The sequence below is a fragment of the Streptomyces sp. NPDC020192 genome (assembly GCF_044388685.1).
GTDB lineage: Bacteria > Actinomycetota > Actinomycetes > Streptomycetales > Streptomycetaceae > Streptomyces.
The window spans coordinates 166,545-281,887 of sequence record NZ_JBIRXG010000001.1 but is presented as its reverse complement, the minus strand read 5'-3'; the positions used below and the strand labels follow the sequence as shown (position 1 = coordinate 281,887).

At 71.2% G+C, this 115,343-nt stretch carries 102 protein-coding genes, 1 tRNA gene and 2 pseudogenes (2 of these 105 cut by a window edge); 57 read left to right on the top strand and 48 right to left on the bottom strand.

All coding sequences use genetic code 11. From position 1 onward, the window contains the following. Positions 1–664 carry the 3' end of a pyruvate kinase gene (gene pyk / locus ACH47Z_RS01350; protein WP_399069236.1) on the top strand. 776 nt of this gene lie to the left of the window's left edge, so the window shows 664 of its 1,440 coding nt (coding positions 777–1,440); the start codon falls outside the window, past its left edge; it ends in the stop codon at positions 662–664. A gap of 61 nt (positions 665–725) precedes the next feature. Here pyk and ACH47Z_RS01345 read toward each other — a convergent pair. Further along, positions 726–800: transfer RNA gene (locus ACH47Z_RS01345), tRNA-Leu, on the bottom strand. 100 nt (positions 801–900) lie between these two features. On the opposite strand from ACH47Z_RS01345, the gene ACH47Z_RS01340 reads away from it, so the two are divergent. Then, positions 901–1,557, top strand: coding sequence for an ANTAR domain-containing response regulator (locus tag ACH47Z_RS01340; RefSeq protein ID WP_399069234.1), 657 nt, complete (start codon positions 901–903; stop codon positions 1,555–1,557). Between the two features lie 81 nt (positions 1,558–1,638). Here ACH47Z_RS01340 and ACH47Z_RS01335 read toward each other — a convergent pair whose 3' ends face one another. From ACH47Z_RS01335 to ACH47Z_RS01295, 9 genes are all read right to left on the bottom strand, one after another. After that, complete coding sequence (locus tag ACH47Z_RS01335) at positions 1,639–2,355, bottom strand: ABC transporter ATP-binding protein (protein WP_399069233.1); 717 nt, start codon at positions 2,353–2,355, stop codon at positions 1,639–1,641. Then, positions 2,352–3,308, bottom strand: coding sequence for an ABC transporter ATP-binding protein (locus ACH47Z_RS01330; protein WP_399069232.1), 957 nt, complete (start codon positions 3,306–3,308; stop codon positions 2,352–2,354). The genes ACH47Z_RS01335 and ACH47Z_RS01330 overlap by 4 nt, the downstream gene beginning before the upstream one ends. A gap of 5 nt (positions 3,309–3,313) precedes the next feature. Then, entirely contained in the window at positions 3,314–5,164 is a 1,851-nt protein-coding gene (locus tag ACH47Z_RS01325) for a branched-chain amino acid ABC transporter permease (RefSeq protein ID WP_399069230.1), read from the bottom strand. Positions 5,165–5,169: 5 nt separating this feature from the next. Beyond that, positions 5,170–6,102 carry a branched-chain amino acid ABC transporter permease gene (locus ACH47Z_RS01320; RefSeq protein WP_399069228.1) on the bottom strand — a complete coding sequence of 311 codons (933 nt, stop codon included), beginning with the start codon at positions 6,100–6,102 and terminating at the stop codon, positions 5,170–5,172. Between the two features lie 111 nt (positions 6,103–6,213). Beyond that, positions 6,214–7,452, bottom strand: coding sequence for a branched-chain amino acid ABC transporter substrate-binding protein (locus tag ACH47Z_RS01315; protein ID WP_399069226.1), 1,239 nt, complete (start codon positions 7,450–7,452; stop codon positions 6,214–6,216). 283 nt (positions 7,453–7,735) lie between these two features. Further along, entirely contained in the window at positions 7,736–8,407 is a 672-nt protein-coding gene (locus ACH47Z_RS01310) for a Tat pathway signal sequence domain protein (protein WP_399069225.1), read from the bottom strand. After that, positions 8,404–8,805, bottom strand: a complete 402-nt coding sequence (locus ACH47Z_RS01305; protein WP_399069223.1) for a hypothetical protein — start codon at positions 8,803–8,805, stop codon at positions 8,404–8,406. The genes ACH47Z_RS01310 and ACH47Z_RS01305 overlap by 4 nt, the downstream gene beginning before the upstream one ends. Before the next feature lie 53 nt (positions 8,806–8,858). Next, positions 8,859–9,350 (bottom strand): hotdog fold thioesterase, encoded by a 492-nt coding sequence (locus tag ACH47Z_RS01300; protein WP_399069221.1) that lies wholly within the window; start codon positions 9,348–9,350, stop codon positions 8,859–8,861. Between the two features lie 62 nt (positions 9,351–9,412). Then, positions 9,413–11,725 (bottom strand): FdhF/YdeP family oxidoreductase, encoded by a 2,313-nt coding sequence (locus ACH47Z_RS01295; protein ID WP_399069219.1) that lies wholly within the window; start codon positions 11,723–11,725, stop codon positions 9,413–9,415. Between the two features lie 204 nt (positions 11,726–11,929). On the opposite strand from ACH47Z_RS01295, the gene polA reads away from it, so the two are divergent. Both polA and ACH47Z_RS01285 read left to right on the top strand, forming a co-directional pair. Then, the gene (polA, locus tag ACH47Z_RS01290; protein ID WP_399069217.1) at positions 11,930–14,656 is read left to right on the top strand and encodes a DNA polymerase I; all 2,727 of its coding nucleotides are present in this window, start codon (positions 11,930–11,932) and stop codon (positions 14,654–14,656) included. 175 nt (positions 14,657–14,831) lie between these two features. Then, the gene (locus ACH47Z_RS01285) at positions 14,832–15,263 is read left to right on the top strand and encodes a hypothetical protein (protein ID WP_399069215.1); all 432 of its coding nucleotides are present in this window, start codon (positions 14,832–14,834) and stop codon (positions 15,261–15,263) included. Here the strand turns inward: ACH47Z_RS01285 and ACH47Z_RS01280 are convergent. After that, positions 15,163–16,041, bottom strand: a complete 879-nt coding sequence (locus ACH47Z_RS01280) for a DUF4184 family protein (protein ID WP_399069213.1) — start codon at positions 16,039–16,041, stop codon at positions 15,163–15,165. The two genes, ACH47Z_RS01285 and ACH47Z_RS01280, sit on opposite strands and share 101 nt — an antisense overlap. A gap of 317 nt (positions 16,042–16,358) precedes the next feature. Between ACH47Z_RS01280 and ACH47Z_RS01275 the strand changes: the two genes are divergently transcribed. The 3 genes from ACH47Z_RS01275 to ACH47Z_RS01265 all read left to right on the top strand — a co-directional run bounded on the left by ACH47Z_RS01275 (position 16,359) and on the right by ACH47Z_RS01265 (position 19,421). Beyond that, on the top strand, positions 16,359–18,092 hold the full coding sequence (locus ACH47Z_RS01275) for a lytic murein transglycosylase (RefSeq protein ID WP_399069211.1): 1,734 nt from the start codon (positions 16,359–16,361) through the stop codon (positions 18,090–18,092). A gap of 162 nt (positions 18,093–18,254) precedes the next feature. Further along, positions 18,255–18,389, top strand: a complete 135-nt coding sequence (locus tag ACH47Z_RS01270; protein ID WP_399069209.1) for an SPW_0924 family protein — start codon at positions 18,255–18,257, stop codon at positions 18,387–18,389. 39 nt (positions 18,390–18,428) lie between these two features. Then, on the top strand, positions 18,429–19,421 hold the full coding sequence (locus ACH47Z_RS01265) for a DUF3068 domain-containing protein (protein WP_399069207.1): 993 nt from the start codon (positions 18,429–18,431) through the stop codon (positions 19,419–19,421). On the opposite strand, the gene hrpB is transcribed toward ACH47Z_RS01265, so the two are convergent. Both hrpB and ACH47Z_RS01255 read right to left on the bottom strand, forming a co-directional pair. Beyond that, positions 19,411–21,936 (bottom strand): ATP-dependent helicase HrpB, encoded by a 2,526-nt coding sequence (gene hrpB / locus ACH47Z_RS01260; protein ID WP_399069205.1) that lies wholly within the window; start codon positions 21,934–21,936, stop codon positions 19,411–19,413. The two genes, ACH47Z_RS01265 and hrpB, sit on opposite strands and share 11 nt — an antisense overlap. An 82-nt stretch (positions 21,937–22,018) precedes the next feature. Continuing rightward, positions 22,019–22,894, bottom strand: coding sequence for a class I SAM-dependent methyltransferase (locus ACH47Z_RS01255; protein ID WP_399070338.1), 876 nt, complete (start codon positions 22,892–22,894; stop codon positions 22,019–22,021). 369 nt (positions 22,895–23,263) lie between these two features. On the opposite strand from ACH47Z_RS01255, the gene rpsA reads away from it, so the two are divergent. The 4 genes from rpsA (at position 23,264) to ACH47Z_RS01235 (ending at position 27,077) form a co-directional block, all read left to right on the top strand. Beyond that, positions 23,264–24,754, top strand: a complete 1,491-nt coding sequence (gene rpsA, locus ACH47Z_RS01250; RefSeq protein WP_023551529.1) for a 30S ribosomal protein S1 — start codon at positions 23,264–23,266, stop codon at positions 24,752–24,754. A gap of 284 nt (positions 24,755–25,038) precedes the next feature. Beyond that, a complete protein-coding gene (locus ACH47Z_RS01245) occupies positions 25,039–25,977 on the top strand; it encodes a PAC2 family protein (protein ID WP_399069203.1) in 939 nt (312 codons plus the stop codon). A 45-nt stretch (positions 25,978–26,022) separates the two neighbouring features. After that, positions 26,023–26,646, top strand: a complete 624-nt coding sequence (gene coaE / locus ACH47Z_RS01240) for a dephospho-CoA kinase (protein ID WP_399069201.1) — start codon at positions 26,023–26,025, stop codon at positions 26,644–26,646. 50 nt (positions 26,647–26,696) lie between these two features. Continuing rightward, positions 26,697–27,077 carry a tetratricopeptide repeat protein gene (locus ACH47Z_RS01235; protein ID WP_399069199.1) on the top strand — a complete coding sequence of 127 codons (381 nt, stop codon included), beginning with the start codon at positions 26,697–26,699 and terminating at the stop codon, positions 27,075–27,077. Between the two features lie 42 nt (positions 27,078–27,119). Here ACH47Z_RS01235 and ACH47Z_RS01230 read toward each other — a convergent pair whose 3' ends face one another. Further along, positions 27,120–27,458, bottom strand: a complete 339-nt coding sequence (locus ACH47Z_RS01230) for a DUF6343 family protein (protein WP_399069197.1) — start codon at positions 27,456–27,458, stop codon at positions 27,120–27,122. Between the two features lie 86 nt (positions 27,459–27,544). Between ACH47Z_RS01230 and ACH47Z_RS01225 the strand changes: the two genes are divergently transcribed. From ACH47Z_RS01225 to ACH47Z_RS01215, 3 genes are all read left to right on the top strand, one after another. Continuing rightward, on the top strand, positions 27,545–28,459 hold the full coding sequence (locus tag ACH47Z_RS01225; protein ID WP_399069195.1) for an acyltransferase domain-containing protein: 915 nt from the start codon (positions 27,545–27,547) through the stop codon (positions 28,457–28,459). A gap of 103 nt (positions 28,460–28,562) precedes the next feature. Next, positions 28,563–29,246: a class I SAM-dependent methyltransferase gene (locus tag ACH47Z_RS01220; RefSeq protein WP_399069193.1), complete on the top strand. Its 684-nt coding sequence runs from the start codon at positions 28,563–28,565 to the stop codon at positions 29,244–29,246. Between the two features lie 104 nt (positions 29,247–29,350). Beyond that, complete coding sequence (locus ACH47Z_RS01215) at positions 29,351–29,791, top strand: DoxX family protein (protein WP_399069191.1); 441 nt, start codon at positions 29,351–29,353, stop codon at positions 29,789–29,791. Between the two features lie 167 nt (positions 29,792–29,958). On the opposite strand, the gene ACH47Z_RS01210 is transcribed toward ACH47Z_RS01215, so the two are convergent. Next, positions 29,959–30,747 (bottom strand): RNA-binding S4 domain-containing protein, encoded by a 789-nt coding sequence (locus ACH47Z_RS01210; protein ID WP_399069189.1) that lies wholly within the window; start codon positions 30,745–30,747, stop codon positions 29,959–29,961. 148 nt (positions 30,748–30,895) lie between these two features. On the opposite strand from ACH47Z_RS01210, the gene ACH47Z_RS01205 reads away from it, so the two are divergent. Next, positions 30,896–31,594: a uracil-DNA glycosylase gene (locus ACH47Z_RS01205; protein ID WP_399069187.1), complete on the top strand. Its 699-nt coding sequence runs from the start codon at positions 30,896–30,898 to the stop codon at positions 31,592–31,594. A gap of 10 nt (positions 31,595–31,604) precedes the next feature. Here ACH47Z_RS01205 and ACH47Z_RS01200 read toward each other — a convergent pair whose 3' ends face one another. Beyond that, positions 31,605–32,267, bottom strand: a complete 663-nt coding sequence (locus tag ACH47Z_RS01200; protein ID WP_399069185.1) for a GntR family transcriptional regulator — start codon at positions 32,265–32,267, stop codon at positions 31,605–31,607. Between the two features lie 144 nt (positions 32,268–32,411). Here ACH47Z_RS01200 and ACH47Z_RS01195 point away from each other — a divergent pair, with 144 nt between their 5' ends. Together ACH47Z_RS01195 and ACH47Z_RS01190 are read left to right on the top strand one after the other, a co-directional pair. Further along, complete coding sequence (locus ACH47Z_RS01195) at positions 32,412–33,875, top strand: NCS1 family nucleobase:cation symporter-1 (RefSeq protein WP_399069183.1); 1,464 nt, start codon at positions 32,412–32,414, stop codon at positions 33,873–33,875. A gap of 5 nt (positions 33,876–33,880) precedes the next feature. Then, entirely contained in the window at positions 33,881–34,597 is a 717-nt protein-coding gene (locus ACH47Z_RS01190; protein WP_399069181.1) for an aspartate/glutamate racemase family protein, read from the top strand. 13 nt (positions 34,598–34,610) lie between these two features. Here ACH47Z_RS01190 and ACH47Z_RS01185 read toward each other — a convergent pair whose 3' ends face one another. Then, entirely contained in the window at positions 34,611–35,072 is a 462-nt protein-coding gene (locus ACH47Z_RS01185) for a GNAT family N-acetyltransferase (RefSeq protein WP_399069179.1), read from the bottom strand. Continuing rightward, the gene (locus ACH47Z_RS01180) at positions 35,069–35,485 is read right to left on the bottom strand and encodes a RidA family protein (protein ID WP_399069177.1); all 417 of its coding nucleotides are present in this window, start codon (positions 35,483–35,485) and stop codon (positions 35,069–35,071) included. Before ACH47Z_RS01180 ends, ACH47Z_RS01185 begins: the two co-directional genes overlap by 4 nt. A gap of 234 nt (positions 35,486–35,719) precedes the next feature. Between ACH47Z_RS01180 and ACH47Z_RS01175 the strand changes: the two genes are divergently transcribed. The 5 genes and pseudogenes from ACH47Z_RS01175 (at position 35,720) to ACH47Z_RS01155 (ending at position 40,262) form a co-directional block, all read left to right on the top strand. Beyond that, positions 35,720–36,484, top strand: a complete 765-nt coding sequence (locus ACH47Z_RS01175; RefSeq protein ID WP_399069175.1) for a nucleotidyltransferase family protein — start codon at positions 35,720–35,722, stop codon at positions 36,482–36,484. 144 nt (positions 36,485–36,628) lie between these two features. Further along, the gene (locus ACH47Z_RS01170; protein ID WP_399069173.1) at positions 36,629–38,524 is read left to right on the top strand and encodes an FUSC family protein; all 1,896 of its coding nucleotides are present in this window, start codon (positions 36,629–36,631) and stop codon (positions 38,522–38,524) included. Between the two features lie 63 nt (positions 38,525–38,587). Continuing rightward, positions 38,588–39,754 carry a cytochrome P450 gene (locus tag ACH47Z_RS01165; protein ID WP_399069171.1) on the top strand — a complete coding sequence of 389 codons (1,167 nt, stop codon included), beginning with the start codon at positions 38,588–38,590 and terminating at the stop codon, positions 39,752–39,754. A 34-nt stretch (positions 39,755–39,788) separates the two neighbouring features. Continuing rightward, a pseudogene (locus ACH47Z_RS01160) lies at positions 39,789–39,932 on the top strand (DUF899 family protein); the annotation flags it as partial. 153 nt (positions 39,933–40,085) lie between these two features. Beyond that, a complete protein-coding gene (locus ACH47Z_RS01155) occupies positions 40,086–40,262 on the top strand; it encodes a hypothetical protein (RefSeq protein ID WP_399069168.1) in 177 nt (58 codons plus the stop codon). 7 nt (positions 40,263–40,269) lie between these two features. Here ACH47Z_RS01155 and ACH47Z_RS01150 read toward each other — a convergent pair whose 3' ends face one another. The 3 genes and pseudogenes from ACH47Z_RS01150 to ACH47Z_RS01140 all read right to left on the bottom strand — a co-directional run. Further along, on the bottom strand, positions 40,270–42,237 hold the full coding sequence (locus ACH47Z_RS01150; protein WP_399069166.1) for an ABC transporter ATP-binding protein: 1,968 nt from the start codon (positions 42,235–42,237) through the stop codon (positions 40,270–40,272). Positions 42,238–42,488: 251 nt separating this feature from the next. Then, a complete protein-coding gene (locus ACH47Z_RS01145) occupies positions 42,489–42,896 on the bottom strand; it encodes a hypothetical protein (RefSeq protein WP_399070336.1) in 408 nt (135 codons plus the stop codon). Between the two features lie 350 nt (positions 42,897–43,246). After that, positions 43,247–43,837: pseudogene (locus ACH47Z_RS01140) on the bottom strand (ATP-binding protein); the annotation flags it as partial. Positions 43,838–44,078: 241 nt separating this feature from the next. Between ACH47Z_RS01140 and ACH47Z_RS01135 the strand changes: the two are divergent. Next, complete coding sequence (locus ACH47Z_RS01135) at positions 44,079–44,939, top strand: helix-turn-helix domain-containing protein (protein WP_399069165.1); 861 nt, start codon at positions 44,079–44,081, stop codon at positions 44,937–44,939. Continuing rightward, positions 44,940–45,194: a DUF397 domain-containing protein gene (locus ACH47Z_RS01130; protein WP_071382716.1), complete on the top strand. Its 255-nt coding sequence runs from the start codon at positions 44,940–44,942 to the stop codon at positions 45,192–45,194. 304 nt (positions 45,195–45,498) lie between these two features. On the opposite strand, the gene ACH47Z_RS01125 is transcribed toward ACH47Z_RS01130, so the two are convergent. Continuing rightward, positions 45,499–46,920, bottom strand: coding sequence for a PLP-dependent aminotransferase family protein (locus tag ACH47Z_RS01125; protein ID WP_399069162.1), 1,422 nt, complete (start codon positions 46,918–46,920; stop codon positions 45,499–45,501). 46 nt (positions 46,921–46,966) lie between these two features. On the opposite strand from ACH47Z_RS01125, the gene ACH47Z_RS01120 reads away from it, so the two are divergent. After that, on the top strand, positions 46,967–47,485 hold the full coding sequence (locus ACH47Z_RS01120; RefSeq protein WP_399069160.1) for a carboxymuconolactone decarboxylase family protein: 519 nt from the start codon (positions 46,967–46,969) through the stop codon (positions 47,483–47,485). A gap of 95 nt (positions 47,486–47,580) precedes the next feature. Here the strand turns inward: ACH47Z_RS01120 and ACH47Z_RS01115 are convergent, their stop codons facing one another. The 4 genes from ACH47Z_RS01115 to ACH47Z_RS01100 form a co-directional block, all read right to left on the bottom strand. Next, on the bottom strand, positions 47,581–49,068 hold the full coding sequence (locus ACH47Z_RS01115; protein WP_399069158.1) for a glutamate synthase subunit beta: 1,488 nt from the start codon (positions 49,066–49,068) through the stop codon (positions 47,581–47,583). A 157-nt stretch (positions 49,069–49,225) separates the two neighbouring features. After that, entirely contained in the window at positions 49,226–49,705 is a 480-nt protein-coding gene (locus tag ACH47Z_RS01110) for a DUF1772 domain-containing protein (RefSeq protein ID WP_399070334.1), read from the bottom strand. Positions 49,706–49,764: 59 nt separating this feature from the next. Then, entirely contained in the window at positions 49,765–50,466 is a 702-nt protein-coding gene (locus tag ACH47Z_RS01105; RefSeq protein ID WP_399069157.1) for a DUF2293 domain-containing protein, read from the bottom strand. Between the two features lie 41 nt (positions 50,467–50,507). Continuing rightward, positions 50,508–51,254 (bottom strand): NAD(P)-dependent oxidoreductase, encoded by a 747-nt coding sequence (locus ACH47Z_RS01100; protein WP_399069155.1) that lies wholly within the window; start codon positions 51,252–51,254, stop codon positions 50,508–50,510. A gap of 389 nt (positions 51,255–51,643) precedes the next feature. Here ACH47Z_RS01100 and ACH47Z_RS01095 point away from each other — a divergent pair, with 389 nt between their 5' ends. After that, positions 51,644–51,988: a winged helix-turn-helix transcriptional regulator gene (locus ACH47Z_RS01095; RefSeq protein ID WP_399069154.1), complete on the top strand. Its 345-nt coding sequence runs from the start codon at positions 51,644–51,646 to the stop codon at positions 51,986–51,988. Positions 51,989–52,090: 102 nt separating this feature from the next. Further along, positions 52,091–52,723, top strand: coding sequence for a uridine kinase (locus ACH47Z_RS01090; RefSeq protein WP_399069152.1), 633 nt, complete (start codon positions 52,091–52,093; stop codon positions 52,721–52,723). Between the two features lie 31 nt (positions 52,724–52,754). Here ACH47Z_RS01090 and corA read toward each other — a convergent pair whose 3' ends face one another. Next, positions 52,755–53,882: a magnesium/cobalt transporter CorA gene (corA, locus tag ACH47Z_RS01085; protein ID WP_399069150.1), complete on the bottom strand. Its 1,128-nt coding sequence runs from the start codon at positions 53,880–53,882 to the stop codon at positions 52,755–52,757. 219 nt (positions 53,883–54,101) lie between these two features. Here corA and ACH47Z_RS01080 point away from each other — a divergent pair, with 219 nt between their 5' ends. Continuing rightward, the gene (locus ACH47Z_RS01080; protein ID WP_399069148.1) at positions 54,102–54,896 is read left to right on the top strand and encodes a class I SAM-dependent methyltransferase; all 795 of its coding nucleotides are present in this window, start codon (positions 54,102–54,104) and stop codon (positions 54,894–54,896) included. A gap of 490 nt (positions 54,897–55,386) precedes the next feature. On the opposite strand, the gene ACH47Z_RS01075 is transcribed toward ACH47Z_RS01080, so the two are convergent. Then, positions 55,387–56,310, bottom strand: coding sequence for a carbohydrate kinase family protein (locus ACH47Z_RS01075; protein WP_399069146.1), 924 nt, complete (start codon positions 56,308–56,310; stop codon positions 55,387–55,389). Next, the gene (locus tag ACH47Z_RS01070) at positions 56,307–57,215 is read right to left on the bottom strand and encodes a pseudouridine-5'-phosphate glycosidase (protein ID WP_399070333.1); all 909 of its coding nucleotides are present in this window, start codon (positions 57,213–57,215) and stop codon (positions 56,307–56,309) included. The genes ACH47Z_RS01075 and ACH47Z_RS01070 overlap by 4 nt, the downstream gene beginning before the upstream one ends. 103 nt (positions 57,216–57,318) lie before the next feature. On the opposite strand from ACH47Z_RS01070, the gene ACH47Z_RS01065 reads away from it, so the two are divergent. Further along, positions 57,319–57,750 carry a VOC family protein gene (locus tag ACH47Z_RS01065; protein ID WP_399069144.1) on the top strand — a complete coding sequence of 144 codons (432 nt, stop codon included), beginning with the start codon at positions 57,319–57,321 and terminating at the stop codon, positions 57,748–57,750. A gap of 19 nt (positions 57,751–57,769) precedes the next feature. On the opposite strand, the gene ACH47Z_RS01060 is transcribed toward ACH47Z_RS01065, so the two are convergent. Together ACH47Z_RS01060 and ACH47Z_RS01055 are read right to left on the bottom strand one after the other, a co-directional pair. Further along, positions 57,770–58,324 (bottom strand): methylated-DNA--[protein]-cysteine S-methyltransferase, encoded by a 555-nt coding sequence (locus ACH47Z_RS01060; protein WP_399069142.1) that lies wholly within the window; start codon positions 58,322–58,324, stop codon positions 57,770–57,772. A 41-nt stretch (positions 58,325–58,365) separates the two neighbouring features. Beyond that, positions 58,366–59,238: a glycerophosphodiester phosphodiesterase gene (locus tag ACH47Z_RS01055; RefSeq protein ID WP_399069140.1), complete on the bottom strand. Its 873-nt coding sequence runs from the start codon at positions 59,236–59,238 to the stop codon at positions 58,366–58,368. A 278-nt stretch (positions 59,239–59,516) separates the two neighbouring features. Here ACH47Z_RS01055 and ACH47Z_RS01050 point away from each other — a divergent pair, with 278 nt between their 5' ends. From ACH47Z_RS01050 to ACH47Z_RS01025, 6 genes are all read left to right on the top strand, one after another. Then, complete coding sequence (locus tag ACH47Z_RS01050; RefSeq protein ID WP_399069138.1) at positions 59,517–60,374, top strand: MHYT domain-containing protein; 858 nt, start codon at positions 59,517–59,519, stop codon at positions 60,372–60,374. 49 nt (positions 60,375–60,423) lie between these two features. Next, entirely contained in the window at positions 60,424–62,562 is a 2,139-nt protein-coding gene (uvrB, locus tag ACH47Z_RS01045; protein WP_399069136.1) for an excinuclease ABC subunit UvrB, read from the top strand. Positions 62,563–62,719: 157 nt separating this feature from the next. Next, the gene (locus ACH47Z_RS01040) at positions 62,720–63,298 is read left to right on the top strand and encodes a TerD family protein (protein ID WP_399069134.1); all 579 of its coding nucleotides are present in this window, start codon (positions 62,720–62,722) and stop codon (positions 63,296–63,298) included. Positions 63,299–63,352: 54 nt separating this feature from the next. Next, on the top strand, positions 63,353–65,227 hold the full coding sequence (locus ACH47Z_RS01035; RefSeq protein ID WP_399069132.1) for a TerD family protein: 1,875 nt from the start codon (positions 63,353–63,355) through the stop codon (positions 65,225–65,227). Positions 65,228–65,453: 226 nt separating this feature from the next. Continuing rightward, positions 65,454–66,470, top strand: coding sequence for a TerC family protein (locus ACH47Z_RS01030; RefSeq protein WP_399069130.1), 1,017 nt, complete (start codon positions 65,454–65,456; stop codon positions 66,468–66,470). A 135-nt stretch (positions 66,471–66,605) separates the two neighbouring features. Next, complete coding sequence (locus tag ACH47Z_RS01025) at positions 66,606–67,706, top strand: calcium:proton antiporter (protein WP_399069128.1); 1,101 nt, start codon at positions 66,606–66,608, stop codon at positions 67,704–67,706. Here ACH47Z_RS01025 and ACH47Z_RS01020 read toward each other — a convergent pair. Continuing rightward, complete coding sequence (locus ACH47Z_RS01020; RefSeq protein ID WP_399069126.1) at positions 67,696–68,967, bottom strand: MFS transporter; 1,272 nt, start codon at positions 68,965–68,967, stop codon at positions 67,696–67,698. The genes ACH47Z_RS01025 and ACH47Z_RS01020 overlap by 11 nt on opposite strands. Before the next feature lie 210 nt (positions 68,968–69,177). On the opposite strand from ACH47Z_RS01020, the gene aroQ reads away from it, so the two are divergent. Next, positions 69,178–69,651 carry a type II 3-dehydroquinate dehydratase gene (gene aroQ / locus ACH47Z_RS01015; protein ID WP_399069124.1) on the top strand — a complete coding sequence of 158 codons (474 nt, stop codon included), beginning with the start codon at positions 69,178–69,180 and terminating at the stop codon, positions 69,649–69,651. Positions 69,652–69,725: 74 nt separating this feature from the next. Here the strand turns inward: aroQ and ACH47Z_RS01010 are convergent, their stop codons facing one another. The 5 genes from ACH47Z_RS01010 to ACH47Z_RS00990 form a co-directional block, all read right to left on the bottom strand. Next, on the bottom strand, positions 69,726–70,478 hold the full coding sequence (locus ACH47Z_RS01010) for an amino acid ABC transporter ATP-binding protein (protein WP_399069123.1): 753 nt from the start codon (positions 70,476–70,478) through the stop codon (positions 69,726–69,728). Next, entirely contained in the window at positions 70,475–71,392 is a 918-nt protein-coding gene (locus tag ACH47Z_RS01005) for an amino acid ABC transporter permease (RefSeq protein ID WP_399069121.1), read from the bottom strand. Before ACH47Z_RS01005 ends, ACH47Z_RS01010 begins: the two co-directional genes overlap by 4 nt. Beyond that, complete coding sequence (locus ACH47Z_RS01000; protein ID WP_399069119.1) at positions 71,389–72,273, bottom strand: ABC transporter substrate-binding protein; 885 nt, start codon at positions 72,271–72,273, stop codon at positions 71,389–71,391. Before ACH47Z_RS01000 ends, ACH47Z_RS01005 begins: the two co-directional genes overlap by 4 nt. A 362-nt stretch (positions 72,274–72,635) precedes the next feature. Continuing rightward, entirely contained in the window at positions 72,636–73,292 is a 657-nt protein-coding gene (locus ACH47Z_RS00995; RefSeq protein ID WP_399069117.1) for an MBL fold metallo-hydrolase, read from the bottom strand. A gap of 10 nt (positions 73,293–73,302) precedes the next feature. Continuing rightward, positions 73,303–73,989 (bottom strand): maleylpyruvate isomerase family mycothiol-dependent enzyme, encoded by a 687-nt coding sequence (locus ACH47Z_RS00990; protein ID WP_399069115.1) that lies wholly within the window; start codon positions 73,987–73,989, stop codon positions 73,303–73,305. Positions 73,990–74,213: 224 nt separating this feature from the next. Between ACH47Z_RS00990 and uvrA the strand changes: the two genes are divergently transcribed. Then, the gene (gene uvrA / locus ACH47Z_RS00985) at positions 74,214–77,240 is read left to right on the top strand and encodes an excinuclease ABC subunit UvrA (RefSeq protein WP_399069113.1); all 3,027 of its coding nucleotides are present in this window, start codon (positions 74,214–74,216) and stop codon (positions 77,238–77,240) included. Between the two features lie 182 nt (positions 77,241–77,422). Here uvrA and ACH47Z_RS00980 read toward each other — a convergent pair whose 3' ends face one another. Together ACH47Z_RS00980 and ACH47Z_RS00975 are read right to left on the bottom strand one after the other, a co-directional pair. Beyond that, positions 77,423–78,334: a carbohydrate kinase gene (locus ACH47Z_RS00980; RefSeq protein WP_399069111.1), complete on the bottom strand. Its 912-nt coding sequence runs from the start codon at positions 78,332–78,334 to the stop codon at positions 77,423–77,425. Next, positions 78,331–79,461, bottom strand: a complete 1,131-nt coding sequence (locus tag ACH47Z_RS00975) for a LacI family DNA-binding transcriptional regulator (protein WP_399069110.1) — start codon at positions 79,459–79,461, stop codon at positions 78,331–78,333. The genes ACH47Z_RS00980 and ACH47Z_RS00975 overlap by 4 nt, the downstream gene beginning before the upstream one ends. A gap of 436 nt (positions 79,462–79,897) precedes the next feature. Between ACH47Z_RS00975 and ACH47Z_RS00970 the strand changes: the two genes are divergently transcribed. Beyond that, a complete protein-coding gene (locus ACH47Z_RS00970; RefSeq protein ID WP_399069107.1) occupies positions 79,898–80,323 on the top strand; it encodes a Rieske 2Fe-2S domain-containing protein in 426 nt (141 codons plus the stop codon). Positions 80,324–80,392: 69 nt separating this feature from the next. On the opposite strand, the gene ACH47Z_RS00965 is transcribed toward ACH47Z_RS00970, so the two are convergent. Continuing rightward, the gene (locus ACH47Z_RS00965; protein WP_399069106.1) at positions 80,393–81,340 is read right to left on the bottom strand and encodes a hypothetical protein; all 948 of its coding nucleotides are present in this window, start codon (positions 81,338–81,340) and stop codon (positions 80,393–80,395) included. A 283-nt stretch (positions 81,341–81,623) separates the two neighbouring features. On the opposite strand from ACH47Z_RS00965, the gene ACH47Z_RS00960 reads away from it, so the two are divergent. From ACH47Z_RS00960 to pgi, 13 genes are all read left to right on the top strand, one after another. Continuing rightward, positions 81,624–81,998, top strand: a complete 375-nt coding sequence (locus tag ACH47Z_RS00960) for a hypothetical protein (protein ID WP_399069104.1) — start codon at positions 81,624–81,626, stop codon at positions 81,996–81,998. A gap of 68 nt (positions 81,999–82,066) precedes the next feature. Further along, the gene (uvrC, locus tag ACH47Z_RS00955; RefSeq protein WP_399069103.1) at positions 82,067–84,190 is read left to right on the top strand and encodes an excinuclease ABC subunit UvrC; all 2,124 of its coding nucleotides are present in this window, start codon (positions 82,067–82,069) and stop codon (positions 84,188–84,190) included. Beyond that, on the top strand, positions 84,187–85,209 hold the full coding sequence (gene rapZ / locus ACH47Z_RS00950) for an RNase adapter RapZ (protein ID WP_399069101.1): 1,023 nt from the start codon (positions 84,187–84,189) through the stop codon (positions 85,207–85,209). Before uvrC ends, rapZ begins: the two co-directional genes overlap by 4 nt. Beyond that, positions 85,206–86,273: a uridine diphosphate-N-acetylglucosamine-binding protein YvcK gene (yvcK, locus tag ACH47Z_RS00945; RefSeq protein ID WP_399069099.1), complete on the top strand. Its 1,068-nt coding sequence runs from the start codon at positions 85,206–85,208 to the stop codon at positions 86,271–86,273. The genes rapZ and yvcK overlap by 4 nt, the downstream gene beginning before the upstream one ends. Further along, entirely contained in the window at positions 86,264–87,253 is a 990-nt protein-coding gene (gene whiA, locus ACH47Z_RS00940) for a DNA-binding protein WhiA (protein WP_014672011.1), read from the top strand. The genes yvcK and whiA overlap by 10 nt, the downstream gene beginning before the upstream one ends. Positions 87,254–87,408: 155 nt before the next feature. Further along, positions 87,409–90,360 carry a M14 family zinc carboxypeptidase gene (locus tag ACH47Z_RS00935; RefSeq protein ID WP_399069097.1) on the top strand — a complete coding sequence of 984 codons (2,952 nt, stop codon included), beginning with the start codon at positions 87,409–87,411 and terminating at the stop codon, positions 90,358–90,360. Between the two features lie 354 nt (positions 90,361–90,714). Then, on the top strand, positions 90,715–91,722 hold the full coding sequence (gap, locus tag ACH47Z_RS00930) for a type I glyceraldehyde-3-phosphate dehydrogenase (RefSeq protein WP_399069095.1): 1,008 nt from the start codon (positions 90,715–90,717) through the stop codon (positions 91,720–91,722). 134 nt (positions 91,723–91,856) lie between these two features. Continuing rightward, on the top strand, positions 91,857–93,068 hold the full coding sequence (locus ACH47Z_RS00925) for a phosphoglycerate kinase (protein WP_399069093.1): 1,212 nt from the start codon (positions 91,857–91,859) through the stop codon (positions 93,066–93,068). Between the two features lie 6 nt (positions 93,069–93,074). Beyond that, positions 93,075–93,851, top strand: coding sequence for a triose-phosphate isomerase (gene tpiA, locus ACH47Z_RS00920; protein ID WP_399069091.1), 777 nt, complete (start codon positions 93,075–93,077; stop codon positions 93,849–93,851). Positions 93,852–93,959: 108 nt separating this feature from the next. After that, entirely contained in the window at positions 93,960–94,196 is a 237-nt protein-coding gene (gene secG, locus ACH47Z_RS00915; protein WP_399069089.1) for a preprotein translocase subunit SecG, read from the top strand. Between the two features lie 218 nt (positions 94,197–94,414). Next, positions 94,415–94,750: an RNA polymerase-binding protein RbpA gene (locus ACH47Z_RS00910; protein ID WP_010352468.1), complete on the top strand. Its 336-nt coding sequence runs from the start codon at positions 94,415–94,417 to the stop codon at positions 94,748–94,750. A gap of 123 nt (positions 94,751–94,873) precedes the next feature. Further along, positions 94,874–96,142: an MFS transporter gene (locus ACH47Z_RS00905; protein ID WP_399069086.1), complete on the top strand. Its 1,269-nt coding sequence runs from the start codon at positions 94,874–94,876 to the stop codon at positions 96,140–96,142. Between the two features lie 51 nt (positions 96,143–96,193). Beyond that, positions 96,194–97,846: a glucose-6-phosphate isomerase gene (gene pgi / locus ACH47Z_RS00900; RefSeq protein WP_399069084.1), complete on the top strand. Its 1,653-nt coding sequence runs from the start codon at positions 96,194–96,196 to the stop codon at positions 97,844–97,846. Between the two features lie 79 nt (positions 97,847–97,925). Here the strand turns inward: pgi and ACH47Z_RS00895 are convergent, their stop codons facing one another. Genes ACH47Z_RS00895 through ACH47Z_RS00885 form a run of 3 tightly spaced genes read right to left on the bottom strand, consistent with a single transcriptional unit; the run spans position 97,926 to position 101,463 of the window. Further along, complete coding sequence (locus ACH47Z_RS00895) at positions 97,926–100,208, bottom strand: FtsX-like permease family protein (RefSeq protein WP_399069082.1); 2,283 nt, start codon at positions 100,206–100,208, stop codon at positions 97,926–97,928. Between the two features lie 2 nt (positions 100,209–100,210). Beyond that, the gene (locus ACH47Z_RS00890; protein ID WP_399069081.1) at positions 100,211–100,960 is read right to left on the bottom strand and encodes an ABC transporter ATP-binding protein; all 750 of its coding nucleotides are present in this window, start codon (positions 100,958–100,960) and stop codon (positions 100,211–100,213) included. Continuing rightward, the gene (locus ACH47Z_RS00885) at positions 100,957–101,463 is read right to left on the bottom strand and encodes a PadR family transcriptional regulator (RefSeq protein ID WP_399069079.1); all 507 of its coding nucleotides are present in this window, start codon (positions 101,461–101,463) and stop codon (positions 100,957–100,959) included. The genes ACH47Z_RS00890 and ACH47Z_RS00885 overlap by 4 nt, the downstream gene beginning before the upstream one ends. 123 nt (positions 101,464–101,586) lie before the next feature. Between ACH47Z_RS00885 and ACH47Z_RS00880 the strand changes: the two genes are divergently transcribed. The 5 genes from ACH47Z_RS00880 (at position 101,587) to ACH47Z_RS00860 (ending at position 108,205) form a co-directional block, all read left to right on the top strand. Beyond that, positions 101,587–102,858: an ABC transporter substrate-binding protein gene (locus tag ACH47Z_RS00880; RefSeq protein WP_399069077.1), complete on the top strand. Its 1,272-nt coding sequence runs from the start codon at positions 101,587–101,589 to the stop codon at positions 102,856–102,858. A gap of 157 nt (positions 102,859–103,015) precedes the next feature. Continuing rightward, a complete protein-coding gene (locus ACH47Z_RS00875) occupies positions 103,016–104,626 on the top strand; it encodes a glycoside hydrolase family 13 protein (protein WP_399069075.1) in 1,611 nt (536 codons plus the stop codon). Positions 104,627–104,663: 37 nt separating this feature from the next. Then, positions 104,664–105,989 (top strand): ABC transporter substrate-binding protein, encoded by a 1,326-nt coding sequence (locus ACH47Z_RS00870; RefSeq protein ID WP_399069073.1) that lies wholly within the window; start codon positions 104,664–104,666, stop codon positions 105,987–105,989. 13 nt (positions 105,990–106,002) lie between these two features. Next, positions 106,003–107,355, top strand: coding sequence for an ABC transporter permease subunit (locus ACH47Z_RS00865; protein WP_399069070.1), 1,353 nt, complete (start codon positions 106,003–106,005; stop codon positions 107,353–107,355). Between the two features lie 10 nt (positions 107,356–107,365). Then, a complete protein-coding gene (locus ACH47Z_RS00860; RefSeq protein ID WP_399069069.1) occupies positions 107,366–108,205 on the top strand; it encodes a carbohydrate ABC transporter permease in 840 nt (279 codons plus the stop codon). Positions 108,206–108,220: 15 nt separating this feature from the next. On the opposite strand, the gene pgl is transcribed toward ACH47Z_RS00860, so the two are convergent. The 5 genes from pgl to tkt are packed head-to-tail and all read right to left on the bottom strand — an operon-like array spanning position 108,221 to position 114,819. Then, positions 108,221–109,003: a 6-phosphogluconolactonase gene (gene pgl, locus ACH47Z_RS00855; RefSeq protein ID WP_399069065.1), complete on the bottom strand. Its 783-nt coding sequence runs from the start codon at positions 109,001–109,003 to the stop codon at positions 108,221–108,223. Beyond that, the gene (gene opcA / locus ACH47Z_RS00850; RefSeq protein WP_399069063.1) at positions 109,000–110,043 is read right to left on the bottom strand and encodes a glucose-6-phosphate dehydrogenase assembly protein OpcA; all 1,044 of its coding nucleotides are present in this window, start codon (positions 110,041–110,043) and stop codon (positions 109,000–109,002) included. Before opcA ends, pgl begins: the two co-directional genes overlap by 4 nt. Beyond that, complete coding sequence (gene zwf / locus ACH47Z_RS00845) at positions 110,040–111,578, bottom strand: glucose-6-phosphate dehydrogenase (RefSeq protein ID WP_399069062.1); 1,539 nt, start codon at positions 111,576–111,578, stop codon at positions 110,040–110,042. Before zwf ends, opcA begins: the two co-directional genes overlap by 4 nt. A gap of 1 nt (position 111,579) precedes the next feature. Then, the gene (gene tal, locus ACH47Z_RS00840; protein ID WP_399069060.1) at positions 111,580–112,698 is read right to left on the bottom strand and encodes a transaldolase; all 1,119 of its coding nucleotides are present in this window, start codon (positions 112,696–112,698) and stop codon (positions 111,580–111,582) included. 33 nt (positions 112,699–112,731) lie between these two features. Beyond that, entirely contained in the window at positions 112,732–114,819 is a 2,088-nt protein-coding gene (tkt, locus tag ACH47Z_RS00835; RefSeq protein WP_399069058.1) for a transketolase, read from the bottom strand. Positions 114,820–115,232: 413 nt separating this feature from the next. Between tkt and ACH47Z_RS00830 the strand changes: the two genes are divergently transcribed. Beyond that, positions 115,233–115,343, top strand: the 5' end (the start) of a protein-coding gene (locus ACH47Z_RS00830) for a heme o synthase (RefSeq protein ID WP_399070332.1). 846 nt of this gene lie beyond the right edge of the window; the window shows 111 of its 957 coding nt (coding positions 1–111); the start codon lies at positions 115,233–115,235; the stop codon falls past the right edge of the window.

Below are 115,343 nucleotides of genomic sequence, written 5' to 3'. Positions count from 1 at the left end.
GCGCGCGGTCAAGCTCGCCCGGCGCAACGCCAAGCCGGTCATCGTCGCCACCCAGATGCTCGATTCGATGATCGACAACTCCCGCCCGACCCGCGCCGAGGCCTCCGACGTGGCCAACGCGGTCCTCGACGGCACGGACGCGGTGATGCTCTCCGGCGAGACCAGCGTCGGCAAGTACCCGATCGAGACCGTGCGCACCATGGCGAAGATCGTCGAGGCGGCCGAGGAGGACATGCTCGCCAAGGGCCTGCCGCCGCTGACGGAGAGCAACAAGCCCCGCACCCAGGGCGGCGCCGTCGCCCGCGCGGCGGCGGAGATGGGCGACTTCCTCGGCGCGAAGTTCCTCGTCGCGTTCACCCAGTCGGGAGACACCGCCCGCCGCCTGTCCCGCTACCGCTCCCCGATCCCCCTCCTGGCCTTCACCCCCGAGCCGGCCACCCGCTCCCAGCTCAGCCTCACCTGGGGTGCGGAGACCTTCCTCGGCCCGCACGTCGACTCCACTGACGCCATGGTCGACCAGGTGGACGACCTGCTCCTGAAGTACGGCCGCTGCCGGAAGGGTGACATCGTGGTGATCACGGCCGGCTCCCCGCCCGGCGTCTCCGGCTCGACCAACATGGTCCGGGTCCACCACATCGGGGAGGACGACAGTCCCAGGGGATGAGAAAAGGCCCCTCTTGCCGGAGGGGCCTTGCTGATTGCCGACCTTGGAATCCAAGGAAAAGTGCCCCGGGTCGGACTCGAACCGACACTGTACGGGTTTTGAATCCGTTGCCTGCTGCCAATTGGGCTACCGGGGCTCGCAGAATCCAAGGTTTCCCTCGACCCTCCGCGCGTCCACCATACCGTAGCTAGGTAGGCTCTTGTCAGCAGTACCCCTGCCCTGAACGAGGAGCCCCCGTGACCGCCGAGTCGCCCCAGCCCGTAGACGCGCCCGACGACGACAAGTCGCACGTGCCTCCGCTGACGACCCGTGTCGTCATCGCCGAGGACGAGGCCCTGATCCGGCTCGACCTGAAGGAGATGCTGGAGGAAGAGGGGTACACGGTCGTCGGCGAGGCCGGGGACGGCGAGCAGGCCGTCGAGCTCGCCCGGGAGCACCGGCCGGACCTGGTCATCATGGACGTGAAGATGCCCAAGCTGGACGGCATCTCCGCGGCCGAGAAGATCGCCGAGGAGTCCATCGCGCCGGTCCTGATGCTCACCGCCTTCTCCCAGCGCGACCTCGTGGAGCGCGCCCGGGACGCCGGCGCCATGGCGTACCTGGTGAAGCCGTTCAGCAAGAGCGACGTCGTCCCGGCCATCGAGATGGCCGTCTCCCGCTTCACCGAGCTGAAGCAGCTGGAGAAGGAGGTCGCCGACCTCACCCTGCGCCTGGAGACCCGCAAGCTGGTCGACCGCGCGAAGTCCATCCTCCAGACCGAGTACGGCCTGACCGAGCCGGCCGCGTTCCGCTGGATCCAGAAGACCTCCATGGACCGCCGTATGTCGATGCAGCAGGTCGCGGAGGCGGTCATCGCGGACAGCCAGGAGAAGAAGGCGAGCAAGAAGGGCTGAGTCCTCTTCTCGTACGACCTCTCATACGTCGAGGCCCGCACCCGGTTCTCCGGGTGCGGGCCTCGACGTCGTATACGAAGATCAGTCCTCGCCCAGGTACGCCTTCCGTACCGACTCGTCGTGCAGCAGGTCCTGTCCTGTGCCCGACAGGGCGATCGTGCCGACGTCCATCACATGCCCCTGGTCGGCCAGCGACAGCGCGGCCTGGGCGTTCTGTTCGACCAGCAGGATCGTGGTGCCCTGGGCCTTCAGCTGGGCGATCGTCGCCATGATCTTCTGCATCATGATCGGCGAGAGACCCATCGACGGCTCGTCCAGCATCAGCAGCTTCGGCTGGGACATCAGCGCCCTGCCCATCGCCAGCATCTGCTGCTCACCGCCGGAGAGGGTGCCCGCGGCCTGCTTGCGCCGCTCGCCCAGGATGGGGAAGAGGTCGTAGGCGCGCTGGATGTCCTTCTCGATGCCCGGCTTGTCGCTGCGCAGGAACGCACCGAGGCGCAGATTGTCCTCGATGGTCATGCGCGGGAAGATGTGCCGCCCCTCGGGGGAGTGGGCGAGGCCCAGCGAGACGATCTCGTGGGCCGGGACCTTCTTCAGCGACTTGCCGTTGAACCGGATCTGCCCGCCGACCGGCTTCAGCAGCCCGGACAGCGTGCGCAGCGTGGTGGTCTTGCCGGCGCCGTTGGTGCCGATGAGGGTGACCACCTGACCGGCCTCGACCGTGAAGGAGATGCCCTTGACGGCCTCGATCTTGCCGTAGGCGACCCTCAGGTCCTCGACTTCGAGCAGTGCGGTCATCGGTCGCTCTCCTTGCCGGACGCGGCGTCGGTCGTGTTCTCGGCGTCCGCCTCGGGCGCTGCGGCAGCCTCGGCCGCGTCGGCCTCGGCGTGTGCCTCGGCGGCCTCGACCTCGGCGACCTCCTCGTCGCCGGGCGCGTTCTCGAAGGGTTCGCCGAGGTAGGCCGCGATCACGCGCTCGTCGCCCTGGACGGTCGCGCTGTCGCCCTCGATCAGCTTCTCGCCCTGCACGAGGACGGCCACCCGGTCGCAGAGGTTGAAGATGAACCGCATGTCGTGCTCGATGACGAGTACGGCGATGCCCTTGTCCCGGATGGCGAAGACCAGTTCCTCGGTGGCCCGGGTCTCCTGCGGGTTCATGCCGGCCGTCGGCTCGTCGAGCAGCAGCAGACCGGGCTCGCTGGCCAGGGCGCGGGCGATCTCGAGCTTGCGCTGCTCGCCGTAGGGGAGGTTGCGGGCGAGGTGCTCGGCCTTGCGGTCCAGGCCCACGAACTGCAGCAGTTCCATGGCCCGGGCGCGGGAGGCCGCCTCGGCGCGGTGGAAGCCGGGGCCGCGCAGCAGCGCGGACCACAGGCCCTCCTTGGTGCGGGTGTGCCGGCCGACGAGGACGTTCTCCAGCACGGTCATGTTGGCGAACAGCCGGATGTTCTGGAAGGTACGGGCGATGCCGGCCGCGGTGACCTTGAAGGACTTCGGCGGCAGTACCTGGCCCTTGTAGCGGACCTCGCCCTCGGTGGGGACGTACAGGCCGGTCAGGCAGTTGAAGAAGGTCGTCTTGCCGGCGCCGTTGGGGCCGATCAGGCCGACGATCTCGCCGCTGTTCACGGTGAGGTCCACGCCCCGTACGGCGGTGAGGCCGCCGAAGCGCATGGTCACGCCGCGGGCGTCGAGGACGGTCTCGCCGGAGGCGGCGGCGCCGGGGGCGGTGTCCTGGGTGGTGGTGTCGGTGGTCATCGTGGTCAGGCCCCTGCCTTGCTGAGGACGGCGGGCGCGTCGCTCTCTTCGTGGAACTCGAGCTGGCGGCGCCGGTTGGGGATGAGGCCCTCCGGGCGGAAGCGCATCAGCAGGACGAGCGCGACGCCGAAGGCGAAGAGCTGGTAGTCGCCCAGGAACTGGAGCTTGGCCGGGATCAGATAGAGCAGGGCCGCGCCGACCAGCGGGCCGGCGATGGTGCCCATGCCGCCGAGGACCACCGCGGCCAGCAGGAACGCCGAGTTGGGCGGTACGACGTGCGCGAACTGGTACTGCTCCGGGGTCACCGTGTAGGTGACGTGGGCCTGCACGGAGCCGGCGAGACCGGCGAGGCTCGCGCCGAGCGCGAACGCGATGAGCTTGACCCGGAAGCCGTTGATGCCCATGGCGAGCGCGGCGGTCTCGTCCTCGCGGATGGCGATCCAGGCGCGGCCGATGCGGGAGTCGCTGCTGCGCCGGAAAACCACGACCACGATGAGCGTGATGAGCAGCATCAGCAGGAAGTAGTTCGCGAACCGGCCGATGGTGGCGCCGAGGAACTGGTGCTCCTGGCCGAAGTCGAAGCCGAGGATCTTCAGGTTCGGGATCGAGGAGATGCCGTTGGAGCCGTTGGTGACGTCCGGGCCGGAGGTGCCGTCCATGTTGAGGACGGTGATCCGGAAGATCTCACCGAAGCCGAGCGTCACGATGGCGAGGTAGTCGCCGCGCAGCCGCAGGGTCGGGGCGCCGATGATGACGCCGAAGACCATGGCGACGGCCGCGCCGAGCAGGGCCGAGGCCCAGAACGGCCAGTTGACGTGCAGCGGAGAGGACGGCGAGCCGGAGACCAGGGCCGAGGTGTAGGCGCCGACGCCGAGGAAGGCGACGTAACCGAGGTCGAGGAGGCCGGCGAGGCCGACGACGATGTTCAGGCCGAGGGCGACGGTCGCGAAGATCAGGATGTAGACGCCGATCGTCGCGTACTCGTCGTTGGACTGGGTGAGCGGGAAGGCCGCGGCGGCGACGAACGCGCCGGTCATGGTGATGGTGCGGTGCCGGGCGGTGATCGCCGAGACCCGGGCCACGAGCCCGGCCTTGGCGACGGTGGCGAAGCCGAAACCGGCGGTGATCATGAAGCCGATGAACAGCTCGTCGTACGAGGTGTCGATGCCGTAGGAGAAGACGATCAGGCCGACGGCCATGGCCGCGACGATGACCAGGATCTCCGCGTAGGCGGGCAGCTTGCGGGCCGGGCCGGACGGCTCGGCGGCGAAGGCGGCCTTGAACACGTTCCAGTTCTGCCGGCTGTTGTGCCGGAACAGCTCCCAGCCGGTGTCGTCCGGGTCGGCGAGGTCCGGCTCGGGCCGCTCGAACGGCAGGGCCAGCGCGCCGAGCAGGGCGACGAGGGTGGCGACGGCGACGACGACACCGCCGGGATCGAGGTTCACCAGGCCGCCGAGTTCGGCGCTGATGGCGATGACGGTGTACCAGGCGGTGCCGAAGGTGCCGAGCGCGGCCATCTTCAGGGCGGCGTCGGCGCTGCCGGGCGTCAGCCACCCGAGGCCCTTGATGCCGTACGAGGCGAGGCCGAACAGGGTGGTGAGGACGCCGCCGATCAGCACGAGGACCTGCAGGCCGCCCGGGTAGCCGTAGACGGTGAGGTCGCCGGGGAAGTCGGTGGTCCAGGTCCAGGACAGGAACGTGGAGACGATCGCGAGGGCGCCACCGCCGGTGGCGAGGGCCCGCCCGAGCGGCGCCGGCAGCGGGACCAGGCCGGACAGGGCGGCCGCGGGGGTGCTCGAGGTCTCCGGGGTCTCGGGGGACCTGGGGGACTCGGACGGTGTGGTCTGTGTGGTCATCGCTGTCACGCCCTGTCCGCGACGCGCTCGCCGAGCAGGCCCTGTGGCCTGAACAGCAGCACGAGGATGAGGAGTACGAACGCCCAGACATCTGCCCAGGACTGGCTGCCGAACTTGTCCATGCCGGGGATGTCCGCGATGTAGGCGGTGGACAGCGCCTCGGCCACACCGAGGACGAGACCGCCGAGCATGGCGCCGTAGATGTTGCCGATGCCGCCGAGGACGGCCGCGGTGAAGGCCTTCAGGCCGAGGATGAAGCCCATCCGGAAGTCGATCTGACCGTACTTCAGGCCGTAGGCGACCCCGCCCACGGCGGCGAACGCGGCACCGACGGCGAACGCGATCACGATGATCCGGTCGGTGTTGACGCCCATCAGCTTCGCGGTGTCCGGGTCCTGGGCGGTGGCCTGCATACCGCGGCCGGTGCGGGTGCGCATCACGAAGTAGGCGAGGACCGCCATGCTGAGCGGGGCCGCCACGACCAGGAAGATGTCGCCGGTCTGGATGGTGACGCTGCCGATGTTGAAGGGCCCGCCGGGGATGCTCGGGAACGTGCGGGCGGACTTCGCCTCGGGGTACCAGGCCCACACCGCCTGCTGCAGCGCCAGGGAGAGACCGATGGCGGTGATGAGGGGCGCGAGCCGCGGTGCGGTGCGCAGCGGGCGGTAGGCGAACCGTTCCGCTCCGACGGCGACCGTGACGGCGACGAGGATCGCGCCGATCAGCATCAGCGGCAGGGCCACCCACATCGAGGTGCCGTCGGGCAGTACGTACGCGTAGACCGTGAGCGCGCCGAAGGCGCCGGTCATGAAGATCTCGCCGTGGGCGAAGTTGATGAGCTGGACAATGCCGTAGACCATTGTGTAGCCGATGGCGACCAGCCCGTACATGGATCCCAGTAGCAGGCCGTTGACCAGCTGCTGCGGCAGTTCGTGCACCGCATGTCCTCCGAGACGTTCGGAAAGTTCGACGGATGGGGCCGGATGCGAGTCCGCGCGGGGCGCCTGTGGAACAGCGCCCCGCGCGGCTCAGCAGGTGCGGGTGTGGGGTCAGCCGCCGTTGTAGGTGCCGGACTCCACGGCCTTCCAGGCTCCGCCCGTCACGGAGTAGACGGTGAGCTGCTTGTTGGTCGCGTCACCGAACTCGTCGAAGGAGACCTTGCCGGTCACACCGTCGAAGGACACGTTCTGCAGCGCGGCGGTCACCTTCGCGCGGGCGTCGGACGGCAGCTTGCCACCGTTGTCGTCGACGACCTTCTTCACGGCCTCGATGATCGACCAGGCCGAGTCGTAGGAGTAGCCGCCGTAGGCCGCGTAGTCCTCCTTGTAGCCCCCCGCCTTGTAGTTGGCGACGAACTCCTTGGCGGAGGCCAGCGTCTCGACCGGCGCGCCGACCGAGGTGGCGAAGTCGCCGGTGGCGGCGTCGCCGGCCAGCTTGATGAAGGTCGGGTCGTAGACGCCGTCGCCGCCGATCAGCGGGATGTTGGCGCCGGCGGCCTTGATCTGCTTGCTGAGCGGACCGGCCTGCGGGTACTCGCCGCCGTAGTAGACCACCTCGGCACCGGAGTTCTTCACCTTGGTGGCGACCGCGGAGAAGTCCTTGGTGTCGGGGTTGATGTGCTCGGTGCCGACCACCTTGCCGCCGAGCTTGGTGAACTCGCTGGTGAAGGTCGCGGCGAGACCGGCGCCGTAGGTCTTCTTGTCGTCGATGACGAAGACCTTGGTCTTCTTGGCCTTGTTGAAGACGTACTGCGCGGCGAACGGGCCCTGGATGGCGTCCGTGGTCGCGGTGCGGAAGTACGACTTGTACGGGCGCGCCTTGGACTTCTGCCAGTCGGTGCCCTGCGTCAGCGCGGGGTTGGTGTTGGCCGGCGAGACCTCCACCAGCTTGGCGTCGTCGAAGACCTTCTGCATCGACTGGGCGACCGAGGAGTTGAGCGGGCCGACGACACCGAGGACGGAGGAGTCGGAGACGAACGCGGAGGCGTTCTGCTGGCCGGAGGAGGGCTGCGCCTGGTCGTCCTTGGCCGAGATCTTGAAGGTGACGCCCTTGACCAGGTTCTGCTTGTTGGCCGTGTTGACCGCGAGGTCCACGGAGTTCTTGATGCCCAGGCCGAGCGCGGACAGGTCGCCGGTCAGCGGGGCGTCGACGCCGATGGTGACGGTGGTGCCGCCGCCCTTTCCGGAGTCGGAACCCTTGTCGCCGCTGTCGCGCGAGCCGCAGGCGGTGAGGGTGAGTGCTCCCGCTGCCAGCGCGGCGGTGATGGCGATGAGCGAACGTTGACGCACGATCAGTCCTTTCCCCTGGACGACCGCTTCCCCCTGGAAACGGCCGAGCCACGCGCCTGCCCGAAGTGACAAGCCCGAAGAGGCGGGTCGAAGAGCATTCGGCGGCGCGGTGACTGGCCGTGACTCTAAGCGTGTGCAGGGAACGTGGAGGAGGGTCTGACCAAGGCTGTGACTCTCTTGTTATGACACGACGTAATGCAGAGCGGTACGCCCTGGGGGGAACGGCGGAATTCCAGCCGATTCGCCCCGTCCGCATGGTGAGAACCCGCAGGATCCCCCATGATCAATTCAGGTGTCTCGAGGGTTTTGGTGATGACGTGATCTTGTTGCCGCAGGCAGCTTTCAGGGCCTGGGAGAGGTGTTGCGCGTAGCGCGTACCGAGGATGAAGCTCTGAATCTGCATTGCGCGCGTATTACGCAGCGTTACATCCAGGAAAGGGAGTCCGGCGTCCTTAGGCACTTTTCCGCATTCGGTCACGTGCATGGTTATTGTGATCTTGCGGTCGGATCCTTCCTCTGTCCGGAAGGGGGTGCGTGGGTCCGTCACCAGCGACAGTCCCGCGTACGGCTGGGTCACCCGGGTCACGGTGACCGGTGGCCCGGACTCCACGCTCAGTAGCACCGCGAAGCTGAAGCTGTGGGGCGGGGCACCGGCCGGAGTGGGCCGCCCGCCGGCGAACGCCACCTCCACGGCCTGCGCGGGATAGGGGGCCGGGGGCGGCGGGGGCTGTGCCGGTCGCTGCGGCCGGGTGGCGTAAAGATAGCCACCACCGCCGAGGAGTACGGCAGCGGCGGCGAGGGCGAGCGTGGCCCGCCGGCGGCGGGCGTACCGGGTCGCGAGCGCGCCGTGAAACCGGCTCAGGGCGTGGGGAGTTGGGCCGACCGGGCCCACCGGCTCCTCGGTGTCCCACGCGTGCGTGCCCTCGCCGGGCTCCAGGGGGCCGATACCGCTCACTGCCAGGAACCTCCCGTCGGAGTCCCGTACCGGTAGCGCTCGGTGCAGGCCTGTCGCGCCTGACGGCCGATCAACTCGTCGGCTGCGGGCTCGCCTTGACGCCGCTTCACGACGCGTGCCGCGTCCACGACGTCCCGCAGGATCTCGAACTGCCCGGTGGACAGGCCCATCGACTGGTAATCGCCGTAGGTGGTGCCGTCGAGCACCTTGCGCGACCAGTGCGCGATGAGGTGGGTGCACAGGTCGGCGGCGGGTGTGGGGGAGGGGGACGGAGAAGCGGTGTGGGGGTGCTCGGTATGGCCTGGCCGGGCGCAGGCCTGTGTCAGCAGGAGCGCGGGCAGTGTCAGCCCGAGCAACAGGAACCTCACCCCCGGCCGGGGGTCCCCTCGCCGTCCCACGCCCCGAAGCTAAGGGGCGGGACGGCGGGGAGCAACGGTCCGGCGCGCGCGGGTCAGTCCGCGGTGGGCCGCGCGTGCGCCTCGTCGCCCGGGCGCGCGTCCCGCAGCAGGCAGGTCAGCCGGGCGCTGCACACCCGGCGGCCCTCCTCGTCGCTGATCACGATCTCGTACGTCGCCGTCGACCGGCCCCGGTGCACGGGCGTGGCCACACCCGTCACCAGACCCGAGCGGACCCCGCGGTGGTGCGTGCAGTTCAGGTCCACACCCACCGCGATCTTCGAGCTGCCGCCGTGCAGCATGGAGCCCACCGAGCCCAGGGTCTCCGCCAGCACCGCGGAGGCGCCGCCGTGCAGCAGCCCGTACGGCTGGGTGTTGCCCTCCACCGGCATGGTCCCGACGACCTTGTCCGCCGAGGCCTCCAGGATCTCCACGCCCATCCGCGTGCCCAGGTGTCCGGCCGAGAACAGGGCGGGCAGGTCCACACCGAGCGCCGCGTACTCGTCGATCACCTCCTGCGGGAACGTCACTCGCTGCTGCTCACCCATGGGCCCTGCTCCGTTCGTCGTCCAGCTGTCCGCTGGCGGCTGACTCCTGACTGAGCAAACGCTCAGTCGGTCGCCGATTGTTCCAGACGGCCCACCGTGCTCCCGGTGTGATCTTCGAGACGTATGACGACGGACTTGCTGGCCGGGGTGTTGCTGGTGTCGGCGGTGGCGTCGAGCGGGACGAGGACGTTCGTCTCGGGGTAGTAGGCCGCCGCGCAGCCCCGGGTCGTCGGGTAGTGCACGACGCGGAAGCCGGGCGCCCGCCGCTCCACGCCGTCCTTCCACTCACTGACCAGGTCGACGTACGACCCCTCGGCGAACCCGAGCGTCCGGGCGTCCTCGGCGTGTACGAGCACCACCCGGCGGCCGCCCGTGATGCCCCGGTAGCGGTCGTCCAGGCCGTAGATCGTGGTGTTGTACTGGTCGTGCGAGCGCAGGGTCTGCAACAGCAGCCGGCCCTCGGGCAGTTCGGGGTACTCCACCGGCGCCGCCGTGAAGTTCGCCTTGCCCGTGGCCGTCGGGAAGCGGCGCTCGTCGCGCGGGGCGTGCGGCAGCGCGAAGCCGCCCGGCCGGGCCACGCGCGCGTTGAAGTCCTGGAAACCGGGGATCACGCGCGCGATGCGGTCACGGATCGCCGCGTAGTCCCTCTCGAACTCCTCCCACGGCACGACGCTGTCCTCGCCGAGCACCCGGCGCGCGAGACCGCAGATGATCGCGGGCTCGGACCTGAGCCGCGGGCTCGCCGGCGCGAGCCGCCCGCGGGAGGCGTGCACCATGCCCATCGAGTCCTCGACGGTCACGAACTGCTCGCCGCCGGCCTGCACGTCCCGCTCGGTGCGGCCCAGCGTGGGCAGGATCAGCGCCCGCGCGCCCGTGACGACATGCGAGCGGTTGAGCTTGGTCGACACGTGCACGGTCAGTCGCGCGCGCCGCATCGCGGCCTCGGTGACCTCGGTGTCGGGGGAGGCGGAGACGAAGTTGCCGCCCATGGCGAAGAACACCTTCGCCTCTCCGTCGCGCAGCGCGCGGATGGCCCGGACGACGTCGAAGCCGTGCTCGCGCGGCGGCGCGAAGCCGAACTCCTTCTCCAGCGCGTCCAGGAAGGCCGGGGCCGGCCGCTCGAAGATGCCCATCGTGCGGTCGCCCTGCACGTTGGAGTGACCGCGCACCGGGCACACGCCCGCGCCCGGGCGGCCGACGTTGCCGCGCAGCAGCAGGAAGTTGACCACCTCGCGGATGGTCGGCACCGCGTGCTTGTGCTGTGTGAGGCCCATGGCCCAGCAGACGATCGTGCGCTTCGAGGCGAGCGCCATGCCGAGCGCCCGCTCGATCTCCGCGCGCGTGAGGCCCGTCGCCTCGAGGGTCTCGTCCCAGTCGGCGGCGCGGGCGGCCTCGGCGAACTCCTCGAACCCGTGGGTGTGTTCCCGGACGAACTCCTCGTCGACCGCGCCCTGCGTCTCCAGGATCAGCCTGTTGAGGAGCCGGAAGAGCGCCTGGTCGCCGCCGATGCGGATCTGCAGGAACAGATCGGTGAGGGCGGCGCCCTTCAGCAGGCCCTGCGGGGTCTGCGGGTTCTTGAACCGCTCCAGGCCGGCCTCGGGCAGCGGATTGACGCTGATGATCTTCGCGCCGTTCGCCTTGGCCTTCTCCAGCGCGGAGAGCATACGGGGATGGTTCGTGCCCGGGTTCTGTCCCGCGACGATGATCAGGTCGGCCTGGTGGAGGTCCTCCAGCAGGACGCTGCCCTTGCCGACGCCGAGGGTCTCGCTGAGCGCCGACCCGGACGACTCGTGGCACATGTTGGAGCAGTCCGGCAGGTTGTTCGTGCCCAGCTCGCGCGCGAAGAGCTGGTACAGGAACGCGGCCTCGTTGCTGGTGCGCCCCGAGGTGTAGAAGACGGCCTCGTCGGGGGAGGAGAGGGCCGCGATCTCCTCGGCGACGATGTCGAAGGCGCGCTCCCAGGACACCGGCTCGTAGCGCGTGCCGCCCTCGGGGAGATACATGGGGTGCGTGAGCCGCCCCTGCTGTCCCAGCCAGTAGCCGCTCCGGCCGGCCAGGTCGGCCACGGAGTGAGCGGCGAAGAACTCCGGCGTGACCCGGCGCAGGGTGGCCTCCTCGGCCACCGCCTTCGCGCCGTTCTCGCAGAACTCGAACGTGTGCCGGTGGTCCGGCTCCGGCCAGGCGCAGCCCGGGCAGTCGAACCCCTTCTTCTGGTTCACCTGCAACAGCGTCAGCGTGGTGCGCCGCACGCCCATCTGCTGCTGGGCGATGCGCAGGGTGTGGCCGATGGCCGGCAGCCCCGCGGCCGCGTGCTTCGGCTCCGCGACCTGCGGCGCGTCCTGAACCGGATCACCCTTGGGCGGCTTCGTCGCCATCGCACGCTCCCCTTCGACTGCGTGTGAGATGTACGCCGCAGATCCTCCCACGGCCCACCGACAACGGAACCGTCCCCCTTCTTCTCCCTCTGGCTTCTCCCTCTGGTCCTCTCCTTCCGCCGGCTCCCCGCACACCGAGTGACCGAACCACGACCCTCGGCTCCCCGGACCGGAGTGTCAGTGCGGCGTGGCAGGATCGGGGACGTGGCAGAGACAGCATCGAAGAAGACCGACAAGACCCCCGGCGGTACCCGTCCCCGGCTGATGCTCATGGACGGGCACTCGCTGGCCTACCGCGCGTTCTTCGCGCTGCCCGCGGAGAACTTCACGACCGCGACCGGCCAGCCGACGAACGCGATCTACGGCTTCGCGTCGATGCTGGCCAACACCCTGCGTGACGAGGAGCCCACCCACTTCGCGGTGGCCTTCGACGTCTCGCGCAAGACCTGGCGCTCCGAGCGCTTCACCGAGTACAAGGCGAACCGCTCCAAGACCCCGGACGAGTTCAAGGGCCAGGTCGAGCTGATCGGCGAGCTGCTCGACGCGATGCACGCGCCGCGCTTCGCCGTCGAGGGCTTCGAGGCGGACGACGTCATCGCCACCCTCGCCACCCAGGCCGAGGCCGCGGGCTTCGAGGTGCTGATCGTCACCGGCGACCGTGACTCCTTCCAGCTGGTCACCGACCACATCACCGTGCTGTACCCGACGAAGGGCGTCTCGGAGCTGACCCGGTTCACCCCGGAGAAGGTTTTCGAGAAGTACGGCTTGACGCCCGCCCAGTACCCCGACTTCGCGGCCCTGCGCGGCGACCCGTCCGACAACCTCCCCGGCATCCCCGGCGTCGGCGAGAAGACCGCCGCGAAGTGGATCAACCAGTTCGGCTCCTTCGCGGAGCTGGTCGAGCGCGTCGAGGAGGTCAAGGGCAAGGCCGGGCAGAACCTCCGCGACCACCTGGAGTCGGTCAAGCTCAACCGCGTCCTGACCGAGCTGGAGCGCCAGGTCGAGCTGCCCAGGACGGTCACCGACCTGGAGCGGGCCCCGTACGACCGCAAGGCCGTCGCGATGGTCCTGGACACCCTGGAGATCCGCAACCCCTCCCTACGCGAGCGCCTCTACGCCGTCGACCCCGGCTCCGAGGAGGCCGACACCACCCCGGTCACCACCGAGGGTGTGGAGATCGACGGCACGGTCCTGGGCACCGGCGAGCTGGCCCCCTGGCTCACCGGGCACGGCACCGGGACCCTGGGCGTCGCCACCGTCGACACCTGGGCGCTGGGCACCGGCTCCGTCGCCGAGGTCGCCCTGGCCGCGGCCGGGGGAGCGGCCGTCTGGTTCGACCCGGCCGAGCTGGACGAGGCCGACGAGAACGCGTTCGCGGCCTGGCTGGCCGACGCCGACCGCCCCAAGGTGTTCCACAACGCCAAGGGCGCCATGCGCGTCTTCGCCGAGCACGGCTGGTCCGTCGAGGGCGTGACCATGGACACCGCCCTCGCCGCCTACCTGGTCAAGCCGGGCCGCCGATCCTTCGACCTGGACGCGCTGTCCCTGGAGTACCTGCACCGCGAGCTGGCCCCCGCCGCCGCGGCCGACGGCCAGCTCGCCTTCGGCGCGGACGACGGCGCCGAGGCCGAGGCCCTGATGATCCAGGCCCGCGCGGTCCTCGACCTGGGTACGGCCTTCGAGGCCCGCCTCGAGGAGGTCGGCGCGGCTGACCTGCTGCGCGACATGGAGCTGCCCACCTCCGCCCTGCTCGCCCGCATGGAGCGGCACGGCATCGCGGCCGACCGCGCGCACCTGGAGGCGATGGAGCAGACGTTCGCGGGCGCGGTGCAGCAGGCCGTGAAGGAGGCCCACGCGGCCGCCGGCCACGAGTTCAACCTGGGCTCGCCCAAGCAGCTCCAGGAGGTCCTCTTCGGCGAGCTGGCCCTGCCCAGGACCAAGAAGACCAAGACCGGCTACACCACGGACGCCGACGCCCTGGCCTGGCTCGCCACCCAGACCGACAACGAACTGCCGGTCATCATGCTCCGCCACCGCGAGCAGGCGAAGCTGCGCGTCACGGTCGAGGGACTGATCAAGACGGTCGCGGCCGACGGCCGTATCCACACGACCTTCAACCAGACGGTGGCCGCGACCGGCCGGCTGTCCTCCACGGACCCGAACCTCCAGAACATCCCGGTGCGCACCGACGAGGGCCGGGCGATCCGCCGCGGCTTCGTGGTCGGCGAGGGCTTCGAGTCGCTCATGACCGCCGACTACAGCCAGATCGAGCTGCGTGTGATGGCCCACCTCTCCGAGGACGAGGGCCTGATCGAGGCGTTCACCTCCGGCGAGGACCTGCACACCACGGCCGCCTCCCAGGTGTTCGGCGTCGAGCCCGCCGCGGTGGACGCGGAGATGCGCCGCAAGATCAAGGCCATGTCGTACGGCCTGGCCTACGGCCTGTCCGCCTTCGGCCTCTCCCAGCAGCTGAACATCGACGCCGGTGAGGCCCGCGCCCTGATGGACGCGTACTTCGAGCGCTTCGGCGGAGTCCGGGACTACCTGCGCCGCGCGGTCGACGAGGCACGGGCGACGGGCTACACGGCGACCCTCTTCGGCCGCCGCCGCTACCTCCCCGACCTCAACAGCGACAACCGCCAGCGCCGGGAGGCGGCCGAACGCATGGCCCTCAACGCGCCCATCCAGGGCACGGCGGCGGACATCGTCAAGATCGCCATGCTCAAGGTGGACAGCGCGCTGCGGGCGGCCGGCCTGAAGTCCCGCATGCTCCTCCAGGTCCACGACGAAATCGTCCTGGAGATCGCCCCCGGCGAGCGCCGGGCCACGGAGGAGATCGTCCGCCACGAGATGACCAACGCCGTCCGCCTCACGGCCCCCCTGGACGTCTCGGTGGGCGCGGGCCCGGACTGGGAGTCCGCGGCGCACTAGCCCTCGGGGTCAGGGGGCGCTGTCGGCTGAAGCCGAGGACAGCGCCCCCTCACCCCCAATCCGCACGGTCGACCGACTCCGGCACGGCAAAACCGGCCCAGCCCCCGCAGGGCCCGTCACTCACGTGGCCCCCGCCAAAACGCCCCCCACCCCCCGCAGCCGCAACACTGCGGGCATGGGTATACGCATGCTTCACCGCCGGACGCCCGAGGCAGACACCCGGGCCTGTGCGGACGCCACCTCGGCGCAGGCCGCCGTGCCCGCCTCGCCGGTCCAGGCCCTCGCGGCCGACGCAAGCACCGCCCGCGTCCCCGCCGACCTGGCCGAGACCGTCCGTGCGACCGCCACGGACCTGCGGCGCAGACTCGCCGGCCTGACCGCCCGCGCGGACCACGCCCCGGACTGGCGCCAGTGGGCCGATCTGGCCCGCGGCTACCTCGCCCTCGCGCTCGGCCTGATCCCGAGATCGCGCCCCCGGCAGACCCTCACGGTCTTCGTCGCCTCCCTCACCGAGCGCGAGTGGCCGACCGCCCCCGACGCGCGGCGACCGGCTCACCCGGATCCCCAGGACCAGCCGGAAGAACCGGGCTCCGACGCCACACCCTGACCCCGACGGCGTACAGCAGCAGTCCCAGGACCAGCCCCGCGCCCGCCCCGAAGCACACGGTCGGCACCAGATCCCCCAGCCGGGCCGGAGCGCCCCCGCCCGCCCACTCCCGGGCCACCCGCCGAGCCGCCCCGGCCACCGCACAGCCCCCGACGACCGCACCGGCCCACCACCGGTCCCGTACGGACAGCACCGGCACCCGCACCGGCTCCCCGCCCGGCAGCCGCCGTAGCGCCCGTACGGCGAACACCGCGAGCACGGCCGCGCCCGCCACGGACGAGCCGTACTGAAGCCACGTGAACAGCGGTACGCCGTGCAGCCGGTCCCGCTCGATGGCCGGAACCAGTCGGGTTCCCCATCGGCCGTCATGCGTGAACGCGTCCCACACCACATGGGTCAGCCCGCCCAGCACCGCGGAGACGTACCACCACCCCACCGAAACGGGCCGTACACGCGCGCGTGGCGCACCGCACCGCAGCAGCGCGGCCGGCCGGCCCTGCCAGGCCCGGGGCAGCAGCGCGAGCACCGGTTCCCGGACGAGCAGCCACAGCCCCACCAGCGCCCAGGCGATGAGCACATCGACCGTCACGACCCCGGCGAACGCGTGCGTGACCGTGCCGAACTCCATTCCGCCGGGCAGGACACCCGCCGCGTAGTAGGGCATGTCGGGCGCGAAGGAGCCTGCCACGAGCACCGCCGGTATCAGTGGGCCACGGCCGGTCCCGTCCCGGCGGATCGCCGGCAGGACGGCCGACGCATGGCTGAGTGTGAACGGCAACAGGGCCCCCTGGAGCGGTCGTCGGCCATCGCGTCGCGGCCGGTGATCAGGCCTGTTCAGTATGCGGGACCCGGTCACGGTCCCCGGATGACAACGGGAGTTGGCCAACTGGTAAAAATCGGACGTGAACAGGTGCCCGCGTCAAGCAAGTTGCCGTAGGGTCACCTGCGGTGCCGGGCTGGTGCGCGCTCGGACGCACTTCGCACAAACGGAACGGCGCAACAAGAGGCAACCGGAACACCGGGTCAACCGTCAGACCAGAGCGAGGCAGACGGACGGAGACGGACGCAGGGGCGTCCACGGGAGGGGTTCACTCTATGGCGGCGCATTTCGGCAGGCGGCTGCGCAAGGGGGCGGCGACCACCGCCGTGGCAGCGGCAGCGGTCGCGGCTCTGTCCGCGTCCCAGGCTCCGGGAGCGACCGGCCAGGACCACGGCAGACAGGCCACGGCCGGCGCCACCACCCCCGTACCGGCGACGGCCTCCGACGGCAACGCCACCGGCAACTCGCCGTACTACACGGACCTGCCGCCGCTGAACAGCCCCAACCCCAGCCCCTCGCCGACCGCCACCGGTACCCCGGTCGCCCAGGGTGAGGCGGAGGCCGGCATCCCGGCGACGGTCCTCGACGCCTACAAGAAGGCCGAGGCCGAACTGCGCTCCGCCAAGCCCGGCTGCAACCTGCCCTGGCAACTGCTCGCCGCCATCGGCAAGGTCGAGTCGGGCCAGGCCGACGGCGGCCGGGTCGGCGCCGACGGCACCACGCTGACCCCCATCCTGGGCCCGGTGCTCGACGGCAACGGCTTCGCGCTCATCAAGGACACCGACCACGGGGAGTACGACGGCAGCGCCGAGTACGACCGGGCCGTCGGCCCGATGCAGTTCATCCCGTCGACCTGGGCCTGGGCGGGCCGCGACGGCAACGGCGACGGCAAGAAGGACCCGAACAACGTCTACGACGCCGCCCTCGCCGCCGGCCACTACCTGTGCCGCAACGGCTGGGACCTCTCGCGCGAGGGCGACCTGCACAGCGCGATCCTCAGCTACAACAACTCGCAGGACTACCTGAACACGGTCCTGAGCTGGCTGGAGTACTACCGCAAGGGCACCCACTCCGTGCCCGACGGCAGCGGCAGTGTGCCCAGCCACCGCAGCGACGACGGCACCGAGCACGCCCGGACGCCGAAGCAGGCGCCGACGCCTTCGAACCCGCCGAAGACCAAGCCCACGCCCAAGCCGGACCCGAAGCCCGGCAAGCCCGGCACACCCGGCGGCGGGAGCCCCAGCCCGACCCCGCCGAAGCCGCCCGCCCCGCCGACGACCCCGCCGACCCCCACCGACACGGTCGACCACCTTCAGGACGACGGCACCGCCCCGCTCACCGCGATGGCCGGCCACGCCTTCACCGGTCAGATCTCCACCCGCGCCGAGACCAAGGCCGGCAAGTCCGTGGCCAAGGTGCGGATCCGGTTCACGATCAGCGGCGGCACCGACGCCACCTTCACCGGCGGCGAGACCGTGGCCACGGTCGTCACCGACGCCCAGGGCATCGCCCACGCCCCCGCGCTCCAGGCGGGCGAGAAGACCGGCGACTTCAAGGTCACCGCGGCCCTCGTGGGCCGCTCGGTCAAGGGCGTCGACTACACGGCCACCGTCACCGCACGCGCCGCCGACACCCTGACCCGCACCAGCGACACCCCGCTGACCTGCACCCCGGGCGGCGAGTTCGCCGACCAGGTCCAGGTGAAGGCGACGTACAAGGGCGCCGTCGCGGACAAGGTCGCGGCCACCGCCACCCTGATCAAGTCGGACACCGACACCACCGAGAACGACAAGGGCCCGTACTTCAAGGACGCCGACGGCAAGACCGTACGCACCCTCACCGGCCTCACGACCGACGACAAGGGCCTGCTCACACTGCCGAAGCTGTACGCCGACGACACCACCGGCACCTTCCTGCTCCGGATCACCACCACCGGCGGCGCGACGCTCACCGTCGAGCTGAAGGTCGCCGCCGCCGACGCCTCGCCGAGCCCGTCACCCTCCTCCTGACCCCACCGGCAAACGCACAGGGCGCCCTCCCCGTTGCCGCGGGGAGGGCGCCCTCGTTCGTGCGTGCACCGCTGTTCTCATCTCGGCCGCCCGTTGCTACGGTGCCCGCCTGACGATCCATCAGGAACCCGTGGGACACAGACCGTCCGCAGGGAGGCCCGTATGCGCGCCCTGATCGCCGCCGCGATCGGACTGGCCCTCGCGCTCGCCCTGGTCCTCCTGATCAGCGCGACGGGCCCGTCGCCGGGCGGCACGTCCCCCAAACAACTGCTGACGACGGTGCCCTCGCATCCGTAGCGCACTCGTAGCCGCGCCCGTCCGGGAGGGAGGCCTTCCATGCGTCGCAAGGCAAGCCTGGTCCTGCTCGCCTGCGCCGTCTTCTGCGCGGCGCTGTCCCCGCTCATGCGCTGGTACGCCTTCCCGCGCCTGGCCAGGATCCCCGCGAACCAGTACCAGGACATGGTCCTGGAGGCCAAGGACGCCACCCTCCTCGACTACGGCACCATGCAGGCCAGGAAGGTCCCCAAGGTCACCATCGTGCAGACCCTCAAGGGCGATGTGGAGGCCGCGAAGAAGATCGAGAAGACGGCGGGCCGGCCCGTCGTCGTCTGGGACGGCCTCTCCTACGTCCAGGGCCCCGACGGCAAGATGGTCTCCAAGGTCCCCGAGCGCTACATCTTCGACGCCCACAGCCAGGACCCCGTGCACGCCACCGGCGAGATGGTCGACGGCGACCCGGTCACGCGCCAGGGCATCGAGTTCAAGTGGCCCTTCCTCACCCAGAAGCGCGACTACGAGTACTTCGACGCGCAGACCCGTACCACCAGCCCCATCCACTACAAGGGCACCCGGACCTTCCGCGGCCTGAAGGTCTACTACTTCGAGCAGACCGTCCCCTGGACCAAGGTCCCCATGCCGAAGACCATGCCCGTCCAGGGCATCACACCGGAGTCGGTCGCCAGGACGGGCACCACCCGCTGGTACAGCACGGTCCGCACGTTCTGGGTCGAGCCCGTCACCGGCGCGCCCGTCTACGGCGAGGAACTCCACCAGGAGGAACTGCGCGGTGGCACGCTGCTCGGCGGCCGGGACAGGGTCACGGCGTTCGCCGGGGACGTGAAGATGCGCGAGGACTACATCGAGCACACGGTCGCCCTCGTCAAGCACAACCGCACCCTGATCCTGCTGCTCACCTCGTACGTCCCCTGGGGCTCCCTGATCCTGGGCGTACTGCTCCTGGCCCTCTCCCTCTGCCTGGAGGCCCGATCCCGCAGTCCCCGGGACCCGGCCCCCACGGAGGCGACGGAACCCGAACCGGTCAGCGCCTGAGCCGCGCGTTGGTGTGCCGGGTGGGCTCGGCGGCCGCCGGGTCCTCGGGCCACGGATGCTTCGGATACCGCCCGCGCAACTCCGCCCGTACGCCCTTGTAGCCGTCCTTCCAGAAGGAGGCCAGGTCGGCCGTGACGGCGGCGGGCCGCCCGGCGGGGGAGAGCAGATGCACCAGCAGCGGCACACCGGCCACGGCCGGCGTCTCGTGCAGCCCGAACATCTCCTGCAGCTTGACGGCGAGCACCGGCCGCGCGGGATCCCCATAGTCGATCCGAATCCTGGACCCACTGGGTACGGCGATCCGCTCGGGAGCGAGTTCGTCGAGCCGGGCGGCATCACCACTCGCCCAGGGCAGCAGCCGCGCGAGCGCCTGCCCGGCGTCGATCCGCCCGAGATCCGCCCGCCGCCGGGCCCGGCCCAGCTCCGGTTCCAGCCACTCGTCCACGCGCGCGTGGAGCGCGTCGTCGGACACGTCCGGCCACGGCTCCCCGAGACGGGCCCGCAGAAACGCCATCCGCTCCCGCAGCCCCCGGGCCTCCGCCGACCACCGCAACAGCCCGAACCCCTCCTGCCGAAGCCCTTCGAGCAGGGCGCCGCGTACGAGGGCGGGGTCGGCGGTCCGCAGAGGCCGTACGGCCAGTTCGACGGCCCCCAGCCGTTCGACCCGCCGGGCGACGACGTCCCCGTCGGCCCAGTGCACCTCGTCCCGCTCACTCACCAGGGACTGGGCAGCGGCAAGCGCCACGTGCTCTTCCGTGGCAGCCCCGAGCCGCACACGCGCGTGCCCCTTCCCGCCGGGCCGCTCACCCACAGCGACCACAATCCACTCCGCCCCCCGCAACGCCGACCCGTCCCCCAACTCGGCCCGGGTCCCGGAGGCCATGAGATACGACCCCCCGTCGAGCTTGGCGACCCGCTCGGGAAAGGCGAGCGCGGCGACGAGCCCGGCGAGCTTGTCGACACCGGTGTCCGGTCCGACCTCAACGGCACCTTCTGGCCGACGGTCACGGACGGGCGGGTGGGAAAGATCCTGGGAGACGGCCCGCAGCCGCCGAACTTCCGCAGCCCACCGCCCCGCATAGGCGTCACCCCCGCGCCGGACACGCCGCAGAGCACCGCCAAGATCATCTCCGTAGTCCCGCGGCACCTCCTCGGAGAGCAGGGCGACAACCTCGGCCCCCTCGCCAGGGGTGTCCAGCAGGGCCCGCCCCAGTCGAGGGTGCACACCCAACCGGGCCAACCGCACACCCGCGGGTGTGGCGCGACCGGCGGAGTCCACCGCCCCCACCGCTGCCAGCGCGGAGCGGGCCGCCGCCATCGCCCCGCCCGGCGGCGGATCCAGCAACGCCAGCCCGGAGGCGTCGGGATCGCCCCAGCAGGCCGCCTGAAGGGCGAACGCGGTCAGATCGGCCAGTTTGATCTCCGGCGCCGGAAAGGCCGGCAGACGCCCGTCCTCGACCTCCGTCCAGCACCGGTACACCACACCCGGCGCCTCACGCCCCGCACGCCCCGCCCGCTGCCGCCCGGCCGCCCGCGACGCCCGTACGGTCGTCAGCCCGCTCAGCCCGCGCGCGTGATCCACCCGCGGCTCCCGCGCCAGCCCCGAGTCGACGACCACCCGCACCCCGGGCACGGTCAGCGACGACTCGGCGACGGCCGTGGCCAGCACCACCCGGCGCCGCTCCCCGCCCGCCAGCACCGCGTCCTGCACGGCGGCCGGCGCCCGCCCGTGCACCTGGAGCACCTCGACGTCCCCCAGCTGCCCGAGTTGCCCGGCCACGCGCGCGATCTCGCCGACACCGGGCAGGAAGCACAGCACGTCGCCCGCCCGCTCGGCCAGCGCACGCCGTACCACCGACGCCACGTGCGCCGGCAGCGCCGGATCGACCCGCATCCCGTGCGGCGGCCGTACCGTACGCGCCGGGGGAGCCCACACCACCTCCACGGGATGGGCGACACCCGCCGCCTCGACCACCGGCGCCCCGCCGAGCAGCCGCGCCCACCCCTCCGCGTCCGTCGTCGCGGACGCGGCCACGAGCCGCAGCTCCGGCCGCAGCGTCTGCCGTACGTCCCACAGGAAGGCGGCCGCCGTGTCCGCGTCCAGATGACGCTCATGGCACTCGTCGAGCACGACGACGTCGACACCCGGCAGCTCCTGGTCGCGCTGCAGCCGCTGCAGCAGCACGCCGGTCGTGACGACTTCCACGCGCGTGTGCCGCCCCACGGCCCGTTCGCCGCGCACCGTGAAACCCACGCTCTCGCCGGGCCTCTCGCCCAGCAGCCACGCCATGCGCCGCGCCGCCGCCCGCGCCGCGATCCGCCGCGGCTCGGCCACCACCACCCGCCGCGCGGGACCGCCTCCGACCAGCCCCGCCAGCACCAGCGGCACCAGCGTCGTCTTGCCGGTGCCGGGCGGCGCCACGAGGACAGCGGTGCCGTCCGCCTCCAGGGCGTCGGTCAGGGCGGGCAGGGCGGAGCGCACGGGCAGCGCGTCCAGGGCGTCGTAACGGATCACGCCCCCAGTGTCGTACGACGGGAAACGCAGCCCGCACGCGCGCGTACCGACGAGAAACTCCCCACGCGCGCGTAGACGCGGGTCAGTCCCTCCCCCCGCCTTCGGCCGGGGGGACCCCCATCTCGCTTCGCTCGCACACGAAGATCGCCGTCCCCGGGATCAGGTTGCCGCGCAGCGGGGACCAGCCGCCCCACTCCGAGGTGTTCCAGGCCGGCCACTCCGGCTCCACCAGATCCACCAGCCGAAGGCCCGCGGCGACGATGTCCCGGACCCGGTCGCCGAGCGTCCGGTGGTGCTCGACGTACACCGCGCGGCCCTCGTCGTCCTGCTCGACGTAGGGCGTCCGGTCGAAGTAGGAGGCGGCCACCGACAGGCCCTCGGGGCCGGGCTCGTCCGGGAACGCCCAGCGGATCGGATGCGTCACCGAGAAGACGAACCGGCCGCCCGGCCGCAGCACCCGGCGCACCTCGCGCAGCACCAGCCGCGGGTCGGCGACGAACGGCAGCGCCCCGTACGCGGAGCACACCAGGTCGAAGGAACCGTCCGCGAAGGGCAGCGCCCCGGCGTCCGCGCAGACCAGGGGAAACGATCCGCCGATCCGCAGGGCGTGCTGGAGCTGGCGGTGCGAGAGGTCCAGCGCCACCGGGCGGGCCCCCTGGGCGGCCAGCCAGCGCGCGCACTGCGCCGCGCCCGCGCCGATCTCCAGGACGTCCTTGCCCTTCAGCTCCTCCGACGGGCCGAGCAGCTCCGCCTCCACCTCGTCCAGGCCCTCCGGGCCCCACACGAAGCGGTCGTCACCGAGGAACGTGCCGTGCTCGACCTGGTACTCGTCCGCGTTGCGGTCCCACCAGCCCCGGTTGGCTCGTGAACTCTCCGCGACACCGGCGTCACGCCGCGTGGCCTGCGAGGTGGCGTCCACGGCGTTGTCGGGATCGTAGGCTTCCGGCTCTTGGATGATCGGCTCCCTCGTCGTACTCTTCCGTCCAACCCGTCGGGGCCCGTCACGGAAACGGACGTGGTTCCCCTGGGTGTGCGTCGCCTTGTGGGACGTTTCTTCTGCCGGGAATGCGGGGATCCGCCCCCGGTTGGCGCCTTCGCGCATTGACCCTGTCCGGCTGCCCCCGTATGCTACAAGTTGCGCTGCGGGCCTGCGCACCTCAGACGTAGCAGGCTGCGCTCGCATCTGTTGTATGTCCCCTCGGTTTTCGAGGCGCCACCAGTGGTTTTGTGTGGCGCTTCCTTGGCTGTCCGGCTTCTTCAGAGCGATACGGGCTCCCGGCGTAGCAGTACCTACGACTTCAATGTCCGTACCGGAGCCCTTTCCCACATGACGAGCAGCACCGAGACCACCGCCACCACCCCGCAGGTTGCGGTCAACGACATCGGTAACGAGGAAGCCTTCCTCGCCGCGATCGACGAGACGATCAAGTACTTCAACGACGGCGACATCGTCGACGGCGTCATCGTGAAGGTCGACCGGGACGAGGTCCTGCTCGACATCGGTTACAAGACCGAAGGTGTCATCCCGAGCCGCGAGCTCTCGATCAAGCACGACGTCGACCCGAACGAGGTCGTCGCCGTCGGTGACGAGATCGAGGCCCTTGTTCTCCAGAAGGAGGACAAGGAAGGCCGCCTGATCCTCTCGAAGAAGCGCGCCCAGTACGAGCGTGCCTGGGGCACCATCGAGAAGATCAAGGAAGAGGACGGCATCGTCACCGGTACCGTCATCGAGGTCGTCAAGGGTGGTCTCATCCTCGACATCGGCCTCCGTGGCTTCCTCCCGGCCTCCCTGGTCGAGATGCGCCGCGTCCGCGACCTCCAGCCGTACGTCGGCAAGGAGCTCGAGGCGAAGATCATCGAGCTGGACAAGAACCGCAACAACGTGGTCCTGTCCCGCCGTGCCTGGCTCGAGCAGACCCAGTCCGAGGTCCGCCAGACGTTCCTCACGACCCTCCAGAAGGGTCAGGTCCGTTCCGGCGTCGTCTCCTCGATCGTCAACTTCGGTGCCTTCGTGGACCTGGGTGGCGTCGACGGTCTGGTCCACGTCTCCGAGCTGTCCTGGAAGCACATCGACCACCCGTCCGAGGTTGTCGAGGTCGGCCAGGAGGTCACCGTCGAGGTTCTCGACGTCGACATGGACCGCGAGCGTGTCTCCCTGTCGCTGAAGGCGACCCAGGAAGACCCGTGGCAGCAGTTCGCCCGCACCCACCAGATCGGCCAGGTCGTGCCCGGTAAGGTCACGAAGCTGGTGCCGTTCGGTGCGTTCGTCCGCGTGGACGAGGGCATCGAGGGTCTGGTCCACATCTCCGAGCTGGCCGAGCGCCACGTGGAGATCCCGGAGCAGGTCGTCCAGGTCAACGACGAGATCTTCGTCAAGGTCATCGACATCGACCTCGAGCGTCGTCGCATCAGCCTCTCGCTGAAGCAGGCCAACGAGTCCTTCGGTGCCGACCCGGCCTCGGTCGAGTTCGACCCGACCCTGTACGGCATGGCCGCGTCCTACGACGACCAGGGCAACTACATCTACCCCGAGGGCTTCGACCCGGAGACCAACGACTGGCTGCCGGGCTACGAGAAGCAGCGCGAGGAGTGGGAGCGCCAGTACGCCGAGGCGCAGGCCCGCTTCGAGCAGCACCAGCAGCAGGTCATCAAGTCCCGCGAGGCCGACGCCGCTGCCGCGGCCGAGGGCGGCGAGGCTGCGGCTCCGGCCGCGACCGGCGGTTCGTACTCCTCCGAGGGCGCGGACACCTCCGGTGCCCTGGCCTCGGACGAGGCGCTGGCCGCGCTGCGCGAGAAGCTCGCCGGTGGCCAGAGCTGAACTCCCCCAGCGGGGGTATCCCCAGCCGCTGAGGCTTAGCCGATAGCCGGCTCTGAGGGGCCGTACCTTTCGAGGTGCGGCCCCTCAGGCGTTTTCTGGGGCTGTTCGTCGTCTTTCGAGTGCAGGCCGTCTGCGGCTTGTCGCGCAGTTCCCCGCGCCCCTAGGGGGTTGGAGGAGCCCCTCGTCCGAACCGCCCCGTGAGATCGCTGATCAACGGCGTGTCGTGGGAATGCCCACCTTCCAGGGCGTGTTGTCGATGACGAACACGAGGAGGAGCGGTCACAGTGCTTGATCCGCAGGGTTTGTACGCATGGGAGCCGAAGGGCCTCGCCGTTGTCGACATGGCGCTCGCCCAGGAGTCGGCCGGCCTTGTCATGCTCTACCACTTCGACGGATACATCGACGCGGGCGAGACCGGCGACCAGATCGTCGACCGGCTGCTCGACTCACTGCCCCACCAGCTCGTCGCCCGTTTCGACCACGACCGGCTCGTGGACTACCGGGCCCGTCGGCCGCTGCTGACCTTCAAGCGGGACAGCTGGACCGACTACGAGGTCCCGGCCATCGAGGTCCGCCTCGTCCAGGACACCACCGGCGCCCCCTTCCTGCTGCTGTCCGGACCCGAGCCGGACGTGGAGTGGGAGCGCTTCGCGGCGGCCGTACAGCAGATCGTGGAGCGGCTCGGCGTACGCCTGTCCGTGAACTTCCACGGCATCCCCATGGGCGTCCCGCACACCCGCCCCGTGGGCCTCACCCCGCACGGCAACCGCACGGACCTGATCCCCGGCCACCGCAGCCCCTTCGAGGAGGCCCAGGTGCCCGGCAGCGCCGAGTCGCTGGTGGAGTACCGCCTCAGCGAGGCCGGGCACGACGTCCTGGGCGTCGCCGCGCACGTCCCGCACTACATCGCCCGGTCCACGTACCCGGACGCCGCCCTGACCGTCCTGGAGGCCATCACGGCCGCCACCGGACTGGTCCTCCCGGGCGTCGCCCACTCGCTGCGCACGGACGCGCATCGCACACAGACGGAGATCGACCGGCAGATCCAGGAGGGCGACGAGGAGCTCACCGCCCTCGTCCAGGGCCTGGAGCACCAGTACGACGCGGCAGCGGGCGCCGAGACCCGGGGCAACATGCTGGCCGAGCCGGTGGAGATTCCGTCGGCCGACGAGATCGGTCGCGAGTTCGAGCGGTTCCTGGCGGAGCGCGAAGGCGACAACTGACCTCCGCCGGTCCCGCTGTCGAAGTCAGGGCCTAAGCTTCGGCTCATGCTGAAAGTGGGCCTGACCGGGGGCATCGGTGCCGGCAAGAGCGAGGTGTCGCGGCTGCTCGTGGAGCACGGGGCCGTGCTGATCGACGCGGACCGCATCGCGCGTGAGGTCGTGGCGCCGGGGACCCCCGGCCTCGCGGCCGTGGTCGAGGCCTTCGGCTCGGACGTCCTCGCCGCCGACGGCAGCCTGGACCGGCCCCGGCTCGGCTCGATCGTCTTCGCCGACCCCGAGAAGCTCGCCGTCCTCAACGCGATCGTGCACCCCCTGGTGGGCACCCGCTCCCGCGAGCTGGAGGGGGCCGCAGCGGCCGACGCCGTCGTGATCCACGACGTGCCCCTGCTGACCGAGAACAGCCTCGCGCCGCTCTACGACCTCGTGATCGTCGTGGACGCGAGCCCCGAGACCCAGCTCGACCGGCTGGTACGGCTGCGCGGGATGACCGAGGAGGACGCACGCGCGCGTATGGCCGCGCAGGCCACGCGCGAACGGCGCCGGGAGATCGCGGACATCGTGATCGACAACGACGTCCCCCTGGACGCGCTGCGCAAGCGTGTCGCCGAGGTGTGGGACGACCTCGTACGACGGGCCCGCGAGGAGTCGGCGGAATCGTCCGTGGAATAGCGTGCCCCTGTCCGGGCGTTGAACTGCCGGAGTGAGGGAAGGACTCAGCCGTGCCCGAGACCAGCGGTTCCACCGGACGTACACCGGAGACGCATGTCATCGACTTCCGTGCAGCCGAGCATCTGCTCAACTCACGGGACCCTCGGGGCGCGGTGAAACTGCTCGACGGAGTCATCGCCGCGCACCCGGAGAACACCGCCGCCCGACTGCTACGCGCGCGTGCCTTCTTCGCGGCGGCGCAACTGCGCCCCGCCGAGCTGGAGTTCACCATCGTGCTGGAGCGTGAGCCGGACAACGCGTTCGCGCACTTCGCGCTGGCCCGCACCTACGAACGCCAGGGCCGCCCCGATCAGGCCAGACGCCACTTCCGGCTGGCGGCCGCGCTCGATCCCAACCCGCAGTATCTGAAGGCGGCGCGCTTCGAGGAGTGAGCGGCCCTCCACGCGTACCGGTACCTCGGTGCGGCGGGCCGGTCACGGATGCCGGTGTCTCGGCGGGCGCGGGAACGGCGGCCGCGGGAAGGGCGGGCGCCTCTCCGGCGGCCGGTACGGCGCTTCGTCCTGCGGCGGCTCGTACGGCGGCACGTCACGGCCCGGCTGGTAGTGCGGGCCCTGCCGCATGTGCCGGAGGATCATGGTCATGTCGACGGTGACCACCAGCCACAGCACCCCGCAGGCCGCCGCCCAGCCGGGGCGCCCGGCGAGCGCGAAGGCGGCCGTACCGAAGACCGACCAGGCCAGCCCCCACACGCTCAGCCAGAAGCGCGCCCGCAGGGCACTGCGTGCGGTCACCGGTTCACTGCCCGTACGCATGGGATCACCACTCCTGCTTGCAACGTACTCTTCGGTGACGACGTTCACCAACGCCCCTCGTCCGTCGCTCGCCGAAGGGGGATCCTGTGCTGCCGGACGCCGACGACCTGCCCGAACTGCTCCTCGACCTGGCCGTGCCGCACGAGGACATCAACGTCCTGGTGGCACAGCGGCGCCGGATCGCCGGTGATCCGGGCGCGCTGCGGCTGCTCGAGGAGTGCGTCGAGGAGCTGTTCCGCGACCCGGAGGAGACCGGCCGCACTCCCGACCTCGCCGGACTCCTCGACGCGGCGCCGGCCGGCCTGAGCCACGTCTTCCCCGTGTACGTCTTCCTCGCCGCGGTCCCGCACACCCTCGCCCGGCACCGGGAACGCGGCATCCCGCCCGAGATCTCCCGGCGCACCCTGGCCGACCTGGGCCGGCACATGGCGGTGCACCGCGGACGGCACGGCACGACCGGTGTACAGGCACGGCGCTGGCTCGTCCGGCACTTCCGCGGCGAGCTGTTCCAGCTGGGCCGGCTGCAGTTCGAGCGGGCGCGGCTCGGGGAGCGCACGGCGCCGGTGATCGCGGCGGCCGGACTGGACGCGGCACCCGGCACGCCCTGCCTGAACCTGCACATCCCCGACCACCACGGCCCGCTCACCCCGTCCGCCTGCGACCGCTCCCTGGCGTGGGCCCGCGACTTCTTCGACCGGCACTTCCCCGAGGAGCGGCCGGTGGCGGCGCTGTGCCACTCGTGGCTGCTCGACCGGCAGCTGAGGCGGTACCTGCCGGCCGACTCCCACATCATCCGGTTCCAGGACCGCTTCCGCACCGTCCGCGAGGACACCGAACCCGCCGACACCGAGCCCGTCCGGTTCGTCTTCGGGGAACCCGGCCTGCCGCCGGCGGAGCTGCCGCGGCGCACGTCGGTGGAGCGTGCGGTGGGGGACCATCTGCGGGCGGGCGGTCACTGGTACATCGGGCACGGATGGTTCCCGTTCCCGGCCGCCGCGTAGAGCGCAGTGGCACGGAAGAGGGCACGGTAACTCGAACGGGTGAACTGGCGGGGGAGGGGAACGGGCGTGCGGGGCGGGCCGTTGTTCGGGCATGACGGTCGAAATGCGTGAGGGACACGAAGGCACCGGACCCGGAGCGATCACCCCGGACGGCTGCGCGGTCGAGCTGTACGAGCGGCTGCCGATCGACGACGCCCCGGACATCATCACGGCGGCGATCCCGGCCGGGGCGCACATCCTGGAGCTCGGCAGCGGAGTGGGCCGCATGACCCGGCCCCTGACCGAGCGGGGCTTCACGGTCACGGCGGTGGACGAGTCCGCCGACATGCTGGCCCGCGTCCGCGGGGCGCGTACGGTGTGCAGCCCCATCGAGGCACTGGACCTGGGCGGCGAGAAGTTCGACGTCGTGCTGCTCGCGTCGTTCCTCGTCCACGCCGGCGACGAGGAGGTCCGCAGAGGCCTGCTGCGCACCTGTGCCCGGCATGTGGCGGAGGGCGGCCGCGTGCTCATCCAGCGGGAGGGCGAGGACTACCACACGAACGTGCCCAGAGAGCGGGTCCACCCGAGCGGCTTCACGGTGCGGGTCGCCTCGGTGGAGCCCGCCGGAGAGGGGGTGAACTCGGTCTACGTCGAGTACATGTTCCCGGACGCGGTCTGGACCCAGACGTTCCTGTCCCGGCCCCTGACGAAGGAGCAGTTCGAGTCGGCACTGGAGGAGGCGGGACTGGAGGTGGACACGTATCTGACGCCGGACAGGATGTGGGTGCGGGCGGTGCGGAAGGCGTAGCGGGCGTCCGGTCGCACGGCGTCGGCGGAGAGCGATGAGTTCCCGGGAGATGCCCGGTCTACCCAGGTGAAGAGCAAACGGCACCGCTTCACCAGGAGACCCTCATGTCCCAGACCACCGCTCCCCTCAGCTCCACGACGTCCACCGGCGCGCACACCGGCCGGGCACGCTGGGCCCGGGTCGCGCTGCGCTCGGTGCAGGTGCTGCTCGCCCTGTTCTACGGCATCGCGAGCGCCCTGCCCAAGCTCATCGCGCATCCCTCGGCCGTCGAGTCCTTCCACAAGATCGGCTGGGGCAGCGGGGCCATGTACACCATCGGCGCGCTCGAACTCGCCGGAGCCGTCGCCCTGTTGACACCACTGCTTCAGTCCGTGGCGGCGATCGCCCTCAGCGCGCTCATGGTGGGCGCGTTCATCGTCCAACTCACCGTCTTCAACGGCCAGAACGCGGCGACCCCACTGATCCTGATGGTGCCCCTCATCACGATCGCCTGGTCTCGCCGCGGGTCCAACAGGCAGCTTTTGGGACTGGTTCGGCGGCGGTGAGCCGGGCGGAGAGGGGAGCAGGGGAGCTGACTGGGGTGGGAATGCCTACCCGGGGCCGGGTGACTGCCCGCGTGACGCCCGCCAGCCGGCCCCAGGGGCGCGCCGTTCCTGGGAACGTTGCCAGGGCCTGGTGTCACCCCGTTCCTGGGAACCCTCCTGGGAACGGATCACCGCCCCCGGGAACGTCCGCCGGATCCACCGCGCCCGCCGGCTCTGCTGGGCCCGCCGGGACCACCACCACGGCCCGTATGACCACCCGCTCCGCCGGACGCGCCACGTCCGCCGGCTCCGCCGGACGTGGTACGGCCGCCCCGCCCGCCGGGTGCACCAGAACCGGCAGATCCACCAGATCCGTCCGGCCCGGCAGGCCCCGCGAAGCCTCCAGGGCCGGTGAAGCCTCGGGGGACGCCGAAGGAGGGGCCCGGGGTGCCGAGGCCGCGGAGGCGTTCCATATCGCGGCGGTCTCGCTTGGTGGGGCGGCCGGTGCCTCGGTCGCGGAGGCCGGCGGGGGCCACGGCCTCGCGGGGCGGGGGCGGAGGGGAGTTGTCGATGTAACACTGGGCGGCCACGGGTGCGCCGACCCGCTTGCGGATCAGGCGCTTGACGATCACGACCCGTTCCCGGCCCTCGTGCCGCAGACGCACCTCGTCGCCGACGCGCACGGCGTGGGCGGGCTTCACCCGCTCACCGTTCACATGCACATGGCCGCCCCGGCAGGCGGTGGCGCCCAGGGAGCGCGTCTTGATCAGGCGTGCGGCCCAGATCCAGCTGTCGATCCGGACCGTTTCGCCGGTCGCCGGCCCCGCGGCCTCGGCGGCGGCCACCGCGGCGGCGATCTCGGGATCGAGGGCCGGGCCGGCCGAGGCGCCGGAGCCGTCGGTGTCCCGGGCGGGGCTTGTCCCGTCCGGTTCGCCGGTCTCACGGTTCACTGTGTCGTCCGCATCCTCGGAAGCCATGCCCCGACCATAACTCCCCGGGCCGGTTGCGCCGGAGGCGTTTTCCAGGGGGCGATCCGTACCGACCCGTACCCCCGTACCGGCGCGCTCACCTTCACCCAGGCCCGTGCCAGGTCGTGTACGGGTGTGCGGGGCATACGGTGGCCGTATGGACGAAACCAGCGCCCTTGCCCGGCTCGACCGGCGCGTCGCGGGCTGCCGGGCCTGTCCTCGGCTGGTCGAGTGGCGCGAGGAGGTGGCCCGTACCAAGCGGGCCGCGTTCGCCGACTGGACGTACTGGGGGCGGCCGGTGCCCGGCTTCGGTCCGGCCGACGCCCGGCTGGTGATCATCGGGCTGGCCCCCGCCGCGCACGGTGGCAACCGCACCGGCCGTATGTTCACCGGCGACCGCTCCGGAGACGTGCTCTACCAGGCGCTGTACGACGTGGGGCTCGCCTCGCAGCCGACCTCCGTGAGCGCGGACGACGGACTGGAGCTGTACGGCGTCCGTGTCACCGCGCCCGTGCACTGCGCGCCGCCCGACAACAAGCCGACGCCCGGTGAGCGTGACACCTGCCGCCCCTGGCTCGTCCAGGAGCTGAAGCTGCTGCGCCCGACGCTGAGGGCCGCCGTCGTCCTCGGCGCCTTCGGCTGGCAGGCCGCGCTGCCCGCCTTCGCCGAGGCGGGCTGGACCGTGCCCCGGCCCCGCCCGGCCTTCGCCCACGGCACCCGGGTCGCGCTCGACGGCCTCGACCTCTTCGGCTGCTTCCACGTCAGCCAGCGCAACACCTTCACCGGCCGGCTCACCGCGGAGATGCTCCGCGAGGTGCTCCGCACGGCGGCGGAGACGGCAGGCCTGCCCCGGTAGCCGGCGGTGCTCAGTCCTCGCCCGCGGGGTCGGTTCCGAACAGATGCCGTACCGTCGTCCGATAGTTGGCGCGGACGTGGGCGAGGGCGTGGGTGCGGGCGCGGTCCGGGTCGCCGGAGGCGATCGCCTCGTACAACTCACGGTGTTCGGTGAGGAGTTGGGGCCACTCCTCGTTGCGCCGGGTGAGCCAGCGCAGGCGGCCGTCGACCGGCTCCATGACCGAGATCAGCAGGCTGTTGCCGGCCAGGGCGCGGATGCGGTCGTGGAAGCGGGTGTTGATGTCCGTGATCGCCTCGGCGTCGCCCCCCTTCGTCGCCCGCGCCGCCTGCTCCAGCAGCTCCCGCAGCTCCGCCAGGGCCTCGGGAGTCCCCCGGGTCGCCGCCAGCCCCGCCGCGTACACCTCCAACGCCTCGCGCAGCTCGAAGAGTTCCCGGACGTCGGTCGGGGTCAGCCGGCGGACGACCGTGCGGCGGGCGGACTCGAAGAGGACGAAGCCCTCGGCGACGAGCGCCCGGATCGCCTCGCGCACCGGCACCCGCGAGACGCCGAACCGCTCGGCCAGCTCCCGTTCGACGAGCCGGTCACCGGGTGCCAGGCGCCCGGCGATGATGTCCTCCCGCAGGCTCACCAGGACCCGTTCGCGTACCGCGCCCAGGGGTTCGATCTTCGTCATGGGCCCATCTTCGCCGAAGCGAGGGGTCTTTTACCGGGCCGTAACGGCAACGACATCGGTCCGAACGCTTGACGGCGGCACCATGTCGGCAGTTTGGTATACCAAACGGCCGCCGTCCTCCGTCCCCTCGTCCATGGAGGCCCCGTGTCCCTCGCCGATCGTGCCGAAGCCACCGGCACCACCGCGTTCGTCCCCGACCCCCGCCTCGTCAACGAGGACCTCGCTCCCGCCGAACGGCGGAACTGGAAGGTCTTCGACCTGTTCGCCATGTGGATGTCCGACGTCCACAACCTCGGCAACTACACCTTCGCCGCCGGTCTGCTGGTCCTCGGCATGAACGTCTGGCAGGTCTTCACGGCCCTGCTCGCCGGCTTCGTGCTCATCTACGCGGGCATGAACCGCATGGGGAAGATCGGCCAGCGCCACGGCGTGCCGTTCCCCGTGGTCAGTCGCATCAGCTTCGGCATCTGGGGCGCCAACATCCCGGCGCTGATCCGGGCCGTGATCGCCATCATGTGGTACGGCATCCAGACCTATCTGGCCTCCGTCGCCGTCAACGTGATGCTGCTGGCCGCCTGGCCGGGCCTGAAGTCCCTGACGGAGAGCTCCTTCCTGGGCCTGGACACGCTGGGCTGGATCTCCTTCCTCTCCCTCTGGCTGATCCAGGCGCTGATCATCACTCAGGGAATGGAGTCCGTACGGAAGTTCCAGGACTTCTGCGGTCCCGCGATCTGGCTGGTGATGATCGCGCTGGCGGTCTGGGTGCTGGCCAAGGCCCACTGGAGCATCTCGCTCACCTCCACGCCGCATCCGGTGTCGACCGGCGAGCAGTGGCGCCAGTGGTTCGGCGCGATCGGCCTGATCCTCGCCACCTACGGCACGCTGATGCTCAACTTCTGCGACTTCTCCCGCTTCGCGCCCGACTACAAGACCGTCCGGCGCGGCAACTTCTGGGGCCTGCCCATCAACTCCACCGCCTTCGTCGTCGTCTCGGTGATCGTCACGGCGGGCTCGCTGAAGGCGTTCGGACAGGCCATCACCGACCCGGCGGAACTGGTCGCCAAGGTCGGCAACACCTGGGTGCTGGTCGTGGCCGCGTTCACCTTCGCGGTGGCGACCATGGGCGTCAACATCGTCGCCAACTTCGTCTCACCGGCGTACGACCTCGCCAATGTCTGGCCGCAGAAGATCACCTTCAAGGTCGGCGGGCTGATCAGCACGGTCGCCGCGCTGCTCGTCACCCCCTGGAACCTCTTCTCCAACCCGACCGTCGTCAACTACTTCCTCGGCGGCCTCGGCGCCTTCCTGGGCCCGCTGTTCGGCGTGATCATGATCGACTACTACTGGGTCAAGCGCGGCAAGATCGACGTGGACGCGCTGTTCGACGCCCGCCCGGGCACCCCGTACCACTACAGCAAGGGCGTCAACCCCAAGGCGCTGTGGGCCTTCCTGCCCTCCGCCGCGGTCGCCGCCGTACTGGCGCTGGTGAAGAGCTTCAGCGATGTGGCGCCGTACTCCTGGTTCATCGGCACCGCGCTCGCCGCCGCCCTGTACGCGGTGCTGTGCCAGGGGCAGCGCACGGCGGAGCCGGCGGAGCAGGAGGCCTGACGGACGTGCGGATCATCGTCACCAACTGCAACACCACGCAGGAGATGACCGAGGAGATCGTGCGAGGTGCCCGGGCCGCCGCGAGCCCGGGCACCACCGTGACCGGTCTGACCCCCGCCTGGGGCCCGGCCTCGGCCGAGGGCTGGCTCGACAGCTACCTCTCGGCCGCGGCCGTCCTCGACACCCTGCGCACCTACGACGGGCCGCCGTACGACGCCGTCGTCCTGGCCGGCTTCGGCGAGCACGGCCGGGAAGGCGTACGGGAACTGGTGGACGTCCCGGTCGTGGACATCACCGAGGCCGCCGCCCACCTCGCCTGCCTCCTCGGCCGCCGCTACGGCGTCGTCACCACCCTCGACCGCTCCCGCGGGCAGATCGAGGACAGCCTGGAGACCGCCGGCGTGGCCCGCAACTGCGCCGCCGTCGTCGGCACCGGCCTCGGTGTCCTCGGCCTCGCCGACGACCCCGGCCGCACGGAGTCCGCGTTCCTGTCGGCGGCCGAGCGCGCCCGCGACGCCGGCGCCGAGGTCCTCGTCCTGGGCTGCGCCGGGATGACGGGCCTGCAGCGCACGGTGGGCGAGAAGCTCGGGCTGCCGGTGGTCGACGGCGTCGCGGCGGCGGTCCGGCTCGCCGAGTCCCTGGTGGCCCTGGGTCTGACGACGAGCCGGGCGGGCGGTTACGGGAAGCCGCTGCCGAAGGAGAGGAGGTGGGGGCGGCCATAGGGGTGAGAGCGGGTCAGGACCGAGGTCGCCAGACGTACCGCACGTCCGGCTCCCGCTCCTCGTTGCCACTGCCGTCGGTGAACTCGACGGCCGTGAAGCCGTGCCGCTCGTAGAACCGGTGGGCGGGCTTGTTGACCTGGAAGGTCCACAGGGTCAGCCCGCCCGGACCGCGCTCCTTGGCCAGCGCGACGAACCGGTCACCGAGCCCGCGCCCGCGCCAGTCCGGATCCAGGTACAGCTGGGACAGCGACGCCCCGTCCAGCACCATCAGTCCGACGATCCCGCCGCCCGCGGCCTCCGCCACCCAGGTCTCCCGCAACGGCACGACGACGTCCCGGATGTACTCCCGCACCTCGTCGTCGCTGCGCGGCCGGACGACGGTGGGCAGCGCGGCACGGAAGGACCGCAGCCAGACATCGGCGGCGGCCCGGGCGTCCGCCGCCACGGCCCGGCGCAGTACGACCTCGTCCGTCACCGCCGCTCCTCCCGCTCCGGTACGACGGCCGTGGCCGTGATCTCCACCAACTGCCCGGGATACCCGAGGCAGGCGACGCCGATCAGCGTGGACGAGTGCGGCCCCGCGCTCAGCCCCGAGGCCTCCACCACGTCCCACACCGCCGACAGCACCGCGGGCTCACCGCTCACCACGTACACCTCGGTCACGACCACATGGGCCAAGTCGCTTCCGACGGCGTCAAGTTGCTCCCGCAGATTGGCGATCACCTGCCCGGCCTGCCGCACGGGGTCGTCCGGCCCGACCAGCTTCCCCTCGGCGTCCAGCGGCACGGACCCGGCGAGGAAGGCGAGCTTCGTTCCTGCCTCGACGACGGAGGCGTGAGAATACGCGGGCGGCGGGAAGAGGGAGGGGACGGTCACGCGCTGGATCACGAGGATGCTCCTACGACGGCCTACGACGGCAGGGGACAACCTCCCGATGATGGGTTCCCCTCGGCCCTGCCCGCATCCGAATTCCCGGGTGACGGGACACCGGCGGCGCAGGCGTCGGCGTACGGGCTCGCCACCCGCCAACGTGTGCCACTGACAATCCGCCTGGAGCAGGGATCGCCGGCCGCGGCGAAATTCCGGGAGCGGACTTCGGGGTGGCTGCGGCAGGCTGAGGGCATGCCCCAGTCATCCGACGCCGAGTTCCTCTCCGCGACCGCCGAGCGCCTCGCCTCCCTCCCCACCGTGCGGGCCGTCGCCCTCGGCGGGTCACGGGCTCAGGGCACCCATCGTCCGGACAGTGACTGGGACATGGCGGTCTATTACCGCGGCCCCTTCGACCCCGACGATCTGCGGGCCTTCGGGTGGGAGGGGGAGGTGTCCGAGGTCGGCGGCTGGGGCGGCGGGGTGTTCAACGGCGGTGCCTGGTTGACCGTCGACGGCCGTGGGGTCGACATCCACTACCGGGACCTGGACGTCGTCGAGCACGAGCTGGCGGAGGCGGAGGAGGGACGGTTCCGGGTGGAGCCGCTGCTCTTCCATCTCGCCGGCATCCCCACCTACCTGCTGGTGGCCGAACTGGCCGTCAACCAGGTCCTGTACGGCGACCCGCCCCGCCCCGCGCGGTACCCGGCCAAGCTGCGCGTCACCGCCGCCGACCGCTGGCACGGCACCGCCCGCGCCACTCTGGGCTACGCCAGGGCCAACCACGCCCCGCACGGCCGCCTCACCGAGACCGCCGGGGCCATCGCCACCGCCGCCGCCCAGGCCGCGCACGGGGTGCTCGCGGCGCGCGGGGAGTGGGTGACCAACGAGAAGCGTCTGCTGGAGCGGGCCGGGCTGCGGGGGATCGACGGTGTGGTGGCTGAGTTGTGGGGCGAGCCCGAGGCCCTCGCCCGTGCCGTCACCGAAGCCGAGCGCATGATCGGGGCATTGCGTTCATAAAGAAACCGGCCGCCCGGGGCACGTTTCACCTCGCCGAAACGTGATCGCCCCGTTTGCCCGGCGAACCCGCCCTACCGTGGAAGCACGGTCCGCCGGCCACCGTCGTCCGAAGGCCCACCCCGCCGTCGTACGAACAGGAGCCCCGTGTCCCGGCCCGCCGCACCCCCTTGGCTCGCCCACGCCCTGCGCGCCCAGCGCGGTCCCGTGCCCTGGAGCGCGGTGACCCGGGGTGCGCTCGCCGCCGGGCCGTTGCTGCTCGTCGGAGTCGCCACGGGACACACCGGCCCCGGTGTCCTCGCCGCCATCGCCGCGATGCTCGCCGGCATCAACGACCGTCCCGGCAGCCGCCGCGCCTCCGTCAAGCGGCTCGGGGTGCCCGCGCTGGCCGGGGCGGCCGGGCTGCTCGTGGGGACGTATGCCGGGCAGGGCCTGGCCGCCGTACCGCTCACCCTGGTGCTCACGCTGCTGGGCCTGCTTGCCGGCGGCATCAGCGCGGTCGGGCCCGTCGCCTCCGCCGCCGGGACGCAGTTGCTCGTCGCCGCCGCCATCGGTGCCGGGATGCCCGCTGCCCTCAGCGGCTGGCAGCGGGCGCTCGCCTTCCTCGCCGGAGCCGGGTGGCTGATGATGCTCCGGCTCGTCCTGCCCACGCCCGGCTCGCTCGCCGGGGACTTCCGGTTCGACGGGGAGCGGGAGGCGGTCGCCGATGTGTACGACGCCGTAGCCGCGTTGCTCGACGGGGTGGGCGGTCCGCACGCCACCGCCCAGCGGGCCGCGCTCACCGCCGCGCTCGACCACGCCCAGGACGCCCTCGCCGGACCCCGGCTGCGCCGGTACGCCAGTTCCGCCGCCGAGCGCCGGCTGCGCGCCCAGTACGCGGCCGCGCTGCCGCTCGCCGAGGCCGCCACCGCCCTGTACTGGGCCGGAGAGCCGGTCGCCGCGCGGGCGGCGGAGGGGCCCCGGCGGCTCGCCGCCGCCGTTCGTGGCAACACAGGTACCGGCCCGCTGCCCGCCCCGCACCGGTCGGCGCCCGCCCTGCGGGCCCTGGACGACGCCCTGCTGCGTGCCGCCGAGGCCTTCGACCGGGCGGAGAGCCGTGACGACCGGCTGCCCGCCCGGCGGCGCAGCCCGAAGGACGTGGTCCGGGCCGCGTTCGGCACCGGCGGGCGCGAGTACGGGCTGCGCGTCGCCCTCTGCTTCGGGGCCAGCGCCGCTATCGCCCAGGCACTGCACCACACCGGCTGGTACGGCCACCACCAGCACTGGTACTGGCTGCCCGCCACCGCCGTCTTCCTCGTCAAGCCCGACCTCGGACCGCTCGCCTCCCGGGTGCTGTGCCGGGCCGCCGGGACCGTGCTGGGCGCCCTGGTGTTCGCGGGGTTCGCCGCGTTGCTGCCGCGCCCGGCGGGGCTGATCGCGCTGGTCGCGGTCTGCGGGGCGCTCGTCCCGGTCGCGACGAGGCACTTCGCCGCGCTGACCGCCGTCGTCACCGTTCTCGTCCTCGCCCTCGTCATGGTCGGCGGCGACTCGCAGGCCTCCGTCAGCCGCATCGGCGAGACGCTGCTCGCCTGCGCGCTCGTGCTGGTCGTCGGGCATCTGCCCATGCCGGGGGAGCGGGGTGGCGGGGTGCGGGCCCGGCTCGCCGTGGCCGGGGCCGCCGCGCACGCCTACCTCGTGCACGTCCTCGGCGAGTCCGGCGACCGCGCCGGGCGCGAGTCCGTCGACGACTGTGCCGGGCGCGGGTCCGTCGACGACCGTGCCGAGCGCTGGGCCCTGCGCCGGGAGGCCTACCGCACTCTCGCCGAGGCCCGCACCGCCATCGCCCTGGCCGCCGCCGAACTGCCCGCCGTGGCCCGGCACACCGCGGGCACGGACGCCGTCGCGGACGTCCTGGAACGACTTGTCGACACGACCACCGCCTGCGCCGTCCACCTCGACGACACCGGCCGGCTCACCCCCCGGCACGTCAGGCAACTGCGGGACTCCTTGGCCGAGTTGGAGCTCGAGGGAGTCGAGGTCCCACCGTTGCCCGCCGCCGCGTAGCCGTACGGCGGACCCAACTCTGCCCCAGCGATGTGCCACCTGACGCCACGTAGGCTGATGCACATGGAACTCGCGGACGGCCTCATCCAGCACCCCTACGACGTCTACCGGCACCTGCGCGAGACCGCACCCGTGCAGCGCATCACCGGACCCGACGGCACCTCCGCCTGGCTCGTCACCCGGTACGAGGACGTCCGGGCCGCGCTCGCCGACCCGCGGCTGTCGCTGGACAAGCGCAGCGGTGTAGCCGGCAGGTACAAGGGCCTGTCGCTGCCGCCCGCCCTCGACGCCAACCTCCTCAACATGGACCCGCCCGACCACACCCGCATCCGGCGCCTGGTCGGCCGGGCCTTCACCCCGCGCCGCGTCCAGCAGCTCCGCGCGCCGATCCGCCGTACCGCCGACCGGCTCCTCGACGCGCTCGGGCCGCACGGCAGTACCGACCTGGTCGCGTCGTACGCCGCCCCGCTGCCCATCACTGTCATCTGCGACCTGCTCGGCATCCCGGAGGGGGACCGGCTGGACTTCCGGCAGTGGACCGACAGCCTCACGGCCCCCGACCCGGCCCGTCCGGACGCCTCCAAGGAGGCCATGGCATCGATGCTGGGCTTCCTCACCCGGCTCGTCGCCGCCAAACGCGAGGAGCCGGCCGACGATCTGCTCTCCGACCTGATCGCCGTACGCGACGAAGGCGACCGGCTCGGCGAGGAGGAGCTGATGTCGCTGGCCTTCCTCATCCTCTTCGCCGGGTACGAGAACACGGTCCAGCTCATCGGCAACGCCGTGCTGGCCCTCCTTCAGCACCCGGACCAGCTCGCCGCCCTGCGCGAGGACCCGGCGCAACTCCCGGCGGCGGTCGAGGAGTTCGCCCGTCACGAAGGTCCGATGCTGATGGCCATGCGCCGCTTCCCCGTCGAGGACGTGACCATCGCCGGGGTGACCATCCCGGCAGGGGAGACGGTCTGGGTCTCGCTGTCCGCCGCCAACCGCGACCCCGCCCGCTTCCCGGCCCCCGACCGGCTCGACCTCTCCCGCGACGCCGCCGGGCATCTCGCCCTCGGGCACGGCATCCACTACTGCCTCGGCGCTCCGCTGGCCCGCGCGGAGACGGAGATCGCCCTGGCCGCCCTGCTGGAACGGCTGCCCGAACTCGCCCTGGCCGACAGCGAGCTGACCTGGCGTCCGTCGATGCGTGCACGGGGGCTGCGGGCCCTGCCGGTGACCTACTGACGGCCCTGGCGAGAAAGAACTTGAGGAGCAGGCGGTCAGACGGGCGCGCGAGGCGCTCGGCACGCAGCGGCGGCGGCTGCCCATGGTCGAGGTCGACACGGAGTACGTCTTCGACCGACTCGGCCGCAGTCCCGCCGGCAGCGACCGGCTCCGCCTTCACGACGAGTACGACTACTGACACGGAGTGTGCGGTTCGTGCCACAAAGTGAACAGATTGTCACGGACCGCGCCGAACGGGTGTCGGTAATGTCTCAGTCCCGTCACTCGGCGAGGCGATCGCGTTCTCCAGGGCGTTAACTCCTGTAGGAACGACGCTTTCTGGAGGTGCGAGATGGTGAACGGGCGAACGGTGCTCGAGCGCTTTCCCGCCGGTGGCCCGCGAGGATCCTGGCCCGCGGAGGAGTTCGCGCACGCGCGGCGTCAGGAAGGCCTGCCCGCCGAGGTCGTCATGGACCTCGCGACGGACACGTTCCTGGTGATCGTGCGCGGCGGCGAGGGTACGGAGTGACCGGGTTTCAGGCGGGCTTCGGTGCCGGTGCGGGTACCCGCACCGTGAACTGGTCCGCCTGGAGCGCGTACAGATCGGCGTAGACACCGCCCCTGGCCAGCAGCTCCTGCGGGGTGCCGGACTCCACCAGCCGCCCGTGCTCCAGCACATGCACCAGATCGGCGTGCCGGACCGAGGCCAGCCGATGCGTGATCAGTACGACCGTCTGCCCGCTGCCCGCCAGCGCCCGGATCTTCTCGAACACCTCCAGTTCGGCCCGCGCGTCCAGCGCCGCCGTCGGCTCGTCCACGATCAGCACCCGCCCGCGCCGGTACGCCGCCCGGGCGATCCCGAGCCGCTGCCACTGCCCGCCGGACAGCTCGTGCCCGCCGCTGAAGTGGCGGGCCAGCAGGGTGTCCAGGCCGCGCGGCAGATCCGCGACCACCTCCTCGGCCCCCGCCTCGGCGACCGCCGCGGCCAGCGCCTCCTCGGTCAGCGGCGCGGAGGAGCGGCCGACGGCCACGTTGACCCGGGCGGTGAACGGCCAGCGCTTGAAGTCCTGCGCCACCATCGCGACGCGCTCGGCGAGCAGCCGCCGGTCGGCCCGCGCAGCGTCCACGCCGTCCCACAGGATCCGGCCCCGGTCCGGGACGTACAGGCCCGCGAGCAGCTTGACCAGCGTGGTCTTGCCCGAGCCGTTCTCGCCGACGAGCGCGATGATCCGGCCGAGGGGCAGGCTGAGGGTGACGTCGTGCAGGGCGGGGCGGGCCGTGTCACCCGGACAGGCGGAGTCATCCGGATAGCTGAAGGTGACGTTCTCGAACCGGATCTCCTTGGGGTCCTCCGGCAGGGCCTCGCCGCCCGCCGGGATGGCCCGCTCGGCCGCCTCCACGTACAGCCGGTGCAGATCGCCGACGAACAGGGCCTCCTCGTGCAGCTGGTTGATCTCCAGCACCAGCGTGTCCAGGCTCGACGCCCCGGTACGGATCGCGATCACCGCCGTACCGGCCACCGACAGGGCCATCGCGCCGGACAGCAGCAGCGCGCCCAGCGTGGCGTAGGTCGCCAGGGTGGCGAGGCCCGTCCAGCCCGCCGCGATCAGGCCGGTCCGGGCGGCCAGCCGGGACAGCCGGGCCTGTTCCGCCTCCGCCGTCTCCGACATGGACCGGAAGTGGCGCAGCAGGAACGGACCGACCCCGTGCACCCGGATCTCCGGGGCGGCCTCGGGCTCGGTGAGCAGGTTGCTGATCAGCCGGCCGGCCCGGGCGTGCTGCACCCAGGTGTGGAAGGACTCGTAACGGCGCCGGGCGTTGATCAGCGCGCCCCAGGCGCTCGGCAGGGTCATCGTGACCAGCAGCGGCAGCAGCACCGGATGCAGCACCGCGAGTACGCCGGCCGCCGCGATCAGTGAGATCAGCGCGCCGATCACCCGGGTGCCGTAGGAGATCATGCGGCGCGCGGACTCGGCGCCGTACTTGGCAGTGTCCAGCAGTTTGTGAAAGGCGTGGTCCTCGATCGCGGCCAGCTCCACGTTCGCCGCCCGCTCCAGATACAGCTCGGTCGCCACACGCTCGACCTTGGGCTCCAGTCGTCCCGTGGCGTAGGTGGAGGCGGCCCGCAGCAGCGCGGCCACCAGGGACATGGCGGCCACGGTGAGCAGGGCGGGGGCGGCCGCGCGCAGCCGCTGCCCGATGTCCGGGCCGGTGAGCAGCCTGCCGAGCGCGCTGTTCACGGCCAGCAGACTCACCGCCTGGGTGCCACCGCGGACCGCCTCCGCGGCGAGTACGACCCGGGCGGCCCGCGCGTCGGCCTGCAGGGCCAGCCGGAGACTGGATGCCAGCATGCCGGGCAACCGGACCACCATCGCGCGGAAGCTCAGCTCCAGGAAGGCGTCCGCGTGCTCGTTCCACCCCATGTCGTACCGCAGCGGCCCCCCGAACAACAGCCGCTCGGACTCCGACACCACGGGCTCAACCGCCTCCCGCCGCTTTCTCACCGTGACCTCCCGACCGTGTGGCGGAACGGCCACTATCCCGGGGCGAACCGACGGCGGGCAGGGCGCGCGGGGGAGCGAGGGGGGCGTACGAGGGGTACGGGAGGGGGCTGGCATGGAGCCGCCTGAGGAGCAGCCAGCCTGAAGGGGCGCGGGGCTGTATCGATATGCGGCTCCGCCGCGTGGGCGCGAGCAACCACGCACGACCGGCAGCCGCCCACGAGACAGAACCCGGCACCCCGGTGGGCGAACGGTCAGAGCAAGCGCAGCGGCTGCGCTCGCGACCAGTCCGGCGCCGTCCCCAGCACCCGGCACATGGCGAGATACAGCGGGATCGGCGGGGTGTACGGAACCGTGCCCTCGGGGCGGTGGATGAGCCGGGCGGGGCCGGTGACCAGGGCGCCGGGGGCGTACTGGGCGGGGGACGGCCAGGGCAGGGCGTAGTCGGAGTCCGACGGAACGATCCACCACCACTGCCTGCCGTCGGTGTACACACACCCCAGCCGGGGCAGCCGCGGTACGACGAGCGGGCCGAGGCGGTCCGGCACGGCCACGGCGTCACAGCCGAGCGGGGCCGTCATGCCCTCCGGCAGCAACAGCCGTCGGGGCGCGTCCGGCACGGGCCGCCGGCGCTGCAGCCGTACGAGGGTGTCGAGGCCCATCGGACGCTCGGAGGCCGGGGCATGGGTACCGTGCTGGTCCGCGCCGGTGATGTCCGGTCCGCCGGTCACGGCCGTTCCCCGGCGCGGTGCTGTTCGGGAGCCCGGTGCAGTGGCTGGTGCCAGGGACGGTCCGGAGGCCGGTGCCGATGCTGCTCCGGCGCGGCGTGCCGGAGCTGCTCGGGTATCCCGTGGCGGTGCTGCTCGGGTGCCTGATGCGTCCGGTGCTCCGGCGGCGCGCAGGGGTGCTGCCGCTCGGGCGCCTGGGCCGACGGCTGCTCCGAAGCCTCGTACCCGTCGTACCCGTCCTGTGCCGGAATCCGCTGACCGGTCTGCTCCGAGCCCTCATGGCCGGCCTCGGCCGGTTCGTCCTCGCCGGAGTCGTCCGGCTGGTCCGGCTTGGGGCGGGCGCCCCAGCCGAGGTCGTTGCAGGGGTCGGCGGTGTCGTGGGCCGCGTCGGTCCGCCGCGGCAGGTCGGCCCAGACGAGCAGGCCGGGGCCGTGCTCCTGGGCGCCCCAGGCCCGGCACAGCGCGTCGACGAGAAGCAGTCCCCTCCCGTGTTCCTCATCCGGTCGCTGCGGGGACGGGCGGGGTTCGCCGGGAGCACAGCCCTCGTCACGGACGGCAATGCGCACGATGTCGTCGTGATCGTGCAGCTCGCACACGACGTGGCTGCTCGCGGTGTGCACGATCGCGTTGGTGACCAGCTCGGATATGACCAGGGCCGCGCTGTCGCAGGTGTCCGCGCACACCGACCAACCGGTCAGCCGGGCATGCGCTAGGCGTCTCGCCTGGGCGACGGAACCCGGATGTGCGGCCAGCTCGAAGCGGAACCGGCGCTCGGCAGCGCCCCGCTGAGGGGCTGCTCCCGACGCGGCACCGAGACCGGAACGGTCTGCGGCGGCGTCTGTTCCTAAGGGCGCGGACGGAATCACGCTTGCCACTATCTCCCCGCCGTGAACACTTGGCAAGTGTCACTATGAAAATTGCAGAGTGCTGTGTGACTCGGTCAGAGGCCGTGGCACACTGCTCGCAACAGCACGTCGAGCGGCGCCAATTGGGGTCATCGGAGATCCGGCCCGGTCTGCGAATGAGTCTTCGAACGGCGCCGCGGGGCTGTCGGGAAACGGTTCGGTAGCGGTTGTTCGGTAGAGGGTTGCAGAGGCTTTCGGTGGAGGTGACAGCGTGAGCGAGCCGCGGTCCGCGCCGACGGTGGGTCAGGTGGTCCTCGGCCGACGCCTGCTGGACCTGCGGGAACGCGCCGGCCTGAAGCGCGAGGACGCCGCCCGCGTCCTGCGCGTCGCGCCCGCCACCGTCCGCCGTATGGAGATGGCCGAGGTCGGCCTCAAGATCCCGTACCTGCAACTGCTGCTGAAGGCCTACGGCATTCCCGACGACGAGGCCGACCTCTTCGTCCAGCTCGCCGAGGAGGCCAACAAACCCGGCTGGTGGCAGCGGTTCCACGACATCCTGCCGGGCTGGTTCTCGATGTACGTCAGCCTCGAGGGCGCGGCCGGCCTGATCCGTTCGTACGAGCCGCACTTCGTCCCGGGCCTGCTCCAGACCGAGGACTACGCGCGCGGTGTGCTCAAGTCCGGTGCCATCGGCCAGACCAGCCCGGACGACATCGAGCGGCACGTCGCGCTGCGCATGCAACGCCAGGACCTGCTCACCCGTCCCGACGCACCCCGCTTCTGGGCGGTGATGGACGAGACCGCGCTGCGCCGCCCGGTCGGCGGCCCCGAGGTGATGCGCGCTCAGATCGACAAGTTGCTGGAGGCCACGAAGCTGCCCCATGTGACGCTCCAGGTGGCCCCGTTCGCCAACGGGCCGCACCCGGGGACGTACGGGCCCTTCGTGCTGTTCCGATTTGCCATGTCAGAACTGCCGGACATGGTCTACAGCGAGTACCTGACCGGCGCGGTCTATCTGGACGCGCGCACCGAGGTGGCGACCCATCTCGAGGTCATGGACCGCATGGCGGCGCAGGCCGCTACGGCACAACGCACGAAGGAGATCCTCCAGGATCTCCGCAAGGAGCTGTGAATGGATCGCATCAAGCCGCGCGGACACGTCTACAACGGCATGCCCGCGCGGGAGCTGGGCAGCGAAGGGTGGCACAAGCCCTGGAGCGGCGGCAACGGCGGAAACTGCCTGGAGGCGATGAAGCTGGCCGACGGCCGGATCGCCGTGCGCCAGTCGACCGACCCGGACGGACCGGCGCTGATCTACACCACGGACGAGATGACCGCCTTCATCGAGGGAGCCAAGGCGGGGGAGGCCGACTTCCTGCTGTCCTGAATCTGCCCATGCTTCTTGTTTCTCACTCAACTTCCCTTATGCGTTCAATCCGTCTCAACTGCCCATCGGCAGCTACCTGATGAAGCACCGAAAACCGGCTGCGTGGAGGCCCGTACGGTACGTACGATGAGCGTGGTTCAGGTGCGCAGGCAGCGGATCCTTCCGTCGCGAGTCACCGCTACCCCCCGGTCGACCGGTTCCTTTCCGGCCGACCGGTCATGCCGGTTGCCGGCCGAGCGTCGGCAGCAGGCACGCGGAGGTTTACGTCACCGCCGCCGACCCCCGATCTCTGAACCACCGCTCCTCACCCGGGAGGCAGCACCCCGCACAACGCCTCCAGCGCCGCGCCGTAGGCGTGTTCGGCGGTGGCCGCGTACCCCACCACCAGTCCGTCGCCCGCCGTCGGCTCGGCCTGCGGATGCCGGAACGCGGCGAGGCCGTCCAGGGCGATGCCCTGCCACACGGCGGCCTTGACCGTGGACCGTTCGGTGCCCGGCGGCAGCCGCAGCACCGCGTGCAGACCGGCCGCGAGACCCGTCACCTCGACGTGCGGCGCGTGCGCGGCGAGCGCGGCGACGAGCCGGTCGCGCCGGTGTCGGTAACGCTGCCGCATGCGCCGCACATGACGGTCGTACGCCCCGGAGACGATGAACTCCGCGAGCGCGAGCTGGTCCAGGACGCTCACCCAGCCCTCCCGCTCGCCCTTCGCCGCGAGCACGGGCCCGACGTACCGCTCCGGCAGCACCATCCAGCCCAGCCGCAGCGCCGGCGACAGGCTCTTGCTGACCGACCCGATGTGGATCACCCGCTCCGGATCGAGGCCCTGGAGCGCGCCGACGGGCCTGCGGTCGTAGCGGAACTCACCGTCGTAGTCGTCCTCCAGCGCCATCGCGCCACGCGCGCGTGCCCAGTCGATCACGGCCGCCCGGCGTTCCGGACGCAGCGGGCCGCCGGTCGGGAACTGGTGCGCGGGCGTGAGCAGTACGGCCCGCTCCCGCCCGAGGACGTCCACACGCGCGCCGTCCTCGTCCAGCGGCAGCGGCACCGTGCGCACCCCGGCCGTCACGAGCAACTCCCGGTGGAAACCCAGCCCGTACGCCTCCATGCCCAGCGGACCGCGCAGCACCCCGCCCGCGCCCTGGCCGAACAGCAGCCGCAGCGCGTGCGCGAAGCCCGAGCACACGACGATCCGGTCCGGCTCGGTCCGCACGCCACGCGCGCGTGCCAGATATTCCGCCAGCGCCTCCCGCAGCTCCCGCCGCCCGGCCGGATCCCCGGGCCCGAACGCCTCGCTGGGCGCCGCCTGGAGCGCCCGCCGGTACGCGGCCGACCAGGCGGCCCGCGGGAACGCCGAGGCGTCCGGCGCGCCCTGCCGCAGATCGTGCCGCGGCCCACGCGCGCGTGCGGGCGTTGTCACCGGAGTCCGTACGGCGCCGCGCAGCGGCTCCGCCCGGTCTGCGACCCGGGTGCCCGAACCCTGACGGGCGGTCAGCCACCCCTCAGCGACCAGCTCCGCGTACGCGTCGGCCACCGTGTTGCGGGCCACACCCAGATCGGCGGCGAGCGAACGGTACGGCGGCAGGCGCGTACCCGGAGCCAGCCGCCCGCTGCGCACGGCCTCCCGCAGCGCCTGGATCAGCGTGGCCCGCCGCCCGCCCGGACCCGACAGCTCGAGGTGCAGGTCGGCACCGATCCGCTCCGCGGAATTGACCCACGATTCCGTCATGGAAATGCACCCTACAGCCGGTCTTTCCGGCTCATAGGTTGAAGCCATGACGACGAACACGAACACCGCCGCAACCGACGCCACCACCGGGATCGCCGCCGCCGAGGCCGCCCGCACCCGACTGGACTTCGCGAAGGCCGCGCCGAAGGTCTTCCGCGCGATCATCGGCTTCGACGCCGCCGCCCGCGAGGGCCTCGACCCCGCGCTGGTCGAGCTGATCCAGATCCGCGCCTCGCACCTCAATCACTGCGCCTACTGCCTGCACATGCACACCAACGACGCCCGCAAGGCCGGTGAGAGCGAGGACCGGCTCCACATGGTCGCCGTCTGGCGCGAGGCCCGGCACTTCTTCACCCCGAAGGAGCAGGCCGCCCTCGCCCTGACGGAGGCGGTCACCCTGGTCGCCGACGGAGGCGTCCCGGGCACCGTCTACGCCGAGGCCGCCGCCCACTTCGAGGAGCAGGAACTGGCCCACGTCCTCGCCCTGATCCTCACGATCAACACGTGGAACCGCGTGGCCCTGGCGACGGGGAAGGTGGCGGGCACGGACGAGCGGAAGGGTTGACCGGCCGCCTTCGCGGTGTCCTGCCACAACGAACGGTGACGACACCCGTCGGCGGACAGCTCCACCGTCATCGGCCGATCCCTCGGAGAGACCGGCTACACCCTCATCGGCCGATCCCTCGGAGAGACCGGCGCCGGCAGCTGTGAACTGCCCGTCAGATAGCGGTCGACGGCCGCCGCCACCGCCCGCCCCTCCGCGATCGCCCAGACGATGAGCGACTGTCCGCGCGCCGCGTCCCCGGCGGCGAACACCCCGGGGACGTTGGTCGCGAAGCCGTCGTCCCGGGCGATTGTGCCGCGCGGAGTGAGCGCCAGCCCCAACTGCCCGATCATCCCGTCCTCCTGGTCCGGCCCGGAGAACCCGAGGGCGAGTAGCACGAGGTCGGCGGGGAGCGTCCGCCCGGTGCCCGGCAGCGGGCGGCGCAGCTCGTCGACCTCCACCAGATGCAGCGAGCGCACGTGCCCGTCGGCGTCCCCGGCGAAGCGGAGCGTGGACGCCGCGAACAGCCGCGCGTCCGCGTCCGCCGCCGGTGCCGTCCGCAGCTCCCGCGCCTCTTCGTGCGCCGCCGACAGCCGGTAGATCTTCGGGTACGTCGGCCACGGCTCGGTGTCCTCGTCGCGGTCCTCACCCGGCTGCGCGTAGATGTCCAGCTGGGTCACGGACGCGGCCTCCTCGCGCACCGCGGTCCCCAGACAGTCCGCACCGGTGTCCCCGCCACCCACGATCACCACGTGCTTGCCGGCCGCCGACAGCGGTGAAACCTCCAGATCCCCTTCGCACACCCGATTGGCCAGCGGCAGATACTCCATCGCCTGGTGTATCCCGTTCAACGCCCGGCCCGGCACCGGAAGTTCCCGCCACGCCGTCGCACCCGTGGCGACGACGACCGCGTCGTACCGCCCGCGCAGCTCCACCGCCCCGACATCCCGCCCGACCACCGTCGACGTACGGAACTTCGTGCCCTCGGCCCGCATCTGCCCGATCCGCCGCTCCAGATGGCTCTTCTCCATCTTGAACTCGGGAATGCCGTATCGCATCAGCCCACCGAGCCGGTCGTCCTTCTCGTACACGGCGACCGTGTGCCCGGCCCGGGTCAGCTGCTGCGCCGCGGCGAGTCCGGTGGGCCCGGAACCGATGACGGCGACCGTCCGGCCCGACAGCCGCTCGGGCGGCCGTGCCGTGACGAAACCTTCCGCCCAGGCCCGGTCGGCGATCGCGCACTCGACGTTCTTGATGGTCACGGCCGGCTGATTGATCGCGAGCACGCACCCCGCCTCACACGGCGCCGGACACAACCGCCCGGTGAACTCCGGGAAGTTGTTCGTCGCGTGCAGCCGGTCGCTCGCCGCCCGCCAGTCCTCCCGCGAGACCAGGTCGTTCCACTCGGGGATCAGATTGCCCAGCGGGCAGGCCTCGTGGCAGAACGGTATGCCACAGTCCATGCAGCGGTCTGCCTGCTTGCTGATGATGGGCAGCAGTGCTCCCGGGACGTACACCTCGTCCCAGTCCCGCACCCGCTCCTCGACGGGCCGCCGCGGCCACTCCTGGCGCGGCGTGGTCATGAAACCCTTGGGATCGGCCATGATCGTCGCCACTCTTCCGGGACTCTTCCGGCCACGATACGTCCGCACCGCGGGTCGCGCAGAGTGGCGGACAGCGCTTTCTGGAGGTGCTGCGGCCACTCGCCCGCGGGGCTGCGGCCAAGAACGGGGCGAGGTGGGGGGACGGGCCAGGTGCGGCTCAGGTGAGGGCCAGGACGTAGACCAGGGCGGCCGCGGCGGACGCGGCGGTGCGGACGTGGTTCCAGAACGTCCACTCGCGCACATACACCGGCCAGTACACCGCGGCCTCCGGCGCGCCCGCCGTCAGCCGGGCCAGCCTGTCGTTGCGGGGGACGTTCGCCACCACCGTCAGCCCGAACACACCGAACAGATACAGCGCGCTGCCCAGCAGCAGTTCGACCGTCCCCTCCTCCGGCCACACCACGAACGTCACCACCGCGATCACCGCGCTCAGCACCGCCGCACCGCCGAACACCGTCATGAAGGCGGGCCGTACCGCCGCGACGTTGATCGCGTTCATCGCCGCCACACCCTGCGCGGGCGGCAGCGCCGCGAGCCCCCGCATCACGAACGCCGAGAAGGCGCAGAACACCCCAGCGACCAGCCCGGTACCGAGGATCCCGGCCACGACCAGCACGAAGAACGGCCCGCCGATCATCTCCACGCCCTCATCTCGTCTCGTCCCACCCCGCCTCTGTCCCTGCCCTTCCGGTCCGGTCAGCCGACGTCCGTCCCGGCGCCCTGCCACGCCCGCAGCACGCCCTCCACGGACGGCGCGATCCGGCGCCGCGCCTCGTACCGCGGCACCCCGCTCATCAGCAGCTGGTCGTACGGCGTGTCCACGTGCCGTACGGCCGCCACGACCGCCGAGATCACCGCCCCCTCCGTCAGCGCCCGCCCGGCCGCGCTGCGCCCGACCCGCCCGCTGCCCCGCACGGACGCGTGCGCCGCGACGGCCCGGGCCCGCTCGGCCGGGCAGCCGGGCAGCAGCCGGAGGATCTCGGCCGCGAACGCCGCCACGAACCGCTCGTCCTCCGCCGCCCTGCGCCGCGCGTCCCGCGCCCGCCGCCGGCGCCGCGCCTCGGCGTCCGCCAGACAGCGGGCCTCGGCCCGGGCCAGCGCCGCCTCCTCCACGAGCACGCCCTGCCGCTCGTACCGGCTCTTGCGCCGATTGAACCGCACCACCACCGCCGACAGCGTGCTCTCCTCCCGCGATCTGCGGGTCAGCGCCGTGTCGCCACGCGGCAGGAACACCAGGTGCCCGAGGTCGGCACAGTCCAGACAACGCGGTGCCCCGTCCTCCAGCACCAGCAGCGACAGCGGCCCGCCCCGGCACGTGGCACACCGCTTGCGCTTCGCACTCTGGACGACGACAAGCCGTCCGGGGGAGTGGGGTGTTGACGTCACGGGAAGGCCCATACGCGGTACTTTCCCCGCGGCCGCCCGCTGACTCCGTGTTCCTACCTGTCGTCCTCCTTCTCGCCGCGCACGTTGAACACCGAGACCCGAGTACGGTGCCGCACGGGGGACTGGATCTCGTCCACCACCGCCACCGCGAGATCGGCGTACGACAGCCACGGCTCGCCCCCGCCGTCGTTCCCGTCACCGCCCTCGCCCCCGCCGCCCGGCCCCTTGCCGCCGGGCAGCCGCTCCCCGCCGACGCGGTACCGCCCCGTGCGTGGCCCGCCGTGCTCCAGGAACCCGGCGGGCGTCAGCATCACCCAGTCGACGGGACCGTCCGCGCGTTCCCGCAGCCGCCGCAGCCCGGCGGTGTGCGCCAGCGCGAAGGGCCGCAGCGGCGGCGGGAAGGCCACCGGGTCGTCCATCACCATCCGCCCGTCCGCACCGAGCAGATTCGCCCCCAGCCCCACCGCGACCAGCCGCGTCACTCCGGCCGCGCCCAACCCGTCGAGCAGTGCGTCGGCGGCCCGCATGAAGAACCCCGGGTCGACCGAGCCGACCGCCTCCTCGGGCCCGCTGAACGGCGAGACGGCGTGCACGGCACCGGCATGCCCGGCGGCGGCCCCGGCCACCGACCCGGCGTCCAGGACATCACCCCGTACCACCGTGACGCCCTCCGCGCCGAGATCCGGATACCGCGCCGGATCCCGCACCACCGCCGTCACCGTGCACCCCCGCGCCAGCGCCTCGGCCGTCACCGCCCGCCCGGCCCGGCCTCCGGCACCGAAGACCACGATCCCCGTCATCCCCAACCTCCGTGTCCTGCTCGGCTGTTCGCTTCGGACCAGGACGTTAGGGAGCGGACCCCCGGTTACTTCAACGGTATCGGCGCTACCCTCGACGAATGACCGACGCGCCTCGCGGGACCTGGACGGGGACGAGGACCGGGACGAAGACTGGGACGACCGATGAGCCTCGGCGGGCAGCCGACGAGCCTCGACGGGCAACCGGCGCGTTTCGGCAGACGGCCGGCGCGTCACGACCGGCGGGCAGCGCGCCCCAGGTGGCTGATGCATCCCGGCCGTTGACTGACGGGTCTCGACCGCCGGCCGGTGCCCCCCGGCCGAGGGCCGATTCTTCCCTGCCGCCGGCGGGCGCGATGGACGCCGGCCGGCCCGCGCCTCTCGATCCCGATATGTTCCACCCCCTCTGTCCGTCCTCCGTGGTGCCCTTCCGCGTGGGCGACAAGTGGGCCGGCATGGTGATCCGCTGTCTCCAGGACGGCCCGCGCCGCTTCGGTGAACTGCGTGTCCCGCTCAGGGCCGTCACGCCCAAGGTCCTCAGCGAGACCCTGCGCGCCATGGAGCGCGACGGACTGGTCACCCGCACCGCCTACGACGAGAACCCGCCCCGGGTCGAGTACGCCCTCACCCCTCTCGGCCGCACACTGATCCCCCTTCTCGACGCGGCCCGCGACTGGAGCGAGACCCATCTCCCCGCTCTGCTGGAGGCCCGGCGGGCGTCGGCGGACCAGGGCTGAGCCGACCGCCCCACGCAGGCCAGGACCGTCCCCAACCGGAGCCCCCCCGTCCCCCGGCAGGCACCGCCACCTCCTTCTCCGCCACCCGGCATCATGGGCCCTGTGCGACTCGAAGCGATCACCTGGGACCGGCTCGCCGAACTGCTGGCCGACCGGCTCGCCGGACTGGCGCCGGCCGACGGGGGCGCCTGGCCGCGCGTCGGCTTCGACGGGGCCCCTGCCGCGCGTCCCGGGGGCCTCGCCGAGCGGGTCGGCGAGGCGCTGCGCGTGCGCGGCCGGCCCTCCCTCGTGGTCGGCGCCGAGGGTTTCCTGCGCCCCGCCTCGCTGCGCCTCGAACACGGGCGACGGGACGCGGAGTCGTACTACGGCGGGTGGTTCGACACCGGCGCCCTCTGGCGTGAGGTCTTCGGCCCACTCGACCCCGGCGGCAGCGGGCGCGTCCTGCCCGACCTGTGGGATCCGGCCACCGACCGCGCCACCCGTAGCCCCTACGTCCAACTCCCGCCCGGCGGGATCCTGTTGCTCCACGGACCCCTCCTGCTGCGCCACTGGTTCCCGTTCGACCTGACCGTGCACCTCCTCCTCTCCCCGGCCGCCCTGCGCCGCCGTACCCCCGAGGCCGAGCACTGGACGCTGCCCGCCTTCGAGCGCTACGCGTCCGAGACCGATCCCGCCGGTACGGCGGACGTCCTGGTGCGCGCCGACGACCCCCGCCGTCCCGCCTGGAGCGGCTGATCCGAGCGGGCCCGCCGACAGGCCTCGCCGCTCAGAGCCAGCCGTTGCGCCGGAAGCCCCGGTACAGCGCCACGCACATGCCCACCATGACGGCCATGGCCAGCGGATATCCGAACCGCCAGTGCAGCTCCGGCATGTGGTCGAAGTTCATGCCGTACACACCGCACACCATCGTCGGTACGGCGATGATCGCGGCCCAGGCGGTGATCTTCCGCATGTCCTCGTTCTGGGCGACAGTCACCTGCGCGAGGTGGGCCTGGAGGATGGAGTTGAGCAGTTCGTCGAACGCCGCTATCTGGTCCTTGGCCCGGATCAGATGGTCGAGCACATCGCGGAAGTAGGCCTGTATCTCCGGGGGCACGACCCGTATGGGCCGGGTGGCCAGGTCCTCCACCGGGCGGCCCAGCGGCACCACCGCCCGCTTCAGTTCCAGCAGTTCACGCTTCATCTGGTAGATCCGGCCGGGGTCGAGCCGTGCACCGTCCTCCGAGAACACCTCCGTCTCGACCTGGTCGATGTCGGCCTGCACCGCGTCGGTGACGCTCAGATAGTCGTCCACGACATGGTCGGCGATCGCGTGCAGCACGGCCGCCGGTCCCTTCGACAGCTGATGCGGATGCGCCTCCAGCTCCTCGCGCAGCGGGCCCAGCGAGCCGTGCCGGCCGTGGCGCACCGTGATGACGAAGTCCTCGCCGACGAACACCATGATCTCGCCGGTGTTCACCACCTCGCTGGTCGCCGTCAGCCGTTCGTGCTCCACGTAGCAGACGGTCTTGAAGACAGCGAACAGCGTGTTGCCGTAGTGCTCCAGCTTCGGGCGCTGGTGGGCCTCGACCGCGTCCTCCACCGCCAGCGGATGCAGGTCGAACAGCTCGGCGATCCCCGCGAACTCACGGTCCGTCGGCTCGTGCAGCCCCAGCCAGACGAATCCCTCGCCGGTCTTGCGCACCATCCTCACGGCGTCCACGAGATCGGTGCAGCTCGGCACGCGTACGCCGTCCTGATACGTGACGCAGTTGACCACCGAGGAGCCCAGCGGTGACCTGGCGGGATGGCTCAGGTCCACGCGGGGCCGCCGCCGAGCCAACCGCGCCACCTTGCGCAGGCCGGCGGCCCTGCCCAGTCCCGTGACCTTGCGCAGATTCCCTGCCATGGACATCTGGATCCCCTCGCATGGATCTCCTCGCGTAACGCTTTCGCGCCTTGCCCGAGCAGTGTGCCAGCCAAGAGCAAAACGCGGGTAAGCCTGTGGGAACAGGAAGTTCCGCTTGGTTCCCGCCTGTGGACAGACCACCGTTCCCCGGTCGCACGCCCCGTTCCCTCCCGCGTCCGGGCGTCAGCAGATCCGGACAAGCCGGGTGGCTGGGATGATCCTCACATGACACGATCCGACGGGTACCTCCTGGACAACCGGCAGAACGAGGCGGGGCAGCGCTTCGACGCCTTCGCCGCGCTCTTCGACCCCACGACCTTCCGGCACCTCGAGGGCGTCGGCGTCGGACCCGGCTGGCACTGCTGGGAAGTCGGGGCCGGCGGCACCTCGGTGGTGTCCTGGCTCGCCGAGAAGGCCGGTCCCACCGGCAAGGTCGTCGCGACCGACATCGACACCTCGCTGGTCTCTGCCGTGGCGCACCCGCCGGTGGAGGTCCGCGTCCACGACGTGGGCACCGAGGAACCGCCGGGCGAGGGCTTCGACCTGGTCCACGCCCGGCTGGTCCTCGTCCACGTCCCGGACCGGGAAAGGGCGTTGCGGTCCATGATCCAGGCACTGCGGCCGGGCGGGTGGCTACTGCTCGAGGACGCCGACCCCGCCCTCCAGCCCCTGATCTGCCCCGACGAGTACGGCCCCGAGCAGCAACTCGCCAACCGCCTCCGTCAGGGCTTCCGCAAGCTCCTGGCCGAACGGGGCGCCGACCTGTCGTACGGCCGCAAGCTCCCGCGCCTGCTCCGCGAGGCCGGGCTCGTCGGAGTGGAGGCCGACGCGTACTTCCCGGTGACCTCACCCGCCTGCACCGCCCTGGAGGCCGCGACGGTCCGTCAGATCCGTGCCCGCCTCGTCGCCGCCGACCTCGCCACCGATGAGGAGATCGACCAGCACCTGGCCAACGTCGAGGCCGGTTCCATGGACCTGGCCACCGCACCGATGATCTCGGCGTGGGGGAGAAAGGCGTAGGGGGCTGCGGCTGAGCGTGTGGAGGGGAGGGCCCAACTGCTCTGGCCAGGTGGGCGAAACGGCTTGGGCCCAGCCGCTCTGATGGGGCGTGCGAGCCGCGAGGTATCCACCGTGACGCGCGTTCCGGGGCAGAGGCTGCGGCAGCCACGGGGGGCGTGTGCGGTGCCGGGCATCCGCCGCCGTCACGCGGGCGCGCGTGGTGCCTGGCAGTCGGCCGTCGCTGTCTGGGCGTTCGTGGTGCCGGCCAGCCGGCCGCAGCCGCGCGGGCGTATGTGCCGAGAGTCCGCCGCATGCGCCCAAGCGCCCACACGCACGGGCGTGCGCGGCGCCAGGCATCCAGCCGCGGCTGTCCGGGCGTACGGCGTACCAGGCAGTTGCCGCAGTTGCCAGGGCATGCGCGGCGCCTGGCATCCCGTCGCCGTCTCCCGATCGTGCGCCGCGTCCGGTCGCCTCCCACAGCCATCCCTGGCCGCACACCCGACCCGGCCGTCTAGCGGTCCCGCCCCTGAGTCGGTGGCCTGGCCCCCACCCGTCCCACCGCCTCCGCCCCCGCCCGGCACCCCGAAGCCGCCGCCTCCTCCGGGTCCGCGCCCGCGAGCAGTGCGGCGAGGAACGCGCCGGTGAAGGCGTCACCGGCGCCCGTGGTGTCCTGGGGGACCGCCGGTGTCGCGGGGATCCGGATCGGTGCGGCACCGGTTCGGGTCACCAGTGCCCCGTCGGCGCCCGCCTTGGTCACCACCAGCGGCACGAGACGGCTCAGCTTGGCCGCCGCGTCCACCGGGTCCGACAGGCCTGTCAGCAGGCAGGCCTCGTCCCGGCTGGGCAGCAGCACGTGCAGCCCCTCCGCGAACGCGAGGAACCGGTCCACGCCCAGCCGCACCAGGAAGCCCGCCGACGCCGGATCCAGGCTGACCGGCACACCACGCGCGCGTGCCGCCACGAGGGCCGTGCGCGCCAGTTCCCGGCTCGACTCCGCGAAGAGCAGGTAACCCGAAAGATGCAGCCGGGCGACCCCGTCGAGCAACGTGTCGGACCAGTCGGCGGGTTCGAGCCGCAAAGACGCCCCGCTGTCCGTGAGGAACGTGCGCTCGGCCGCCGCCCCCGTGTCGACGAGACAGATCACCGTCCCGGTTGCCGCCTCCGGATCGACCACCAGCCGGGGCCGCACCCCGGCCGCGACCAGCTCCCGCTCGTGCCACGCGACCGTGTCCGCGCCGACCCGCCCGAGCAGCCGTACGTCCGCGCAGCCCGTGTGGGCGGCCCAGCAGGCAACGTTCGCGCCCGCGCCGCCCGGCAGCGTCCGGATCGCGGCGGCCGTGTCGGTGCCGGCCGCGAGCGGCCCCCGGTGCCGGGCGACGATGTCCGTGACGACGTCTCCGACGACCAGCAGGGCCCCGTTCCGGCCCGCGGTCACCCCCTGGTCCAGGCCGTGGCGATCCGCGCCGCCAGCCGTACGTTGCCGCGCACGGCCGCCAGATTGGCGCGCAGGGAGGCACCGTCCGTGTGCCGGACCAGATAGTCCAGCAGGTACGGGGTCACCGCCTGCCCGCTGACCCCCTGCTCCGCGCAGGCGCGCAGCGCGTCGGCGAGCACGCGCGCGTGCACCTCGGGATCGAGCTGTTCCGCCTCGGGAACGGGATTGGCGACGATCAGCGCCGACTCCGGCGCGTCGAGTGCGTCCTGGGCCCGCATGACCTCGGCGACCTGCTCCGGGCTGCCCAGCGTCCAGTCGACCGGATGCCCCGAGTCGGACAGATAGAAGCCGGGGAATCGGTCCGTGCCGTACCCGGCGACGGCAACCCCCAGCGTCTCCAGCCTCTGCAGTGTCGCCGGCACGTCCAGGATCGACTTCACGCCCGCGCAGACCACCGTGATCCTCGTGCGTGCCAGCAGACCCAGGTCGGCCGACTCGTCCTGCGTCACCGTCCACTCCCGGTGCACACCGCCCAGCCCGCCCGTGGCGAACACCCGGATGCCCGTGAGCGCCGCCAGCTGCGCCGTCGCCGACACCGTCGTCGCCCCGCTCACACCTCCGGCCACGGCGAGCGGCAGGTCACGGTGGCCCAGCTTGCGGATGCCGTCCTCGTTCGCGATCCGCTCCAGCTGCTCCTTGTCCAGCCCCACCCGCGGGCGGCCGTCCAGGACGGCGATGGTCGCGGGCACGGCGCCCTCCCGCCGCACCGCTTCCTCCAGTTCCAGCGCCACCTGCAGATTGCGCGGGCGGGGCAGGCCGTGCGCGATGATCGTGGACTCCAGGGCCACCACCGGCCGGTGTGCGTCGATCGCTTCCCGGACCTCTTCCGACACCACGAGCACCACGCGCATCGCCTCCTGTCCGTCGGCCTCGTCTCTGGATCTCTGGCGGGTGCCGGCCGCGGCTAAACGCTTGCGGCCTGTGGGAGACGCCACCAGCCTGGGCCGCATGACGAAGAACAGCACGCGTCTCGACCACGTCGTCCTGTGGGTGACCGATCCGGTGGCTGCGGCCCGCTTCTACGCGGACGCCGTCGGTCTGGAGCCCGTGAGGCTCGCCGAGTACATCGAGGGAAAGGTGCCCTTCCCCTCCGTACGCGTCAACGAGGAGACCATCCTGGACCTCGCCCCGCACACCTTGGTGGGCCGTATGAGGATGCTGCCTGGCGCGGCCGACAGCGCCGGCCACCCGGTCAACCACGTCTGTCTGGCCCTGCCGGCCGAGGCCTTCGACGCCCTGCGCGCCCGGCTCGAGCGCCACGGCGTCCCGTTGTCCGACATCGGCCACGACTTGTCCGGCGCCCGCGGCAACGCCCCGCGCACGTTCTACTTCCGGGACCCCGACGGCAACGTCTTCGAGGCCCGGCACTACGACGAATAGCCCGGGGACCGGCCGACGGTCAGAACAGCGGCTCGGGCAGCACGCCCTCCAGGGCGAGCAGCTTCCGCTTGGTCTCCAGCCCGCCCCCGAAGCCCCCGATGCCGCCGTCGCTCTCCACCACGCGGTGACACGGCACGACCACCGGCAGCGGATTGGCGCCCATCGCCGCGCCGACCGCCTGCGCCCCGCCGGGCTGCCCGACCCGCCCCGCGAGATCGCCGTACCCCACCACCGAGCCGTACGGCACTCCGGCGGCCAGCTCGCGCAGCACCTGACGGTTGAACCCGGAGATCAGCGACCAGTCCAGCGGCAGATCGAAGCCGTGCCGCTCGCCCGCGAAGTACGCGCGCAGCTGGCGTATCGCCTCGGCCAGCAGCGGCGAGTCCGGATCCTCGACGGGGGCGACGCCGAGCCGGGACCCCAGCCGCTCCAGGGCCCGGTCGCGCACCGCGTCCGTGGCGTGGAAGACGACGTTGACCAGGCCGTCGCGGGTCGCGGCCAGCATCAGCGGGCCGATGTCGGTGCCGACGACGGCCCACACCACCCGCTGCTCATCCTGCCCTTGGCTGTCCATGCGACCACGGTACGGCCCGCCACTGACAACGCCCGCCCGGCTCAGCCCGAGCCCAGCGCCGCCCGCACCACGTCGGGCTTGTTGGTGATGATCCCGTCGACGCCATAGCCCGAGGCCTTGCGGGCGTCGGCCGCGTCGTTCACCGTCCAGGCGAACACCTTGAGCCGCTTGCCGTGCGGCCCCTTGAAAGCGTGCACGGCCGCGACGTAGTCCCGCGAGAGCGAGCTGTACGAGGGATTGATGAGATCGGTGAAGTGCGTGTACTGGCGCAGCTGCGCCACCTTGGGCGAGCCGAGGAGGGCCGTGGTGACCGCGGGCTTCAGCTCGTGCACGGTCCGGATGCTGTCGGCGCTGAAACTCTGCACGATCAGTCGCCCCAGATGGCTCCTATCCAGCCAGCCCTCGTTGCCGAGGAGCTTCAGGATCTGCTGCTCCATGCCCGGGTACAGCTCCGGGTTCTTGACCTCCAGGAGCAGCTTCTCGTGGTTGTGCTCGATCCGGCGCATGTACTGCGTGAGGGTCGGCACGCGCGTGCCCGTGTACGCGGGGGAGTACCAGCTGCCCGCGTCCAGCCGGGCGATCTCGGCCGCGGTGAAGTCCTTCACCTTCCACGGCGCCCGGCCGGGGAAGACCTGCTCGACGTTCGTGGTGCGCTTCAGGCTGTCGTCGTGGATGACGACCAGTTCGCCGTCCTTGGTGCGCTGGACGTCGTTCTCGACCCAGGTGAAGCCCAGCTGCGCGGCCTTGTCGATCGAGGCCAGGGTGTTCTCGGGAGCATAGGCGGAGGCGCCCCGGTGCGCGATCACCGTGGGCGCGATGGAACTGCCGGCCCGGGCGTCGGAAGACGGGCTCAGCAGGACCGCCACGATCCCCAGGGCCGCGACGGCCGTGACGGCCACTACGCGCGCGTGCATGCAGACTCCTCGCGTCCAGCGAACATCGACTGCAACAAGAGTGACAGCAGATCGTCAGTGTTACGCGCGCGCATGACGGTCACACATCGCAGGCAGATGTCGACGTCCGCTCACCGGGACCGCACAACTGCGGCAACGCCGTGTTTCTTTGCCGGAAAATCGTTCGACCATTCCGGTGGGAGTCATACTCTCTGCGACAACCCTGACCGCGCGCGGTCCTGGGCCGGGGGAACATTTCAGGTATTCCGGGACGCAAGAGGGCGGAAGGGCAGCCGCGGATGCAAGGCACGGTCGACGGATTCAGCTACGGGGCCGTCACCCCGTTGGTGGCCTATCTGATGGCCTGTCTGGGCGGTGCCCTCGGTTTGCGGTGCACCACGCGGGCGCTGCTGGTCACGCACTCCTGGCGGCCCGCCTGGCTGGCCCTCGGCGCCGCCGCGATCGGCTCCGGCATATGGACCATGCACTTCGTCGCCATGATGGGCTTCGCCGTCAAGGAGACACCGATCCACTACGACAAGTCGATCACCTACGCGAGCCTCGGCCTCGCGATCGTCATGGTCGGCGTCGGCATCTTCATCGTCGGCTACCGGGGCGCCGCCGGCACCGCGCTCTTCACCGGCGGCACGATCACCGGTCTGGGTGTCGCCTCGATGCACTACCTCGGCATGGCCGGCGTCCACTTCCACGGGCGGTTCACCTACAACACCCTCACCGTCGCCGCCTCCGTCGTCATAGCGGTGGTGGCCGCCACCGCCGCCCTGTGGGCCGCCGGACGCGTGCAGGGCTTCCTGTGGAGCGTGGGGGCCAGCCTCGTCATGGGACTCGCGGTCAGCGGCATGCACTACATGGGCATGGCAGCCCTGCGCGTCCACCTCGACGGCTCCGCCCACACCGCCGGAGGCGCGCCGGAGCCGTCCGTGCTCGCGCCCATGCTGATCGGCCCACTCGCCTTCCTGCTCCTCGCGGCCGTCGTCGTGGTCTTCGACCCGCTGATGGTGATGGGCCGGCCCGTCCGCAGGATCGTCGAGCGCAAACCGGGTGTCCCGGCCACCGACGTCGCCTCCCACCCGACCCGCCGGCCCGCGCTCCACGAGAATCGCCGGCCCGAGCACCACGGCTCCCGGACCAGGTAAAACACCTGATCGGGGCCCGTTGTCAGTGGGGGGTCGTACGGTGGATGGCATGCGGCCCGTTTCCCACATCGAACGCACGGTGGCGCCTTTCGAGGTCGTCAGCCCCTACCAGCCCAGCGGCGACCAGCCGGCGGCCATCGCCGAGCTGGCCAAGCGCATCGAGGCCGGTGAGAAGGACGTCGTCCTGCTGGGCGCGACCGGCACCGGCAAGTCCGCCACCACGGCGTGGATGATCGAGAAGCTCCAGCGCCCCACACTCGTGATGGCGCCGAACAAGACGCTGGCCGCCCAGCTGGCCAACGAGTTCCGCGAGCTTCTGCCCAACAACGCGGTCGAGTACTTCGTCTCGTACTACGACTACTACCAGCCCGAGGCCTACGTCCCGCAGTCGGACACCTACATCGAGAAGGACTCCTCGATCAACGAGGAGGTCGAGCGCCTGCGCCACTCGGCGACGAACTCGCTGCTCACCCGCCGCGACGTCGTCGTGGTCGCCTCGGTCTCCTGCATCTACGGCCTCGGTACTCCGCAGGAGTACGTGGACCGGATGGTCCCCCTGCGGGTCGGCGACGAGATCGACCGGGACGAGCTGCTGCGCCGTTTCGTCGACATCCAGTACACGCGCAACGACATGGCCTTCACCCGCGGCACCTTCCGGGTCCGCGGCGACACCATCGAGATCTTCCCGGTCTACGAGGAGCTGGCCGTCCGTATCGAGATGTTCGGCGACGAGATCGAGGCGCTGTCCACGCTGCACCCGCTCACCGGCGAGATCATCAGCGACGACCAGCAGCTGTACGTCTTCCCCGCCTCCCACTACGTCGCCGGTCCCGAGCGCATGGAGCGGGCCATCAACGACATCGAGAAGGAGCTGGGGGAGCGCCTCGCCGAGCTGGAGAAGCAGGGCAAGCTCCTGGAGGCCCAGCGCCTGCGGATGCGCACCACGTACGACATCGAGATGCTCCGCCAGATCGGCAGCTGCTCCGGCGTGGAGAACTACTCGATGCACTTCGACGGCCGCTTGCCCGGCTCCCCGCCGAACACCCTGCTGGACTACTTCCCGGACGACTTCCTGCTCGTCATCGACGAGTCGCACGTCACGGTCCCGCAGATCGGCGCCATGTACGAGGGCGACGCCTCCCGCAAGCGCACCCTCGTGGACCACGGCTTCCGCCTTCCGTCCGCCCTGGACAACCGCCCCCTGAAGTGGGAGGAGTTCCAGGAGCGCATCGACCAGACCGTGTACCTGTCGGCCACCCCGGGCACGTACGAGCTGTCGCGTTCCGACGGCGCGGTCGAGCAGATCATCCGCCCCACCGGTCTCGTCGACCCCGAGGTCGTCGTCAAGCCCACCGAGGGCCAGATCGACGACCTGGTGCACGAGATCCGCAAGCGCACCGAGAAGGACGAGCGCGTTCTCGTCACCACGCTCACCAAGAAGATGGCCGAGGACCTCACCGACTACTTCCTGGAACTGGGCATCCAGGTGCGCTATCTGCACAGCGACGTCGACACCCTCCGCCGCGTCGAGCTGCTGCGCGAACTGCGCAGCGGGGAGTTCGACGTCCTGGTCGGCATCAACCTGCTCCGTGAGGGCCTCGACCTGCCCGAGGTGTCGCTGGTGGCGATCCTGGACGCCGACAAGGAGGGCTTCCTGCGCTCCGGCACGTCGCTGATCCAGACCATCGGCCGCGCGGCGCGCAACGTCTCCGGCCAGGTTCACATGTACGCCGACAAGATCACTCCGGCGATGGAGAAGGCCATCGAGGAGACCAACCGCCGCCGGGAGAAGCAGGTCGCCTACAACAAGGCGAACGGCATCGACCCGCAGCCGCTTCGCAAGAAGATCAACGACATCGTCGCGCAGATCGCCCGCGAGGAGGTCGACACCGAGCAGCTCCTCGGCACCGGCTACCGCACGTCCAAGGACGGCAAGGGCGCCAAGGCCCCCGTCCCGTCGCTGGGTGACAAGGCGGCCAAGGGCGCGAAGGCCGGGAAGGCCGCCAAGGGCCAGGCGGTGCCCACGGACCGCCCCGCGGCCGAACTCGCCGAGCAGATCGAGGAGATGACCGAGCGGATGCGCGCCGCCGCCGCGGAGCTGCAGTTCGAGATCGCGGCCCGGCTGCGCGACGAGGTCTCGGAGATGAAGAAGGAACTGCGCCAGATGCGGGAGGCAGGCCTCGCCTGAGCCGCCGACACCCTGCCGGACCTCGGCATACGCGCCAAGTGTTGCAACACCGACACAAAGCGTGGGCCGGGGTTCGGCACTGTCGGTGCGCCTGCGTAGGGTTTTGGGCAACCGCGCACTGCGCGGCAACAGGGGACCATCGAGAGGGGATTCAGCGGTGTCCGTCAACTTGAGCAAGGGTCAGGCCATCAGCCTGGAGAAGAAGGACGGGGGCACCCTGACCGCGGTCCGCATGGGGCTCGGCTGGCAGGCGGCCAAGCGGCGCGGCCTGTTCGGCTCCCGCACCCGCGAGATCGACCTGGACGCCTCGGCGGTCCTGTTCGCCGAGAAGCAGCCTGTCGACGTCGTCTTCTTCCGCCACCTGGTGAGCGACGACGGCTCCGTCCGCCACACCGGTGACAACCTCGTCGGCGGCGCCGGCCAGGGCGGGGACGACGAGTCGATCCTGGTGGACCTGCAGCGCGTCCCGGTCCACATCGACCAGATCGTCTTCACCGTGAACTCCTTCACCGGCCAGACCTTCGAGGAGGTGCAGAACGCGTTCTGCCGCCTCGTGGACGAGACCAACGGGCAGGAACTCGCCCGCTACACGCTGAACGGCGGCGGTAACTTCACCGCCCAGATCATGGCGAAGGTGCACCGCGCGGGCTCGGGCTGGACGATGACCGCCCTGGGCACCCCGGCCAACGGCCGCACCTTCCAGGACCTGATGCCGGCGATCCTGCCGCACCTGTAGGACCGCCCGCTCGACCGGCAGCGCGTACGACACAACGACACAGGGGGCACGGCGATGACGGCCGAGCTGGTGCGGGGGCAGAACCACCCGCTGTCCCGGATCCGGCTGACGATCCGGATCTCGGCCGGGGTCCCGGTCCTCGCCGGAGCCACGCTCGGCGACGAGAACGGCAGGGTGCACGGCCCCCAGTGGGTGGCCCATCCCGGCGCCCCCGCCGTGCCCGGTGTCGAGGTGCCCCGGGAGGCCGCCGCCGAGCACCGGCTGGCCGTCGACCTGGGCGCCCTGCCCGAGGCCGTGCACCGCGTCGCCGTGTTCCTCGCGCTGCCCACCGGGTCCGCGGACCTGCTCCGGTTCGGTGCGGTCGCCGCCCCGCACACCGCGGTCGACGGCCCCGACGGCACCGAACTCGTCAGCTACACCCTGACCGGCCTGGACACCGAGACGGCCGTGGTCGCCCTGGAGCTGTACCGCAGACAGGGCGCCTGGAAGGTTCGCGCGATGGGCCAGGGCTACGCGGCCGGTCTTCCCGCACTCCTGGCCGACCAGGGCCTGCCAGAAGCCGCCGACCTCGCGACCGCCATTCAGCACACGGCGGCCCCCACCGCCACTCCAGCCCGTGGCATGACAGTGCCGGCGCCCTCGTACGCCGCGCGGAACCCGTACGACACCCAGGCCCCCGGCACCGCCCCGCGAGACCTCGGCACCCCCGTGGACTACACACACCCCCGCCGCTCGCATGGCACCCCGCCGACACCGCCGACACCGCCGACACCGCCGGCCCCTCCGGCCGCCGACGACCGCCCCGCGCAGCCGGTCGCGGGGGACGCCGTCGGCTGGTCGATGGAGGAGCGGCTGTACAACCAGGTCTGGGGCATGTTCGAGGACCTGGCCCGCTCCACGGCCGCGTACCGCAGCGCCGTCGAATTCGCCGACTCCCGTCTGGAGAAGGAGCTCGATCAGGCGTTGGCCGACCCCCGCGGCCGGCTCGGCGCGGCGGGCGACACCGCGCGCGAGGCGGCCCACACCCGCCGGACACAGCTGGTCGACCAGGCCCGCTCGGCCCTCGACCGCGACCTCGCCCAGCTCGCCGCCGAGTCCGACGTGGTCGAGCCCGCGCTCCCGCCCGCCTACGCCCGCTGGGACAACCCCGTCTGGCACGCCTACCGGGTGCCTGCCGAGCCGCCGCTGGCCCTGCGGCTCGGCGATCTCCATCTGCCGGAGAGCGTGCCGCTGCGTGTCCCCATGCTGGTCAGGCTGCCGCTGGAGCGGGGTCTGTGGCTCGACAGCGGCCCGGTGGCGGCAGCCGACGGCTTCCCGGACTCCGCCGAGCTGCGGCATCTGGCCATGGAGGCCGCGGTCGCGCTGGCCGCACGGCTACTCGCCGTGCATCCGCCCGGGGACTTCGCCGTGCAGGTCATCGACCCGGCCGGTGCGGGGGCCGCGGCGCTCGGGGTGCTGACGCGGACCGGTGCACTCGCCGCGCCGCCCGCGGCCGGGGCGGCGGGCGTGGCGGAGGTGCTGGAGCGGCTCACACGGCGGGTCGACCTGGTGCAGATGGCGCTGCGCGGCGGCACGCCCGAGTCGCTGCCGGCCGATGTCGACACCGCGCGGCAGCTGCTGATCGTCAGCGACTTCCCGCACGGCTTCGACGACCGTGCGGTGACCCGGCTGCGCTACCTCGCAGACGAGGGGCCCGCCGTGGGCGTGCACCTGCTGCTGGTGGCGGACCGCGAGGACGCCGCCGCCTACGGCCCGTTGCTCGACCCCCTGTGGCGTTCGCTGATGCGACTCACGCCCGTTCCCGACGACCATCTCGCCGACCCCTGGGTCGGGCACGCCTGGACCTATGAACCCGCGCTTGTGCCGGCCGGCAGCCAGATCGTGGAGCAGGTGCTGACCGAGGTGGCCAGGGCCAGAACCAAGCACTAGTAAAGGTGCCTTGATCAGTGAGTTTGACCTTTCCTTTGCATTTTCCTTTACCTTTCCTTGGTGATTAGGGTATGGTCTTCCGTACGGAGGGGAGTACTCCCTGACTGCGGCGCACCCGTCAGTACGGACCGGTCCGGTCCCGGGGCGTCGGCCCCGCGCGGGTGGAAGAGACCTCCGGCAGCGACAACGCTGAAAGTGTTTGCCGTTACGCCATGCCGGAGGTGCAGTGGACGTTTCCGTGACCCTGTGGGTCCTGACCATCGTGGGCCTGGCCGCCCTGATCGCGGTCGACTTCTTCATCGGCCGCAAGCCGCATGAGGTGTCGATCAAGGAAGCCGGTATCTGGACCGTCGTCTGGATCGTCCTGGCCGGGCTCTTCGGCCTCGGCCTGCTCGTCTTCGGCGGCGGGCAGCCGGGCGGTGAGTTCTTCGCCGGATACATCACCGAGAAGTCCTTGAGTGTGGACAACCTCTTCGTCTTCGTCCTGATCATGGCGAAGTTCGCGGTGCCCACCCGGTTCCAGCAGCGCGTCCTGCTCGTCGGCGTGCTCATAGCCCTGGTGCTGCGGGCGATCTTCATCGCCGCGGGAGCCGCGATCCTCGCCAGCTTCTCCTGGGTGTTCTACCTCTTCGGCGCCTTCCTCATCTGGACCGCCTGGAAGCTGATCCAGGAGGCCCGCGCGGACGGGGAGGACGAGGAGTTCGAGGAGAACAAGCTGCTGAAGGCCGCGGAGCGTCGGTTCGGCGTGGCCGACCGCTACCACGGCACCAGGCTGTGGATCCAGGAGAACGGCAAGCGGGTCATGACCCCGATGCTGGTCGTGATGCTCGCCATCGGCACCACGGACGTCCTGTTCGCCCTGGACTCCATCCCCGCGATCTTCGGTCTGACCCAGGACCCGTACATCGTCTTCACCGCCAACGCCTTCGCCCTGATGGGTCTGCGTCAGCTGTACTTCCTCATCGGTGGCCTGCTGAAGAAGCTGGTCCACCTCTCGTACGGCCTGTCGATCATCCTCGGCTTCATCGGCGTGAAGCTGGTGCTGCACGCACTGCACGAGTCCGGTGTCCACGTACCCGAGATCAGCATCCCGGTCTCGCTCGGCGTGATCTGCGCCGTCCTGATCGTCACCACCATCACCAGTCTGATGGCCGGCAAGAAGCGGGCGGCCATCGAGGCGGCGGGCGCCGACGGCGAAGGCGCCGCGAAGGGCGGCGTCGACGCCCGGCCCGGCCGGCGGTGACAGTGCCCCCGGTGGGAGCGGGACTGTGCAGAGCAGAGCCCCGCCCCCGCAGGTGGCGTGAGCGCAATGGAAAGGATGAGAGGTATTCGAAAAGAGCGGAATGCGAATCCTGTACGGCTCTGCGACGATCGCCGCATGATCACTGGGCTCCGGCCGCTCACCCGGCAATGGACGACACTCGTGCCGGCGCTCGCGGTCGTCCTTCTGGTCTTCACCTGGGGTCGTGAGCTGCCGGGCGCGGTCGTCGCCCTGGTCACTCTCGTGCTGGCCGGCTCCGTCCTCGCGGCGGTACACCACGCCGAGGTCATCGCCCATCGCGTCGGCGAGCCCTTCGGCTCCCTCGTGCTGGCCATCGCCGTCACGGTCATCGAGGTGGCCCTGATCGTCACCCTCATGGCCGACGGCGGCGACAAGAGTTCCACCCTGGCGAGAGACACCGTCTTCGCCGCCGTGATGATCACCACCAACGGCATCGTCGGGCTCTGCCTGCTCGTCGCCTCCCTGCGGCACGGCACCGCGGTCTTCAACCCCGAGGGCACCGGCGCCGCCCTCGCGACCGTGGCGACGCTGGCCACGCTCAGCCTCGTGCTGCCGACCTTCACCACCAGCAAGCCCGGACCTGAGTTCTCCTCGGTGCAGCTGACCTTCGCCGCGCTGTCCTCACTGATCCTGTACGGCCTGTTCGTCGCCACGCAGACCGTGCGCCACCGCGACTACTTCCTGCCGATCACCCGGCAGGGCGAGGTCAGCACCGCCGAGGACCACGCCGCGCCCCCGTCCGCGCGTACCGCCTGGTTCAGCCTCGGCCTGCTCGGCCTGGCCCTCATCGGTGTGGTCGGTCTGGCCAAGGGCGTGTCACCCATCATCGAGTCGGGCGTGGAGGCGGCAGGCCTGCATCAAGCGGTCGTCGGTGTGATCATCGCCCTGCTGGTGCTGCTCCCCGAGACGATCGCCGCGCTGCGCTCCGCCGGCCGCGACCGGGTACAGACCAGTCTCAACCTGGCGCTCGGTTCGGCCATGGCCAGCATCGGCCTGACCATCCCCGCCGTCGCCCTGGCCTCTGTCTGGCTGTCCGGCCCACTCGTCCTCGGCCTCGGCTCGACCCACATGCTGCTGCTCGCGCTGACCGTGGTGGTCAGCTCCCTGACGGTGGTGCCGGGCCGGGCCACCCCGCTGCAGGGCGGAGTCCATCTGGTGCTCTTCGCGGCCTACTTGGAGCTGGCGATCAACCCGTAGCCGGCTCGACCGCCGGCACGGACACCGGGCGGGTCTCGGGGAGCAGCGCGAAGCACACGAGACTGAGCAGTGCGACGCCCGTCAGATAGACACCCACGCTCCAGGGGACCCGCCCGCTGTGCTCCGCGAGCGCCGTGGCCACGATCGGGGTGAGGGCGCCGCCCAGGACTCCGCCGAGGTTGTAGCCGACCGCGGCGCCCGTGCAGCGCACCCGTGCCTCGTACAGCTCCGGCAGATAGGCGGCGATCACCGCGAACATGGTGATGAACGAGACCAGGGCGCCCAGGATGCCGAGGAACATCAGCAACGGCTGGCCGGTGGCCAGCAGCGCGACCATCGGGAGCATCCACAGACCGCAGGCCGCACACCCCGTCAGGCACATCGGCCGTCGCCCGAAGCGGTCGGCGAGCACCGCCATGAACGGCGTCAGGGACGCCTTCACCACCACCGCGGCCATGACACAGGTCAGCATCACCGTGCGGCTCACCCCGAGCCGTTCCGTCGCGTACGCCAGCGACCAGGTCGTCACGGCGTAGAAGACCGCGTACCCCGCGGCCAACGCCCCGGCCGTCAGCAGCACCAGCCGCCCGTGATGCCGTACGACCTCGACGAACGGCACGCGCGCGTGGTCGTCGATCTCCAGGAACCGGGGACTCTCGGCCAGCGACGAGCGCAGCCACAACCCGCCCAGCGCCAGCGCGCCGGCCGCCCAGAACGGCACCCGCCACCCCCAGCGCGCGAACTCCGCGTCGGACAGCGTCGCCGACAGCGCGAGCACCACCCCGTTGGCGAGCAGGAACCCGATTGCCGGTCCCACCTGCGGAAAGCTCGACCACAGGGCGCGTCGCCCGGGCGGCGCGTGCTCGGCGGTCAACAGCACCGCCCCGCCCCACTCCCCGCCGAGCCCCAGCCCCTGCAGGAAGCGCAGCAGGAGCAGCAGTACCGGCGCGGCGACGCCGATCGACGCGTACGACGGCACACAGCCCACCGCGACCGTCGAGGCGCCCGTGAGCAGCAGCGACAGAACAAGCACCGGCCGCCGCCCGCGCCGGTCGCCGAGGTGCCCGAACAGCACCGAGCCCAACGGCCGGGCCACGAACCCCGCCCCGAACGTCCCGAACGCCGCCAGCGTCCCCGCGAGCGGCGAGAACGTCGGGAAGAACAGCGGCCCCAGGACCAGGGCCGCCGCCGTCCCGTAGACGAAGAAGTCGTAGAACTCGATCGCGGTCCCCGCCAGCGAGGCTGCGGCGAGCCGGGGCATCGACGGTGTACTTACGGTGCGTACAGGCTCCATGCCGCGTCAACTACCCATGGTGATCGCGGGTTACGGGGAGCGCGTGGAGGTGAGCAAGCGACCGGAGTGTGCGCCGAGGTGACGCCGTACACGCCCCCTCGTCCGCTCCGGCCACCGTGATAGACCGGGTGCGAGCGGCGGTCGTCGACGCACCGCCCCGAACGGACCGGAGGAACCGTGCCCCGCACCCTGGCCAACGCCCCGATCATGATCCTCAACGGGCCCAACCTGAACCTGCTCGGGCAGCGCCAGCCCGAGATCTACGGCAAGGACACGCTGGCCGACGTGGAGGCGCTGTGCGCCAAGGCGGCGGCCGCGCACGGCGGTACGGTGGACTTCCGGCAGTCCAACCACGAGGGCGAACTGGTCGACTGGATCCACGAGGTACGCCTGAACCACTGCGGGATCGTCATCAACCCCGGCGCCTACTCACACACCTCGGTCGCGATTCTGGACGCGCTCAACACCTGCGACGGCATGCCCGTGCTGGAGGTGCACATCTCCAACATCCACCAGCGCGAGTCGTTCCGGCACCACTCCTATGTTTCGCTGCGCGCCGACGGCGTGATCGCGGGCTGCGGAGTCCAGGGCTACGTGTTCGGCGTCGAGCGGGTCGCGGCCCTGCTGGGGGCCGCGCGGACCGAGGCGTAAACGGCCACGCGCGCGTAGGCGGTCGTCCGCGCCTACGCGCGCGTGGCCGTCCGCAGAGGCGCGGCGCTACGGCCTCACAGGCGCCCGGCCTCCACGATCCGCCGCAGGAAACGCCGGGTGCGCTCCTGCTGCGGATCGCCGAAGAGCTGCTCGGCGGTGCCGCGCTCCAGCACGACACCACCGTCCAGAAAACAGACCTGGTCGGCGACGTCCCGCGCGAAGCCCATCTCGTGCGTCGCCAGCACCATGGTCATGCCGTCGTCCTTGAGGCCGCGGACCACCTCCAGCACCTCGCCGACGAGTTCGGGGTCGAGAGCCGCCGTGATCTCGTCCAGCAGCAACAGCCGGGGCCGCACTGCGAGGGCCCGTACGATCGCCACACGCTGCTGCTGGCCGCCGCTGAGCCGGTCCGGGTAGGCACTCGCCTTGTCGCCCAGCCCGAGGCGCTCCAGCAGCCCCCTGGCCCGCTCCTCGGCCTCGTCGCGGGAGACGCCGTGCACCCGCCGCGGCGCCAGCGTGACGTTGTCCAGCACGGTCATGTGCGGGAAGAGGTTGTACGCCTGGAAGACGACGCCGATCCGGCGCCGTACCGCGTCCTGGTCGACGCGGGGATCGGTGATCTCCTCGCCGTCCAGCCAGATCGCACCGTCGTCGATCTCCTCCAGCAGGTTGGCGCAGCGCAGCAGCGTCGACTTGCCCGAGCCGGAGGCGCCGATCAGCGCGGTCACCGTGTGCGGGGCGACCTCCAGGCCGACATCGCGCAGGACGACGGAGCCGGCGAAGGTCTTGCGGACGGACTCCATGCGCAGCACGGGCGCGTCGCTCATAGGGATCCTCCCTGGGCCCGCTGCCGGTCCATCCGGGCCGTCACCCAGTCCGTGAAGCGGGTCATCGGAATGGTCAGCGCCACGAACACCAGCCCGGCGACGATGTACGGCGTGTAGTTCAGGCTGCGGCCCACGATGATGTCGGCCGCGCGTACGGCGTCCACGGCGCCGCCGATCGACACCAGACCGGTGTCCTTCTGCAGCGACACGAGGTCGTTGAGCAGCGGCGGTACCTGACGGCGCACCGCCTGCGGCAGTACGACGTAACGCAGCGCCTGGCGGTTGGTCAGGCCCAGCGAGCGGGCCGCGGCGCGCTGCGAGGGGTGAACGGACTCGATGCCGGCCCGGAACACCTCGGCCACATACGCCGAGTACGTCAGCGTCAGTGCCGTACCGCCGAGCAGTACCGGATCGACCGTCACGCCCTGAAGACGCAGCGCGGGCACGCCCAGGACCACGATCATCAGGTTGATGATCAGCGGAAGTCCGCGGAAGAAGTCGGTGTACGCCGCCGCGAGCACGCGCAGCGGGAAGAACACCGGCCCGCGCAGGGTGCGCGCGATGGCGATCAGCATGCCGAGGACCAGGACGGCGGCGCCGCAGATCACCAGCAGGCGGACGTTCAGCCACAGCCCTTCGAGGACCTTCGGCAGCGCCTCGCGCGCGTACTGCGCGCTGAAGAACGTCTCCTTGGTGCGCGGCCAGCCCGGCGCGTTGACGACGACCAGATAGAGCACGGCGCCGGTGACGAGCGTCGAGAGCGCCGCGACGGCCGTGGCGCGGCGGGCACGCGCGCGTTTGTGGCGTTCACGCTCCAGCCGCCGTTCGGAGGGCACATAGCCGTCATCGGCGCGTGCCATGTCTCCCTTGTCGTCAGCCCCCTCCTGGGCCGAATCGCCCTTGGTGACCGTCACTTGAGCACCGGGGCATCGACGGCGTCCGAGAGCCACTGCTTCTCGAGCCGGGCCAGCGTGCCGTCCTTGCGCAGGGCGTCGACGGCACCGCTCACGCACGGGGTCAGCGCGCTGCCCTTGTCCAGCACCAGCCCGAACTGCTCGGGAGTGCCGCCCTGGTTCTCGAACTGGCCCACGATCTTCGCGTCCGTCACCTCGGCCGCGGTGATGTAGAACGCGGTCGGCAGGTCGGTGACGATGGCGTCCACCTGGCCGTTCTTCAGCGCGGACTTGGCCTGGTCGTTCTTGGCGTAGACGGCCTCCTCCTGCGTCGGCTTCACCACGTTCGTGATGTAGTCGAGGCTTGTGGTGCCCACCTGGGCGCCCAGCTTGAGCTTCTTCAGGTCCGCGATGCTCTTCGCGTTTGCCGCCTTGCTGCCCTTCAGGGCGATCACGGCCTGGCGCACGTCGTAGTAGCCGGAGGAGAAGTCCACGGCCTTCTTGCGCTCGTCGCTGATCGACACCTGGTTGATGTCGAAGTCGAAGGTCTTGACGCCGGGCGCGAACGCCTTGTTGAACGGCACGCTCTGCCAGACGACCGCGTTCTCGTCGTATCCGAGTTGCTGGGCGACGGCATAGGCGACCGCCGATTCGAAGCCCTTGCCGTTGGCGGGCTTGTCGTCCTTGAACCAGGGCTCGTACGCCGGTTCGTCCGTCGCGATCGTGAGTTTCGCGGACGTCTTGGTGGCCAACTTGCCCGGGGCGCAGCTCTTCGCGGCCGAGCCGGACGGAGTGGCCGCGCCCTTCGCGTCGGGCTGCGGAGCACAGCCGACGGCGGTGGAGAGCAGGGCTACGGTGGCTGCGGTCACCGCGCGGCGCAGGGTGCGAGAGGCAAGGTACATGGCCGGAGATTGACAGCGAACCCCCCGTTTGTCCAGGTCACAGCGGTAACTGTCCGCATGGTGGGAACGGGTGTTGCGGCTGTGTGAACATCTTTCACGGACCTTGCCACACGCCGGCCGTCGGCCCGGGCCGCCGGTCGAGGGCGGGGTGGGAGGACCGGCGGCCCCTCCGCACGGGAACCGTCATCCCGTGCGGGGCTGCCACCAGTTGACCGCGCGGCACCCAAGACCGGGAGCGTGCGCGGGAGTCCGGCGCGTGTGAAGCGTTCACACGGGGCGTGCGCAAGCGAAAGCGCGCCGGGCGCACGCGTAAGGCGTGCGCGCCCAGCGCGCGAAATCCGAGCCGTGTGGCGCCCGGATCCTCACCACCCGCGCGCGTGCCACTCCGGCAGCTGCGGCCGCTCCGCGCCCAGCGTGGTGTCGTTGCCGTGCCCGGGATACACCCAGGTCTCGTCGGGCAGCACGTCGAAGATCTTCGTCTCCACGTCGTGGATCAGGCTGGCGAAGGCCTTCGGATCCTTGTGCGTGTTGCCGACGCCGCCCGGGAAGAGGCAGTCGCCGGTGAAGACGTGCGGGTGGCCGTGCGGGTCGTCGTAGACCAGCGCGATCGAACCCGGGGTGTGCCCGACCAGATGCCGCGCGGTGAGGTCCACGTTCCCCACCCTGATCACGTCGCCGTCGTCCACGAGGACGTCGGTGGGCACCGGGATACCGGACGCGTCCTCGCGGCCCGCGTACGTACGCGCACCCGTGGCCGCGACGACCTCGGCGAGCGCCTGCCAGTGATCACCGTGCCGATGGGTGGTGACGACGGACGCGATGCCGTCGTCACCGATCATGCCGAGCAGCGTCCTCGGTTCGTTGGCGGCGTCGATCAGGAGCTGCTCGTCGGTGGCACGGCAGCGCAGCAGATAGGTGTTGTTGTCCATCGGGCCGACCGCGATCTTCGTGATCATCAGGTCTTTCAGCTCGTGCACGTCCGCCGGTCCGCCGACCTTGACCTCTCCGGTGTACGTCATGGTGATCAGCCTATAGCGGGGGCAGCTTCGGCAGCGTGCCCTTCGTGGTCAGACGGGAGCCGTCGCGCCGCCCGGCGAGCCAGCCCAGGAGGTCGGCGGGCGTGCCCTCGGCCGCGACCGGTTCGCCCTGCGCACCGCCGCCCGTGGTCCAGTTCCGGCCATTTCCGGTGGACAGGCCGGTCGACGGCACCTCGGCGTGCCCGGCGAAGCGCTGCGCCAGGAAGTCGATCTCCCGCTCCGTGAACTCCGCCGGAAGATCCTCCAGCTCGTACCCGATCCCGAGGTCCACGTGGTGCAGCTCCACCTCCCCCCAGCGGCGGAACGGCACCCGGGACGCGGAGTCGGTGACCCCGTTGCGCAGCTCGACGGTGCGCGACCAGTCCGCCGGCACGTCCCCCAGGGCCTGGAAGCGGGCCGCGCTCTCGCGCAGGTCGGCGAGCTGGACGTCGAGGGGGCGCGCGGCGTCGCGTTCGATGTCGGCGTCGCGTACCTCGGCGCTCGCGTACATGGGCCGGCCATCGAGAACGTTCACGAGCGCGTCGGCGTTGCGGGCGAGGTGGGCGAGGACGTGCCCGCGGCTCCAGCCGGGAAGCCGTGACGGCTCGGCGAGCGACGCGTTGTCCAGTTCGGCGACCGCGCCGAGGAGTCGTTCGGTCGCGTCACGTACACATGCCAGGTCATGAGCGTGATCAATCATGGGGCCGACCCTAGCCCCGCCACACCTTCGGGTGAAGGTGGCGAACCCCGCCCGCAAATCGAAAGCACGTGCTATATCGTCGAGGGCGGCGTCGGGCATGCTGGATGGTCGGGGGTTGTTATGCAACCGGGCAATCCGACCGGCGTTGTCAGTGGCTCCCCCTAGTCTGAAGAAGGACGGGGGCCCCGCCCCTGTCACTTCTCTCAAGAAAGGTGCGGACCGGCGTGGCCGACCGTCTCATCGTCCGTGGCGCGCGCGAGCACAACCTCAAGAATGTCTCGCTCGACCTGCCTCGTGACTCGCTCATCGTCTTCACGGGCCTGTCCGGGTCGGGCAAGTCCTCCCTGGCCTTCGACACGATCTTCGCGGAGGGCCAGCGCCGCTACGTGGAGTCGCTCTCCTCGTACGCCCGGCAGTTCCTCGGCCAGATGGACAAGCCGGACGTCGACTTCATCGAGGGCCTGTCCCCGGCGGTCTCCATCGACCAGAAGTCGACCTCGCGCAACCCGCGCTCGACGGTCGGCACCATCACCGAGGTCTACGACTACCTGCGTCTGCTCTTCGCGCGCATCGGCAAGCCGCACTGCCCCGAGTGCGGCCGCCCGATCTCGCGCCAGTCGCCGCAGGCCATCGTGGACAAGGTCCTGGAGCTGCCGGAGGGGAGCCGCTTCCAGGTGCTCTCGCCGCTGGTGCGCGAGCGCAAGGGCGAGTTCGTCGATCTCTTCGCCGACCTCCAGACCAAGGGCTACTCCCGCGCGCGCGTGGACGGCGAGACGATCCAGCTCTCCGACCCGCCGACGCTGAAGAAGCAGGAGAAGCACACCATCGAGGTGGTCGTCGACCGCCTCACGGTCAAGGACTCCGCCAAGCGCCGCCTCACCGACTCCGTAGAGACCGCTCTCGGCCTGTCCGGCGGCATGGTCGTGCTCGACTTCGTCGACCTCCCCGAGGACGACCCCGAGCGCGAGCGCATGTACTCGGAGCACCTGTACTGCCCGTACGACGACCTGTCCTTCGAGGAGCTCGAGCCCCGCTCCTTCTCCTTCAACTCGCCCTTCGGCGCCTGCCCCGAGTGCACCGGCATCGGCACGCGCATGGAGGTCGACCCCGAGCTGATCGTCCCGGACCCGGACAAGACCCTGGACGAGGGCGCCATCCACCCGTGGTCGCACGGGCACACCAAGGACTACTTCGGCCGGCTGATCGGCGCCCTCGCCGACGCGCTCGGCTTCCGCACGGACATCCCCTTCGCGGGCTTGCCCCAGCGCGCGAAGAAGGCCCTGCTCTACGGCCACAAGACCCAGATCGAGGTGCGGTACCGCAACCGGTACGGCCGCGAGCGCGTGTACACCACGCCCTTCGAGGGCGCGGTGCCCTTCGTCAAGCGCCGGCACAGCGAGGCCGAGAGCGACGCCAGCCGCGAGCGCTTCGAGGGCTACATGCGCGAGGTGCCCTGCCCCACCTGCGAGGGCACGCGCCTGAAGCCGATCGTCCTCGCGGTCACGATCATGGAGAAGTCGATCGCCGAGGTTTCCGCGATGTCGATCAGCGACTGCGCGGACTTCCTGGGGCAGCTGACACTGAACGCCCGCGACAAGAAGATCGCCGAGCGGGTGCTGAAGGAGGTCAACGAGCGGCTGCGCTTCCTGGTCGACGTCGGCCTGGACTACCTCTCGCTCAACCGCGCGGCCGGCACCCTCTCCGGCGGCGAGGCCCAGCGCATCCGCCTGGCCACCCAGATCGGCTCCGGCCTCGTCGGCGTGCTCTACGTCCTCGACGAGCCCTCCATCGGTCTGCACCAGCGGGACAACCACCGGCTGATCGAGACCTTGGTCCGACTCCGTGACATGGGCAACACGCTCATCGTCGTGGAGCACGACGAGGACACCATCAAGGTCGCCGACTGGGTCGTGGACATCGGCCCCGGCGCCGGCGAGCACGGCGGCAAGGTCGTACACAGCGGCTCCCTGAAGGAGCTCCTCGAGAACACCGAGTCGCAGACCGGCGCGTACCTCTCGGGCCGCAAGTCGATCCCGCTGCCCGACATCCGCCGCCCCCGCGACCCGGGACGTCGACTCACCGTGCACGGTGCCCGTGAGAACAACCTGCAGGACATCGACGTGTCCTTCCCGCTGGGCGTGTTCACGGCCGTCACGGGCGTCTCCGGCTCCGGCAAGTCGACGCTGGTCAACGACATCCTGTACACGCACCTGGCCCGCGAGCTGAACGGCGCGCGCAACGTCCCCGGACGGCACACGCGCGTGGACGGCGACGACCTGGTCGACAAGGTCGTGCACGTCGACCAGTCGCCGATCGGCCGCACCCCGCGGTCCAACCCGGCGACGTACACCGGTGTCTTCGACCACATCCGCAAGCTGTTCGCCGAGACCACCGAGGCGAAGGTCCGTGGCTACCTGCCCGGCCGCTTCTCCTTCAACGTCAAGGGCGGGCGCTGCGAGAACTGCGCGGGCGACGGCACGATCAAGATCGAGATGAACTTCCTCCCGGACGTCTACGTCCCGTGCGAGGTCTGCCACGGCGCCCGGTACAACCGGGAGACCCTCGAGGTCCACTACAAGGGCAAGTCCATCGCCGACGTGCTGAACATGCCGATCGAGGAGGCCACCGACTTCTTCGAGGCGGTCCCGGCCATCTCCCGGCACCTGCGGACGCTGAAGGACGTCGGCCTCGGCTACGTCCGCCTCGGCCAGTCCGCCACCACCCTCTCCGGCGGTGAGGCCCAGCGTGTGAAGCTCGCCAGCGAGCTGCAGAAGCGATCCACCGGACGCACGGTCTATGTCCTGGACGAGCCGACCACCGGTCTGCACTTCGAGGACATCAGCAAGCTGCTGACGGTCCTCGGCGGCCTGGTCGACAAGGGCAACACGGTCATCGTCATCGAGCACAACCTCGACGTGATCAAGACTGCCGACTGGATCGTGGACATGGGCCCCGAGGGTGGCGCCGGCGGTGGCCTCGTGGTCGCCGAGGGCACGCCCGAGGAGGTGGCCGGCGTTCCGGCCAGCCACACCGGCAAGTTCCTGCGCGAGATCCTCGGCGCCGACCGCATCAGCGACGCGCAGTCGGTGAAGGCGCCGCGCGGCACGACGGCCAGGAAGACGGCCGCGGCCAAGTCGACGGCGAAGAAGACGGTGACGGCCAGGGCCAACAACACGGCGACCAAGAAGGCCGCCGGGGCCACGAAGAAGGCCACCCCGGCGAAGAAGACGACGCGGGCGCGCAAGGCCTGACACAACATCAAAAAATCTGTCGCACCATCAAAAAACCGGCGCCCCGTGGGAACTCCCCGCGGGGCGCCGTTCGTTCATCCATCAGCCAGACCGGCTCCGCGGTGCGACAGGCTCCCCACGCCGCAGATCCGGCCGCACCTTGTCAACAGCACAGGGAAGACGGTCACGGGGAAGATGCCCCTTCACCACTCACCCAGCTCGGCCGCGTACGGCGGCTCGGCCCCCGCCCGCGAGCAGGTGATCGCCGCCGCCCGTGCCGCGAAGCGCAGCAGCCGCGTCCAGTCCTCCGTCCCGAGGGCGGCGAGCGCTTCTGCGGACAACGCGTCCTGGGCGGAAAGCCCGTGCAGCAAGGCCGCGTTCACCGTGTCACCGGCGCCGATGGTGTCCACCACGGCGACCTTCTCACCCGGCACGGAGTGCTCCCCGCCGTCCCGGGTGAACACGGTCAGACCGTCCCCGCCCCGGGTCACCACGACCGCCGACGGCCCGGAGGCCAGCCACTCGCGCGGAGTGCCACCCAGCCACTCCGCGTCCTCCGCGGAGAGCTTCAGCAGCGTCACCGAGGGCAGCCAGCTCTTGAAACGCGTCCGATAGGCATCCGCGTCCGGGATCAGTCCCGCCCGGATGTTGGGGTCGAGCGCGGTGAACAGCCCCTGCCCGGCCGCCGCGCGCATCAGCTCCTCGTATGCGCTCGCCCCCGGCTCCAGGACGAGCGAGCAGGTACCGAAGGACACCGCGCGCGTGCCGGCGGGCAGCGCGGCGGGCGTGGTGAACAGCCGGTCGGCGGTGCCGTCGACATAGAACGAGTAGGCGGCGGAGCCGCCTGCGTCGAGCGTGGCCACCGCGAGGGTCGTCGGCTCCGGCCCGCGCTCGACGCCCGACACATCGACCCCTGCCCGCCGCAGCCCGTGGAGCAGGGCCTCACCGAAGGCGTCGTGCGAGGTCCGGGAGCAGAACGCGGTGCGGGAGCCGAGCCGGCCCAGGGCGACGGCGGTGTTGTACGGGCCACCGCCGAGCGCCGGCTTGAGGTCCGCGAGGGCACCGGGGCCCTGTGGTACCAGGTCGATCAGTGCCTCACCGGCGACGACGATCACGAGGCGGTTCCCTTCTCGGACAGCGTGGATGGTTCGGTGTGCTCGGTTCTCCCGGCCTCGTCCGGCTGCTCCGGGCAGCCGCAGGACGTGCGATGCACGAACGTGCACGGCAGGCGCACCGTCCGGGCCGGCCGGTGCGGCTCGCCCAGCCGGTCCAGCAGGACCCGGACGGCCTGGGCGCCCAGCTCCCTGCTGGGCTGGGCGATGGCGGTGAGCCGGGGCGAGAACAGGTCGGCCCAGGCGAAGTCGTCGAAGCAGCACAGGGCGATGTCATCCGGCACGGACAGCCCGTGCCGGCGCAGAGTGCTGAGCGCGCCGATGGTCATCGCGTTGTTGGCGGTGACGAGGGCCGTGGGCGGATCGGGCAGCGCGAGCAGGGCAGCCATGGCCCGCTCGGCACCGGCGGACGCGGAGTCGCCGGACACGAGGAGCCGCTCGTCGTGCGCCAGACCGGCGACGGTGAGGCCGTCCAGATAGCCGGCGACGCGTTCTTCGGTGGTGCTCAGCCCGGTCAGGCCCGCGACCATCCCGATCCGCCGGTGCCCCAGTCCGGCGAGATGGGTGACGAGACGGGCGGTCGGTCCGGCACCGTCGGCACAGACCTGGTCGTACCACGGCACGTCCCCGCCGGGAGCGGCGCCCTCCTCGCGACCGGCCGGGCCGCCGTCCAGCACGTGGGCGTCGATCAGCCGGTCCAGGAACACCGTGGGGACGGCGTGGCGGCGGAGGTAGCCGACGAGGTCGTGCGGATGCGCGGAGGGGGCGACGATCATGCCGTCCACCCGGCGCTCATGGAGGAGTTGAGCGACCTTGCGTTCGTGGCCGGGGTCGTCGTGCGGGTCGGCGATGAGCAGGCTGTATCCCGCTTCCAGGGCCGCGGCCTCGACACCCTGCAGGATCTCCGTGAAGTAGGGATTGCTGATCGCGGACACCGCGAGCCCGATGGAGCGGGTGCGGGAGGTCACCAGGGAGCGGGCCAGGGTGTTGGGGGTGTAGCCCAGGGTGTCGATGGCGTCCAGCACGGCCTGACGGGTGTGGGGCAGCACCGGGCGCGTGCCGTTGAGGACGTGGGAGACGGTCGCCACGGAGACCCCGGCGCTGCGAGCGACGTCCGCCATGGTGGCCATCGCATTCCCCTCTCTGAGCCGACGAGGCTGGGCGTTTCCGGCCCCCGCGGGGGCTCCGGCCGGGAACGTACCCCATCGACCGCCTCGACGTAAACGCTTACGTCCTCCGCCCAGACAGCTGCCACCCGTCGCGCGGGCCCCACTGCAGCGCTTTCGCTCCCAACCGCGCGCTCTCAGCCACTCTCCGCTCGGCAACCAGGCTCACTCGTGCCCAGACCGGCTGCGCGCGAACCGGGCCGGGTCGGGCAGACTCGGCACGGACTGCAGCGAGGGGCGCCTTCCGCTCCCGCAGCCCTGCCCCGCTGCGTGCCCTCCGCCTCCCCTCCCGGCCCGCACCTTTCCCCCGAGCACCGCCTCCTCCCCGCCCCCGCCACAGGACCGGCCCTTCTGCCCGGGTATGGTCGCCCTGCACAGCCCTTGACCAGTGGAGTTCCAGATGCCCGCCCGACCGTCCGCGAGCCGTCGTACCGTCCTTCGAGGGGCCGCCGTGGCCCCGGTCGCCGGGCTCGGCCTGGCCGCGTGTTCGGCGCCGGGCGGTGATTCGGCCTCGGCCACCCCCACCGCGCCGGTCGACCTCGGTGCCGAGAGCGAGGTCGCGAAGGGTGGTGCCAAGCTCTACCGGGATCACAACGTGGTCGTCAGCCGCGACAACAGCGGCGCGCTGAAGGCGTACAGCACGATCTGCACGCACGCGGGGTGTCCTATCAACAAGCTGCAGGGGACGACCCTGATCTGCCCCTGCCACGGCAGCCAGTTCGACGCCACGACGGGCAAGGTCGTCCAGCAGCCGGCCACCGAGCCCCTCGCCGAGCTGCAGGTGAAGGCGGCAGGCGGCAGGATCATCGCCGGCCCGGGGGCCTGACCCGGCGGCGGGTCGGCATCATCGCCGCCGACGTCAACAGGGTTGTGGTGGAGGGGACTTTACTTGACTTCACTCCCAGTCCCACGCGATGCCCACGATGCCCGGCCGGATCCGTGGCTCGACCACGTGGACGCAGTGGTGCGGCCCGGTGAGTGGTAGTTCCTGTCGGCCGCTGCGTGGGGCCGCCGCCGAGGGCTGGGCGAAGCGGTGGCAGTGTGCCGGGAGCGCGGCCGGATCGAAGCGGACCTGGAGCGCGTACTGACCGCCGGGGGAGCAGAAGCGGTGCAGGTACTCACGGGAGGGTCCGGCCGTGCCGTCCTCGATGCCGTACCGGAAGAGGAAGGTGTCGCCGGAGCGCAGCGCGGTGCCGAAGAGCAGCTCGGCCACCAGCACGCCGGTGTCCTGGTCCCAGCGGACGCGTCCCGTGCGGCAGTTCTCCAGGGCCCGCACCCTGATGTCCTGCGGACGGCAGCCGGGGTCGCCGTGGTGCACGGCGAGGAAGCGGTCGACGCCGTCGCGGTCGGCCCGCACGATGTGGTGAGCCTCGCGGCCCGCCAGCTCACGGCGGGCGCCGATCCGGACGTACTCGTGATGGCCGAGGGTGTGCAGTCCGCAGTCGGAGGGCCTTCCGAGACCAGCCCGGAGCCGGTCCAGGACGTCGGACGCCTCGATCAGGGCGCGGTAGGAGCGGGCCCCCGGATGGCCGGCCACCGTGCGCTCATGGGTGTCGGTGAGCAGCCGGATCAGTGACTCGTCCGGCAGCTGGAGGATCTCCTCCAGCGCTCGTACGGCCCGCAGCGACTCGGGTCGCTGAGGGCGGCGGGCGCCCTGCTGCCAGTAACTGAGACTGGTCACACCGACCTTGACCCCGTGGCGGGACAGGTGGTGCTGGACACGCTGGAGGGGCAGTCCGCGTGCGGCGATCGCGGCGCGCAGCGCCACGTGGAAGGGGCCGCCCCGCAGGGCCGTGTCCAGTTCCGCGGTGGGGACGTCCGCGTGCTCGGTGGCATGCCGCATGCCGAGGCGCCTTTCTGTGAGGTGTCGCTACGGCTGGTCAGGCCGTCTGCGCTGGTGTGCGGGGCCACCCCCGTGGCGCTGTGGACGCCTGTGGCTGGGCACGCCGCATCTCGTTGTGCGGGCGTGCCCGGCCCCGAGTTCCCCCGCATTGAAGCGTGTTGACCAGACCCCGACAACACCTCGAACCCGCCACGGCCCCGCCCGGCCGGACCGTGGCGCGCCACCGGAGCCGTCCCTCACCGGCATCGCGTCGGCGTCCGCCGCCGCATGGGAGGATCGGCGCGTGACGGAGACCTGGGCATTCGCGGGTGACGACATCGCCGTGACGCCCGAGGAGGCGGTCGCCGGGCTGCGGCAGCGGATCACCGAGGGGAGTCTCGAGACCTGGTTCACCAGCTCTGCCGGGCATCGGCTGAGCCTGCTGCCCCGTACCGAGCGCGCGCTGGTGATGCTCCTCGGCGCGGACGGCGACCCGGGCGGGCACGCGGTCACCGCCGGAGCCCGGGGCCTGAGCGGGGGCTTCCGGCTCGCGAACGGGCAGTGCGACACGTATCCCGACGAGGACACCGTGCCGCTCGACGAGGCGCTCGGGATCGTCGGGCAGCTGATCGGTACCGGTGTGCCGTCGGCCGGTGCCGGATGGCGCGAGGACGGGTGAGCGACGCGGGTGCGGCCGTTGTCCACAGGCCCGACGCGGTGTCGGTGCTCGCCAGTAGGGTGTGAGACATGGCCGACCCCTCCAGCTACCGCCCCAGGCCGGGTGAGATCCCGGACTCTCCGGGGGTGTACAGGTTCCGTGACGAGCACCGCCGGGTGATCTACGTCGGAAAGGCGAAGAGCCTGCGCCAGCGCCTGGCGAACTACTTCCAGGACCTGGCGAACCTGCACCCGCGCACCCGGACGATGGTGACCACCGCCGCGTCCGTGGAGTGGACCGTGGTGTCCACGGAGGTCGAGGCGCTCCAGCTGGAGTACTCATGGATCAAGGAGTACGACCCCCGGTTCAACGTCAAGTACCGCGACGACAAGAGCTACCCGTACCTCGCGGTGACGATGAACGAGGAGTTCCCGCGCGTGCAGGTGATGCGCGGTCACAAGAAGAAGGGCGTCCGGTACTTCGGGCCGTACGGCCACGCGTGGGCCATCCGGGACACCGTCGACCTGCTGCTGCGGGTCTTCCCGGTGCGCACCTGCTCGGCCGGCGTGTTCAAGAACGCCGCCCGCACCGGCCGGCCCTGCCTGCTCGGCTACATCGGCAAGTGCTCGGCCCCCTGCGTCGACCGGATCAGCCCCGAGGACCACCAGGAGCTGGCCGAGGAGTTCTGCGACTTCATGGCCGGCCGCACCGGCACCTACCTCCGCCGTCTGGAGAAGCAGATGATGGCGGCGGCCGAGGAGATGGAGTACGAGCGGGCCGCCCGGCTGCGTGACGACATCGAGGCCTTGAAGAAGGCCATGGAGAAGAACGCGGTCGTGCTCGCCGACGCGACCGACGCCGACCTCATCGCCGTCGCCGAGGACGAGCTGGAGGCGGCCGTGCAGATCTTCCACGTGCGCGGCGGCCGGGTGCGCGGCCAGCGCGGCTGGGTGACCGACAAGGTCGAGGACGTCACCACCGGCGCCCTGGTCGAGCACGCGCTGCAGCAGCTGTACGGCGAGGAGACCGGGGACGCCGTACCGAAGGAGGTGCTGGTCCCGGCCCTGCCCGAGCCGGTCGAGCCGGTCCAGGAGTGGCTGACCGGCCGCCGCGGGTCGAACGTGTCGCTGCGTATCCCGCAGCGCGGCGACAAGAAGGCGCTCATGGAGACCGTGCAGCGCAATGCCCAGCAGGCCCTGGCCCTGCACAAGACCAAGCGCGCCTCCGACCTGACCACGCGCTCGCGTGCCCTGGAGGAGATCGCCGAGGCCCTCGACCTGGACAGCGCCCCGCTCAGGATCGAGTGCTACGACATCTCGCACCTTCAGGGTGACGACGTGGTCGCCTCCATGGTCGTCTTCGAGGACGGCCTGCAGCGCAAGAGCGAGTACCGCCGCTTCCAGATCAAGGGTCGTGTCGGAGACACGCAGATTTGGCACGGTGCGGGGCAGGACGACGTCCGCTCCATGCACGAGGTGATCAGCCGCCGCTTCCGGCGCTACCTCGCCGAGAAGGAGAAGACGGGGGAGTGGGCCGACGGCGAGGACGCCACGGCCGGCGGCGAGTCCGACGGGTCCGTGCTCACCGGCACGGACGAGATCATGAACTCCCTCAAGGACGACGACGGCCGCCCCAGGAAGTTCGCGTATCCGCCCCAGCTGGTCGTGGTCGACGGCGGCCAGCCGCAGGTCGCGGCGGCCCGGCGGGCCCTGGACGAGCTGGGCATCGACGACGTCGCCGTGTGCGGCCTCGCCAAGCGCCTGGAGGAGGTCTGGGTGCCCGGCGAGGACGACCCGGTGGTCCTGCCGCGCACCAGCGAGGGTCTGTACCTGCTCCAGCGCGTGCGGGACGAGGCCCACCGCTTCGCGATCACCTACCAGCGCACCAGGCGGGCCAAGCGCTTCCGCGCCGGTCCCCTGGACGACGTCCCCGGCCTCGGTGATACCCGCAAACAGGCGCTCATCAAGCATTTCGGCTCGGTGAAGAAGCTCCGGTCCGCGACAATCGAACAGATCCAGGAGGTGCCCGGGATAGGCCGGAAGACGGCCGAGACCATCGCCGCGGCCCTCGCCCAGGCGGCCCCGGCCGCACCCGCCGTGAACACGGCGACCGGAGAGATCATTGAAGACGAGGAACCCGATACGACGGGCGGTTCCTCGGGGGAGCCCGTGACCGCGGGCCCCCCGGACGAACGACGGGGGCAGGAGACATGAGCGAGTACGACGCACATCCCACAGCCGAGCGAGATACGGCGCACAAGGAACCGGGCCGGGACCGGCCCCAGCCCGCGGCCGGCGAGCAGCACGCGGTCCAGGAAGACAACGGAGCACAGGTGAGTACGGACGTCACGGCGGCCGCGGCCCCCGAAGCGGCCATCCCCGAGCTGGTGATCATCTCCGGCATGTCCGGAGCGGGCCGGTCGACGGCCGCGAAGTGTCTGGAGGACCTCGGCTGGTTCGTCGTGGACAACCTCCCGCCCGCCCTGATCCCCACCATGGTGGAGCTGGGCGCCCGCTCGCAGGGCAACGTGGCGCGGATCGCGGTCGTCGTGGACGTGCGCGGCCGGCGTTTCTTCGACAATCTGCGCGAGTCCCTCGCCGACCTGGACACCCGGGGCGTCACCCGGCGGATCGTCTTCCTGGAGTCCTCCGACGAGGCCCTGGTGCGCCGCTTCGAGTCGGTGCGCCGCCCGCACCCGCTGCAGGGCGACGGCCGCATCGTGGACGGCATCGCCGCCGAGCGCGAGCTGCTGCGCGAGCTGCGCGGGGACGCCGACCTGGTGATCGACACCTCCAGCCTCAACGTGCACGAGCTGCGCGCCAAGATGGACGCGCAGTTCGCCGGCGAGGAGGAGCCCGAGCTGCGGGCCACGGTGATGTCCTTCGGCTTCAAGTACGGCCTGCCGGTCGACGCCGACCTGGTCGCGGACATGCGGTTCCTGCCCAACCCGCACTGGGTCCCGGAGCTGCGCCCGTACTCCGGCCTCAACGAGGAGGTCGCCGCCTATGTCTTCAACCAGCCCGGCGCCAAGGAGTTCCTCGACCGGTACGCCGAGCTGCTGCGCCTCATCGCGGCCGGCTACCGGCGTGAGGGCAAGCGGTACGTGACCATCGCCATCGGCTGTACCGGCGGCAAGCACCGCTCGGTGGCGATGTCGGAGAAGCTCGCCGCGCGCCTCGCGGCCGAGGGTGTGGAGACGGTGGTCGTACACCGGGACATGGGACGGGAATGACGGAACGTACACCGCGGCTGAGCAGGCTGCGCCGGATGGTGCCCGAGTCGCGCGCCGGCCGCCCGGCTGAGCCCCGTGGCGGCCGGCCCCGCCGCCGGGGCACCCAGCCCAAGGTCGTCGCGCTCGGCGGCGGCATGGGTCTGTCCGCCTCGCTCGCTGCGCTGCGCCGGATCACCGGCGACCTCACCGCCGTCGTCACCGTGGCGGACGACGGCGGTTCCAGCGGCCGGCTCCGGGACGAGCTGGGAGTGCTGCCGCCCGGCGACCTGCGCAAGGCACTGGCCGCGCTCTGCGGCGACGACGACTGGGGCCAGACCTGGGCCCGGGTCATCCAGCACCGCTTCCAGTCCCAGGGCGACCTGCACGAGCACGCGGTCGGCAACCTGCTGATCGTCGCCCTGTGGGAGCAGCTCGGCGACCATGTGCAGGCCCTGGACCTGGTCGGCAAGCTGCTCGGCGCGCACGGCCGCGTGCTGCCCATGTCGGCCGTACCGCTGGAGTTGCAGGCCCTGGTCAAGGGGCACGACCCGGAGCGCCCGGACGACGTGGACATCGTGCGCGGGCAGGCGACGGTCGCGCTGACGCCCGGCGAGGTGCAGTCGGTGCATCTCGTGCCGAACGACCCGCCGGCCGTGCCCGAGGCCGTCGCGGCGGTCCAGGACGCGGACTGGGTGGTACTCGGACCCGGTTCCTGGTTCTCCTCGGTGATCCCGCACCTGCTCGTCCCCGAGCTGCTGGACGCCCTCACCGAGACCAAGGCGCGCAAGGTGCTCTCCTTGAACCTCGCCCCGCAGCCGGGTGAAACCGAGGGCTTCTCACCGCAGCGTCATTTGGAGGTTTTGGGGCGACACGCCCCTAAACTCGCCCTGGACGTGGTGCTGGCCGACGAGGCCGCCGTGCCCGACCGCGACTCGCTCACCGAGGCCGCCAAGCGGCTGGGAGCCGCGGTCGAGCTGGCGCCGGTGGCCCGGACCGACGGCAGTCCCCGGCACGACCCGGAGCTGTTGGCCGCCGCGTACGACCGTATTTTTCGGATGCATGGAAGGATCGGCCCATGGCGATGACGGCAGCGGTGAAGGACGAGATCTCCCGGCTCCCCGTCACCCGGACCTGCTGCAGGAAGGCGGAGGTCTCCGCCATTCTGCGGTTCGCCGGCGGCCTTCACCTGGTGAGCGGGCGCATCGTGATCGAGGCGGAGCTGGACACCGCGATGGCGGCCCGCCGCCTCAAGCGGGACATCCTGGAGATCTTCGGCCACAGCTCCGAGCTGATCGTGATGGCGCCCGGCGGGCTGCGCCGCGGCTCGCGCTACGTCGTCCGGGTCGTCGCGGGCGGTGACCAGTTGGCCCGCCAGACGGGTCTGGTCGACGGCCGGGGCCGACCGATCCGGGGGCTGCCCCCGCAGGTGGTCTCCGGGGCCACCTGTGACGCGGAGGCCGCCTGGCGCGGGGCCTTCCTGGCGCACGGCTCGCTGACCGAGCCCGGCCGTTCCTCGTCCCTGGAGGTGACCTGCCCGGGTCCGGAGGCCGCGCTCGCGCTGGTCGGCGCCGCCCGTCGGCTGTCCATCGCCGCGAAGGCCCGTGAGGTGCGGGGCGTGGACCGGGTGGTGGTCCGCGACGGCGACGCGATCGGCGCGCTGCTGACCCGGCTCGGCGCGCACGAGTCGGTGCTGGCCTGGGAGGAGCGCCGGATGCGCCGCGAGGTGCGGGCGACGGCCAACCGGCTCGCCAACTTCGACGACGCCAATTTGCGCCGTTCGGCCCGCGCCGCCGTGGCCGCCGGCGCCCGGGTGCAGCGTGCCCTGGAGATCCTCGGCGACGAGGTGCCCGAGCATCTCGCGGCCGCCGGGCGGCTGCGCATGGAGCACAAGCAGGCCTCGCTGGAGGAGCTGGGCGCGCTCGCCGACCCGCCGCTGACCAAGGACGCGGTGGCGGGCCGGATCCGCCGACTGCTGGCGATGGCCGACAAGCGTGCCGCCGACCTGGGCATCCCGGGCACGGAGGCCAACCTCACCGAGGAACTGGCGGACAACCTGGCCGGCTGACCGACCCCATGTGAACAAGCCGGTGCTGAGGCCCAGTTGACGCTTCGGCGCCGGCGTTCGCGTATCCGACGAGCCTTCGTTCGCGTGGCTGTGAAGCGCTCTTGACTCGATCACAGACTGACATGAGCCTGGCAACCTCACTGCTAGGGGGGTTCATGAGACACAGAGCGAGATCGATCCTCGCTGTCGGCGCGCTCCTGATCGGCGGAGCGAGCCTCGCACCCATCGCCCAGGCACAGAGCGGGAGTTCCCCGAAGACCGACCCTGACCAGGTCAAGGTCTTCCACGCCGACGTCACCCGGAAGCAGATTCCCCTGCTGCTCGCCGCCGGGCAGGACGGCCAGGAACTCGGCGACCAGGTCAAGGCGGGTGGAAAGACCGAGGTCGAGGTCTATCTCACCGACCGACAGGCCGCCCAGCTCCGCAAGCAGGGCGTCGACCTCGTCGAGCACACCGTCCCGGCGAAGGCGCTGGCGCAGGGGGAGAAGGCCTCCCAGGGCGTGTTCCGCCCCTACAGCGGAAGCGGCGGACTGAAACAGGAGATCCTCGACACCGCCCAGGCCAGCCCCGGCCTCACCAAGGTCGAGTCCATCGGCAAGACCGTCAACGGCCAGGACATCCTCGCGCTCAAACTGACCAAGAACGCGAAGAAGTCGGAGGACGGTTCTAAACCCTCCGTGCTGTATCTGTCCAACCAGCACGCGCGCGAGTGGATCACGCCGGAGATGACCCGGCGCCTGATGCACTACTACCTCGACCACTACGCCACCGACCGGCGCATCCGGAAGATCGTCGACTCGACCGAGCTGTGGTTCGTCCTCTCCGCCAACCCCGACGGCTACGACTACACGTTCAAGAGCCCCTCGACCCGCCTGTGGCGCAAGAACCTGCGGGACGTCAACGGCGACGGGGTCATCGGCGCGGGCGACGGCGTCGACCTCAACCGCAACTTCCCCTACAAGTGGGGCTACGACGACGAGGGTTCGTCCCCCGATCCCACCAGCGAGACCTACCGCGGCGCGAGGCCCGAGTCCGAGCCGGAGACCAAGGCGCTGGACGGCTTCGAGAAGCGCATCGGGTTCCGCTACGCCGTCAACTACCACTCCGCCGCCGAACTCCTTCTCTACGGCGTCGGCTGGCAGGTCGCCACCCCCACCCCGGACGACGTCGCCTACAAGGCGCTCGCCGGCACCCCCGACAACCCGGCCATCCCCGGTTACCATTCACAGCTCTCCTCGGAGCTGTACACCACCAACGGCGAGGCGGACGGCCACGCGTCCCACGTCAACGGCGTCGCGATGTTCACGCCGGAGATGTCGACCTGCCAGACCGCGTCGAGCATCGACCCCAACGACGCCTGGAAGCCGGAAGACTGCCAGTCGGTCTTCAACTTCCCCGACGACGAGAAGCTGATCCAGCAGGAGTTCACCAAGAACATCCCCTTCGCGCTCTCCGTCGCCGAGACCGCCGTACACCCGGACCGGCCGGCCTCCGCGGTGGGCCTGAGCGCCGCCGACTTCACCCCGGCCGCGTTCTCCACGTCGTACTCCCGGGGCGCGGACCAGGAGGTCTCCGTCGTCGTCCGCAAGGCGATCCGCGACAAGGAGCTGAAGTACCGCGTCAACGGCGGCCGCGTCCTCGACCAGACGCTGCGGCACTGGAAGGGCGGCCGGGTCTACGGCGGTGAGGACGACCTGTACTTCGACGAGTACCGGGCCAAGGTCCGGGACGGCGGGCCGGGCGACCGGGTCGAGGTGTGGTTCACCGGGGAGACCGGCGGCAGGAAGGTCTCCAGCCCGCACTTCACCTACACCGTCGCCGACACGCCCCGGGCCGACACGCTCGTCGTCGCCGAGGAGGGTACGGCGGCCACGCGGGCGCAGACGTACGTCGACGCGCTCAAGGCCGCCGGGCACCGGGCGATCGTGTGGGACGTGGCCACCCAGGGTGTCCCGGACGCGCTCGGTGTGCTGAAGCACTTCAGGACGGTCGTGCACTACTCCGGCGCGCACGGCCCCGGCAACGCCACCCAGCTCCAGCTGCGCGCCTACCTCAACGAGGGCGGCCGGCTGATCGAGGCCGGTGAGCAGGCCGGCGGCAATGTCGACCTCGGCGGCGGCACCCTCTCCAACGACTTCAGCCAGTACTACCTGGGCGCCTACAGCCGTACGTCGACCAAGGGGGCCACCGGCTTCACCGGCTCCGGCACCCTCGACGGCTACACCGGTGCCCTCGGCGACGCGCCCGGCGACCCGCTGGACGCGGCCGGCACCTACAGCGTGACCTCCGAAGAGCTGCCCGTCGCCACGTACCCGCAGTTCAGGAGCGCGGGCGCGGGCCGGTTCGCCGGGGTCACCGATCCGTACGGGCCGTACAGCGGCGCGTACATGGCCGCCGCCGTGCACACCGACGACGCCTACAAGCGCCTCACCCGCACCATCGACCTCACCGGTGTCAGCGCCGCCGACAAGCCGGCCCTGAGCGCCCGGCTGCTGTGGGACACCGAGCCCGGTTACGACCACGCGGTGATCGAGGCGCACACCGTGGGCGCCGACGACTGGACCACGCTGCCGGAGGCCGGGGGCGCCACGACGGCGGCCGTGCCGGCGGACTGCGGGCAGGGTTTCCTGATCGGCGAGCATCCCTGGCTCACGCACTACCTGACGGTCAAGGACAACGCCTGTGCCGCGACCGGCACGAGCGGCTCCTGGAACAGCCTCACCGGCAGCTCCGGTGGCTGGCGGCAGGTGAGCTTCGACCTGAGCGCGTACGCCGGGAAGTCCGTCGAGGTCTCGATCAGCTACATCTCCGACCCGGGCACCGGCGGGCACGGCGTCCTCGCCGACGACGTCTCGCTCGTCACCGGCGGCACGACCAGGGAGGCCGAGGGCTTCGAGACCTCCCTGGGCGCCTGGCACGTGCCCGGACCGCCGCCGGGCAGCCCGGCCGCCCGGAAGGACTGGACGCGCACCGGAGCGCTGTACCGCACCTATGGAGCGGTCACCACGGACGACACCGTGCTGCTCGGCTTCGGTCTGGAGCAGGTGCCGTCGGCGGCCGACCGGACCGCCCTGCTGCGGAAGGCGTTCGCCGCGCTCGGCGGGTGAGGGGCGCCACGTTGACAGATCCCGCTCACCTTGTTCCAACAGGTGAGCGGGACCCCTCTCAACGGTGCGCGGAACAGGCCTCCATCAGGCCCTGATCAAGTGAGCCGACCCGCTCACGAACGAGTGAAGAGGGCGTAAAAACTGCCCGGCATTCCGTACTAAATACGGGTGAAACCACTGTCGATCCGGGACGGTCCGTACCCCTACTGCCGGGTACGGACCGCCTGCCCGTGTATGGGCCATCTCGATGTCACCCCGGGGCCCTCAGCGGGGTAGGGTCGGTGGTGGTCGGGGACATCCCAAACAGAGCTCGCCGGCACCGCATGGTCGGCGTACCAACGAGGAGATCGGTTCGTGACGATCCGCGTAGGCATCAACGGCTTCGGCCGCATCGGTCGTAACTACTTCCGCGCGCTGCTGGAGCAGGGTGCTGACATCGAGGTTGTGGCTGTCAACGACCTGGGTGACACCGCGACCACCGCGCACCTGCTGAAGTACGACACGATCCTGGGCCGCCTCAAGCAGGAGGTCTCCCACACCGCCGACACCATCACGGTCGACGGCCACACCATCAAGGTGCTCTCCGAGCGCAACCCGGCCGACATCCCCTGGGGCGAGCTGGGCGTCGACATCGTCATCGAGTCGACGGGCATCTTCACCAACAAGGCCGACGCCGAGAAGCACATCGCCGGTGGCGCCAAGAAGGTCCTCATCTCGGCTCCGGCCAAGGACGAGGACATCACCATCGTGATGGGCGTCAACCAGGACAAGTACGACGCGGCCAACCACCACGTCATCTCCAACGCCTCCTGCACCACCAACTGTGTGGCCCCGATGGCGAAGGTCCTCGACGAGAACTTCGGCATCGTCAAGGGTCTGATGACCACGGTGCACGCGTACACGAACGACCAGCGCATCCTCGACTTCCCGCACAAGGACCTGCGCCGCGCCCGCGCCGCCGCCGAGAACATCATCCCGACCACCACCGGTGCCGCCAAGGCCACCGCCCTGGTCCTCCCGCAGCTCAAGGGCAAGCTGGACGGCATCGCCATGCGCGTCCCGGTCCCGACCGGCTCGGTCACCGACCTGGTCGTCGAGCTCGGCCGCGAGGTCACCAAGGAAGAGGTCAACGCCGCCTTCCAGAAGGCCGCCGAGGGCGAGCTGAAGGGCCTCCTCGACTACACCGAGGACCCGATCGTCTCCTCCGACATCGTCAACGCCCCGGCGTCCTGCACCTTCGACTCCTCCCTGACCATGGTCCAGGAGGGCAAGAACGTGAAGGTCATCGGCTGGTACGACAACGAGTGGGGCTACTCCAACCGCCTCGTGGACCTCACGGTCTTCGTCGGCGGCCAGCTCTGATCGTCGCAAGCGGATCTTGAAGTGAGAGCAGGGCCCGTGCAGCGCAACGCCGCGCTGTCCGGGCCCTGTCCCACGCCCGGACCACGTCCTTTTACGATCAGGTGCACCACGAGCCCTCCTCAGGAGTCCACTCAATGAAGACGATCGACGAACTTCTCGCCGACGGCGTGAGCGGCAAGCGGGTCTTCGTCCGCGCCGACCTCAACGTGCCGCTGGCCGACGGGAAGATCACCGACGACGGCCGCATCCGCGCCGTCCTCCCCACCATCAAGGCCCTGGTGGAGGCCGGCGCCAAGGTGGTCGTCGCCTCGCATCTGGGCCGCCCCAAGGGCGCCCCCGACCCCGCGTTCTCGCTGCTGCCCGCCGCGGAGCGCCTCGGTGAACTGCTCGGCGCCCCGGTCGCCTTCGCCCAGGACACCGTCGGCCCCGCCGCCCACGACGCCGTCGACGGCCTTCAGCCCGGCCAGGTCGCGGTCATCGAGAACCTGCGCTTCAACGCCGGCGAGACCGCAAAGGACGACACCGAGCGCGGCGAGTTCGCCGACCGGCTCGCCGCCCTCGCCGACGTCTACGTCGGTGACGGCTTCGGCGCCGTGCACCGCAAGCACGCGTCCGTCTTCGACCTGCCGAAGAAGCTGCCGCACTACGCCGGCTACCTCATCGCCACCGAGGTCGGCGTCCTGAAGCAGCTCACCGAGGACGTCAAGCGCCCCTATGTCGTCGCGCTCGGCGGCGCCAAGGTCTCCGACAAGCTCGCCGTCATCGACGAACTGCTCGGCAAGGCCGACCGCCTGCTCATCGGCGGCGGCATGGCGTACACCTTCCTCAAGGCCAAGGGCTACGAGGTCGGCATCTCCCTCCTGCAGGAGGACCAGATCCCGGCCGTCACCGAGTACATGGAGCGCGCGGAGAAGAACGGCGTCGAGCTGCTCCTCCCCGTCGACGTCCTCGTCTCGCCGGAGTTCCCGGACCTGAAGGGGCTGACCCCGGCCAACCCCACGACCGTCGCCGCGGACGCCATCCCCGCCGACCAGGAGGGCCTGGACATCGGTCCGGAGACCCGCAAGCTGTACGCCTCGAAGCTCGCCGACGCCGCGACCGTCTTCTGGAACGGTCCCATGGGAGTCTTCGAGCACCCCGACTTCGCCGAGGGCACCAGGGCGGTCGCCCAGGCACTCGTCGACGCGGACGGCTTCACCGTCGTCGGCGGCGGTGACTCCGCCGCGGCCGTGCGTACGCTCGGCTTCGACGAGAACGCGTTCGGACACATCTCGACCGGTGGCGGCGCCTCCCTCGAATACCTCGAGGGCAAGACGCTCCCCGGCCTCGCCGCACTGGAGGACTGACCCCGCATGACCACTCGCACGCCGCTGATGGCGGGCAACTGGAAGATGAACCTCAACCACCTCGAGGCCATCGCGCACGTCCAGAAGCTCGCCTTCGCCCTGTCCGACAAGGACTACGAGGCCGTCGAGGTCGCCGTCCTGCCGCCCTTCACCGACCTGCGCTCCGTGCAGACCGTGGTCGAGGGCGACAAGTACAAGATCAAGTACGGCGCCCAGGACATCTCGCAGCACGAGTCCGGCGCCTACACCGGCGAGATCTCCGGTGCGATGCTCGCCAAGCTGAAGTGCACGTTCGTGGCCATCGGCCACTCCGAGCGCCGCCAGTACCACAACGAGACCGACGAGCTGGTCAACGCCAAGGTCAAGGCCGCCTACAAGCACGGCCTGACCCCGATCCTGTGCGTCGGCGAGGAGCTGGACGTCCGCGAGGCGGGCGACCACGTCAGCCACACCCTCGCCCAGGTCGAGGGCGGTCTGAAGGACCTCCCGGCCGAGCAGGCCGAGACCGTCGTCATCGCCTACGAGCCCGTGTGGGCCATCGGCACCGGCAAGGTCTGCGGCGCCGAGGACGCCCAGGAGGTCTGCGCCGCCATCCGCGCCAAGCTCGCCGAGCTGTACTCGCAGGACGTGGCCGACAAGATCCGCATCCAGTACGGCGGCTCGGTCAAGGCGGGCAACGTCGCCGAGATCATGGCGCAGGCCGACATCGACGGCGCCCTGGTCGGCGGTGCCTCGCTGGACGCCGACGAGTTCGTCAAGATCGTGCGTTTCCGCGATCAGTGACGCACGCTGTGAGTAGGCGGTAGCGGCGATACGTCGTACTCTTGCGGGGGCACAGCCGAGGTGCTGTGCCCCCGTCGTCCATCCGAATCCGAGGAAGTTGGTCCAGCCGTGGTTTTGGGGTTCTCGATCGCCCTGATCGTCTTCAGCCTGCTGCTGATGCTGCTGGTGCTGATGCACAAGGGGAAGGGCGGCGGCCTCTCCGACATGTTCGGTGGCGGCATGCAGTCCTCCGTCGGCGGCTCCTCGGTCGCCGAGCGCAACCTCGACCGGATCACCATCGTGATCGGTCTGCTGTGGTTCGCGTGCATCGTCGTTCTCGGCATCCTGATGAAGTCGAACGGCTGACACTCCGGCACAGCACACACATCACGCATATTCGGCACGTAAGGCCCCATGTTCGGTACGCGCTCCTGAGCGCGGCCTATCATGGGGCTTGCGTCTGGGTGTGGGGGCTTGTAACTCCAATCACTGGACGCGCGTTGGGCCTTACGTAGACTGAGGCGCTCGCAACGAAGCGAAACGCCGACTCGCTTCGCGGCACCATCACGCAGGGAGTTACGACCGTGGCAAGTGGCAACGCGATCCGAGGAAGCCGGGTCGGGGCGGGGCCGATGGGCGAGGCCGAGCGTGGCGAGTCCGCGCCGCGTCTGCGCATCTCCTTCTGGTGCTCCAACGGGCACGAGACACAGCCCAGCTTCGCCAGCGACGCACAGGTGCCCGACACTTGGGACTGCCCGCGCTGCGGCTTCCCGGCCGGTCAGGACCGGGACAACCCGCCGGCCCCGCCCCGCACCGAGCCCTACAAGACGCACCTCGCCTATGTACGGGAGCGGCGCAGCGACGCGGACGGCGAGGCGATCCTCGCCGAGGCGCTCGCCAAACTGCGGGGCGAGATCTAGCGACGACGACCGGCCGGGCGCCTCAGGGTGCCTGGCCGGAGCCGTCCGAGGTCCGCGGGACCGGCCGATTGTCAGTGGCACCCTCTACGGTTTTCGTGAAGCCGGAAACCGCGAGGGGGAGTTGTGGCGGCGGTCGAGACAGGGGAACAGCATGCGCCCGCGTGGCGCGGGGGCTTCGGACGGCTGTGGACGGCCGCCGTGGTCTCCCGGTTCGGGGACGCCGTGCGGGGAGCCGCGCTGCCGCTGCTCGCCACCTCACTGACCGAGCGGCCCCTGCTCATCGCCGCGGTCACCGCCTGCGGCTATCTGCCCTGGATCCTCTTCGGCCTGCTCGGCGGGGCGGTCGCCGACCGCGTGGACCAGCGGCGCGCGATGTGGACGGTGGACGCGGTACGAGGGCTGCTCATGCTGTCCTTCGCACTGGCCGTCGCCCTGGGGCACGCCTCGATCGCGCTGCTCATCGCGCTGGCCTTCACCCTGACGACCCTGCAGACGCTGTTCGACAACGCCTCCACCGCCCTGCTGCCGGCCCTGGTGGAGAGGGACGCCCTCGCCGGCGCCAACGCCCGTTTGATGACCGGCCAGAGCGTCGCCGGCGGCCTGCTGGGGGCGCCTGTCGTGCCGGTGCTGCTCGTCGCCGGAGCGGCCGTCCCCTTCGTGGCCGACGCCGCCACGTTCCTCCTGGCCGCCGCGCTGGTCGCCTCCCTGAGGATCACCGCGCCCGAGCGCGCGCCGAGAGCCGCGGGCAGCACCCTGCGCCGGGAGATCGGCGCGGGACTGCGCACCCTGTGGCACGACCGCGCACTGCGCGGGCTGTGCGCCGCCACGGCGCTGTGCAACGTCGGCATGGGTGCCCTCATCGCCACCCTGGTGGTCCTCGTGACCGGCTGGCTGCACGCGGGCACCGCGGGATACGCGGCGGCGACGACCGCGTACACCGTCGGCGGCCTGGCCGGGGGCGCGCTGGGCCGGCGGATCACGGCCGGGCTCGGCCCGCTGCGGACCGTGCTGCTCGCGGGCACCGTGCAGACAGCAGCGCTCCTCGTCATGGGCTCCGTGCGCAGCCTGACCGCCCTGGTGGCCGCTCTCGCCGTCTTCGGGTGCATGGGCATGCTGTGGAACGTCAACACGACGACCCTGATGCAGCAGCGCGCCCCCGCGGACATGCTCGGCCGGGTCAGCTCCGCCTTCCGTACCCTGGCCGTCGCGGGAGCCCCGCTGGGCGCCCTGCTCGGCGGCGCGGTGGCCACGGCCTGGGGCCGGGGCACACCGGCCCTGCTGACGGCCGCCTTCTTCGTCCTGTCCGTCACCGCCCTGATACCGGCCCGTCAGCCGGACGTACCTGTTGTTGCACCACACGACGACGCCACGACGGGTCGTGGCACGCGGTGATCAACTAGGTTGGAACAGCTGGGACAGGCACGAAAGAAGGCGAAGTCGGAAATGAACGCAGACGGCCGGACCAGGCTCAACCAGACGCCCGAGTGGACCGCTCTCGCCAAACACCGGGAAGAGCTGGCCGACACCCATCTGAGGGAGCTGTTCGCCGCCGACCCCGGGCGCGGCGCGGGGTACACGCTCCAGGTCGGCGACCTCTACATCGACTACTCGAAGCACCTGGTCACCGACGAGACGCTGCGGCTGCTGCGCGAGCTGGCCGCCGCCACGGACGTGTTCGGCCTGCGGGACGCCATGTTCCGCGGCGAGAAGATCAACGTCACCGAGGACCGCGCCGTGCTGCACACCGCGCTGCGCGCCCCGCGGGACGCGGTGATCGAGGTAGACGGCGAGAACGTCGTCCCCAAGGTGCACGCCGTACTCGACAAGATGAGCGACTTCGCCGAGCGCGTCCGCTCCGGCGCCTGGACCGGTCACACCGGCAAGCGCATCAGGAACGTGGTCAACGTCGGCATCGGCGGCTCCGACCTGGGCCCCGCGATGGCCTACGAGGTGCTGCGCGGCTTCACCGACCGCGACCTCACGGTCCGCTTCGTCTCCAACGTCGACGGCGCCGACCTGCACGAGGCCACCCGCGACCTCGACCCGGCCGAGACGCTGTTCATCATCGCCTCCAAGACCTTCACCACCATCGAGACGATCACCAACGCCACCTCCGCCCGCACATGGCTGCTGGACGCGCTCGCTGAGGGGGCGGCGGTCGCCAAGCACTTCGTCGCCCTGTCCACGAACGCCGAGAAGGTCGCCGAGTTCGGCATCGACACGGCCAACATGTTCGAGTTCTGGGACTGGGTCGGCGGCCGCTACTCGTACGACTCGGCGATCGGCCTGTCCCTGATGATCGCCATCGGCCCGGACCGGTTCCGCGAGATGCTCGACGGCTTCCGGCTGGTCGACGACCACTTCCGCACCGCGCCCGCCGAGGCCAACGTCCCGCTGCTGCTGGGCCTGTTGGGGATCTGGTACGACAACTTCCACGACGCCCAGTCGCACGCCGTCCTGCCGTACAGCCACTACCTCTCCCGGTTCACCGCCTACCTCCAGCAGCTGGACATGGAGTCCAACGGCAAGCACGTGGCGCGCGACGGCAAGCAGGTCGACTGGCAGACCGGGCCGGTGGTGTGGGGCACGCCCGGCACCAACGGGCAGCACGCCTACTACCAGTTGATCCACCAGGGCACCAAGCTCATCCCGGCGGACTTCATCGGCTTCGCCGAGCCGGTGGCCGAGCTGAGCGGCCAACTCAAGGCACAGCACGACCTGTTGATGGCCAACTTCTTCGCCCAGACCCAGGCCCTCGCCTTCGGCAAGACCGCCGAGGAGGTCCGCGCGGAGGGCGTCGCCGAGGAGCTGGTCCCGCACAAGACCTTCCAGGGCAACCGGCCGACCACGACCATCCTGGCGAAGGAACTCACCCCGTCCGTCCTCGGCCAGCTCGTCGCCCTCTACGAGCACAAGGTGTTCGTCCAGGGCGCCGTGTGGAACATCGACTCCTTCGACCAGTGGGGCGTCGAACTCGGCAAGGTCCTCGCCAAGCGGGTGGAACCGGCACTGACGGAAGGCGCGGAGGTACCGGGCCTGGACGAGTCGACCAAGGCGCTGGTCGCCAAGTACCGGGAGCTGCGCGGCCGTAGCTGACCCGGTGAACAGGGGAGCCGGCCACGGCACGGCCGTCCGGCTCCCGTGCGCTCCCGGGTTCATACCGCCGGGCGCCGGCTCAGGCCACCGCGCTCAGCGTGTCCGCGAGCCGTCCGCGTGCCGCGCGGGCGGCGGGCAGTGCGGCGAGCGCGGCCGCCCCCAGCACGGCGGCCGAGCCCAGCACAAGCAGCAGCCCGGGAGACGGGGACTGGGCGATCCCCGCGCCGATGCCGCTGGAGGCGCCCTGGGCGTCGATGAGCCGGCGGGCCAGCGGCAGACCGAAGGCCGTGGCGGCGAGCGTCGCGGCCAGGGCCGTACCGCCCGTGGCCGCGACGGTGATCGCGGTGATCTGGCGTGGGGACATGCCGATCGCCTTGAGGGCGAGCACGTCCCGCTCGCCCTCGCGCACACTGCCGCCGATCGCGGTCAGCAGTTCGACCAGGCCGATGAGGGCGAGCACGGCGATCAGGCCGACGACGACAGCGCGCAGCGGGGACAGCCCGTCGGCCGGGTTCGGCACGGGGTGCACGTCCAGGTGGCCCCGGCCGGCCGTGGTGAGCGCGGCGGCCACCCGGTGCGGGTCGGCGCCCCGCCGCAGCCGTAGCTCGTAGAAGGCCGGGGCGAGCTGCGGGTCGTCCTTGCGGAGGGTGTCCAGGGAGGCCGTCACGACCCGGCCGGCGTTCTGCGGTTCGATGCTGCGGCCGACGATGTGCAGGATCTGCGGCCGGTCGCCGACCATCATCCGCACCCAGTCGCCGACCCGCGCGTGCAGCAGGTCCAGCAGCCCCTGTCCGGCCACGGCCTCGTCCGGTCCGTGCGCGGCCCGGCCCTCGGCGAGGGTGTAGGGGTAGGGACGGGCGTCGGTGCCGAGGCCGCGCAGGGCGATGGTGCCGGTCTGTCCGGGCACCAGCGCGGCCAGCTCGACCCCCGGATAGGCGGCGGCCACGCGGGAGTCGCCGGTCAGCAGGGACCGCAGGTCCGCCGGGGCGGGCGTGCCGTCCGTGCGGACCGTGAGCGAGGTGGGCAGGCCGACCCGGTCCGGGGCGGTGTGGAAGCGGTCGATCGTGGTCCACGCGCTGAGCGCCACGACGATCAGCAGCATCGGCAGGGTCAGCCGGGCCACGGTGGCCAACGACCGCCCACGCCCGGTGAAGAGTTTGTGGCAGCCGAGGACCAGCGCGGCCGGCAGCCGCAGCCCGAGTGCCCGCCGGGCCGGGCCGGTGAGCCGGCCGCCCGCCCCCGCGGCCGGGCGCGGCACCGGGACCGGTGGCACCCGGCCGGCCCGCCAGGCCGCGAGGCCGGTGGTCAGGCCGATGAACAGCACCGCGCCCACGGGCACCACCAGCAGCGTCACGGTGTGCCCCGGCAACCCCTGCCACACGCCCACGGCGTCGCCGAGCCGCCCGGGGATCCGGCTGCCCAGCGTCTCGGTGAGCGCGGCGGCGGCCACGGCGCCGAGCAGGGCGTAGGCGAGGTGCTGGAGCAGGAAGATCCGTACGACCTGGCCGGGGGTGAAGCCGATTGCCTTCAGCACCGAAAGGTCCCGCAGATGGCCGCGGATCCGGGTGGCGATCGCCCCGTGCACGGCGAGTCCGGCGGCGATCAGCGCGCCGAGCCCGAACAGACCGAGCACCTGCCCGAGCAGCCGGTTGTCGCCCTGTGCCGCGGCGCGCGCCTGCTGCCAGGTGGAGACCTGGCCGACCGCGCCCGCGCCGAGCACGGTGACGGCGCGCTGCACCGCGTAGTCCGTGTCGGCCGGGTCGCCGAGCCGCAGCCCGATGACCTGGCCGCCGGGCACCCGGACCGCGGACGGCAGCGCCCAGACCAGGCCGGGCTGCTCACCGGGGCTGTAGGCGGGCTCGGCGCTGTCGGCGATGCCCTCGACGGTCAGGGTGCGTGCGGTGCCGGGCAGCGCCAGGGTGTCTCCGGGCTCGGCCAGCAGGGCGCGGGCCAGGCCGCTCTCCAGCACCACGCCGTCCGGCTCGGCCGGATCCAGCCAGTGCCCCGCGGTGAGCAGCGGCCGTCCGACCGGGGGCGGCTGCGGGGTGCCGCGCAGCTCCACGGAGGCGCGGGTGCCGCGCGAGGCGACGGTGACGGACTCGGTGCGATAGGGACCGGCGACGGACGCGACGCCGTCCAGCCGGACAAGCTTGCCGGTGTCCGCGGACGCCGAGGTGTGGATCCACACATGCGCCCCGCGCGCCTCGGCGAAGGTCCGCTGCCAGGGGTTGGTCGCATAGCCGAACAGGGCGGCGGCCAGGAGCAGCGAGGCGACGATACCGGCGGTGGCCAGCACGAGGAACAGCGCCTCGCCGCGATGCGTACGCAGATCGGAGTGCGCCCAGCGCAGAGTGGCCCGCACGGTCAGTCCTTCAGCTCCAGCACACCGGAGATACCGGCGCGGCGCGGCGGGGCTCCGCCCAGCGCGGCATCGTCCGCTATTCGGCCGTCGAAGAAGCTGATCACCCGGTCGGCCGCGCTCGCCAGCCGGGCGTCATGCGTGACCAGCACGATCGTCTGGCCGCGTCCGTGGAAGCGCGACAGCAGCCGCATCACCTCGCGCGTGCCCTTGCTGTCCAGGCTGCCCGCGGGCTCGTCGGCCAGCAGCAACGGGGGATGGTTGACCAGGGCCCGGGCGAGGGCGACCCGCTGCTGCTCACCACCGGACAACTCGCCCGGCATGCTGCGCTCCTTGCCGGCGAGGCCCAACTCGGCCAGCAGCGTCTCGCGCTCGGCACGGGCCTGTTTCGGCGGGACACCGGCCAGCAGGGCGGGCAGTTCGACGTTGTCGGCGACGGACAGGTTCGACACCAGGTTGAAGAACTGGAAGACGAACCCGATGGCCTTCCTCCGCTCCACCGCCCAGCGCGCCTCGCTGAAGGAGTCCGCGCACCGGCCGTCCAGCCAGATGCTGCCCTCGTCCGGCCGCTGCAGCCCGCCGAGCAGATGCAGCAGCGTCGACTTCCCGGCACCGGACGGGCCGGTGATCGCCACGAACTCGCCCCGGGCCACGCTCAGGCCGACCCCGCGGACGGCGTGCGCGGGCGCGCCCTCGCCCTGGTGGGTCTTGACCAGGCCCTCCGCCCGGAGGACCGGAACAGTGTCCTCGCTCATTCCAGTTCCTCCTGGCACCGCTCCAGCCAGTCGAGGTCGGCTTGGAGATGCAGCATCGCGCCCTCGATCAGCAGCTGGGCGATTCGGTTGTCCCGGCTCTCGGCCGCGGCCAGTTTCGACAGGTTGCGCATGGTGTTGAGGTACTGGCGCCGCTGCTTGTTGATGAGGGCGATCTGGTCGGCGAGACCGGTCTGCGAGGCGAGGGCCAGCTTCATGAAGAACTCGTCCCGGACCCGCGGCTCGTCCTCGGTCTCCTCGAACCAGGCGTGCAGCGCCTCCCGCCCGGCGTCGGTGAGGTGGTAGACCTTCTTGTTGGGCCGGCTGGACTGCTCGACGTCCTCGCCCTCGATCAGCCCGGACTTCTCCAGGCGGCCGAGGGTGACGTAGATCTGGCCGACGTTCGGCTGAGGGTACGCGGAGCCCAGCAGTTGCTCAAGGTCCTGCTTCAGCTCATAGCCGTGGGCCGGGCCGCGGGCGAGGAGTGCCAGGAGGGCAAGGCGCACTCGTGCTGTCCTCCTGTCCTGTCACCATGTGCTCCAGGCCCTAGTATCCCGCATACCTAACAGGTATACATGGCCTCTGATCCGGGCGAGGGTGCCCGGAGCCGGGTGTGCAAGGAGGAACCTATGCGGTGGATACGCGCCGCCGGTAGGGGCCTCCTCGTTCTCGTCGTGATCATGGCCGGGTACGTCACCTCCGGCGCCCGCGCCGACGAGGGCGCGGGCAGCGGCCGGGGTCCGCTCACCCTGGCCACCGCCGGCGACCTCACCGGCTATCTCGGCCCGCTGCTCCAGGGCTGGAACCGCACCCACCCCGGCGAGAAGGTCACCCTCGTCGAGCTGCCGGACTCCGCCGACGAGACCTATGCGCAGATGACGACCGACCTGCGCGGCGGCGATCGGAGCCGCTTCGACGTCCTCAACATCGACGTCAACTGGACCTCGGAGTTCGCGGCGGCCGGCTGGATCCGCCCGCTGCCCCCGGGCCGCTTCCCGCTGAAGAGCTTTCTGCCCCCGGTCGTGGACACGGCGACCTACGACGGACGCCTGTACGCGGTCCCGTACGTCACGAACGCCGGACTTCTCCTCTATCGCAAGGACGTCCTCGCCAAGGAGGGCGTCCCGCCACCGCGCACCTGGGCCGAGCTGGAGCACGACGCGAAGGCCATCGCGCCGAAGTACCACCTCGACGGCTATGCGGGCCAGTTCCTGCTCTACGAGGGCCTCACCGTCAACGCGGCCGAGGCCGTGTACTCGGCGGGCGGCAGCATCCTCGGCGACGAGGGCACCCGGGTCACCGTCGACTCGGCCGCCGCCCGTGAGGGTATCGGCTTCCTCGCCCGCGGCATCCGCGAGGGCTGGATCCCGAAGGCGGCGCTGACCTGGAAGGAGGAGGAGTCCAAGCAGGCCTTCCAGGACGGCGGGCTGCTCTTCCTGCGCAACTGGCCCTACGCCTACGCCGTCGCCTCCGCCAAGGGCTCCAAGGTCGCCGGCAGGATCGGTGCCGTACCGCTGCCCGGGCCCGACGGGCCGGGGACGAGCGTCCTCGGCGGCTCCAACCTCGCGGTCAACTCCCGTGCCCGGCACCCCGATTCCGCCGCGCGCCTGATCGCCTACCTCACCAGCGCGCAGGTCCAGCGCCGGGTGCTCGTCCAGGGCGCGTTGCCGCCCGTACGCGCCGCGCTGTACCAGGATCCCGCGCTGATCCGGCAGTTCCCCTATCTGCCGACCCTGCGCACCGCCGTGCTCACCGCCGCACTGCGTCCCAAGAGTGCGCACTACGACCAGGTCAGCCTGGTGGTGCAGGCGGTGGTGTACGGCGTGCTGACCGGGCGGGAGACGCCCGAGCAGGCCGTGCGACGGCTGGCGCGCGAACTCGACGCCATCGCCCGTCGATAGCTCCCCGGAAGCCTCCCACTAGTTACTTGTTAAGTAACGCGGACGTCTCATCTGTTCTCAGGATGCACATATAAGTCCGTATTTGTAACCCCAACTGCTCGGTAGCTTCTGTTCTTTTCGTTGACACCCTTGTGAGATGCCTACCTAACATGCATGCATGTTGAGTAAGTACGGCTGGTGGCGTGACGCGGTGATCTACCAGGTCTACGTCCGCAGCTTTCTGGACAGCACCGGTGACGGCATCGGCGATCTCGCCGGGGTTCGCGCGGGGCTGCCGTATCTGAAGAAGCTCGGCGTCGACGGCATCTGGCTGAGTCCGTTCTACCCGTCACCGCAGCACGACCACGGCTACGACGTGGCCGACTACCGCGGTGTCGACCCGCTCTTCGGCGACCTCGCCGAGTTCGACCTGCTGATGGCGGCCGCCCACCGGCTCGGCATCAAGGTGCTCCTCGACATCGTCCCCAACCACTGCTCCAGCGAGCACCCCTGGTTCCGCGAGGCCCTGGACAGCGCACCCGGCAGCCCGGCCCGCGCCCGCTTCCACTTCGCCGACGGTCGTGGCCCGGACGGCGCCGAGCCGCCCAACAACTGGCACGCGATGTTCGGCGGCCCCGCCTGGACCAGGGTCGGCGACGGCCAGTGGTACCTGCACATGTTCACGCCCGAACAGCCCGACTGGAACTGGCGCGACCCCGAGATCCCCGCCGAGTTCGACCGGACCCTGCGCTTCTGGCTCGACCGGGGCGTGGACGGCTTCCGCATCGACGTCTCCGCCGGCCTTTTCAAGCACCCCGAACTGCCCGACTCCGACGACCCCGAGGCCGACGCCCGTACCCGCGACTCGGTCAACCCGCTCGCCTGGAACCAGCCCGAGGTGCACGGCATATGGCGGCGCTGGCGCGCGATATGCGAGGAGTACCGCGAACGCGACGGCCGCGAACGCCTCCTCGTCGGCGAGGTCTCCGTGCCCACCGCCCGCGAACACGCCCTCTACGTCCGCCCGGACGAACTCCACCAGGCCTTCTTCTTCGACCTGCTCAGCGCCCCCTGGGACGCCGACGCCTTCCGCAAGGTCATCTCCGAGGCCATGCAGGACATCGCCGGCACCGGCTCCACGGTCACCTGGGTCCTCAACAACCACGACCAGGTCCGCACCGTCACCCGCTACGGCGAACCCGCTCCGCAGGGCAGCGGCCTCGGCGCCGCCCGCGCCCGCGCCGCCGCGCTGCTGATGCTGGCGCTGCCCGGAGCCGCGTACATCTACCAGGGCGAGGAACTCGGCCTGCCCGAGGTCGTCGACCTGCCCGACGACGTGCTCACCGACCCGATCTTCCGCCGTACCGGCAGCCGCGCCCGCATCCGCGACGGCTGCCGGGTGCCGCTGCCCTGGTCCGGGCAGGCCTCGCCGTTCGGCTTCACCTCCGGTGCGGAGGGCGCCCGGCCCTGGCTGCCGCAGCCCGACTACTTCGCCGAGTACGCCACCGACCGCGCCCTCGCCGACACCCGTTCCTTCTGGCACCTGTACCGCGACGGCCTCCAACTGCGGCAGTCCCTGCCCCAGTTGGGCGAGGGATCGCTGAGCTGGCTGGACACCCCGCCCGGCGTCCTCGCCTTCGCCCGCGGTGACGACCTCGTCTGCGCCGTCAACTTCAGCACGGCCCCCACCCCCGCGCCGGTCTCCGGCACCCCCCTGCTGTCCAGCGGCCCCTGCCCGCCCGGCGTCCTGCCCGGCTCCACGGCGGCCTGGTGGCTGAACGACCTCTGACACCCGCCCCGGTGAACTCCTCGAAGGGACATCGACGATGATGCGACGACGTACGACCCTGCTCACCAGCTGCACAGCCCTCGCCCTCGCGCTCGGCGCCACCGCCTGTGGTGGCGGACCGGTCTCGGCCGGCGGCGGTGACAAGTCGCTCAGCGGCCAGACCGTCACCGTGGCCGGCGTCTGGTCCGGAGCTGAGCAGAAGAACTTCCAGAAGGTGCTGGACGCGTTCACCGCGAAGACCGGCGCCAGGACCCAGTTCGTGTCCACCGGCGACAACGTCTCCACCGTCGTCGGCAGCAAGATCGAGGGCGGCAACGCCCCCGACGTCGTGATGGTCCCGCAGGTCGGCGTCCTCCAGCAGTTCGCGAACAAGGGCTGGCTCAAGCCGCTGTCGCCGACCGCCCAGCAGACCATCGATGCCGACTACGCGCCCGTGTGGCGGAAGTACGGCAGCGTCGACGGCACCCTGTACGGCCTCTACTTCAAGGCCGCCCACAAGTCCACCGTCTGGTACAGCCCCGGCGCGCTCGCCCAGGCCGGGGTCAAGCCGCCGACGACGTACGACGAGATGCTGAAGGCCGGGCACACCGTCTCCGACTCCGGGCTCGCCGCCTTCTCCGTCGCCGGTGAGGACGGCTGGACCCTCACCGACTGGTTCGAGAACATCTACCTCTCCCAGGCCGGACCCCAGAAGTACGACGCCCTCGCCGTCCACAAGCTCAAGTGGACCGACCCCTCCGTCGTGAAGGGGCTCACCACCCTCGGCAAGCTGTTCAAGGACAAGCAGCTCATCGCGGGAGGCCAGAAGGAGGCCTTGAACACCGACTTCCCCGGCTCGGTGGAGAAGGTGTTCGGACCCAAGCCCGAGGCCGGCATGGTCTACGAGGGCGACTTCGTGGCGGGCGTCGCCCACGACCAGTTCGGGAAGACCATCGGCAAGGACGCGAACTTCTTCCCCTTCCCGGCGGTCGACGGCGGCACGGCACCCGTGGTCAGCGGCGGTGACGCGGCGGTCGTCCTCAAGGACGGCAAGAACGCCACGGCCGGCATGAAGCTCCTGGAGTACCTGGCCACCCCCGAGGCGGCGGCCGTCTGGGCGAAAGCGGGCGGCTTCCTGTCCCCGAACAAGAAGCTCGACTTCTCGGCGTACGGCGACGACGTCACCCGGGCCACCGCCAAGTCCCTTGTCGACGCGGGCGATTCGGTCCGCTTCGACATGTCCGACCAGGCGCCCGCCGCCTTCGGCGGCACCAAGGGCGCGGGGGAGTGGAAGCTCCTCCAGGACTTCCTGCGCGACCCGTCGGACCCCAAGGGCACCGCGGACCGGCTCGAAGCCGCGGCGGCCAAGGCCTACCGGAACTGAGCGGCAGCACATCATGACCGCCACCACTCTCGTGAAACAGCAGGCGGGCCCGCGGGCCGCCGGCGTGGCGCGCGGGCGCCGCGGCCGGCGGCGCGCCCGGCTGATCGCCCTGCTCTTCGTCTTCCCGGCGCTGCTCCTGCTCGGCGCGCTCGTCGTCTACCCGGTGCTGTTCTCCGTCGGCCGCAGCTTCTTCGACGCCTCCGGCACCCGGTTCGTCGGCGCCGGCAACTACGCCGAGATGTTCCGCGACCCGGCCACCCTGAAGGCCATCCGCAACACGGCCATCTGGGTCGTCGTGGCCCCGGCCCTGCTGACCGGGCTCGGCCTGATCCTGGCCGTGCTCGTGGAGAAGGTCCGCTGGGCCACCGCCTTCAAGCTGCTGCTCTTCATGCCGATGGCGGTGTCCTTCCTCGCCGCCGGCATCATCTTCCGCCTCGCCTACGACGAGGACCCGAACAAGGGCGTGCTGAACGCGGCCGTCGTCTCCGTCCACGACGCCTTCCAGGGGACGTCGGCGTACCCGACGGCCCGCGGGCGTGCGGGCCTGCTGACCCAGGACCGGGACGGCTCGTACCGTACGACCGCCTCCACCGGCCACGTGGTGACGCTCCCGATGGTCGGCGTCCTGCCGGGGGACCTGCCGAAGAACGCCTCACCCGCGTACCAGGCGGCCGCGCAGAAGGCCGCTCCCGGTGAACTGAGCGGAGTGGTCTACCTGGACTTCACCCCCGGCGGGGGCGGCCGTCCGGGCAAGGTCGACCCGAAGGAGAGCGGCCTGCCCGGGATGACGGTCAAGGCGGTGCGCGACGGCAGGACGGTCGCCGGCGCCACGACCGCCGCCGACGGATCCTTCCGCTTCTCCGGGCTGCGCGCGGGCTCGTACACGGTGAAGCTACCGGAGTCCAACTTCGCCCAGCCCTACCAGGGCGTCTCCTGGCTCGGCCCGGCCCTCGTCACACCGGCGATCATCGGTGCGTACCTGTGGATCTGGACCGGCTTCGCGATGGTGCTGATCGGCGCGGGGCTCTCCACCCTGCCTCGGGACACACTGGAGGCGGCCCGGATGGACGGCGCCAACGAGTGGCAGATCTTCCGCCGGATCACCGTCCCGCTGCTGGCCCCCGTGCTGACGGTTGTCTTCGTGACCCTGGTGATCAACGTGATGAAGGTCTTCGACCTCGTCTACATCATCGCGCCCGGACCGGTGCAGGAGGATGCCACCGTCCTCGCGACCCAGATGTGGCTCGTGTCCTTCGGCGGCGGCAACAACCAGGGTCTCGGCAGCGCCCTGGGCGTCCTGCTCCTGCTTCTGGTCATCCCCGCGATGGTCTTCAACGTCCGCCGTTTCCGCAACAGTCAACGATGAGGAGTCAGCGATGAACGCGATCAGGAGGGGGCTCGGCAACGGGCTGGTCCAGGCCTTCCTGGTGGTGATCGGCCTGGTCTGGCTGACACCGCTGGCGGGACTGTTCGTGTCCTCGCTGCGGTCGTCCCAGGACACCGCGAAGGGCGGCTGGTGGACGGCCCTGACGAGTCCCGGCAGGCTGTCCTTCGACAACTACTCGGCGCTGCTGAAGAACTCCGGCATGTCCCAGGCCTTCTGGAACACGGTGCTGATCTCGGTGCCGGCGACCACGCTCGTCGTCGTCATCGCCGCGCTCGCCGGATACGCCTTCGCCTGGCTGGACTTCCCGCTCAGGGAGCCGCTCTTCCTGCTGGTGGTGGCCCTGTTGGTGGTGCCGGTGCAGATCGGCCTGCTGCCGGTGGCCAAACTCTTCGGCACGCTGGGCCTGTTCGGCACGATCCCTGGAGTCGTCCTCTTCCACGTCGCCTACGGCCTGCCCTTCGCGGTGTTCCTGCTGCGCAACTACTTCGCGGAGATGCCGAAGGAGATGCTGGAGGCGGCGCGGATGGACGGCGGAAGCGAGTGGCGCATCTTCACCCGGCTGGTGCTGCCGGTCGGGCGTCCGGCGATCGCCTCGCTAGCGATCTTCCAGTTCCTGTGGGTCTGGAACGACATGCTGGTCGCCCTGCTCTTCGCCGACAGCTCCTCTCAGCCGCTGACCGTGGAACTCCAGTCCCAGATCCGCCAGTTCGGCAGCAACATCGACGTCCTGGCCCCGGGCGCGTTCCTGTCCCTGATCGTGCCGGTGGTGGTGTTCTTCGCCTTCCAGCGGCATTTTGTGCAGGGCGTGATGGCGGGCTCGGTCAAGTGACCGAGCCCGCTGGGCTCACGGCGACGACGGCGGATACAGCGACCGAGGCAGCTGCGAAGCCGCCGCGGCGTCCAGCAGCCACAGCGTGCGCTGTCTGCCGTACGCGCCCGCCGCCGGGGCCTGGATCTCGCCCGCGCCCGACAGGGCGATGGCGGCGGCCTCCGCCTTGTCCTCGCCGGCCGCGAGCAGCCACACCTCGCGGGCCGCGCGGATCGCGGGCAGGGTCAGGCTGATCCGGGTCGGCGGCGGCTTGGGCGCGCCGTGCACGCCGACCACCGTGCGCTCGGTCTCCCGTACGGCCGGCAGCTCCGGGAAGAGCGAGGCCACATGGGTGTCCGGGCCGACGCCCAGCATGAGCACGTCGAAGGTGGGCACCGAGCCGTGGTTCTCCGGCCCGGACGCCTTCGCCAGCGCCGCCGCGTACGCCTCGGCCGCCGCGTCGACGTCCGTACCGTACGGGCCGTCGGAGGCGGGCATGGCGTGCACGCGCTCCGGGTCCAGGGGGACGGAGTCCAGCAGGGCCTCGCGGGCCTGCGTGACATTGCGCTCGGGGTCGCCCTCGGGGAGGTAGCGCTCGTCGCCCCACCACAGGTCGAGGCGGCCCCAGTCGATGGCGTCCCGCGCGGGCGCCGCCGCGAGCGCGGCCAGCAGGCCGTTGCCGTTGCGGCCGCCGGTGAGGACCACGGACGCGCTGCCCCGGGAGGCCTGCGCGTCCACGATCTTCGTGATGAGGCGGGCCGCGGCGGCCTGCGCCATCAGCTCCTTGTCGCGGTGGACGACCAGCTGCGGGGTGCTCACTTCGCCGCCGCCTTCCGTGCCGGAGCCTTCTTGGCGGTCTTGGCCGCCGCCTTCTTCGTGGGCGCCTTGGCCGCTTCCTCCACCGGCTCCGGCACGGCCACCGCGGGTTCCGGAACCGTGTTCAGCCGCTCCACGCCGTAGCGCAGTGCCGACGCGTAGGTGTCGTCCGGGTCGAGCCGGCGCAGCTCCTCCGCGATCAGCTCGGCGGTCTCCCGCCGCTTCAGCGCCACCGCGCGGGCCGGCTGGCCCTCGATGGACAGCGTGGCCAGCGAGCCGTCCGCGCGGTCCAGGACGATCGGGCCGCAGGTGGTGTCGATGCGGACGGCCGTCAGACCCGGGCCGGACGACAGAGAGCGCCTGACGGGGACGTCCAGCCGGTCCGCGAGCCACATCGCCAGCAGCTCACAGCTCGGGTTGAACTCCTCGCCCTCCACCTCGACGCCGCTCACCTCGCAGGTGACCTGGTCCAGGGCCGCCGCGAGCATCGAACGCCACGGCGTGATCCGGGTCCAGGACAGGTCGGTGTCACCGGGCGTGTAGGCCTCGGCGCGGGCCGACAGCTCCCGCACCGGCTGCTCGGCGGCATGGGTGTCGGTGACCCGGCGCTGGGCGAGCGCGCCCAGCGGGTCCTTCGCCGGGTCCACCGGGGCGTTCACCGGCCACCACACCACGACCGGGGCGTCCGGCAGCAGCAGCGGCAGCACCACCGAGTCGGCGTGGTCGACGACCTCGCCGTGGAGCCGCAGCACGACCGTCTCGCCGGTGCCCGCGTCCGCGCCCACCCGCACCTCGGCGTCCAGCCGGGACGTCGTACGGTCGCGCGGGGTGCGCGAGACGCGCTTGATGACCACCAGCGTGCGCGAAGGGTGCTCGCGCGAGGCGTCGTTGGCCGCCTTCAGGGCGTCGTAGGCGTTCTCCTCGTCGGTGACGATGACGAGGGTCAGGACCATGCCCACGGCCGGGGTACCGATGGCCCGGCGGCCCTGGACGAGCGCCTTGTTGATGTCGCCGGAGGTGGTGTCGGTCAGGTCTATCTTCATGGCCGGCGCCAGCTCCGTCCGTCTCGTGCGAGCATCTCGTCCGCCTCGGCGGGGCCCCACGTGCCCGAACCGTACTGCGCGGGCCTGCCGTGCTTGTCCCAGTACTCCTCGATCGGGTCGAGGATCTTCCAGGACAGCTCGACCTCCTCCGTGCGCGGGAAGAGGTTGGCATCGCCCAGCAGCACGTCCAGGATGAGCCGCTCGTACGCCTCCGGGCTGGACTCCGTGAAGGACTCGCCGTAGGCGAAGTCCATGGAGACGTCCCGGATCTCCATCGAGGTGCCCGGCACCTTGGAACCGAAGCGCACGGTGACGCCCTCGTCGGGCTGGACGCGGATGACGATCGCGTTCTGGCCCAGCTCCTCCGTGGCCGTCGTGTCGAAGGGGGAGTGCGGGGCCCGCTGGAAGACGACCGCGATCTCCGTCACCCGCCGGCCGAGGCGCTTGCCGGTGCGCAGATAGAAGGGGACGCCCGCCCAGCGGCGGTTGTCGATCTCCAGTTTGATCGCGGCGTAGGTGTCGGTCTTCGACTTGCCGTCGATGCCGTCCTCTTCGAGGTAGCCGATGACCTTCTCGCCACCCTGCCAGCCGGCCGCGTACTGCCCGCGTACGGTCGAGGCGCCCAGGTCCTTCGGCAGCCGTACGGCGCCGAGCACCTTCTCCTTCTCCGCGGCCAGCGCGGACGCGTCGAAGGAGGCGGGCTCCTCCATGGCCGTGAGGGCCATGAGCTGGAGCAGGTGGTTCTGGATGACGTCACGGGCGGCGCCGATGCCGTCGTAGTAGCCGGCGCGGCCGCCGATGCCGATGTCCTCGGCCATGGTGATCTGCACATGGTCCACGAAGGACCGGTTCCAGATCGGCTCGAACATGGTGTTGGCGAAGCGCAGCGCCAGGATGTTCTGGACGGTCTCCTTGCCGAGGTAGTGGTCGATCCGGAACACCTGGTCCGGCTCGAACACCTCGTGCACGACCTTGTTCAGCTCCTCGGCCGACTTCAGGTCGTGTCCGAACGGCTTCTCGATGACCGCGCGCCGCCAGGAACCGCCCGACTGCTCGGCCAGCCCGTGCTTCTTCAGCTGCTGGATGACGACGGGGAAGGAGCGCGGCGGCACCGACAGATAGAAGGCGAAGTTGCCGCCCGTGCCCTGGGCCTTGTCCAGCTCCTCGATGGTGGCGCGCAGCCGCTCGAACGCGTCGTCGTCGTCGAAGGTGCCCTGGACGAAGCGCATCCCCTGGATGAGCTGCTGCCAGACCTCCTCACGGAACGGCGTACGGGCGTGCGCCTTGACGGCGTCGTGGACCTCCTGGGCGAAGTCCTCGTTCTCCCATTCGCGGCGGGCGAAGCCCACCAGCGAGAAGCCCGGCGGCAGCAGACCCCGGTTGGCGAGGTCGTACACCGCGGGCATCAGCTTCTTGCGCGACAGGTCGCCCGTGACGCCGAAGATGACCAGACCCGACGGCCCCGCGATACGCGGGAGCCGTCGGTCGGCCGGGTCACGAAGCGGGTTGGCTCCGGAACCGACAAGGGGTGACAAATCAGCCCTCCGAGGGGGTGAGGCGCTTGAGTTCCGCCTCGGTCGACTTCAGCAGGTCGTTCCAGGACGCCGCGAACTTCTCGACGCCCTCGTCCTCCAGTACCTGGACCACGTCGTCGTACGAGATCCCGAGCTTCTCGACCGCGTCGAGGTCGGCGCGGGCCTGCTCGTAGGTACCGGTGATGGTGTCGCCGGTGATCTCGCCGTGGTCCTCGGTGGCCTCCAGGGTGGCCTCCGGCATGGTGTTGACCGTGTTCGGCGCGACCAGGTCGGTGACGTACATCGTGTCCTGGTACGCCGGGTCCTTCACACCGGTCGACGCCCACAGCGGACGCTGCTTGTTGGCGCCCGCGCTCTCCAGCGCCGTCCAGCGGTCGGAGGAGAAGACCTCCTCGTACGCCTGGTAGGCGAGGCGCGCGTTGGCGATGGCGGCCTTGCCGCGCAGCGCCTTGGCCTCGTCGGTGCCGAGGGCGTCCAGGCGCTTGTCGATCTCGGTGTCCACGCGGGACACGAAGAACGACGCCACGGAACGGATGAGCGACAGGTCCAGGCCCCGCTCCTTCGCCTTCTCCAGACCGGAGAGGTAGGCGTCCATGACGGCCCGGTACCGCTCCAGGGAGAAGATCAGCGTGACGTTGACGCTGATGCCGAGGCCGATGACCTCGGTGATCGCCGGCAGACCCGCCTGGGTGGCCGGGATCTTGATCAGGGTGTTGGGGCGGTCCACCAGCCAGGCCAGCTGCTTGGCCTCGGCGACGGTGGCCCTGGTGTTGTGGGCGAGGCGCGGGTCGACCTCGATCGACACCCGGCCGTCCTGGCCCCCGGTGGCGTCGAAGACGGGGCGCAGGATGTCGGCGGCGTCGCGGACGTCCGCCGTGGTGATCATGCGGATGGCCTCTTCGACGGTGACCTTGCGGGCGGCGAGGTCGGCGACCTGCTGCTCGTAGCCGTCGCCGCCGCTGATCGCCTTCTGGAAGATCGTCGGGTTGGTGGTGACGCCCACGACGTGCTGCTGGTCGATCAGCTCGGCGAGGTTGCCGGACGTGATCCGCTTGCGCGACAGGTCGTCCAGCCAGATCGCGACGCCTTCGTCGGAGAGGCGCTTGAGTGCGTCTGTCATGGAATTACATCTCCTACGTGTCGTATATGAGCGTCAGCGCTGGGCGGCGGCGATGGATTCCCGGGCCTTGGCGGCCACGTTCTCAGGCGTGAAACCGAATTCGCGGAAGAGCACCTTGCCGTCCGCGGAAGCACCGAAGTGCTCCAGGGAAACGATGCGGCCGGCGTCCCCGACGTACTTGTGCCAGGTCAGTCCGATACCCGCCTCGACCGCGACCCGGGCCTTGACCGACGGCGGGAGCACGGAGTCCCGGTACCCCTGGTCCTGCTCCTCGAACCACTCCACGGACGGCATCGACACGACCCGCGTCGGGACGCCCTCCGCCTGGAGCTGCTCACGCGCCTCGACGGCCACGTGCACCTCGGAACCGGTGGCGATCAGGATCACCTGCGGTTCGCCGCCCTCGGCCTCGAACAGCACGTAACCGCCGCGCGCGGCATCCTCGTTGGGCTCGTACGTCGGCACGCCCTGGCGGGTGAGGGCGAAGCCGTGCGGCTGGCCCTTGCCGAACTCCTTGGTGTAGCGCTTGAGGATCTCGCGCCAGGCGATCGCGGTCTCGTTGGCGTCGGCCGGGCGGACGATGTTCAGGCCCGGGATGGCGCGCAGCGAGGCCAGGTGCTCGACCGGCTGGTGGGTCGGGCCGTCCTCGCCGAGGCCGATGGAGTCGTGCGTCCACACGAACGTCACCGGCAGGTGCATCAGGGCCGACAGGCGCACCGCGTTACGCATGTAGTCGGAGAAGACGAGGAACGTGCCGCCGTAGACACGGGTGTGGCCGTGCAGGGCGATGCCGTTCATCTCGGCGCCCATGGAGTGCTCACGGATGCCGAAGTGGATGGTGCGGCCGTAGGGGTTGGCCTCCGGCAGCGGGTTGCCCTCGGGCAGGAAGGAGCTGTCCTTGTCGATGGTCGTGTTGTTCGACCCGGCGAGGTCGGCCGAACCGCCCCACAGCTCCGGGATGACCGCGCCGAGCGCCTGCAGCACCTTGCCGGAGGCGGCACGCGTCGCGACACCCTTGCCCGGCTCGAAGACCGGGAGCTTCTCCTCCCAGCCGGCGGGCAGCTCGCCCTTGCTGATGCGGTCGAACTCGGCGGCGCGCTCGGCGTTCTCGTCGCGCCACACCTGGAGGGACTTCTCCCACTCGGCCTTGGCCTGCGCGCCGCGCTCCAGCGCCTTGCGGGTGTGGGCGATGACCTCGTCGGCGACCTCGAAGGTCTGCTCCGGGTCGAAGCCGAGGACGCGCTTGGTGGCCGCGACCTCCTCGTCGCCCAGCGCCGAGCCGTGCGCGGCCTCGGTGTTCTGCGCGTTCGGGGCCGGCCAGGCGATGATCGAGCGCATCGCGATGAACGACGGCTTGTCCGTGACGGCCTTGGCCTTCTGGACGGCGTCGTAGATGGCGGCCGGGTCCAGGTCGCCGTTGTCCTGGGCCTCGACGCGCTGCACATGCCAGCCGTAGGCCTCGTAGCGCTTGACGGTGTCCTCGGAGACGGCCGTCTCGGTGTCGCCCTCGATCGAGATGTGGTTGTCGTCCCAGAGCAGGATCAGGTTGCCGAGTTTCTGGTGGCCGGCCAGCGAGGACGCCTCGGCGGAGATGCCCTCCTGGAGGCAGCCGTCACCGGCGATGCAGTACACGAAGTGGTCGAAGGGCGACTCGCCCTGCGGGGCCTGTGGGTCGAACAGACCGCGCTCGTAGCGGGCGGCCATCGCCATGCCCACCGCGTTGGCGACACCCTGGCCCAGCGGGCCGGTCGTGGTCTCCACGCCCTTGGTGTGCCCGTACTCCGGGTGGCCGGGGGTCTTCGAACCCCACGTCCGGAAGGCCTTCAGGTCGTCCAGCTCCAGGCCGAAGCCGGCCAGGTACAGCTGGGTGTAGAGGGTCAGGGACGAGTGACCGGCGGACAGCACGAAGCGGTCGCGTCCGACCCAGTCGGGGTCGGCGGGGTCGTGCCGCATCACCTTCTGGAAGAGGGTGTAGGCGGCCGGAGCCAGGCTCATCGCCGTACCGGGATGGCCGTTGCCGACCTTCTGTACGGCGTCGGCGGCCAGGACACGGGCGGTGTCCACGGCCCGCTGGTCCAGGTCGGTCCACTCAAGGTCTGTGGTGGTCGGCTTGGTGCTCACCCTGGGTCAGGGCTCCTCTCCACATGTCGGTCGGCCGGTCTTCGGGGCACGTGCCCACCCGGCCGCCGGCGTGCCTGTGCCCGCCGGCCGCTGCCGAGCCTACCCCCGTAAGGACGTGCGTTTTTTCGAGTGTTTCCAGACTGCCGGGACTTCGCGCGATCCGCCTCCCGACTGGCCGACATGGCATTTGGCACATGAATACGGAGGCGGTCATGTGAGCGCTCAATCGAGGGGTGGGTCATCTCTTATGGGGGTCCTCCAGGGGTCCTCCGGCGGTCCTCGTCCGGGGGCCCGCCAACACGACCCCACCCCCGCGAAGGCCGGGGTATGGGCAACGTCTAAAGTGGCGTGGTACGCGCGAGCCTTTACCGGGACTTCACACGGGGAGGCTTGCTGGGATGTCTCTGTCAGGGGTGTGCGTGACGGCCGTCGAATCACGTCCAGCGGGCGTGCTGGGTGGTGCGAGCCAGGGCCCGGTTCACCGGCCGTTCGGGGCCCGTGTCAAGGCGTTCGTGGCTCTGACC

Bases quoted from the DNA above. Each gene is read 5' to 3' on its own strand.
- ACH47Z_RS01335 (WP_399069233.1), bottom strand. From the start codon at position 2,355: ATGACCGCACTGCTCGAAGTCGAGGACCTGAGGGTCGCCTACGGCAAG.
- ACH47Z_RS01330 (WP_399069232.1), bottom strand. From the start codon at position 3,308: ATGACCACCGACACCACCACCCAGGACACCGCCCCCGGCGCCGCCGCC.
- ACH47Z_RS01325 (WP_399069230.1), bottom strand. From the start codon at position 5,164: ATGACCACACAGACCACACCGTCCGAGTCCCCCAGGTCCCCCGAGACC.
- ACH47Z_RS01300 (WP_399069221.1), bottom strand. From the start codon at position 9,350: ATGGGTGAGCAGCAGCGAGTGACGTTCCCGCAGGAGGTGATCGACGAG.
- ACH47Z_RS01295 (WP_399069219.1), bottom strand. From the start codon at position 11,725: ATGGCGACGAAGCCGCCCAAGGGTGATCCGGTTCAGGACGCGCCGCAG.
- ACH47Z_RS01285 (WP_399069215.1), top strand. From the start codon at position 14,832: ATGGGTATACGCATGCTTCACCGCCGGACGCCCGAGGCAGACACCCGG.
- ACH47Z_RS01275 (WP_399069211.1), top strand. From the start codon at position 16,359: ATGGCGGCGCATTTCGGCAGGCGGCTGCGCAAGGGGGCGGCGACCACC.
- ACH47Z_RS01270 (WP_399069209.1), top strand. From the start codon at position 18,255: ATGCGCGCCCTGATCGCCGCCGCGATCGGACTGGCCCTCGCGCTCGCC.
- ACH47Z_RS01265 (WP_399069207.1), top strand. From the start codon at position 18,429: ATGCGTCGCAAGGCAAGCCTGGTCCTGCTCGCCTGCGCCGTCTTCTGC.
- rpsA (WP_023551529.1), top strand. From the start codon at position 23,264: ATGACGAGCAGCACCGAGACCACCGCCACCACCCCGCAGGTTGCGGTC.
- coaE (WP_399069201.1), top strand. From the start codon at position 26,023: ATGCTGAAAGTGGGCCTGACCGGGGGCATCGGTGCCGGCAAGAGCGAG.
- ACH47Z_RS01230 (WP_399069197.1), bottom strand. From the start codon at position 27,458: ATGCGTACGGGCAGTGAACCGGTGACCGCACGCAGTGCCCTGCGGGCG.
- ACH47Z_RS01220 (WP_399069193.1), top strand. From the start codon at position 28,563: ATGCGTGAGGGACACGAAGGCACCGGACCCGGAGCGATCACCCCGGAC.
- ACH47Z_RS01215 (WP_399069191.1), top strand. From the start codon at position 29,351: ATGTCCCAGACCACCGCTCCCCTCAGCTCCACGACGTCCACCGGCGCG.
- ACH47Z_RS01210 (WP_399069189.1), bottom strand. From the start codon at position 30,747: ATGGCTTCCGAGGATGCGGACGACACAGTGAACCGTGAGACCGGCGAA.
- ACH47Z_RS01205 (WP_399069187.1), top strand. From the start codon at position 30,896: ATGGACGAAACCAGCGCCCTTGCCCGGCTCGACCGGCGCGTCGCGGGC.
- ACH47Z_RS01200 (WP_399069185.1), bottom strand. From the start codon at position 32,267: ATGACGAAGATCGAACCCCTGGGCGCGGTACGCGAACGGGTCCTGGTG.
- ACH47Z_RS01175 (WP_399069175.1), top strand. From the start codon at position 35,720: ATGCCCCAGTCATCCGACGCCGAGTTCCTCTCCGCGACCGCCGAGCGC.
- ACH47Z_RS01165 (WP_399069171.1), top strand. From the start codon at position 38,588: ATGGAACTCGCGGACGGCCTCATCCAGCACCCCTACGACGTCTACCGG.
- ACH47Z_RS01155 (WP_399069168.1), top strand. From the start codon at position 40,086: ATGGTGAACGGGCGAACGGTGCTCGAGCGCTTTCCCGCCGGTGGCCCG.
- ACH47Z_RS01145 (WP_399070336.1), bottom strand. From the start codon at position 42,896: ATGGGCCTCGACACCCTCGTACGGCTGCAGCGCCGGCGGCCCGTGCCG.
- ACH47Z_RS01130 (WP_071382716.1), top strand. From the start codon at position 44,940: ATGGATCGCATCAAGCCGCGCGGACACGTCTACAACGGCATGCCCGCG.
- ACH47Z_RS01125 (WP_399069162.1), bottom strand. From the start codon at position 46,920: ATGACGGAATCGTGGGTCAATTCCGCGGAGCGGATCGGTGCCGACCTG.
- ACH47Z_RS01120 (WP_399069160.1), top strand. From the start codon at position 46,967: ATGACGACGAACACGAACACCGCCGCAACCGACGCCACCACCGGGATC.
- ACH47Z_RS01115 (WP_399069158.1), bottom strand. From the start codon at position 49,068: ATGGCCGATCCCAAGGGTTTCATGACCACGCCGCGCCAGGAGTGGCCG.
- ACH47Z_RS01110 (WP_399070334.1), bottom strand. From the start codon at position 49,705: ATGATCGGCGGGCCGTTCTTCGTGCTGGTCGTGGCCGGGATCCTCGGT.
- ACH47Z_RS01105 (WP_399069157.1), bottom strand. From the start codon at position 50,466: ATGGGCCTTCCCGTGACGTCAACACCCCACTCCCCCGGACGGCTTGTC.
- ACH47Z_RS01100 (WP_399069155.1), bottom strand. From the start codon at position 51,254: ATGACGGGGATCGTGGTCTTCGGTGCCGGAGGCCGGGCCGGGCGGGCG.
- ACH47Z_RS01095 (WP_399069154.1), top strand. From the start codon at position 51,644: ATGTTCCACCCCCTCTGTCCGTCCTCCGTGGTGCCCTTCCGCGTGGGC.
- corA (WP_399069150.1), bottom strand. From the start codon at position 53,882: ATGTCCATGGCAGGGAATCTGCGCAAGGTCACGGGACTGGGCAGGGCC.
- ACH47Z_RS01080 (WP_399069148.1), top strand. From the start codon at position 54,102: ATGACACGATCCGACGGGTACCTCCTGGACAACCGGCAGAACGAGGCG.
- ACH47Z_RS01065 (WP_399069144.1), top strand. From the start codon at position 57,319: ATGACGAAGAACAGCACGCGTCTCGACCACGTCGTCCTGTGGGTGACC.
- ACH47Z_RS01060 (WP_399069142.1), bottom strand. From the start codon at position 58,324: ATGGACAGCCAAGGGCAGGATGAGCAGCGGGTGGTGTGGGCCGTCGTC.
- ACH47Z_RS01055 (WP_399069140.1), bottom strand. From the start codon at position 59,238: ATGCACGCGCGCGTAGTGGCCGTCACGGCCGTCGCGGCCCTGGGGATC.
- ACH47Z_RS01050 (WP_399069138.1), top strand. From the start codon at position 59,517: ATGCAAGGCACGGTCGACGGATTCAGCTACGGGGCCGTCACCCCGTTG.
- uvrB (WP_399069136.1), top strand. From the start codon at position 60,424: ATGCGGCCCGTTTCCCACATCGAACGCACGGTGGCGCCTTTCGAGGTC.
- ACH47Z_RS01035 (WP_399069132.1), top strand. From the start codon at position 63,353: ATGACGGCCGAGCTGGTGCGGGGGCAGAACCACCCGCTGTCCCGGATC.
- ACH47Z_RS01025 (WP_399069128.1), top strand. From the start codon at position 66,606: ATGATCACTGGGCTCCGGCCGCTCACCCGGCAATGGACGACACTCGTG.
- ACH47Z_RS01020 (WP_399069126.1), bottom strand. From the start codon at position 68,967: ATGCCCCGGCTCGCCGCAGCCTCGCTGGCGGGGACCGCGATCGAGTTC.
- ACH47Z_RS01010 (WP_399069123.1), bottom strand. From the start codon at position 70,478: ATGAGCGACGCGCCCGTGCTGCGCATGGAGTCCGTCCGCAAGACCTTC.
- ACH47Z_RS01000 (WP_399069119.1), bottom strand. From the start codon at position 72,273: ATGTACCTTGCCTCTCGCACCCTGCGCCGCGCGGTGACCGCAGCCACC.
- ACH47Z_RS00995 (WP_399069117.1), bottom strand. From the start codon at position 73,292: ATGACGTACACCGGAGAGGTCAAGGTCGGCGGACCGGCGGACGTGCAC.
- ACH47Z_RS00990 (WP_399069115.1), bottom strand. From the start codon at position 73,989: ATGATTGATCACGCTCATGACCTGGCATGTGTACGTGACGCGACCGAA.
- ACH47Z_RS00975 (WP_399069110.1), bottom strand. From the start codon at position 79,461: ATGGCCACCATGGCGGACGTCGCTCGCAGCGCCGGGGTCTCCGTGGCG.
- ACH47Z_RS00970 (WP_399069107.1), top strand. From the start codon at position 79,898: ATGCCCGCCCGACCGTCCGCGAGCCGTCGTACCGTCCTTCGAGGGGCC.
- ACH47Z_RS00965 (WP_399069106.1), bottom strand. From the start codon at position 81,340: ATGCGGCATGCCACCGAGCACGCGGACGTCCCCACCGCGGAACTGGAC.
- uvrC (WP_399069103.1), top strand. From the start codon at position 82,067: ATGGCCGACCCCTCCAGCTACCGCCCCAGGCCGGGTGAGATCCCGGAC.
- rapZ (WP_399069101.1), top strand. From the start codon at position 84,187: ATGAGCGAGTACGACGCACATCCCACAGCCGAGCGAGATACGGCGCAC.
- yvcK (WP_399069099.1), top strand. From the start codon at position 85,206: ATGACGGAACGTACACCGCGGCTGAGCAGGCTGCGCCGGATGGTGCCC.
- whiA (WP_014672011.1), top strand. From the start codon at position 86,264: ATGGCGATGACGGCAGCGGTGAAGGACGAGATCTCCCGGCTCCCCGTC.
- ACH47Z_RS00935 (WP_399069097.1), top strand. From the start codon at position 87,409: ATGAGACACAGAGCGAGATCGATCCTCGCTGTCGGCGCGCTCCTGATC.
- ACH47Z_RS00925 (WP_399069093.1), top strand. From the start codon at position 91,857: ATGAAGACGATCGACGAACTTCTCGCCGACGGCGTGAGCGGCAAGCGG.
- tpiA (WP_399069091.1), top strand. From the start codon at position 93,075: ATGACCACTCGCACGCCGCTGATGGCGGGCAACTGGAAGATGAACCTC.
- pgi (WP_399069084.1), top strand. From the start codon at position 96,194: ATGAACGCAGACGGCCGGACCAGGCTCAACCAGACGCCCGAGTGGACC.
- ACH47Z_RS00890 (WP_399069081.1), bottom strand. From the start codon at position 100,960: ATGAGCGAGGACACTGTTCCGGTCCTCCGGGCGGAGGGCCTGGTCAAG.
- ACH47Z_RS00880 (WP_399069077.1), top strand. From the start codon at position 101,587: ATGCGGTGGATACGCGCCGCCGGTAGGGGCCTCCTCGTTCTCGTCGTG.
- ACH47Z_RS00875 (WP_399069075.1), top strand. From the start codon at position 103,016: ATGTTGAGTAAGTACGGCTGGTGGCGTGACGCGGTGATCTACCAGGTC.
- ACH47Z_RS00870 (WP_399069073.1), top strand. From the start codon at position 104,664: ATGATGCGACGACGTACGACCCTGCTCACCAGCTGCACAGCCCTCGCC.
- ACH47Z_RS00865 (WP_399069070.1), top strand. From the start codon at position 106,003: ATGACCGCCACCACTCTCGTGAAACAGCAGGCGGGCCCGCGGGCCGCC.
- ACH47Z_RS00860 (WP_399069069.1), top strand. From the start codon at position 107,366: ATGAACGCGATCAGGAGGGGGCTCGGCAACGGGCTGGTCCAGGCCTTC.
- opcA (WP_399069063.1), bottom strand. From the start codon at position 110,043: ATGAAGATAGACCTGACCGACACCACCTCCGGCGACATCAACAAGGCG.
- tal (WP_399069060.1), bottom strand. From the start codon at position 112,698: ATGACAGACGCACTCAAGCGCCTCTCCGACGAAGGCGTCGCGATCTGG.